The following is a 115,343-nucleotide window of genomic DNA, read 5'->3' as shown; positions in this document are numbered from 1 at the left end:
TTTGCGCACTTTCAGTCAGCCAATGCGGCTTCCACCTCGTACCCGTTCCTGACCATGGGCGCGGCCAACCTGATCGAGAGTTTTGGCACCGAGGAGCAGAAGCAACGCTTTCTGCAACCGATGATCGAGGGCCGCTTCTTCGGCACCATGGCCTTGACCGAACCCCATGCCGGCTCGTCGCTGTCGGATATCCGCACCCGCGCCGAGCCGGCGGCGGATGGCACCTACCGCCTCAAGGGCAACAAGATCTTTATCTCCGGTGGCGATCACCCGCTGTCGGAAAACATCGTGCACATGGTCTTGGCCAAACTGCCGGACGCGCCCGCCGGGGTGAAGGGCATTTCGCTGTTTATCGTGCCCAAGTTCCTGGTCAACGACGACGGCAGCCTGGGCCCGCGCAATGATGTGCTGCTGGCCGGGCTGTTCCACAAGATGGGCTGGCGCGGCACCACCTCCACCGCGCTGAACTTCGGCGATAACGGCGAGTGTGTCGGCTATCTGGTGGGCAAGCCGCACCAGGGTCTGGCCTGTATGTTCCAGATGATGAACGAGGCGCGGATTGGGGTCGGCATGGGTGCGGTGATGCTCGGTTATGCCGGTTACCTGTACTCCCTGGAATACGCCCGGGAACGCCCGCAAGGCCGCCTGCCCGACAGCAAAGATCCGAACACCGCGCCGGTGTCGATCATCCAGCACGCTGATATCAAGCGCATGTTGCTTACGCAAAAAGCCTATGTAGAAGGCGCCTTCGACCTGGGCCTATATGCCGCGCGCCTGTTCGATGACACCACCACCCTGGACAGCGAAACCGGGCGCAGGCAGGCCCATGAGTTGCTGGACCTGCTGACCCCGATCGTCAAATCCTGGCCCTCGGAGTTCTGCCTGAAGGCCAACGAGCTGGCGATCCAGATTCTCGGCGGCCACGGCTACACCCGCGAATACCCGGTGGAGCAGTACTACCGCGACAACCGCCTGAACCCGATCCACGAAGGCACCCATGGCATCCAGTCCCTGGACCTGCTGGGACGCAAGCTTGCGCAAAATGGCGGTTCGGGCCTGAAGCAGTTGATTCGCCTGATCGCCGAGACCGGCGCACGGGCCCAGCAATACCCGTCACTCACGGCCATGCGCGAACCACTGGAGCAGTTGGTGGCGCGCCTGCAAAGCGTGACCCTGGGGCTGTTGACGGATCTCGCCCAAGGCAAGGTCAACAGCAGCCTGGCGAACTCGGCGCTGTACCTGAAAGTGTTTGGGCATACGGTGATTGGCTGGCGCTGGCTGGAACAGGCGATCCGCGCCGAAGAAGGGCTGGCCAGGGGGAATGCGACGGATGTGACTTTCTATAAAGGCAAGCTGCAAGCGGCCCGGTACTTCCTGACGTGGGAAGTACCGGGCTGCCATCATGAACTGTCGATCCTGCAGGCGCGGGACGATACGTGCCTGGCCATGCAGGATGAATGGTTCTGATCAGGGCTGGCCGATGGCCTTGGCAATCACGTCGACCGTGGCGCTGACTTGCTCTTGGTAACGGTCGAGTTCCTGCTGGTGACGCTGCTGCATGTCGATCTGTTCGGCACATAGATTCAGCGCCGCCAGCACCAGCAGCTTGTCGCCGATCAGGGTCGGGTACTTCTGCTTGGTGGTTGCCAGGGACGCCTTGAGCAGGGTCACGGCCTTGAGCAGGGTGCTGTCTTCCCCATCCGGGGCCTTGATCGAGTAATCCTCACCGAGAATCGAAACGACCTTTATCCCTTCACTCATGCGCTGACAGGACCTGCGCTCACACGCTCAACCAACGCCTGGATACGGGCTGCGGTGGCGCCCTGCTTTTCTTCCTGCTCCATCAGGTTCAGTTGCAAGCTGTCGTTCTCATCCTTGGCGCGGGCCAGCTCGGCCTTGAGGGATTCGTTGGTGCCCAGCAGAGCTTGATTCTGCTGCACCAGGTCACTGACCAGTTGTTCCAGTTGGCTGAGGGATGTTTCTAACATTTTGAATTCTCGGGCTTTTTCAAAGGGCGGTGACGATAAAGAAAATTCACCGTGGAAGCCAGGGTTATCCTGGCGCGCAGCCCCGATTTCACGGGTCAGGCCACGCTGTGGAGCCTTAGTGACTGCATTTACGCCATCTGGTTCCTGAATCCATTCCAATCCGCGCAGGATGCGACAAAAACGCGCACCCCCTCAAGACTTTAGTCGTACGTCCGATAGGTCATGCTTACCCCGCCTCAAAGCCGCACGGATCGCGCCTCTCCCAGGACCACTGCATGTCTCTTCGTAATATGAATATCGCGCCGCGCGCGTTTCTCGGCTTCGCGTGCATTGGTGCGCTGATGTTGTTTCTCGGTGTTTTTGCGCTGAATCAGATGGGCAAGATCCGGGGTGCCACCGAAGACATCACCCTGAGCAGCGTGCCGAGCATTCGCGCCCTCGACGACTTCACCCAACTGACCCTGCGCCTGCGTGTGTTGTCCTACCGCCTACTGACCAACCGCGAGCCGGAGGTGCAACAAAAGACCCTGGAAGCCTTTGAACTGCGTAACCAGCAGATTCGGACAGCCCAGAGCGTGTATGAAAAGCTGATCGACAGCCGCGAGGAACGCTCGGCCTACGACGATTATGTGCGCCTGCTGGGCCAGTACCGGCAGATCGAAGAGCGGATGAAGAGCCTGTCGCGCAACAATCAGATCGAAGAGCTGCGCACCTTGCTCAACACCGAACTGCTGAGCAACTCCGAGGCAGTCAACGCGGTCCTGACGCGTCTGCTGGACATCAACAATTCGATGGCCAACGACAGCAACCAGAAAGCCGCCGAGCAATATGATTCGGCCTTCGAGCTGGTGGTCGCCCTGCTGGTGCTGGCCACGGCGCTGACCATGCTATTTGCCTGGCTGCTGACCCGCAGCATCACCCTGCCCATCGCCCAGGCCCTGGACGCGGCCGAGAAGATTGCCGAGGGCAACCTGACCCAGCCGATCAAGGTCGATGGCGATGACGAAGCCGGCCGCCTGTTGCGCGCGATGAATAAAATGCAGGAGAAATTGCGCGACACCCTGCAGCGCATTTCCGGCTCGGCCACCCAACTGGCCTCGGCTGCCGAAGAACTGAACGCCGTCACCGATGAAAGCGCCCGTGGCCTGACCCAACAGAACAACGAGATCGAGCAGGCGGCCACCGCCGTCAACGAGATGACCAGCGCCGTCGAAGAAGTGGCGCGCAATGCCGTCAGCACTTCCGAAGCCTCGAAAAACGCCACCGCCTCGGCCGGCGATGGCCGCGACCTGGTGCAGGAAACCGTCAGCGCGATTGAGCGCATGAGCGGCGATGTGCAGGGCACCGCCACGCTGATCGGCGCCCTGGCCGAAGAGTCGCGGGATATCGGCAAGGTATTGGATGTGATTCGCGGCCTGGCCGACCAGACCAACCTGCTGGCCCTGAACGCCGCCATCGAAGCCGCGCGCGCCGGGGAAGCCGGGCGCGGGTTTGCCGTGGTTGCCGATGAAGTACGGGCCCTGGCCCATCGTACCCAGCAATCGACCAGTGAAATCGAGCGGATGATCGGCAGTATCCAGGCCGGCACCGAACAGGCAGTGGATTCGATGCGCAACAGCACCGAGCGCGCCGAATCGACGCTCAATATCGCCAAAGGCGCGGGGATGTCCCTGGATACCATCAATAGCGCAATTATCGAGATCAACGAGCGCAACCTGGTGATCGCCAGCGCCGCAGAAGAGCAGGCGCAGGTCGCGCGGGAAGTGGACCGCAACCTGGTGAACATCCGCGACTTGTCGGTGCAGTCGGCCACGGGCGCCAGCCAGACCAGTGCGGCGAGCAGTGAGTTGTCGCGCCTGGCGGTGGATTTGAATGGGATGGTAGGCAGATTCCGTCTCTAACAGACACTGCATCATAAATGTGGGGGCTTGCCTGCTCCCACATTGGTTCTGCGTAAACCTGAAAAGCTTTTTGACAGCGCAGCAATTCAACAGGTTAGAATCGCTGGCACGCAGACTGCATGGTCAGTCTGCGCCCGCCTTATTTTCGGAGTACTGCCTTTGAATGCGACGACCATCAACAGCCTGTTCTTGATCGGCGCGTTGCTGGTAGGTGCGAGCATTCTGGTGAGTTCTCTTTCGTCCCGCCTGGGGATCCCGATCCTGGTGATCATCCTGGCCGTGGGCATGCTGGCCGGCGTCGATGGCGGCGGGATCATTTTCGATAACTACCCAACCGCTTACCTGGTGGGCAACCTGGCATTGGCAGTGATCCTGCTCGATGGCGGCTTGCGGACCCGGGTCGCGAGTTTTCGCGTGGCACTGTGGCCAGCCCTGTCGCTGGCGACCGTGGGGGTGTTGATAACCACCGGCCTCACCGGTATGGCGGCGGCCTGGCTGTTCGACCTCAATATCATCCAGGGCCTGCTGATCGGCGCCATCGTCGGCTCCACCGATGCCGCCGCCGTGTTCTCGCTGCTGGGCGGCAAGGGCCTGAACGAACGGGTCAGTGCCAGCCTGGAAATCGAATCCGGCAGCAACGACCCGATGGCGGTGTTCCTCACCGTGACCCTGATCGACATGCTTGCCAGCGGCCAGACCGGCTTGCACTGGAGCCTGTTGACCCACCTGATCCGCGAGTTCGGCATCGGCGGCATTATCGGCCTGGGCGGCGGCTGGTTGATGCTGCAACTGGTCAACCGGATCAACCTGGCCAACGGTCTGTATCCGATCCTGGTGATCGCCGGCGGCCTGTTCGTCTTCGCCCTGACCAACGCCTTGCACGGCAGCGGCTTCCTCGCCGTGTACCTGTGCGGCCTGGTGATCGGCAACCGCCCGGTACGCAGCCGCCACGGCATCCTGCATATGCTCGACGGCATGGCCTGGCTGGCGCAGATCGGCATGTTCCTGGTGCTGGGCCTGCTGGTCACGCCCCATGACCTGCTGCCCATCGCCCTGCCGGCCCTGGGCCTGGCACTGTGGATGATCCTGTTTGCGCGGCCGCTGTCGGTGGCCGTCGGCCTGCTGCCGTTCAAGGCCTTCCATGGCCGCGAAAAAGTGTTTATCGCCTGGGTCGGCCTGCGCGGCGCGGTGCCGATCATTCTCGCGGTGTTCCCGTTGATGGCCGGCCTGCCCCACGCCCAGCTGTATTTCAACCTGGCGTTCTTTATTGTGCTGGTGTCGTTGCTGGTGCAAGGCACCAGCCTGCCGTGGGTCGCCAAACTCTTGAAAGTGACGGTACCACCCGAGCCTGCGCCGATTTCCCGGGCAGCCCTGGAAGTGCACGTCACCAGCGAGTGGGAGCTGTTCGTCTACCGCCTGGGGGCGGAGAAATGGTGCATCGGCGCGGCCCTGCGCGAGCTGAAAATGCCCGAAGGCACACGGATCGCCGCGCTGTTTCGTGGCCAGCAACTGCTCCATCCGTCGGGTAGTACGGTGCTGGAAGCCGATGACCTGCTGTGCGTGATCGGCCATGAACACAACCTCGCCGCCCTCGGCAAGCTGTTCAGCCAGGCACCACAACGGGGCCTGGACCTGCGCTTCTTCGGCGACTTCGTGCTGGAGGGCGACGCCCAGCTGGGCGCGGTTTCGGCGCTGTACGGGCTCAAGCTCGACGGCATCGACCCGGACATGCCACTGAGCAGCTTTATTACCCAGAAAGTCGGTGGCGCCCCGGTTGTCGGCGACCAGGTGGAGTGGAACAACACCATTTGGACGGTTGCCGTGATGGACGGGAACAAGATCGGCAAAGTCGGCGTCAGATTCCCCGAAGGAAGTCGCCCGGGGCCCGGATTCTTCCTCTAAACTGCGGGGCGACGATGCGCCAGTGGCCATCAGCACGCCCCCTATTCTTCATCTTGTTCGATCGGTCTCTATGACATTCCTGCGCACTTTTTTAGCCACTGCCCTGCTCGGTCTGACCCTCTGCGTCAGCCCCGTATATGCCGCCGCCCCGCCAAGCATCGAGAGCGTGCAACAGACCCTGGACAAGCTGCCTGACCGCAAACTGCCCGACGCCGACATGAAGGCGCTGCAAAATGTGTTGCAGCAGACCCTGACCCTGCTGGGCAACAAGCAGGATTACGAGCAACGCCTGACTGACCTCAAGCGTCAGCTCGAAGGCGCGCCCCGCCAGACCACGGAAAACTCCCGTGAACTGGCCCGCCTCAAAAGCACCAAAGTGGTGCCTGTGGCCCAGCGCTACGCCAGCCTGCCGGTGCCCCAGCTCGAACAACTGCTGGTGCAGCGCAGCACCCAGCAGGGCGACCTGCAAAAGGAGTTGGCCGACGCCAACAGCCTGAGCATCGCCGCCCAGACCCGCCCCGAGCGCGCCCAGACCGAAATCAGCAAGAGCCAGACGCGCATCCAGCAGATCAATGGCATCCTCAAGGCCGGCAAGGACAATGGCAAACCCCTCAACGGCGACCAGCGCAACCTGCTGAACGCCGAACTGGCGGCGCTCAATGCCTTGATCCCGCTGCGCCGCCAGGAGCTGGCGGGCAACAGCCAGTTGCAAGACCTGGGCAACAGCCAGCATGACCTGGCGGTGGAAAAAACCACGCGCCTGGAGCAGGAAATCCAGGACCTGCAAACCCTGATCAACCAGAAACGCCTGGCCCAGTCCCAGGAAACCGTGACCCAGCAGTCCATCGAAGCGCAGAAGGCCGGCGGCAGCAGCCTGCTGACCACGGAAAGCGCGGCCAACCTGAAACTGTCCGACTACCTGCTCAGAAGCACCGACCGGCTCAACGAGCTGACCCAAGAGAACCTGAAAACCAAGCAGTTGCTGGACAGCATGACCCAGAGCGATTCGGCCCTGGACGAGCAGATCAACGTGCTCAAGGGCAGCCTGCTGCTGTCGAAAATTCTCTATCAACAGAAACAGGCCTTGCCGCGCCTGAAGGTCGACCGGGATCTGGCGGACGATATCGCCAACATTCGCCTGTACCAGTTCGAGGTCAACCAGCAGCGCGAACTGATCAACTCGCCGAGTGCCTACGTCGATAACTTGCTGGCCAACCAGCCCGAAGACCAGGTCACCCCGCAATTGCGCCGCACCCTGCTGGAACTGGCCGTGACCCGCAGCGACCTGCTCGAGCGCCTGAGCCGGGAACTGAGCGCACTGCTCAACGAATCCATCACCCTGCAACTGAACCAGAAACAGCTGCTCAGCACCGCCGCCAGCCTGCGCGCGACCCTCGACGAACAGATGTTCTGGATCCCCAGCAACAAACCGCTGGACGTCGAATGGCTGGAAGCCGTGCCCACCCGCCTGGAAAAACAGGTCAACACCCTGCCCTGGGCCTCCAGCCTCAGCGAACTGTATGACGGCCTGACCCAGCGCCCGCTGCTGTTCTTGCCCCTGCTGCTGTTGATCGGCGCCCTGCTATGGCGACGTAACAACCTGTACGAGCGGCTGAAAAAAATCCATATGGATATCGGTCACTTCAAACGTGACAGCCAGTGGCACACCCCGATCGCCATTCTGGTGAATATCCTGCTGGCCTTGCCGGTGACCCTCGGCCTGGCGCTGTGTGGCTACGCCCTGCAAATCGATGCCCGTGGGCAGAACGCCAACCTGGGCATGGCCCTGGTACAGATCGCCCAGGCGTGGTTAGTGTTCTACACCGCCTATCGCATCCTGGCGCCGGGCGGTGTGGCCGAACTGCATTTCCGCTGGGAAAAACCCCAGGTCGAATTCCTCCAGGGCTGGATCCGCAAACTGGGGCTGGTGGTGTTGGCGCTGGTGGCCGTGGTGTCCATCGCCGAACATCAGCCGGCGGCCCTGGCCAACGATGTGCTGGGGATCGCTGTGGTCCTGACCTGCTACGGGCTGATGGCCTGGCTGCTCAGTCGCCTGTTGCTCAATAGCCCGACCCATGAAAAGGCCTCGCTGTTTCGCAAGGTGGTCGGCGTGGCGTTTACCGCGCTGCCCATCGCGCTGTTTATTGCCGTGTGTTTTGGCTACTACTACACCGCGCTCAAACTCAGCGACCGCCTGATCAACACCCTGTACCTGCTGATGTTCTGGCTGGTGATCGAAGCCACCTTCGTCCGTGGCCTGGGTGTGGCCGCACGGCGCCTGGCCTACTCCCGGGCACTGGCCAAGCGCCAGGCGGCCAAGGAAGCCGGCGACGGCGAAGTGGTGATTGAGGAACCGACCCTGGATATCGAGCAGGTCAACGAGCAGTCCATGCGCCTGATTCGCCTGGCCTTGCTCGGCGGCTTTATCGCGGCGCTGTACTGGGTCTGGTCAGACCTGATCTCGGTGTTCTCCTACCTGGACAACATCACCCTCTACGAGTACACCAGCGGCACCGGCGCCAATATCAGCATGGTGCCCATCAGCATCGGCGACATGCTCGGCGCACTGATCATCATCGGCATCACCTTCGCCCTGGCGCGCAACCTGCCGGGCCTGCTGGAAGTGCTGGTGCTGTCCAAACTCGACCTGGCCCAGGGCAGTGCCTATGCCACCACCACCTTGCTGTCGTATGTGATTGCCGGTGTGGGCTTTGTGTCGACCCTGTCGACCCTCGGGGTCAGCTGGGACAAGTTGCAATGGCTGGTGGCCGCGCTGTCGGTGGGCCTGGGTTTCGGCATGCAGGAGATCTTCGCCAACTTTATCTCCGGCATCATGATCCTGTTCGAGCGCCCGGTGCGCATCGGCGACACCATTACCATCGGCAACCTGTCGGGGACGGTGAGCAAGATCCGCATCCGCGCCACCACCATCACCGACTTCGACCGCAAGGACATCATTGTCCCGAACAAAACCTTTATCACCGGGCAGTTGATCAACTGGTCGCTGACCGACACCATCACCCGGGTGACCCTCAAGCTTGGCGTGGACTACGGCTCCGATCTGGACCTGGTGAAGGAATTGTTGCTCAAGGCCGCCAGGGATAACCCACGGGTACTGAAAGACCCGGAACCCCTTGTGTACTTCCTGAACTTCGGCGAAAGCACCCTCGACCACGAATTGCGCATGCATGTACGCGATCTGGGCGACCGCAACCCGGTGATTGATGAGGTCAACCGCTTTATCAACCGTGAGTTCAAGAAGCAGAGCATCAACATTTCGTTCCGTCAGATGGAGATTTACCTGAAAAACCTGCACGGCCAGGAATACAAGCTGGTGGAAGTCGAACCCGTGAGCAAGCCGGCGAATGACGGCTCGCCACAACCCACACCGCCGGCCAAACTCGACTAACCGCGCTATCCCCAGCAGAATGCTCGGACATTCTGCTGGAGATGGCCGGTGAAAGCCCTCGACGACCTGACCTTCGACAACCGCTTCGCCCGCCTGGGCGATGGTTTCTCAACCCACGTATTGCCCGAGCCCATCGACGAGCCACGGCTGGTGGTGGCGAGCAACGCCGCCATGGCCCTGCTGGACCTCGACCCGGCCGTGGCCGACACGCCGGTGTTCGCCGAACTGTTCGGCGGCCACACGCTGTGGGCCGAGGCCGAACCGCGGGCGATGGTCTATTCCGGGCATCAGTTTGGCTCTTACAACCCGCAACTGGGGGACGGCCGCGGCTTGCTGCTGGGCGAGGTGTATAACGCGGCGGGCGAGCACTGGGACTTGCACCTCAAGGGCGCCGGGCAAACGCCTTACTCGCGCATGGGCGATGGCCGCGCGGTGCTGCGTTCGTCGATCCGCGAGTTTCTCGCCTCCGAAGCCTTGCACGCCCTGGGCATCCCCAGCAGCCGCGCCCTGTGCGTGATCGGCTCCGACACCCCGGTATGGCGCGAGAAGCAGGAACGCGCGGCCATGGTGCTGCGCCTGGCGCCGAGCCATATCCGCTTTGGGCACTTCGAATACTTCTACTACACCCAGAAAACCGAGCTGCACCAACAACTGGCCGAGCATGTGCTGAAGCTGCACTTTGCCCAATGCCAGGAGCAACCCGAGCCCTACCTGGCAATGTTCCGCGAGATCGTCGAGCGCAATGCCGAGCTGATCGCCAAGTGGCAGGCCTACGGGTTTTGCCATGGGGTGATGAACACCGACAATATGTCGATCCTGGGGATTACCTTCGACTTCGGGCCGTTTGCCTTCCTCGATGACTTCGACGCCCACTTCATCTGCAACCACTCCGATCACGAAGGCCGCTATTCCTTCAGCAACCAGGTGCCCATCGGCCAGTGGAACCTCAGCGCCCTGGCCCAGGCGCTGACGCCATACATCAGCGTTGAAGCCCTGCGCGAGACCCTGGGCCTGTACCTGCCGCTGTACCAGGCCCATTACCTGGACCTGATGCGCCGCCGCCTGGGCCTGACCACCGCCGAGGACGATGACCAGAAACTGGTGGAGCGCCTGCTGCAACTGATGCAGAACAGTGGCGTGGACTACACCTTGTTTTTCCGCCATCTGGGCGACGAATCCGCCGCACTGGCCGTGGCGCGCCTGCGTGATGACTTTGTCGACCGCGCGGGCTTCGATGCCTGGGCCGACGAGTACAAGGCCCGGGTTGAGCGCGACGGTACTGGCAGCGAGGCAGAACGCCGCGAGCGCATGCACGCGGTCAACCCGCTGTATATCCTGCGCAACTACCTGGCACAAAACGCCATCACCGCCGCCGAGTCAGGCGACTACAGTGAAGTGCGAAGACTGCATGAGGTGTTGAGCACGCCATTTGAAGAACAGCCGGGGATGGAACAGTACGCGCAGCGGCCGCCCGATTGGGGCAAGCATTTGGAGATCAGTTGCTCGTCCTAACCCTGCTCAATGAATACGCTCATTTCCGGTCATTCCTTCCACTTGCCGTTATCGCATCTTGCTATGAGCGTTAGTCCCGGGATCAAATTATCGCAGTATGCGATAAGCGCTCAGCAGACCAGTGGTGGTATCTCATACCTGCGTAGGCAGCCTGGATACGCCGTCAAACATGTGCACAGGCAAAAATGTGAGCCCGTGCGTCGCTACCGCCTAACCTTGATAATCTTGGCCCTGGCTCCAAATAGTGTTCATTGGCAACGTCAACGGAACCCCATCATGTCCGATTCTCTTGTAATCCCCTGCCCACACTGCAACGGCCTCAACCGCATCCCCCACGAACGCCTGGGCGATGCCCCGAAGTGCGGGCGCTGCAAGCAGCCGATGTTGCTGAGCAAACCGTTTGAATTGAACCAGGGCGATTATTCCAGCCAGATCAAGGGCGATTTACCGCTACTGGTGGACGTGTGGGCCGCGTGGTGCGGGCCGTGCAAGGCGTTTGCGCCGGTGTTTGAACAGGCCGCCGGGCAGTTGGCCGGCAAGTGCCGGCTGGCCAAGCTCGATAGCGAGGCCAACCAGCAGCTTTCGGCACAATTGGGGATTCGCTCGATTCCCAGCCTGATCCTATTCAAGAACGGCCGGGAAGTAGCGCGCCAGAGCGGGGCGTTTCCGTTACCGCAACTGATGAGCTGGTTGCGTAGCCAAGGGGTGTAACCCCAGATGACAGTGGGTCAGTTGATGCCTCTGCAAGCTGGCCCCCCCTGATCGCAGGCAAGCCAGCTCCCACATTGAGCGTGTTCACTCTTCAGATCAGGCGTTTTCCAGCAAGTTATGCAGCTCCACAAACTGCAGGGTCAGTTTGTGGCGCGGGTCCAGGTGGATCAGCGGTTTGCTTTCCTGATGGGACTCGCGCATGCGCACCGAGCTGGCCAGGTACACCGGCAGCACCGGCAGGCCTTCGGCAATCAACTCGTCCAGCATCTTCTGCGGCAGGCTCGCGCGGGCCTGGAACTGGTTGACCACGATGCCTTCCACTTCGAGGCCTTCGTTGTGGTCCTCCTTGAGTTCTTCGATTTCCGCCAGCAGGCCATACAGCGCCTGCCGTGAGAAGCTGTCGCAGTCGAAAGGGATCAACACACGATCAGCGGCGATCAGCGCCGAAACCGCATAGAAGTTCAGGGCCGGCGGCGTATCCAGGTAAATCCGGTCGTAATCCTCGGACAATTCATCCAACAGCTTTCGCAACTTGTTGATCTTGTGCTTGGCCTCGAGCTTGGGCTGCAGGTCCGCCAGCTCTGCGGTGGCAGTGATGACATGCAGGTTGTCGAAGGGGGTTTCGTAGATATCCACCTGGTTTTTCTTCGAAAACGGCCCGGAAGACAGGGTCTGCTTGAAGAAGTCGGCAATACCCATGGGAATATCGTCGCCCGTCAGCCCCGTCAGGTACTGGGTCGAGTTGGCCTGGGCATCGAGGTCCACCAACAGGGTTCGATAGCCTTCACTGGCACTGACCGCCGCCAGGTTGCAGGCGATGCTGGATTTGCCAACGCCGCCTTTTTGATTGAACACCACGCGCCGCATGGAAAAACCTCCGTGTATCAATGAATGCCCGAGTGTAGAGGGCAAAAGCGCCCGCTCGCTACCTTGATCAAGCTTGTACTACAGCATCTGGGGATGGATCCCGCATAACTATCTCGTAACACGCCAACCAATACAGAGTTACCTGACACCAGACACCCGTAGCCATTGGCGGACAATCACTGATCCTTTTTCGCCGACTTTGTAATATCTCGTGAACAATTCTTTACCAAAGTTTGCTAGAACCCCACAGCACCGGGATAATGCGCGCCACTCGGCCATCGCGCCATGTCCCGTCGCGGCGGGGCAATTTGCAGCACAAGGAAGCCCGCAGGGGCGGGAAATCTTCTCAGTGATCAACTTCAACATCGCCCAATGGCGTGCCTGGGCCCCTGGGCTCGACAGCGAGGATGCCTGGCGCGACTGGTGCCATGCCAAGGTGTTGCTCGCCCAAAGCGATGCCGCGCCCGATGTGTCGTTCCTGCCGGCCATGCAGCGCCGGCGCCTGAGCCGCCTGGCGCGGATGGCCTTCAGCGTCGGCTGGCCATTGGCCGAAGGTTTGCAGGATCTGCCGCTGGTGTTTGTTTCACGTCACGGCGAAACCCCACGCACCCTGGATATTCTCAGCGACCTGGCCAATGACCAGCCCCTGTCGCCCACCCAGTTCAGCCTGTCGGTGCACAACGCGGTAATTGGCCTGTGGTCGATCCTGCGCAATGAAACCAGCGAAATGACTGCCCTGGCAGCCGCGGGCGACGGCCTGGAGCACGGCATGCTCGAGGCCGCCGCCCTGCTCAACGAGGGCGCGCCGGCGGTATTGCTGGTGATTACCGAAGAGCAGCCACCTCCAGCCTACGCACGCTGGATCGACGACGTGCCGTTCCCCTACGCCCTGGGCCTGCTGCTGACCCCAGGCGACGAATGGCAACTGGCGCTGCACACCGCGACTGTCCAACCTGCCAAGACCCAGTGGCCCCATGCCCTGAACCTGCTGTGCGCCCTGCTTACCGAGCAGGGGGCCTGCCAACATGCCTGGAAGAACCGAGTATGGAACTGGCAACGCAAACCCTGACCGACAAGCCCCGGGACGCCTATTACTGGCGCCTGTTCGCCACGGCCGCCAGCTTCGTGCTGTTCGGCCTGGGCGGCCTGTGCCTGCGCCTGCTGGTGTTTCCCCTGCTCAGTTGCCTGCCGGGGGATGCGCAGCAGCATCAGCGACGTGCGCGCCTGACCATCGGCCGCCTGTTCTGGTTCTTTATCAACATGATGTACCGCGCCGGCATTCTCACCTACAGCGTCGAGGGTGCCGAAAAACTCGGGCGCCCCGGGCAGATGATCATCGCCAACCACCCGTCGCTGATCGACGTCGTCGTGCTGATCGGCCTGGTGCGCGATGCCAATTGCGTGGTCAAGCAAAGCCTGTGGCATAACCCTTTCACCCGTGGCCCGGTGAGCGATGCCGGCTATATCAGCAATGACGGCAGCATCGACATGCTCGATGCCGCCGCAGGCGCCCTGAGGGGCGGCCAGACCCTGATTATCTTTCCCGAAGGCACCCGCACCGTACCGGGCAAAGCCCCGGCCTTTCATCGCGGGGCCGCCGCCATCGCCCTGCGCGGTGCGACAATCATCACCCCCGTGGTGCTCAAGGTCAGCCCGACCACGCTGACCAAGGCCGAGCCCTGGTATCGCATCCCCCACCGCCGCTTTCACTTCAGTTTGCAGGTGGGTGCCGATATAGACCCACAGGTGTTTGCCTCACAAGGGCCAGCGCCTCAGGCCTCACGCAAGCTCAACGATTACCTGCATCACTATTTCATTAAGGAGCTCGCCGAAGATGAGCAACCCAAACAGCCTTGAGCACGAAATCAAAACCCTGATCATCGAGGCCCTGGGCCTGGAAGATATCGACGCCTGCGACATTGGCAGCGAGCAACCCCTGTTCGGCGAAGGCCTGGGCCTGGATTCGGTAGACGCCCTGGAACTGGGCCTGGCGATCCAGAAAAAGTACGGCATCAAGATCGACGCCGACGCCAAGGACACCCGCAATCACTTTATCAACGTGGCCAGCCTCGCGGCGTTCGTCACGGCCAGACAGGCAGCTTGAGACCCAACCATGCAAACTCGTGACGATATCTTCAACACCCTGCGCGACGCCCTGGTGGAACTGTTTGAACTGGACCCGGCACGGGTCACTCTCGACGCCAACCTGTACCAGGACCTGGAAATCGACAGCATCGATGCCGTGGACCTGATCGACCATATCAAGCGCCAGACCGGCAAGAAAATCGCCGCCGAAGAGTTCAAGGCCGTGCGTACGGTCAATGACGTGGTCGAGGCGGTCTACCGCCTGGTCCAACCGGCCGCATGAGCCGGCTGATCGGCCTTGGCCTGTTGCTGGTAGGGCTGCTGTACCCTTTTGCGGTGTATTACGGCACGGAGCATTTCGCTCCGTGGCAATTCGGCCTGCTGCTGGCCAGCCTGTGGTTGCTGCGCGCGCTGACCGGCCCGCGACGCCCTGGCAGTGGCTGGATGGCGGCGGCTGCAATTGTGTTTTGCCTGCTGCTGGCCTGGTTCGACAACCCGCAACTGCTGCGCTGGTACCCGAGCCTGGTCAGCGTGTTCATGCTGGCGCTGTTCGGCCTGAGCCTGAAATACGGCCCGCCGATGGTCGAGCGCCTGGCGCGCCTGAGCGATCCGCAATTGCCCGAAAAGGCCATTGCGTACACACGCCAGGTCACCGTGGCATGGAGTGTGTTTTTCTTGTGTAACGGCCTGCTCGCCGCCGCGCTCACCCTGTGGGCACCGCTGAGCTGGTGGACGTTGTACAACGGTCTGATCGCCTATGGCTTGATGGGGCTGTTGTTTGCCGTGGAATGGCTGATACGACAAAGGGTTCGAGGCCGCGTATGAATTGGGTCAATCTTGAGCATCTGTTGCTTGAGCCTGTGGAACTGCGTTTGGTCACTACCGAACCGTCGATGAATCACGCGCAACTGTGCGAGCGGGCCCTGAGCCTGGCGTCCGGCCTGCAAGCCCGTGGCATCCAGCGCCTGGCGGTGCACCTGAACGACGCCGGCGAGCTGGCGATCGCCTTGCTGGGCGCCTGGCAGGCCGGGGTCAGCGTGTTGCTGCCCGCCGACCTGCAACCCCAGACCCGCCAACGCTGGGCCGCTGATGTTGACGCCTGGCTGACCGAAGCGGGCGACCTTGACGCGCTCTACCAGCCCGCAGTTGCCGCCGCCGCCCTTGACCTGGATACCTGCCAGTTGAGCCTGTGCACCTCCGGCTCCAGCGGCGAGCCCAAGCGCATCGACAAAACCCTGCGCCAACTGGCCAATGAGGTCCAGGCCCTGGAAGCCTTGTGGGGCGCCGACCTGGGCCAGGCCTGCATCATCGGCAGCGTCGCCACCCAGCATATCTACGGCCTGCTGTTCCGCGTGCTGTGGCCGCTGTGCGCTGGGCGCACGTTTGTGCGTGAGCAACTGCCGTTCCCCGAAGACTTGCAGCGCGTCAGCCGCCAGCACCCGCACTTTGCCTGGGTGGCCAGCCCGGCCCTGCTCAAGCGCATGGGCGACAATCTTGACTGGGCCGCCTTGAGCACGGTCAAGCGCGTGTTCTCCTCCGGTGGCGCACTGCCCGCCGACGCGGCCGACAGTCTGCATCAACGCCTGCAGCAGTGGCCGACGGAGATCCTCGGCAGCTCGGAAACCGGCGGCATTGCCTGGCGCCAGGGCCACTCGCCGTGGCAGCCGTTTGCCGATGTGCAACTGAGCCAGGATGCCGACGGCACCTTGCGCATTGCCTCGCCGTACCTGCCAGCGGGGCATGTCGAGCAGACTGCCGATGCCGCCCAGATCCACGCCGACGGGCGCTTCGAACTGCTCGGGCGCCTGGATCGGATCGTCAAGCTGGAAGAAAAACGCATCTCCCTGCCGATGCTCGAACAAGCCCTGGCGGATCACGCCTGGGTCGCCGAAGCGCGCCTGGGCGTGGTCCAGGAAAACCGCGCGTCCCTCGGCGCCCTGGTGGTGCTCAGTGGCGACGGCCTGCACGCCTTGCGCAACCAAGGCCGACGGACCGTCACCCAAACCCTGCGCCAACACCTGAGCCAGCATTGCGAAGCCCTGGCCCTGCCCCGCCGCTGGCGCCTGTTGCGGCAGTTGCCGCTCAACCCCCAGGGCAAGCTGCCCCAGGCGCAAATCGAAGCCCTGCTGCAGGCGCCGCGCCCCAAGGCGCCGGACGTCCTGGCGCAGGTCGAAAGCGACGGCGAATGGACCCTGCAACTGAGCATTCCGCCGGACCTGGCCTACTTCAGCGGCCACTTCCCCCACACCCCGGTGCTGCCGGGGGTTGTGCAGGTGGAATGGGCGTTCAATCTGGGCCAGCAACTGCTCGATCTCCCGCCGACCTTTGCCGGCATGGAAGTGCTCAAATTCCAGCAACTGGTGCGCCCGGGCGATGTGGTCGAGTTGCACCTGCGTTTTGATCGCGAGCGGGGCAAGTTGTATTTCGCTTATCGCAATGACAGTGCGGCGTGTTCCAGCGGGCGGGTTTTGCTGGAGAATTCTCATGCATAGGTTGGGTGAGCGCTGCGCGCTCAATCGCGGGCAAGCCCGCTCCCACAATGGATACACATTCCCAATGTGGGAGCTGGCTTGCCTGCGATGCAGGCAACTCGGTCCATCAGGTGTCCGCCACCATGCATAACCCCTGCGCCCTGATCCCGGTCTACAACCATGAAGCCGCCGTGCCCGCCGTGGTCCGCAGCCTGCTGGAGCATGGCCTGCCCTGCCTGCTGGTGGACGATGGCAGCAGCCCCGCCTGCGCCGCCGTACTGGCGCAACTGGCCAGCCTGGACAACGTCTCGCTGATCACCCTGCCCACCAACCAGGGCAAGGGCGGTGCGGTGCAAGTCGGTTTTCGCGAAGCCGCACGCCTGGGCTTTACCCATGCCCTGCAAGTGGACGCCGACGGCCAGCACGACCTGCGCGAAGTCGCCCTGTTTATCGACGCCTCGCGCACTCACCCCGATGCGGTGATCTGCGGCTACCCCGAATACGACGACAGCGTGCCCAAGGGCCGCCTCTACGCCCGCTACCTGACCCATGTCTGGGTGTGGATCAACAGCCTGTCGCTGCAGATCCGCGATTCGATGTGCGGCTTTCGCATCTACCCGCTGGCACCGGTGCTGGCGCTGATGGACTCGGCGCGGATCGGCAAGCGCATGGATTTCGACTCCGACATCCTCGTGCGTTTGTCATGGCGCAACCAGCCGATGCGCTGGCTGCCGACCAAGGTGCATTACCCGGCCGATGGCCTGTCGCACTTTCGGATGTTCCACGACAACCTGCTGATTTCGTCGATGCACACCCGGCTGTTCTTTGGCATGTTGCTGCGTGCGCCGCTGATCCTCTGGCGACGGTGGCAGGCATGAGCGAAAACACCCGGCATTGGGCCGACCGCCAGGAGCGCGGCAGTTTCTGGCTGATGAAGCTCACCGCGTTCGCCGCCAAGGTCCTCGGGCGCCGGGTGCTGAGCCCACTGCTGTATGGCATCGTCCTGTACTTTTTCGTGTTTGGTCGCGCCGCGCGCCAGAGCATCTGGCAATACCAGCAGCGCCTGGCCGACTGGAGTGGGCGCGACGAGCTGCGCCCCAGCCACAAAAAGGTCTTCAGCCAATTCATGGCCTTCGCCGACGCCTTGCTGGACAAGCTCGACGTATGGAACGGCAAGCTGCGCCTGGAACAGATCGAGATCATCGACCCGGCCCAGTTGCGCGGGCAACTGCGCGGCGAACGTGGGCAGATGCTGGTGGGTGCGCACCTGGGCAACCTGGAAGTGTGCCGGGCCCTGGCGGAGCTGGGCGAGAAAGTCACCATGAATGTGCTGGTGCACACCAAGCATGCCGAACAGTTCAACCGCCTGCTGGGCGAAGCCGGGGCGAGCAACCTGCGGCTGATCCAGGTCAGCGAACTGGACCCGGCGGTGATGCTGCTGCTCAGCCAGCGCCTGGACGACGGTGAATGGCTGGCGATTGCCGGCGACCGAATCCCGCTGCATGGCGGGCGCACCGTGCGCGTGGACTTTCTCGGCCATAGCGCGGCCTTCCCCCAGGGCCCGTGGTTGCTGGCCGGGCTGCTCAAATGCCCGGTCAACCTGCTGATGTGCCTCAAGCACCAGGGCCGCTATCGTTTGATCATCGAGCCCTTCGCCCAATTGATCGAATGGAAACGCAGCGACCGCCCGCAAGTGATCGCCCACTGGGCCGCCCGCTACGCCGAACGCCTGGGCCAATTCTGCCTGGAAGCGCCCCAACAATGGTTCAACTTTTACCCTTTCTGGAAGACCGATGACGACGCATCTGCTTGAGCCGGTAACCTTCGGCGAACTCCCTTTGCGCATCGAAGACGTGCTGGCCCTGGCCAACCGTCAGGCGCCCACTCGCCTGCAAGACGATGCCGGGTACCGCCAGCGCATCGCCAAGGGCGCGCAGTTCCTCGATTCGCTGCTGGACAAGGAAGGCGTGATCTACGGCGTGACCACCGGCTATGGCGACTCGTGCGTGGTGGCGGTGCCGTTGCAGCATGTCGAGGCATTGCCGCGCCACCTGTACACCTTCCACGGCTGCGGCCTGGGCAAGTTGCTCGACGCCCAGGCCACCCGTGCGGTGCTGGCGGCGCGTTTACAGTCGCTGTGCCATGGCGTGTCCGGGGTGCGGGTTGAACTGCTGGAGCGCCTGCATGCGTTTCTTGAACACGACATCCTGCCGCTGATCCCGGAAGAAGGCTCGGTCGGCGCCAGCGGCGATCTGACGCCGCTGTCATACGTGGCCGCGACCTTGTCCGGCGAGCGTGAAGTGCTGTTCCGGGGCGAGCGCCGCCAGGCTGCCGATGTCCATCGCGAGCTGGGCTGGACCCCGCTGGTGCTGCGACCCAAGGAAGCCCTGGCGCTGATGAACGGCACCGCGGTGATGACCGGCCTGGCCTGCCTGGCCTTCGCCCGCGCCGACTACCTGCTGCAACTGGCCACACGCATCACCGCGCTGAACGTGGTGGCGTTGCAAGGCAACCCGGAGCACTTCGACGAACGCCTGTTCGCCGCCAAACCACACCCCGGGCAGATGCAGGTCGCAGCCTGGCTGCGCAAGGACCTGGCGATCGACGCCCCGACCGCGCCGCTGCACCGCCTGCAAGACCGCTACTCGCTACGCTGCGCGCCCCACGTCCTCGGCGTGCTGGCCGACAGCCTGAACTGGCTGCGCTCGTTTATCGAGATCGAACTCAACAGTGCCAACGACAACCCGATCATCGACGCCGAAGCCGAACGTGTGCTGCACGGCGGGCACTTCTACGGCGGGCATATCGCCTTTGCCATGGACAGCCTGAAGAACCTGGTGGCCAACGTCGCCGACCTGCTCGACCGGCAACTCGCGCTGCTGGTGGACGAGCGCTACAACCATGGCTTGCCGAGCAACCTGTCGGGCGCCCCGGCGGACCGCGCAATGATCAACCACGGCTTCAAAGCGGTGCAGATCGGCACCAGCGCCTGGACCGCCGAAGCGTTGAAAAACACCATGCCGGCCAGCGTGTTTTCGCGCTCCACCGAATGCCACAACCAGGACAAGGTCAGCATGGGCACCATCGCCGCCCGCGATGCGATCCGCGTCTTGGAGCTGACCGAACAAGTGGCCGCCGCCACCTTGCTCGCCGCCAACCAGGGCGTGTGGTTGCGCGCCCAGGTCAAGGATGCACGGCCGTTGCCGCCAGCCCTGGCTGCGATGCACGAGGCACTGGCCAAGGACTTCCCGCCGGTGATCGAAGACCGGGCCCTGGAGGGCGAACTGCGCCTGTGCCTGCAACGCATCGCCGCGCAACACTGGAGGCTGCATGCGTAGCCCCGGCGTATTGCACAGCGACACACAAATCCTCGTACCGTTCTTCGACATCGACACGATGAACGTGGTCTGGCACGGCCACTACGTGAAGTACCTGGAAATCGCCCGTTGCGCGTTGCTCGACAAGCTCGGCCACAACTACACGGCAATGCTCGAATCCGGCTATGCGTGGCCGGTGATCGACATGCAACTGCGCTACGTGCGTGGCGCCACCTTTGGCCAGACCCTCAACGTGCGCGCCAGCCTGGTGGAGTGGGAGAACCGCTTGAAGGTCAACTACCTGATCACCGACCTTGCCAGCGGCGAACGCCTGACCCGCGCCAGCACCGTGCAAGTGGCCGTAGAAATTGCCAGCCGCGAGATGCAACTGGCCTCGCCAACCGTGTTCACCACCGCCGTCGAAAGGGCCTTGAAATGCTGACCCCTGTGGGAGCTGGCTTGCCGGCGATGGACGTCAACGCTAACCCAGGGGCCCTGACACTGCGCAGCGCCCTGAGGTTTTTTGCGAGCAAGCTCGCACCTACAGCGGCAGGGTTGTTGCTGAGCTTCGGGGCTTATGCTTTTGACCTGCAACAGCTCAGCGATCAACTGGCCAAGCCTACGGTGATCCACGGCAACTTCATCCAGGAAAAACACCTGCGTGCCCTGCCCCAGCCGCTGACCAGCACAGGTACCTTCGTCCTGGCCAAGGACCACGGCCTGCTCTGGCTGCTGAAAACCCCGCTGCAGCAGGACTACCGCATCAACGCCCAGGGTATTGCCCGCCGTGATGCAAACGGTTGGCAGCCACTGCCGAACAAAAGCGCCGGCGCCGAGCAGAACCGTTTGTTCCTCGCCGTCCTGCAAGGCGACAGCAGTGGCTTGCAGCGCGACTTCGAGTTGCAGCTGCAAGGCGAAGCCAAGGCCTGGAAACTCACGTTGATCCCGCGCTCGCTGCTGCTCAAGCAAGTGTTCACCCAAATCAATATCGACGGCGGCGAACTGGTGCACACCATCGAGTTGCTGGAAACCCAGGGCGACAGCACCCTGTTGCGCATGCAGGACAGTACCAGCACGCAACCTTTGAGCGACGCGGAGCAACACGACTTTGCCCAGTGAGCGTTGGTTGCCGCGCCTGTTCCTGATCCTGCTGGTGGCCGTGCTGGCCCTGGCCGGCTGGCAATGGCGCCAGGGCGCGCCGTTGTCGGCCAACCTGATGGAACTGGTGCCAGGTAACACCCCGGACGCCCTGGAGCTGGCGGCCGAGCAGCGCATGCAGGAACCCCTGAACCGCGAGATGCTGGTGCTGGTCGGGCATGCCGAGCGTCAGCAGGCGGTGGCCATGGCCGAACAATTGGGCGAGCGCTGGCAGGCCAGCGGTCTGTTTGAAAAAGTCACCTGGACCCTGCAAGCCGACCTGCCCGCCCTGCGCCAGCAATTGCTGCAAGGGCGCCTGGCGATGCTGTCGACCAAGGACCGCGAACAGTTGATCGGCGAGCCTGCGGCGTTTATCGCAGAGCGGGTACACACACTGTTCGATCCCTTTACCGGCTTCAGCCTGGTCCCCAGCCAGGACGACTGGCTGGGCCTGACCGGACGCATCCAGAGCAGCCAGCCACAACACGGCGCGGTGCAACTGGATATCGGCAGCGGCGCGCTGATCGCCGACGCCGACGGCAAGAGCTGGGTATTGCTGCGTGCGCGTACCCAGGGCAATGCCTTTGATATGAAGCTGCCGCTGCAAGTCGCCGACTTGCTGCAAGCCAGCCGCGAACAGGCCGCCCAGCACGGCGTGCAACTGCTCGCCGCCAGCGGCCTGCTGTACGCGGCCAACGGTCAACAACAAGCCAGCCGCGAGATGACCTGGGTCGGCGGTGGCGCAACGGTGGGGATCCTGTTGCTGTTGCTGCTGGCGTTTCGTCGCTGGCGGGTGTTGCTGGCGTTTGTCCCGGTGCTGGTGGGCATGCTGTTTGGCGCGGTGGCCTGTGTGGCGCTGTTCGGCCATATGCATGTGATGACCCTGGTGCTGGGCGCGAGCCTGATCGGCGTGGCCGTCGACTACCCGCTGCACTACCTGTCCAAGAGCTGGAGCCTGCAACCCTGGCGCAGCTGGCCAGCCTTGCGCCTGACCCTGCCGGGCCTGAGCCTGAGCCTGGCCACCAGTTGCATCGGCTACCTGGCCCTGGCCTGGACGCCGTTCCCGGCGCTGACCCAGATCGCCGTGTTCTCCGCCGCCGGCCTGGTGGGCGCCTACCTGTCGGCGGTGTGCCTGTTGCCGGCGCTGCTCAACGGCATGGACCTGCGCCCGGCGCAATGGCCGCTGCGGGTCGCCGAGTTCCTGCTGGGGGTGCGTGAGTCGCTGCTCAAGCGCCTGCCGAGCCAGGCATTGCTGGTGCTGGCCCTGCTGTTCTGCGCCGGTGGCCTGTGGCATCTGAACAGCAAGAACGATATTCGCCAGTGGATCAGCGCGCCGCCGCAACTGCTGCAAGAAGCCCAGGCGATTGCCCGCATTACCGGCTACCAGCCCACCAGCCAGTTCTTCCTGGTACGCGCGGACAATCAACAGCAGTTGCTGGAACGCCAGGCTGCGTTGAGCCTGCGCCTGGATCAACTGGTGCACATGGAAAAACTGCAAGGCTACCTGGCGCTCAATCAACTGGTCAGCCCCCCCGGCGAACAGCAGCAATTGCGCGAAGCCCTGAATCAACTGCCCGCCCTGTGGCAGCCGCTGCTCGACCTCGGCATCCCCGCCAGCGCCCTGCAAGCAGAGCTGGCGCAGTTGCAGGCGCTGCCCACCGCCGACATCGACGCCGCCCTGGCTGGCCCGCTGGCCGAGCCGTGGCGCCTGCTGTGGCTGGGCAATGTCGAGGGCGGCGTGGCGGCGATGGTCAGCCTGCAAGGCTTGAACAACCCGGCGCTGCTGCGCATCCAGGCCCTGGACCTGCCGGGCGTGCAACTGGTGGACCGCCTCGGCGACTTGAACCAGGTATTTGCCGCAACCCAGATCAGCGCTGCCGAATTGAAATTATTGTCCTGTGTACTGATCGTCTTGCTGCTGATTCTGCCCTTTGGCCTGGGCGGCGCGCTGCGGATTGTCGCCCTGCCGCTGCTGGCGGCGCTGTGCAGCCTGGCCAGCCTCGGTTGGCTGGGGCAGCCGTTGACCCTGTTCAGCCTGTTCGGCCTGCTGCTGGTGACGGCGATCAGCGTCGATTATGCAATCCTCATGCGCGAACAGATCGGCGGTGCCGCTGTCAGCCTGCTGGGGACGTTGCTGGCAGCCGTCACCACCTGGCTGTCCTTTGGCCTGCTGGCGGTGTCCAGCACCCCGGCGGTGAGTAATTTCGGCCTGTCGGTCAGCCTGGGCCTGGCCTTCAGCTTTATGCTGGCGCCATGGGCCGGCCGCCAGGAACATGCGCAATGATGCCCACTAATTTTTTTGAGTTGAATGTAATGATCGCCAACCCGGCAAGGAGCCACAGTGCCCACAGTTGAAATGGAACGCCGCCAGGTCGTGGTGATCGGTGCCGGCCCGTCCGGTGCCATTGCGGCCGCGCTGCTCAAGCGTAACGGGCATGATGTATTGATCATCGAGCGCGAGCACTTCCCGCGTTTTTCCATCGGCGAGAGCCTGCTGTCCCACTGCATAGACTTTATCGAAGAAGCCGGCATGCTCGAGGCCGTCAACGCCGCCGGTTTCCAACTGAAAACCGGTGCCGCGTTTGCCTGGGGCGAGCGCTACAGCGCCTTTGATTTCGGTGACACGTTCAGCGACGGCAAGCCCACGACCTTCCAGGTCCAGCGCGCCGACTTCGACAAGTTGCTGGCCGATCAGGCGGCGCTGCAAGGCGTAGAGATCCGTTACGGCCAGACCCTGGTCGGGGTGGATTTCGCCGCCGGCCACCGCTACCTGCATGTACGCCGCGAAAACGGTCGCGAATACCACATCAAGGCCGGCTTCGTCCTCGACGCCAGCGGTTACGGCCGCGTGCTGCCACGCCTGCTGAACCTGGAGGCGCCGTCGAACTTCCCGCTGCGCCAGGCGGTGTTCACCCACGTCGAAGACCGTATCGAACATCCGGGCTTCGACCGCAGCAAGATCCTTATCACCACCCACCCGACCCAGCGCGATATCTGGTTCTGGACCATCCCGTTCAGCAACGGGCGCTGCTCGGTGGGCGTGGTCGCGGCCAAGGAGCATTTCGCCGGCTGCGATGGGGATCTGGATGCCTGCCTGCGCCGCTTTATCGAACAAACCCCGAGCCTGTCCAGTGTGCTGGCGAATGCCGTGTGGGATACCCCGGCCCGGACCATTGGCGGCTACTCGGCGAACGTCACCACCCTGCATGGCCCGGGGTTTGCGCTGCTGGGCAATGCCGCGGAGTTCCTCGACCCGGTGTTCTCGTCCGGCGTGACCATCGCCATGCGCTCGGCCAGCATGGCCGCCGGCCTCTTGCACCGCCAGCTCAAGGGCGAAAGCGTGGACTGGCAAACCGAGTTCGCGGTGCCGCTCAAACGCGGGGTCGACACCTTCCGCTGCTACGTCGAAGGCTGGTACGCCGGCACCTTCCAGGATGTGATCTATCACCCTGGCAGCTCGCCGGAAATCCGCCGCATGATCAGTTCGATCCTCGCCGGCTACGCCTGGGATGAACGCAACCCCTTTGTCAGCGAACCCAAGCGCCGCTTGCGGATGCTCTCGGAAATTTGTGCGGCAGAAAACCTATGAGCAGCCCACCTGTGTCAAAAGAGTACTTGAGCAAAAACTACGTCGAAGAAACCAAATTCGGCTTCTGGTTCCTGCGCAGCCACACCTGGCAGCATCATGTGCTGCGCGTGGCAATCAACGACCTGCGCAGCCTGTTCAGCACCCCGCTGCCGGAAGCTCCAGTGCTGCTGGATGCCGGTTGCGGCCAGGGCAAGTCGTTCCGTTATTTGCGGCAGGTATTCGCCCCCCAGCGCCTGATCGGCCTTGACGCCGACCCCCACAGCCTCGACCTGAGCCGTGCCGAAGCGGCGCGCCAGGGCATTGATATCGAGTTGATCGGCAGCGATTGCGCAACCCTCAAGGTGGCCGATGACAGTGTCGATATCCTGTTCTGCCACCAGACCTTCCACCACCTGGTGGAGCAACAGCGGGCACTCACCGAGTTCTATCGGGTGCTCAAGCCGGGCGGCTACCTGCTGTTTGCCGAGTCCACCGAAGCCTATATCGACACCTGGGTGATTCGCTGGCTGTTCCGCCACCCGATGCATGTGCAGAAAAGCGCCGCCGAGTACCTGGAGATGATCCGCGACCAGGGTTTCGAGTTTGGCCCGCAGAATGTGTCGTACCCGTACCTGTGGTGGAGCCGCTCGGCTGACTTCGGCCTGCTGGAGCGTTGGGGCCTGCGTCAGCCCAAGCCGTTTGGCGAGCGTGAAGAGACCCTGGTGAATGTGGTTGCACGCAAGCCACTCGCAGGCCCGCCAGCATGATCCGCGCGTTGTTGATCGGCTGCCTGTTGCTGCTGGCCGCGTGCGCCAGCCAGCCGCCACTGCCGGTGCATACACCGAGCCTGGCCTTGCCCCTGCAATTGCATATCGAGCGCGAGCAGGACGGCCAGCGCCAGGACTGGTTGCTGGTGATCCAGCGCGAAGGCGAGGCCCTGCGCTGGTCACTGATGGACCCGCTGGGCATCCCCCAGGCCCGGCAAAAGCTGGTGGCCGGCCGTTGGCAGGCAGATGGCCTGCTACCGCCCAACCCCCAGGCCCGCGAGCTGTTTGCGGCGCTGCTGTTCGCCCTGACCCCGGCCGCTGAAATGCCCGGCAACTACCCCCAAGCCCGTGAAGGCGATGGCGTACGGGTACTCAAGCCGCACTGGCAGGTGATCTACCGCGCGCCCCTGACCTTCAGCGTGAACATGCCCGGCCAGCACCTGAACTATCGCGTCACCGCGCTTGAGAGCAGCCCATGACCGCCTACCTCAATGCCCTGGGGATCATCTGCGCCCTAGGCCGCGGCCAGCAGGCCGTGCGGCGCAATCTGTTTGCCGGGGATTGCTCGGGTATGCGCGCCGAGAGCGGCTGGGTGCCCGAGCGAGTACTGCCGGTGGGCAGCGTGCCTGGCGAACTGGCGCCACTGCCGCCGCACCTGGCCCAGCAGAGCAGTCGCAATAATCAGCTGTTGCTGGAGGCCGCCTTGCAGATCGAAGGCCCGATCCGGCAGGCGATCGACACCTTTGGCGCCTCGCGTATCGGTGTGGTGCTGGGTACCAGCACCTCGGGCATTGATGAAGCCAGTCGCGGCATCGCCCATTACCTGCGCGAAGGGCAGTTCCCCGAGGCCTATGACTACCGGCAACAGGAACTCGGCGCCCCGGCCAACTTCCTCGCCGACTGGCTGCAACTGAGCGGCCCGGCCTATGTGATTTCCACCGCCTGCACCTCCAGCGCCCGCGCAATGATGAGCGCACGCCGCCTGCTGGACCTGGGCCTGTGCGATGCGGTGCTGTGTGGCGGGGTCGATAGCCTGTGCAAGCTGACCCTCAATGGCTTTACCTCGCTGGAAGCGGTCTCCAGCGAACGCTGCAACCCGTTTTCGGTGAACCGCAACGGCATCAATATCGGCGAGGCGGCGGTGCTGTTCCTGATGAGCAAAACCCCGGCGCCCATCGCCCTGCTGGGTAGCGGCGCCAGTTGCGATGCGCACCATATTTCTGCGCCGGAACCCAGCGGCAAGGGCGCATTGCAGGCCATGCGCAAGGCCCTGGCCAGCGCGAAACTGGCGCCGGCGCAGATCGGTTACCTGAACCTGCACGGCACCGCCACCCAGCATAACGACGCCATGGAAAGCCTGGCCGTGGCAAGCCTGTTCCCCGCCGGTGTAGCCTGTTCCTCGACCAAGCCCATGACCGGCCATACCCTCGGCGCCGCCGGGGCGCTGGAAGCGGCATTCTGCTGGCTGAGCCTGATGGAAGGTGCTGTGCCGCCCCATATCTGGGACGGCCAAGCCGACCCGGCGCTGCCCGCCCTGCGCTGGGCCAAGGTCGGCGACCTCCTGGAAAAACGCTGCCTGATGAGTAACTCGTTTGCCTTCGGCGGCAATAACGTCAGCCTGATTATCGGAGACGCCCTATGAGCCATTGGCCACTCGCCGAACTGCTGCCCCACGCCGGGGACATGATCCTGATCGACCAGGTGTTGGCGTTCGATGAAGAACAGATCCGCACCCGCGTCACCGTCAAGCCCGGCGGCCTGTTCAACCGCCCTGACGGCAGCCTGCCGGCCTGGGTCGGCGTCGAGTTGATGGCGCAAAGCGTGGCCGCCTATGCCGGCTGCCGCGCACGCCAGAACGGCGAAGCAGTGGAGTTGGGCTTCCTGCTGGGCACGCGCAAATTCGAATGCAATGTCGAGCACTTTCCCACCGGCAGCGAACTGACCATCCACGGCCTGCGCTCCCTGGAAGACGACAACGGCATGGGTGTGTTCGAATGCCACCTGACCGGCGACGGGATCCAGGCCAGCGCCCGCCTGAACGTATTTCGACCGCCCCAGGCGGCCAACTATTTAGCTGAATCGAAGGACACGCGTCATGACTGAATCCGTACTGGTCACCGGCTCCAGCCGGGGTATCGGCCGCGCTATCGCCCTGCGCCTGGCCCAGGCCGGCCATGACATTGTGCTGCATTGCCGCAGCGGCCGCGCCGAGGCAGATGCCGTACAGGTCGAAGTCGAGGCCCTGGGCCGCAAGGCGCGGGTACTGCAATTCGACGTGGCGGACCGGGCCACCTGCAAGCAGATCCTTGAAGCCGACGTAGAAGCCCACGGTGCCTATTACGGCGTGGTGCTGAATGCCGGGCTGACCCGCGATGGCGCGTTCCCGGCGTTGTCGGAAGACGACTGGGACGTGGTGATGCGTACCAATCTCGATGGTTTCTATAACGTGCTACACCCAGTGATGATGCCGATGATCCGGCGTCGTGCGGCCGGGCGCATTGTATGTATTACCTCGGTCTCGGGGCTGATCGGCAACCGTGGCCAGGTCAACTACAGCGCGTCCAAGGCCGGCCTGATCGGCGCCGCCAAGGCCCTGGCCATTGAGCTGGGCAAGCGCAAGATCACCGTCAACTGCGTGGCCCCGGGCCTGATCGACACGGCAATGCTCGATGAGAATGTGCCGGTGGAAGAGCTGATGAAAATGATCCCCGCGCAACGCATGGGCACCCCCGAAGAGGTCGCCAGTGCGGTGAACTTCCTGATGTCAGCCGAAGCCGGCTACATCACCCGCCAGGTCCTGGCCGTGAACGGGGGCCTGTGCTGATGAAACGTGTGGTAGTCACCGGCATGGCCGGCATGACCTCCCTGGGCAGCGACTGGGACACCATCGTCGCCAACTTCCGCGCCCGGCGCAGCGGTATCCGGCGCATGGACGAGTGGGATCGCTTCAGCGAACTGAACACCCGCCTGGCCGGGCCGATTGACGACTTTGTGGTGCCCGCCCACTGGACCCGCAAACAATTGCGCAGCATGGGCCGGGTCTCGCGCCTGGCGGTGTGGGCCGCCGAGCAGGCGTTGCAAGACGCCGGCCTGCTGGGCGATGCGTCGATCAAGGATGGGCGCATGGGTGTGGCCTGCGGCTCATCCACCGGCAGCACCGACGAGATCAAGGCATTCGGCAATATGCTGCTCAACTCGGTGGCCGAGGGTCTGAACGCCAACTCCTACGTGCGCATGATGCCGCACACCACGGCGGCCAATATCAGCATCTTTTTTGGCCTCACCGGGCGCCTGATCCCCACGTCCAGCGCGTGTACCAGTGGCAGCCAGGGCATCGGCTATGCCTATGAAGCGATCAAGTTCGGCCGCCTGCCACTGATGCTCGCCGGTGGCGCCGAAGAACTGTGCCCCACCGAAGCCATGGTGTTTGACGCGCTCTACGCCACCAGCCTGAAAAACGACGCGCCGCAAACCAGCCCACGGCCCTACGACAGCGGTCGCGACGGCCTGGTGATCGGCGAAGGCGGCGGCATGCTGGTGCTTGAGGAGCTGGAACATGCCCTGGCCCGTGGTGCGCATATCCATGCCGAAATCGTTGGTTTTGGCAGCAACGCCGACGGCCAGCACACCACGCGACCTGAACAGACCACCATGCGCCGCGCCATGGAGCTGGCCCTCGAAGATGCCGGCCTGGCGCCGGATGCCATCGGTTATGTGAACGGCCACGGCACCGCCACCGAACAAGGTGACATTGCCGAAACCCTGGCCACCAGCAGCCTGTTCGGCAGCCGCATGCCCATCAGCTCGCAGAAGAGTTTCCTCGGCCATACCCTGGGCGCCTGCGGGGCGCTGGAGTCGTGGTTCAGCATCGAGATGATGAACCGCGACCAGTACGTGCCGACCTTCAACCTCGATCAAGTGGACCCGCGCTGCGGCGAGCTGGATTACCTGCGCGGCGAGTTCCGCCAGATGCACAACGACTACGTGATGAACAACAACTTTGCCTTTGGCGGCGTCAACACGTCGCTGATCTTTCGCCGCTGGCAGTAAGCCTTTTATTTGATTGGAGAGAACGCAATGTCTTCGTTGCTACGCGCCACCCTTATCGCCCTGACGCTGCTGACCGCTGCCGGCTGCACCAGCAAGCCGGTGCTCAACACCCAGCACGCGCTTGCCGCCAACGAGCAGGTCAGTGAAGAGAAAATGAAACAGAGCATCCTCACCGCCCTGGACAAGCGCAACTGGACCGTGCAACGCGCCGACCCACGCCTGATCCAGGCCCAGATCAACGTGCGCAACCGCTACTACGCCGAAATCGACATTCGCTACACCGGCACCAGCTACGCCATCACGTATCGCGACAGCCAGGAACTGGGCTACAAGAACGGCAAGATCCATCGCAACTACAACCGCTGGGTGAGCATGCTCGACCGCGACATCATGGCCGCGTTGCGCTCTAACGGCGCCGCGCAAGCGGGTACCGCGGCGCAGTTGTTCAAGGAGACGGGGACGTCGAAGCAGAACTGATCGGCGCCTGAAAAACCGGCATCTACCTTGCACCAGAAACGACAAAGGGCGCCTTTCGGCGCCCTCTTCACAAGCAGGCTGGCTTGGCCTTAACAGCTAAAAACTGCTCACTGGAAAGTTCAGCGATTTTGTAAGTTCGTTTGCCATGCCGATCCTTACGCTTGATTCGATCAAGTCGTCCAAGGCTGACGGTGGCAACGCTGTCGCATTTCGCCCAGCACACTGGGTTAGCTTTCAAGCTGCAAGTGGTGTGCGAGTACCGTCTGCGGCGCCGTGGTACTTAGGGGCACAACCGTTACCAACAGCTTATTGGTCCTGTGCCTGCGTATCACAATGACGGGTCTGATCTTGATGATTTCCGGCACCTCATAGCCTCGAAAATCACGAATCAACACACTGCCTTCTTTGGGCTGATAGAGAAGTGTCATCCATGTCACTCAGTGAAAAACAAACGGTTCCGGTACCTGATATGTGAACGCCGCTACACCAACGCCTTACGCGTCAGCAGCTCGACAAACGCCTTGGCCATGGGTGACTGCTGGTCCTTGCGCTGAACCAGCCACACTGCCGTTACCGCCTCCGGGTCGAGCAAGGTGCGGTAGACCACACCGTCGATGCGGATGCGCTGGTATGACGCCGGCAACACCGACACTCCCAACCCCGCCGCCACCAGGCCGATGATGGTCATGGCCTCGCCCGCCTCCTGGGCGAAGTGCGGGCTGAAACCGGCATCGCGGGCCAGGTTGATCAACTGTGCGTACAAACCACTCCCGTAGGCCCGTGGGAAGAATACGAAGGGTTCTTCAGCCAACTGCGTCAGGTGCAAACCGCGCTCGCTGCCTTGCGCCAACGGATGCCCGGCACTGAGTACCGCCACCAGGGGCTCACGCATCAGCTCTACGACACTCAATGCATCGGGCAATGGCAACGGGCGCATCAAGCCGACCTGGATCGTTTCGTCCCCCAGCGCATCAGCCACCTCGGTGCTGCTCATCTCCTGCAAATTCAAATGCACTGCCGGGAAGGCCTGGCGAAAAGCAAAAATCGCCTGTGGGATGCTGGAGTTGAACGGCGCCGAAGAGGTGAAGCCAATCTTCAGTTCCCCCAGCTCCCCCAACTGCGCCCGGCGTGCCACATCCGCAGCCTTGTCGACCTGGGCCAGTACCAGGCGGGCTTCCGTGAGGAACAAGCGCCCGGCCTCGCTCAGCTCGACCCGACGATTGGTGCGTTCGAACAACCGGGCGCCGACCTCCTGCTCCAGCGCCTGGATCTGCTGGCTCAAGGGCGGCTGAGAGATGCCCAGGACCTGGGCGGCCCGGCCGAAATGCAGCTCTTCAGCCACGGCGATGAAGTAGCGCAAGTGGCGCAATTCCATGAAAACCTCATTAGGTCGTAAAAGCTATCAAACAGGTCGAACAATATATTGGAAAGAATCATTAGCCAGCTATATTCTTTTTGCATGGCCAGTCCTGGCTGCCTTTGCTTCCCGAGGTCCCGCGTGAAAGCTGCCGTCGCTCCGCTTGCCCAAGAACGTCCGCCCACTGCCCTGGATGAGGTGGTGGCGCAACTCAACGACGTGTACATCGAAAAAGGTACGCCGTTGTTTATGCGTACAGTGCTGGCGCTGTTTTCCGGGGGCTTTGCCACCTTTGCCCTGCTGTATTGCGTACAGCCGATGATGCCGGTGCTGTCCCACGAATTTTCCATCAACGCCGCGCAGAGCAGCCTGATCCTCTCCGTCTCCACCGCGATGCTCGCCTTTGGCCTGCTGATCACCGGGCCGATTTCCGACCGCCTGGGGCGCAAACCGGTGATGGTCACCTCGCTGTTCTGCGCAGCCGTGTGCACCATCGCCAGCGGCCTGATGCCGACCTGGGAAGGCATCCTGTGGATGCGCGCGCTGCTCGGTCTGTCCCTCAGTGGCCTGGCGGCCGTGGCCATGACCTACCTCAGCGAAGAGATCCACCCGCAGCACATCGGCCTGGCCATGGGCCTGTACATCGGCGGCAACGCGATTGGGGGCATGAGCGGGCGCCTGATCACTGGCGTGTTGATCGACTTTGTCAGCTGGCACACGGCAATGCTGATCATCGGCGCACTGGCGCTGATTGCGGCGACGGTGTTCTGGAAGATCCTGCCGCCCTCGCGCAACTTCCGCGCCAGCAGCCTCAAGCCGCGCAACCTGATCAACGGTTTCGTCATGCACTTCAAGGATGCCGGCCTGCCCTGGCTGTTTCTTGAGGCCTTTGTGTTGATGGGGGCGTTTGTCACGCTGTTCAACTACATCGGCTACCGCTTGCTGGCCGATCCCTATGACCTGAGCCAGGCGGTGGTGGGCCTGCTGTCGGTGGTGTACCTGTCGGGCATCTACAGCTCGGCGAAGATTGGCTCGCTGGCCGACCGCCTCGGCCGCCGTCGCGTACTCTGGGCCACGATTGTGCTGATGCTGGCCGGCATCACCCTGACCCTGTTCAGCCCGCTGCCACTGATCATCATCGGCATGCTGATCTTCACCTTCGGCTTCTTCGGCGCCCACTCGGTAGCCAGCAGTTGGATCGGCCGCCGCGCCCTGAAAGCCAAGGGGCAGGCGTCGTCGCTGTACCTGTTCAGCTATTACGCAGGGTCGAGCATTGCCGGGACGGCCGGTGGGTTTTTCTGGCATTACGCCGGATGGAACGGGATTGGCGGGTTTATCATCGCGCTGCTGATCGTGGCGCTGCTGGTGGCGTTGAAACTGGCCAAGTTGCCACCGCTCAAACTGTAGGCGCTGGCTTGCCAGCGATGTGGCCCGAAGAATCACCACAAGGCTCAGGCATGTCATCGCCGGCAAGCCGGCTCCTACAACAATCGTCAGCTAATAAAAAACCGGCCTGAGCCGGTTTTTTATTAGCTGATGCTTACTCGTGATACTGCGCCGACAACTCATGCACCGCACGCAGGAACGCGCCTGCATGCTCTGGGTTCACTTCCGGGGTGATGCCATGGCCGAGGTTGAACACGTGGCCGCTGCCCTTGCCGTAGCTGGCGAGGATGCGGCCCACTTCGGCGCGGATCGCTTCCGGCTTGGCGTAGAGCACGGTCGGGTCCATGTTGCCTTGCAGGGCCACCTGGTTGCCGACGCGGCGACGGGCTTCGCCCAGGTCGCAGGTCCAGTCCAGGCCCAGCGCATCGGCGCCCGCATCAGCGATGCTTTCCAGCCACAGACCGCCACCCTTGGTGAACAGGATCACCGGCACTTTGCGGCCTTCGTGTTCGCGGATCAGGCCACTGACGATTTTGCGCATGTAGGCCAGGGAGAACTCCTGGTATGCCGCCGCCGACAGGTTGCCGCCCCAGGTGTCGAAGATCTGCACCGCTTGCGCGCCGGCCATGATCTGGCCGTTGAGGTAGGACACGACCGACTGCGCCAGCTTGTCCAGCAGCAAGTGCATGGCGTGTGGGTTGTCGTAGAGCATGGCCTTGGTCTTGCGGAAGTCTTTCGACGAACCGCCTTCGACCATATAGGTGGCCAGGGTCCACGGGCTGCCGGAGAAGCCGATCAGCGGTACGCGGCCATTGAGTTCACGGCGGATGGTGCTGACGGCGTCCATCACGTAACCGAGGTCTTTGTGTGGGTCCGGGATCGGCAGGGCTTCGATGTCGGCCAGGGTGCTGATCACTTTCTTGAAGCGTGGACCTTCGCCGGTTTCAAAGTACAGGCCTTGGCCCATGGCATCGGGGATGGTCAGGATATCGGAGAAAAGAATGGCCGCATCCAGTTGTGGATAGCGGTCCAGCGGCTGCATCGTGACTTCGCAGGCGAACTCCGGGTTCATGCACAAGCTCATGAAATCGCCCGCGTTGGCGCGGCTGGCGCGGTACTCCGGCAGGTAGCGACCGGCTTGACGCATCATCCACACGGGGGTGACGTCTACGGGTTGCTTGAGCAGGGCACGAAGGAAACGGTCGTTCTTGAGGGCAGTCATGTCGGCATCCGCAAAAAAAGTGCGGGCATTTTCTCAGAGCCGGACGCAAAAGGCACGGTTACAGGTCAGCCTTTTGTCTATCGGGTCAATTTGTCGCGGACATGAAAGCACCGCAAAACAAATGTGGGAGCGGGCTTGCTCGCGAATGCGGGTTGTCAGTGGACATATCTGGTCACTGTTAGATCGCATTCGCGAGCAAGCCCGCTCCCACATTTTTGATCCCATTCCAGGGGGATCAGTATTAGACCTGCAAGTAGTCCAGGATGCCCTCGGCGGCGTTGCGGCCTTCGAAGATCGCCGTCACCACCAGGTCAGAGCCGCGCACCATATCGCCACCGGCGAAGATTTTCGGGTTGCTGGTCTGGTGCTTGTACTGGCCTTGTTCCGGGGCCACGACGCGGCCCTGGCTGTCGGTCTGGATCTGGAACTGCTCGAACCACGGCGCCGGGCTTGGGCGGAAGCCGAAAGCGATGACCACGGCGTCAGCCGGGATGATCTCTTCGGAACCCGGGATCGGCTCGGGGCTGCGGCGGCCCCGGGCGTCCGGTTCGCCGAGACGGGTCTCGACCACCTTCACGCCTTCGACGCGGTCTTCACCGACAATCGCGATCGGCTGGCGGTTGTAGAGGAATTTCACGCCTTCTTCCTTGGCGTTCTTCACCTCTTTGCGCGAGCCCGGCATGTTGGCCTCGTCACGGCGATAGGCACAGGTCACCGACTTGGCGCCCTGGCGGATCGACGTGCGGTTGCAGTCCATCGCGGTGTCACCACCGCCCAGTACCACGACCTTCTTGCCTTTCATGTCGACGAAATCTTCCGGCGACTTTTCAAAGCCCAGGTTGCGGTTGACGTTGGCGATCAGGAAGTCGAGCGCGTCATACACGCCCGGCAGGTCCTCACCGGCAAAGCCGCCCTTCATGTAGGTGTAGGTGCCCATGCCCATGAATACCGCATCGTATTCTTCGAGCAGTTGCTCCATGGTGATGTCTTTGCCGATTTCGGTGTTGAGTCGGAACTCGATACCCATACCGGTGAAGACTTCGCGGCGATTACTCAGCACGGTCTTTTCCAGCTTGAACTCGGGGATGCCGAAGGTCAGCAGGCCACCGATTTCCGGGTTCTTGTCGAACACCACCGGGGTCACACCGCCACGCACCAGCACGTCAGCACAACCCAGGCCCGCCGGGCCCGCGCCGATAATCGCCACGCGCTTGCCGGTCGGCTTGACCTTGGACATGTCCGGGCGCCAGCCCATGGCGAACGCGGTGTCGGTGATGTACTTCTCCACCGAGCCGATGGTCACCGCACCAAAGCCGTCGTTGAGGGTGCAGGCACCCTCGCACAGACGATCCTGGGGACACACCCGGCCGCAGACTTCCGGCAGGGTGTTGGTCTGGTGCGACAGCTCGGCGGCGGCGAGGATATTGCCCTCGGCCACCAGCTTGAGCCAGTTGGGAATGAAGTTGTGCACCGGGCACTTCCATTCGCAATACGGGTTACCGCACCCCAGGCAGCGGTGGGCCTGATCGGCCGAGTGCTGGGGTTTGAAGGGCTCGTAGATCTCCACGAACTCTTTCTTGCGTTGACGCAACAGTTTCTTCTTCGGATCTTTGCGCCCGACATCGATGAACTGGAAGTCGTTATTCAGACGTTCAGCCATGTTAAAACCTCATCAAACTCTTCAGGCGCATATCACTGCGGGTTGGCACGGATGCTGGAAAGCAACGATTTCAGGTTGGCAGCCTTGGGCTTGACCAGCCAGAAACGACGCAGGTAATCATCGAGGTTCTCGGCGAGGTTACGACCCCATTCGCTGCCGGTTTCCTCGACGTACTCGTCCAGCACGTGCTGCAAGTGGTTCCGGTAGGACTCCATGGCCTCGCCGCTGATCCGCTGGATCTCGACCAACTCGTGGTTGACCTTGTCGACGAAGGTGTTGTCCTGGTCCAGCACGTAGGCGAAACCGCCAGTCATGCCCGAACCGAAGTTGTAACCGGTCTTGCCCAAGACGCAGACGAAACCACCGGTCATGTACTCGCAGCAGTGATCGCCAGTGCCTTCGACCACGGTGTGGGCACCGGAGTTACGCACGGCGAAACGCTCGCCGGCCGTACCGGCAGCGAACAGCTTGCCACCGGTAGCGCCGTACAAGCAGGTGTTGCCGATGATGGCACTGTCCTGGGTCTTGTAGATGCTACCCGCTGGCGGAACGATCACCAGCTTGCCGCCGGTCATGCCCTTGCCCACGTAGTCGTTGGCGTCGCCTTCGAGGTACATGTGCAGGCCGCCGGCGTTCCACACGCCAAAGCTCTGGCCCGCAGTACCCTTGAAGCGGAAGGTGATCGGCGCCTTGGCCATGCCCTGGTTGCCGTGTTTGCGGGCGATTTCGCCGGAGATCCGCGCGCCGATGGAACGGTCGCAGTTGCAGATATCCAGGGCGAACTCGCCACCGCTGGCGTCATTGATCGAGGAGCCGGCCATGTCGACCATTTTCTCGGCCAACAGGCCTTTGTCGAACGGCGGGTTGCGATCCACCTGGCAGAATTGTGGCTTGTCTGCCGGGATGTGATCGCTGCCCAACAGCGGCGTCAGGTCCAGGTGCTGTTGCTTGGCGGTCTGGCCTTCGAGGATGTCCAGCAGATCGGTACGCCCGATCAGCTCTTCCAGGGAGCGCACGCCGAGCTTGGCCAGCCATTCACGGGTTTCTTCGGCGACGTAGGTGAAGAAGTTCACCACCATGTCGACGGTGCCGATGTAGTGATCCTTGCGCAGCTTCTCGTTCTGCGTGGCCACGCCGGTCGCGCAGTTGTTCAGGTGGCAGATGCGCAAGTATTTGCAGCCCAGGGCGATCATCGGTGCGGTACCGAAGCCAAAGCTTTCGGCGCCGAGGATCGCGGCCTTGATCACGTCGAGGCCGGTTTTCAGGCCTCCGTCGGTCTGCACCCGGACCTTGCCGCGCAGGTCGTTGCCGCGCAGGGTCTGGTGAGTCTCGGCCAGGCCCAGCTCCCACGGTGCACCGGCGTACTTGATCGAGGTCAGCGGCGAAGCGCCGGTGCCGCCGTCGTAGCCGGAGATGGTGATCAGGTCAGCATAGGCCTTGGCCACGCCAGCGGCGATGGTGCCGACGCCGGCTTCCGCGACCAGCTTCACCGAGACCAGGGCCTGCGGGTTGACTTGCTTGAGGTCGAAAATCAGCTGCGACAAGTCTTCAATCGAGTAGATGTCGTGGTGCGGCGGCGGCGAAATCAGGGTCACGCCCGGCACTGCATAACGCAGCTTGGCGATCAGACCGTTGACCTTGCCGCCTGGCAGTTGGCCGCCCTCACCGGGCTTGGCACCCTGGGCGACTTTGATCTGCAGCACTTCGGCGTTGACCAGGTATTCCGGGGTTACGCCGAAACGGCCAGTGGCGACCTGCTTGATTTTCGAACTCTTGATGGTGCCGTAGCGCGCCGGGTCTTCGCCACCTTCGCCGGAGTTGGAACGCGCACCCAGGCGGTTCATGGCTTCGGCCAGGGCTTCGTGGGCCTCGGGAGACAAGGCGCCCAGGGAGATACCGGCAGAGTCGAAACGCTTGAGGATCGACTCCAGTGGTTCGATTTCGCTGATAGCCAACGGCGTGTCCAGGGTTTTCACCTGGAACAGGTCGCGGATCATCGACACCGGGCGGTTATCCACCAGCGCGGTGTATTCCTTGAACTTGGCGTAGTCGCCCTGCTGCACAGCGGCTTGCAGGGTGCTGACCACGTCCGGGTTGTAGGCGTGGTATTCGCCACCGTGCACGAACTTGAGCAGGCCACCTTGCTGGATCGGCTTGCGCGCGCTCCAGGCCTCCAAGGCCAGGGCTTTCTGCTCGGCTTCGATATCGACGAAACGCGCGCCCTTGATGCGGCTTGGCACGCCACGGAAACTCAGCTCGCAGACTTCTTCCGACAGGCCGATGGCCTCGAACAACTGCGCGCCACGGTAAGAGGTGACGGTGGAGATGCCCATCTTCGACAGGATCTTCAGCAAGCCCTTGGTGATGCCTTTACGGTAGTTCTTGAATACCTCGTAGAGGTCACCCAACACTTCACCGGTACGGATCAGGTCACCCAGCACTTCGTACGCGAGGAACGGGTAAACGGCCGAGGCGCCAAAGCCGATCAGCACCGCAAAGTGGTGCGGGTCGCGGGCGGTGGCGGTTTCGACGAGGATGTTGGAGTCGCAGCGCAGGCCTTTTTCGGTCAGGCGATGGTGCACCGCGCCGGTAGCCAGGGACGCGTGGATCGGCAGCTTGCCCGGGGCGATATGGCGGTCGGTCAGCACGATCTGGGTACGACCGGCGCGCACGGCTTCTTCAGCCTGATCGGCGACGTTGCGCACAGCGGCTTCCAGGCCGAGGCTCTCGTCGTAGTTCAGGTCGATGATCTGCCGGTCGAAGCCTGGACGCTCCAGGGTCATCAGCGAACGCCACTTGGCCGGGGAAATCACCGGCGAGCTGAGGATCACGCGCGAAGCGTGCTCTGGCGATTCCTGGAAGATATTGCGCTCGGCACCGAGGCACACTTCCAGGGACATGACGATGGCTTCACGCAGCGGGTCGATCGGCGGGTTGGTGACCTGGGCGAACTGCTGGCGGAAATAGTCGTACGGCGTGCGCACGCGCTGGGACAGCACGGCCATCGGCGTATCGTCGCCCATGGAGCCGACCGCCTCGTAGCCTTGCTCGCCGAGTGGGCGCAGCACCTGGTCGCGCTCCTCGAACGTGACCTGGTACATCTTCATGTACTGCTTGAGCTGGTCGACGTCATAGAACGCCGAACCGTGGTCGTTGTCTTCCATGGTCGCCTGGATACGCAGGGCGTTCTTGCGCAGCCATTGCTTGTACGGGTGACGCGACTTCAAGCGGTTGTCGATGGCATCGGTGTCGAGGATCTGCCCGGTTTCGGTGTCCACGGCAAGGATCTGACCAGGGCCGACGCGGCCTTTGGCAATCACGTCTTCAGGCTGGTAGTTCCACACGCCAACTTCCGAAGCCAGGGTGATGAAGCCGTTGGTGGTGGTCACCCAACGCGCCGGGCGCAGGCCGTTACGGTCGAGCAGGCACACCGCGTAGCGACCATCGGTCATGACCACGCCGGCCGGGCCGTCCCACGGTTCCATGTGCATCGAGTTGTACTCATAGAACGCCCGCAGATCGGGGTCCATGGTCTCGACGTTCTGCCACGCAGGCGGAATGATCATGCGCACGCCACGGAACAAGTCGATGCCGCCGGTGACCATCAGTTCGAGCATGTTGTCCATGCTCGAGGAGTCGGAACCCACACGGTTGACCAGTGGGCCGAGTTCTTCGAGGTCCATCAGGTCGTTGGCGAACTTGGTGCGACGGGCCACGGCCCAGTTGCGGTTGCCGGTGATGGTGTTGATCTCGCCGTTATGGGCGAGGAAGCGGAATGGCTGGGCCAGCGGCCATTTCGGCAGGGTATTGGTGGAGAAGCGCTGGTGGAACACGCAGATCGCGGTTTGCAGGCGCTCATCACTCAGGTCCGGATAGAAGGCGGTCAAGTCCGCCGGCATCATCAGGCCTTTATAAATGATGGTCTTGTGGGAAAAGCTGCAGATGTAGTGATCGGTGTCCAGGGCGTTGGCCACGGACGAACGGCGACGCGAGGTGAACAGCTTGATCGCCATGTCCTGGTCGCTCAGGCCGTCGCCTGCGATAAACACTTGTTCGATCTGCGGCAGGCGCTCATGGGCCAGGCGGCCGAGCACGCTGGTGTCGATCGGCACTTTGCGCCAGCCAACGAGTTGCAGGCCGGCGGCGAGGATCTCGCGGTTCATGTTCTCGCGAGCGGCCTCGGCTTTGACCGGGTCCTGGTTGAAGAACACCATGCCCACCGCGTATTGCTTGGGCAAATCGGCACCGAAGGTTTCCTTGGCGACAGCGCGCAGGAACAGGTCGGGCTTTTGAATCAGCAAGCCACAACCGTCACCGGTTTTGCCGTCGGCGTTGATCCCACCGCGGTGGGTCATGCAGGTCAGGGCCTCGATGGCCGTTTGCAGAAGGGTATGACTGGGTTCGCCCTGCATATGGGCTATCAGGCCGAAACCACAGTTATCCTTGAATTCGTCGGGTTGGTACAGACCTGCTTTCATAGACACTTTCTCACCAGGCTGCCTCTTATTTCGAGGCAAATTTCTTTTCAATTCAACCGGTTACCTTCCACGCCGAACGTACGCCGGCTTAGCGGGGGCAAAAGGGAGGTCATTGTACACACCGACACAGACGCCCACAAATTTGGCGACGAACTGTCGCAAATCTATGTCGCATTTATGAAAGGTTTAAAGCGATATGCTGTGCTAGTCAAAACTTTTTTAATTCTGACTGCTACTACTCAAAAGCCACTGTGGCGCAGACACCACAAAGCGCGCGACCTTCAGGGCTGCACGCTGTTGTAGTTTTTTTGAGGTGCTGGGAGGGCGACCTGGGTAAGGTCGCCGGTTCTTCAGCGAGTTGTTGCGAGTTCTTGTTGAACGCTGGCAACAGTGCGAGGCCAAGGTTTACCAGCCTGGACCTTCGCTGGCAAGGCTTTGATAGCGGAATCGGCAGCCGCACGGCTCGGGAAACTGCCGTAGGTGATCACGTAGAGAGGCTTGCCGTTGAGCACTTTCTTGAAGTAACGGTACTCGCCGCCGTGCTCTTTGACGAACGCCTGGGCGTTGCCTTCGGAGCTGGTGCCGAGGATCTGCACCACATAGTTCTTGGCCGGTTGGCTACCGTACCAGCCGCTGCCGGCAGCTGCCTTGGCCACGGTCACCGGTTTTTCAGCAGGCTTGGCGGCTGGCGCGGGCTTGGCCACCGGGGCTGGCGTCGGCTTGACCACTGGCGCCGGGGCTGGCTTGGCGGTGGCAACCTGGGTCGGCGCAGGCGTTGGCTTGGCCGCCGGCACAGGTGCCGGGCTGGCTGTTTCACCAGGTGGCGGAGCTACGGTGGTAACGGTCGGCGGCGTGGCGCTGGAGCCTTCTACCGGTACACCGTCGTCGCCTTCGGAGATGGCGCCGGCCTCTTCTGCCAACGGGCCACGCATGACCGGCTGGCCAACCATCGGCAGGTTGGTAGGCTGGCCGGAACCGGCAAACTCAACGGCAGGTGCGCCATTGGTGGTGGGCTTGCCCAGTGGCAGTTGTGCCTGCTCGGTAGGCGCGCCTGGTGCGGTCGGTGCCTTGCTGCGGCCAGGAATCAACCAGGCGGCGGCTACGGCAACCACGACAACGGCAGAAATCGCCAGTACGTGTTTCTTCGGCATGGTGAACCCCATCTTTGGACGCTTAACCGCAGAGCGGCTGGCAATCATGGCTTCGATCATTGCATCGCGGGCAACCTGGTTGATGGTGCCAGGCCAGCCGTCGGAGCTTTCGTGAATATCAGAGATCTGCTGGGCAGAGAAAAGTTCGATGCCCTGGCCGGCACCTTCAAGGCGCTGGGCCAGGTACTCGCGGGTTTCTTCTTCTTCGTAGGGCTGCAATTCGATGACGTGAAACAGCTCTTGCTCGCCACTGAGCTGCTCCAGATCGGCAATCAGCGACGCCTCACCGAACAGGAAGACATGGGGACGACCTTCCGGCGTACCCGCCGCCAGGGCCAGCAACGCTTCCAGGGCGGACTCGTCGAGCTGCTCGGCATCGTCCACCAGCAGGTAGACTTCCTGGCCGGTCAGGCCCAACTGCACCACTTGCTTGAGAATGGCGGTGGGCTCGGCATTCGCCACGTCCAGCGCCTGGGCAACCTGGCGCAGCACGCCTGCCGCATCGCCGGCACCACGGGCGGAAACCACCACGCTCTGCACCGATTGCTTGTTGGTGCTGGCCACCAGGGCCTGGCGCAGCAAAGTCTTGCCGCTGCCCAGGGGGCCAGTGACCACCAGCAGCAACTGGCTATAGCGCGCCAGGTGATGCAACTGCCCGAGCACCGGCTTGCGCTGCGCAGGGAAAAACTTGAAACCGGGAACCCGTGGCGCAAAAGGGTCGTGGCTCAACTGGTAATGGCCGAGGAAAGCCTCGTCGGCATGCAAACTAGTCATCGGGATCTGGTTAACCTTTCAGCTGGGCCAGGGCGCGGTAATCCGCTCCCAGCGTGGCCTGTAGAATCTCTTTCGGATAATCGTCGGTCACTACCGCTTCGCCCATTCGGCGCAACAGCACCAGACGCAAACGACCATCGATCACTTTTTTGTCTATCGCCATATGTTCAAGGAAATCAGCCTCGGTCATCTCCTCAGGGGGGATGACCGGCAACCCGGCGCGCTGGAACAGGCGGATACCGCGATCACGCTCTTGGACACTGATCCAGCCCAGGCGTTGCGACATCTCCAACGCCATCACTGTGCCAGCCGCTACGGCCTCTCCATGCAACCAGACACCATAGCCCATGTGAGTTTCAATCGCATGGCCGAAGGTGTGGCCCAGGTTCAAGGTGGCACGCACACCAGACTCACGTTCGTCGGCATTGACCACCAGCGCCTTGGCCGCGCAGGAGCGGGAGATAGCTTCGGTCAGCGCCACCTGATCCAGGTTGCGCAAGGCATCGACGTGCTCTTCAAGCCAGGTCAGGAACGGCTCGTCGCAGATCAACCCGTACTTGATGACTTCCGCCAGGCCCGCCGACAGCTCGCGGGGCGGCAAGGTGTTGAGGGTAGCGGTGTCGATCAACACAGCATTGGGCTGGTAGAACGCGCCAACCATGTTTTTGCCCAGGGGATGGTTGATCCCGGTCTTGCCGCCCACCGACGAATCGACCTGGGACAGCAGGGTGGTCGGCACCTGGATAAAGTCCACACCACGCTGGTAACAGGCCGCCGCAAAACCGGCCATGTCGCCGATCACGCCGCCACCAAGGGCCACTACCGTGGTCCGCCGGTCGTGGCGCGCGGTGAGCAGGCCGTCAAAAATCAGCTGCAGGGTTTCCCAGTTCTTGAAGGCTTCGCCGTCGGGAAGAATCACCGAGATCACCGAATACGCCGCAAGGCTGCGACTCAGGCGCTCAAGGTAGAGCGGCGCCACGGTCTCGTTGGAGATGATCGCCACTTGTCGCCCGGCAATGTGCGGCGCGAGCAACTCGGGCTGGTCCAACAAACCCTCGCCAATATGGATCGGGTAGCTACGCTCGCCAAGATCGACCTTAAGTGTCTGCATGTGTCCCCGCGCTGAAGATGGAAGCAGGCATCCTGCCCTGTATTAACGTTGTCGGCACCGTCGAGATCGGACGCTGCCTGATGGCTCTACGCCACACCTCGGACGGCTGTAACGCGCTGCCGAGGATAGCGCATTTCGGCCCTGGCCTTAACGGGGCGGCAGTTGCTGCAGGCGCTCGAGAATGTCGATTACGACCATGCGCGGTGGCCGTTCATCGGTTTCCACCACCAGATCGGCGATTTCCCGATAAAGCGGATCGCGCAGCGCCAGCAAGTCCCGCAGGGTTTTCTCGGGGTTGGCGGTGCGCAGTAATGGCCGGTTGCGGTCACGTGCGGTGCGCCCGACCTGCTGCTCGACCGACGCATGCAAATAGATCACCCGACCGCCAGCATGCAGCGCCCGCCGATTTTCCTCGCGCATCACGGCGCCGCCGCCGGTGGCCAATACCACGCCATCGCAGCCGCACAGCTCGGCAATCATTGCCTGCTCGCGATCACGAAAGCCCAGCTCGCCTTCCTTATCGAAGATCCACGGGATATTGGCGCCCGTGCGCAATTCAATTTCCTTATCGGAGTCTTTGAATGGCAGGCGCAGCTCTTTGGCCAGCAAACGGCCGATGGTGCTTTTTCCAGCCCCCATCGGCCCTACAAGAATCAAATTTCGCACAGAATCAACGACTCACAGCAATCGCCTGGTTATTCATAATACGCGGAGTCAGGAATACCAGCAGCTCGGATTTTCTTTGGGCAACCACATCACGCCGGAAAAGGCGGCCAAGATACGGCACATCGCCCAAAAATGGCACTTTATCTACCACCTTGCTTTGGTTTTTGGAGAAAACCCCACCGAGGACGATGGTCTCGCCGTCCCTGACCAGAACCTTGGCGTTGACCTCGTTCTTCTTGATCGGCGGCACATCGTTGAGTTTGTTCAGGTAGTCGGGCTCATCCTTGGTCACCCGAACCTCCATGATCACCTGGTCATCGGGGGTGATTTGCGGCGTCACCTCCAGGGACAGCGAGGCTTCCTTGAACGAGACCGAGGTCGCCCCCTCAGACGTGGCTTCCTGGTAAGGAATCTCGGTGCCCTTGAGAATCCGCGCGGTTTCCTTGTTGGAGGTGACCACCTTGGGTTGGGAAATCACTTCGCCATTGCCGCCTTTTTCCATGGCCGTGAGTTCCAGGTCCAGCAGCACGTTATCGGTGATAAAGGCAATGCCCAGGCCGGAGTTCGGGCTGACCACGCCCAGGTCAACGAACGGTGAGCTATCGGGCGACTCGCCCTCACCGGACGGTTTTTTATCGACCCCACCCCCACTCCAATTACCTTTATTGCGCAGCAACCCGCTCCAGCGCACCCCCACGCTTTTGTCATAGTCGACATTGGCCTCGACTATCCGCGCCTCGATCATCACCTGGCGTACCGGCACATCCAACTGACTGACGATGCGCCGCAGCTCCTCCAGGCGCTCGCCCGTCTGGTAGGCGATGATGTTGTTGGTGCGGTCATCCACCGTCACCGAACCGCGCTCATCGGTCGCCCCCTCAAGCCCGGTCACCGACTGGAACAGCTTGGCCAGCTCAGACGCCTTGGCGTAATTGACTTGCAGCAGCTCCCGACGCAGTGGCGTCAGCTCGGTCATCAACTTGCGCGACTCCAGGGCCAGCAACTCCCGTGCGGCCAGTTCCTCGGCCGGGGCCACCAGCAGCACGTTGGCGGTCACCCGCCGGTCCAGGCCCTTGGCCTGCAACACCAGGTCCAGGGCCTGGTCCCACGGCACATCCTTGAGGCGCAGGGTTATCGAGCCTTGCACATCATCACCGGCCACCAGGTTGAGCCCGGCCACATCGGCAATCTGCTGCAAGACGGCGCGCACCTCAATGTCCTGAAAGTTGAGGGACAGCCTGTTGCCGGTAAATGGGCCACGCGCAGTGTTCAAGGGCGAACTACCGGGAGGAGGCAATTGAATCAGGTCGATTCGCTTGGGCACAGCCTCAGTCATCGGTGCTGTGAACGCTATCCATAGCGCCACACCGAAGGACGAAATAATCCTTTTCATTTTTTGCTTCCGTTATGAGTTCACGTTCAATACCAAAGTGCGCGGACGCTCAAGCCAGGCGCCCTCACCATCGGGGAAAAGCTCGACCAGCTCCAACTGCCCCTCATGGATCGCCACGACGCGCCCATGATCAGTCCCCAGGTAATCCCCCACCGCCAGGCGATGAACACCCGCCGCGCCGCGTAGCAGGGCAAACGTCTGCGCGCCCAGCGACAGGGTGCCGACCATCTGGAACTGATCCACGGCAAACCCTTCGAGAAACTGCCGGGGGCGGTCGAGGTCCGGCGCAGCTCCAGGCTTGCCGGTAGGACGACTGGCGGGCTGGTCCGGCGGCTGGAAGGGGTCACGCAGGGGTGGCGAACTGGAGACAAACCGTGGCCCCGGTCTCGCCACGGGCACCTCATCCGCCATAGGCAGCGCTTGCTGGCGAATCGTTTGCAACTCGTCATTCAGTGCCTGCAACTGCGGGTCACTGTCGCATCCAGCAAGCAATACCAGGCCCAGGCCCACAACCTTGAGACGGCTCATGGCAATGCTCCCTGGTCGCTGTACCTGTAGGTCTTGGCGAGCATCGTCAGGCTCAGCAATGCGCCGCCCTGGGGATCCGCAGGGCGAATGACAAAGTCATGCAGGGTAACGATCTGCGGCAACCCGGCCACGCCACTGACGAAGGCCAGGAGGTCATGATAGGTGCCGACCAGCTTGAGCTGCATCGGCCGCTCGACGAACACCGGCTGCACGTGCTCATCCAGCACACTGAGCTGCTCCACCAGCACCCCGCTGAGCTGCCCCAGCCGAGTGAAGTCGTCCAGCAGGCCGGGCATTTGCCTCAGCGTCGGCATTTGGCGCAACTGTTCAGTGAAGGCGGTGCGCAGGCTTTCAAGCTCGCGCACCACGCCGTCATGCTGCGCGGCTTGCCGGGCTTTGGCCGCAAACTGCTGGCGCAGGCTTATCTCTCCCGCTTCGTGACGCTGCAGAACCTCGCGCGCGCTGCTCAGGTAGACAGCATTCCCTACCATCAGCACCAGCAAGGCAAGCACCGCGCCCACCACAATCCGGCCAGCCAACGGCCAGTGGGCGGTGTTGCGGTACAGCGTAGAGAGTTGCGGGAGTGCCAGCCCTGACAGGCTGGACCCAAGGCTCACCGCGGCGTCTCCTGATGCTCCCCATGGTCCACCATCAACTGGAAGGCGCTGCCCGCACCGCCCTCCTCGGCCCGTACATGGCGCAGATTAGGCGCACGCAGGGTATTGGAGGCTTCCAGGCTACGCATCAGCCGGGTGACATCATCGCTGGACACCGCCGTACCAGTGACCTCCACCGATGTGCCACTGACGCTGACCTCGCTCAGTTGAACCCCATCTGGCATGGCGCGGGCCAACTGGTCGAGCAACTCCTGGCCCGATGTGCGATGGCCCTGGAGGTCTTCGACCACCTTCATCCGCTCCATCAGTTGCTGACGCTGCTCACGCAGTTCGTCGATGGTCTTGATACGCGAATCCAATACCGTGACTTGCTTGCTCAAGTGGTTGTTACGAGCCACCTGCCGATCAATCGCGCGGTCGATGACCCGGTCGGCCAGCCAGACGGCGACCAAGGCAATAGTGGTAATTGCCAACAGGAAAATCAGGAAAAATTTGCGACGGCGCTCAGCGCGTTCTTCACGCCAGGGTAAAAGGTTGATTCTTGTCATCAATCGAAACTCCTGAGGGCCAAACCGCAGGCGACCCGCAATCCCTGGGCATCAGCAGCCCATTGTGCACTATTGATCCCACTCCCCGGCGCTATCCGGGCGACCACCTGATCGGTCATCCGCGCCAGGGCAAACGCCTCTACATCCACTACTCGAGCAACCAGGCCGGCCATGGCCAACACCGCTTCGCGCGCTTCTACCTGCTCCTTGAGGCATGCCACAAGCAGCACATCAACATAACCGGGTTCACGACTCGATGGGCCCTGGACCTGAAAATCTATTGCAACCTCATCCAACGGATAAGGAATGTACTGGTCAGCTTCGCAGCGCAGGCGCTGCTCCATCTCGCCTGCTTCAAGCCCCGCCTCCAGCGCAACCACCCGGCTGATCACCGAAGGGCCCGCCACGGCAACCGCCGCATGGGCGACCTGGGTCTGCGCCCGGAACAATGCCTTGGAAAGGGTCTGCGCGACAACCTCCAGATCAACGATATTACTGTCGACTACCGCATGCCCCGGTAAAGCCTGGCTCGCATACGCGTGCACTGCATAGCCATCGCCGGCGCGGGCCAGCTCAAGAACCTTCACGCCGCTGTCCTGGATGTCCACACCCAGCACGGTATCGGCTTTTTGCCTGAAAAATCCCTTTCTCATAAAACTCCCTAAAGCTTTGCCTGTCTCAGGGCTGGTCAGTTCCGGGCTTGATGCATTCGGTCGGCTCGGTTGAGCGGCGCCCATGACGCCCCGAGGCGAAAAATGCTTTAATGCCCAGCGTTTTTTCCCGCTTTTTATCTGCAGGTCGGGTCGATACATCCTTAGTCATGCCTATCCCGACACCTAACCCATTCTTTTCTCTGGAAATCCAAAAGCCTTGATTCGTCTGCTGAAGTTTTTCGGGTACTCCTTCGTCGCTATCGTTTGCGGGCTGCTGCTCGTGTTCAGCGGCGCCTATCTCTACCTTAGTCCGGGATTGCCCTCGGTAGAGGCCCTGAGAAGTATCCAGTTGCAGATTCCTTTGCGGGTCTACAGCAGCGATGAAAAACTGATCGCGGAGTTCGGCGAAATGCGCCGCACCCCGATCCGTTTCGCCGACATTCCACCCAATTTCATCAATGCCCTGTTATCGGCCGAAGACGATAATTTTGCCAACCACTATGGCGTGGACCCCAGCAGCCTGGTGCGTGCAGCCACGCAGCTGGTAAAAAGCGGACACATTCAATCGGGCGGCAGCACCATCACCATGCAGGTGGCGAAGAACTTCTTCCTCACCAGCGAGCGCAGCTTCTCGCGCAAAGCCACGGAAATCCTCCTGGCGCTGCAGATCGAACGCCAACTGACCAAGGACGAAATCCTTGAGCTGTACGTCAACAAGATCTACCTGGGCAATCGGGCCTATGGGATCGAGGCAGCGTCCCAGGTGTACTACGGCAAGTCGATTCGTGATGCCAGCCTGGCACAAATGGCAATGATTGCCGGCCTGCCCAAGGCCCCGTCACGCTTTAACCCGCTGGCCAACCCGGCCCGCAGCAAGGAGCGTCGCGACTGGATCCTGGGGCGCATGTACAAGCTGGGCAAGATCGACCAGAGCGCCTATGAAAGCGCAGTGGCCGAGCCGTTGAATGCCAGCTACCACGTGCCGACGCCCGAGGTCAGCGCGCCGTATATCGCCGAAATGGCCCGCGCCGAAATGGTCGGCCGCTATGGCAGCGATGCCTACACCGAAGGTTTCCGTGTCACCACGACCATTCCGAGCAACTTGCAGGAAATCGCCAACCACGCGGTGCATGAGGGCCTGATCGCCTATGACCAGCGCCACGGCTACCGTGGGCCGGAATCGCGCCTGCCAGGCAAGACCCTGAGCGCCTGGACGGTTGAACTGGGCAAGCAGCGCTCCATCAGCGGCCTGGATCCGGCCATCGTCACCCAGGTTAAAAAAGATGGCGTGCAGGTCCTGACCCGCAGCGGCGAAGAACATGTGGCGTGGGACAGCATGAAGTGGGCCCGCCCTTTCCTGAACACCAACAGCATGGGGCCGATGCCCAAGCAGCCATCTGATGTGGCCCAGGTCGGCGACCTGATCCGCGTGCAGCGCCAGAAGGACGACAGCCTGAAATTCAGCCAGGTCCCGGTCGCCCAGGGCGCCCTGGTCTCCCTGGACCCGCAGAACGGTGCGATCCGCGCCCTGGTCGGTGGCTTCGCCTTCGAGCAGAGCAACTACAACCGCGCCACCCAGGCCAAGCGCCAGCCGGGCTCCAGCTTCAAACCGTTTGTCTACAGTGCCGCGCTGGATAACGGCTATACCGCCGCCAGCCTGGTCAACGACGCGCCTATCGTGTTTGTCGACGAGTACCTGGACAAGGTCTGGCGTCCGAAGAACGATACCAATACCTTCCTCGGTCCGATCCGCGTGCGCGAGGCGCTGTACAAGTCGCGCAACCTGGTGTCGATCCGCTTGCTGCAGGCGATGGGCGTGGGCAAGACCATCGACTACATGACCCGCTTCGGCTTCAACAAGCAGGACCTGCCGCCAAACCTGTCCCTGGCCCTGGGCACCGCGACCCTCACGCCAATGGAGATCGCCACCGGCTGGAGTGTGTTTGCCAACGGCGGCTACAAAGTCACGCCGTACCTGATCGACAAGATCGAAAGCCGCAACGGCGACACACTGTTTGTCGCCAACCCACCGAGCGTGCCCAACGGCGTCGCCGCCAGCGATGGCCTGGCTGCACCGGCCAACAGCGGTATCACCATCGAACCGACACCCGGTGCTGCACCCACTGATGCCACGCCGGCTCCAGCCGCACCAGCGGTGGCGGAGCGGATTGTCGATGGCCGCACCACCTATATTCTCACCAGCATGCTGCAGGACGTGATCAAGCGCGGCACCGGCCGCCGCGCCCTGGCCCTGGGCCGTACGGACCTGGCGGGCAAGACCGGTACCACCAACGAATCCAAGGACGCCTGGTTCTCCGGTTATAACGCCGACTACATCACCACCGTCTGGACCGGCTACGACCAGCCAGAAAGCCTCGGTCGCCGCGAATACGGCGGCACCGTCGCCCTGCCGATCTGGATGAGCTACATGGGCGGCGCCCTCAAGGACAAGCCGGCCCACACCCAGGCCGAGCCGGAAGGCATCCTCAGCCTGCGCATCGACCCGATCAGCGGCCGCGCCGCCGCACCGGGCACGCCAAATGCGTACTTTGAACTGTTCAAGAGCGAAGACACGCCGCCGTCGATGAATGAACTGGGCAATGGCGTGGCACCGGGCAGCCCGTTGCCGGCGGATGAATCTGCGCCGATCGACTTGTTCTGATAAACACAGATCCAACTGTGGGAGCGGTTTTGTGTGGGAGCGGGCTTGCCCGCGAAGACGTCGGCCCAGCAAACATTGATGTTGACTGAGCCACTGCTTTCGCGGGCAAGCCCGCTCCCACATTGGACGGTGCACACTCCCCCGTTTTGCAGCCACAAAAAAAGCCCCGACTCGCAAGAGCCGGGGCTTTTTGTTGGTGCGCTACAACGGCTTAGCCGTTGAACACATCATCCACGCTTTGCAGCGGGTAGTTCTTCGGATACGGCAGGGTTGCCACACCTGTCTCGATGGCGGCCTTGGCCACGGCATCGGAGATCACGGTGATCAGGCGCTTATCCATTGGTTTTGGAATGATGTACTCACGGCCGAATTCCAGCTTGGCGCCACCGTAGGCGTCGCATACGTCCTGAGGCACTGGCAGCTTGGCCAGTTCACGCAGGGCGTTGGCGGCAGCCACTTTCATCTCTTCGTTGATGCGCTTGGCGCGAACGTCCAGGGCGCCACGGAAGATGAATGGGAAGCCCAGTACGTTGTTGACCTGGTTCGGGTAGTCCGAACGGCCAGTGGCCATGATCACGTCGTTACGGGTGGCGTGTGCCAGTTCCGGGGCGATTTCCGGATCAGGGTTCGAGCAGGCGAACACGATCGGGTTGGCCGCCATGGACTTCAGGCCTTCAGCGCTCAGCAGGTTCGGGCCGGACAGGCCAACGAACACGTCAGCACCATCCAGTGCGTCAGCCAGGGTGCGCTTGGAGGACGGGTGGGCAAACATCGCCTTGTACTGGTTCAGGTCGGTACGCTCGGACTGGATCACGCCCTTGCTGTCGACCATGTAGATGTTTTCAAGGCGCGCGCCCATGCTCACGATCAGCTTCATGCAGGAGATAGCCGCTGCACCAGCGCCCAGGCAGACGATTTTCGCGTCGGACAGGGTTTTGCCAGCGATTTCCAGGGCGTTGATCATGCCGGCCGCAGTAACGATCGCGGTGCCGTGCTGGTCATCGTGGAATACCGGGATGTCGCACTGTTCGATCAGGGCCTTTTCGATCTCGAAGCACTCAGGTGCCTTGATGTCTTCCAGGTTGATGCCACCAAAGGTGATGGAGATGCGCTTGACGGTGTCGATGAAGGCTTGCGGGCTTTCGGAGTCGACTTCGATGTCGAATACGTCGATGCCGGCAAAGCGCTTGAACAGTACACCCTTGCCTTCCATCACTGGCTTGGAAGCCAATGGGCCGAGGTTACCCAGGCCGAGAATCGCGGTGCCATCAGAAATCACTGCAACCAGATTGCCCTTGCCGGTGTATTTGTAGGCCAGTTCAGGATCGCGGGCGATTTCACGCACGGGCTCGGCTACACCGGGGCTGTACGCCAGCGACAGGTCGCGTGCGGTAGCAGTGGCTTTGGTGAGCTCGACACTCAGCTTTCCTGGACGAGGATGGGCATGATATTCGAGAGCGGCAGTTTTCAAATCAGACATATCGGCATTCCGCTTTTTACTGTTGGACGACGGACCGCCGAGGATACTCGCCTCGCAAAGTCCCTACAAGACTGGGTAGTCACCGGTGTCAAGGGCCCTGCCCTACGACTTTCGGCCAAGAGCCACGGGATACAAGGCCTACAACTGTTCACAATCGACAGAAAAAATGTCTACAATTTTTCTTATTGTGCCAATTGCAGCATGCCGGGATCGGTCAAGGGGAGCAGCCAGCGCGCCTGGCCACTTTTCAGGCCGCCACGCCGCGAGCGATCCAACACCCAGCCACGGGCCTCGATATCCTGGCCTTGCAGGCGCTTGAGCAGGGCATTGTCGAATTGCCCGACCAGATTGGGTGCAACCCGTAATACCAAGGAGTCCTGCAGTTCGATCCAGATCCCGCCGCGATTGCGTTCGACCTTGCTCACGCGACCGCTGACGACGGCGAAGCCCGACTGCTGGATTTGCCCGGCTTTTTGCACAGGCGACTGACGCCACAGGCCCAACCTGGCTGCGCGCGCACTGCGCTCGGCAGCTTGCTGGCAGGCGACCAGGTCGACATTGGGGGCCACCGCCACCAGGAACCCGAGCCCCTCGGCGAGCAGTTGGGCCTCCAGATTCGCGCCGTTGGCCCCATACAGATGGGCCAGGGTTCGCCCATAACGGTCCTTGCCCTCGCGACCTGGCACGACCCCGACCCGACCGTCGCTGGCATCCACCAAGCCTTGCAGGCGTTGGCGCGCAGCCACGGCGAACGGCTCGTCCGGGCGGCCTTTCTTGCCGGTCTCAGGCGCATTGACGCCGATCATGCGCACACTGCGCCCGTCCTTGAGACGGACGGTGTCGCCATCCACCACGCGCTGTACCTCGAAGGTGCTGACCGCCGCAGGCGCAGGGCAAAACACCTCGGCCTGAGCGGCCGACAGCCAGATCGCAGGCACAAAAAAGGCGCCCGCAAGGGACGCCTTCTTCATAAGCAGGTAAAAGCCCATCAGGCTTTCGAACCTTACTCTGCAGCAGTTGGAGCTTTCTTGCCGAAAGCACCGAAACGGTCGGCGAAGCGCTGTACACGGCCGCCAGTATCCAGAGTCTTCTGCTTACCGGTGTAGAACGGGTGGCACTCGTTGCATACGTCAGTGCCCAGTGGCTTGCACAGGTTCGAACGGGTTTCGAACTTGTTGCCGCAGCTGCAAGTAACTTGGATGGTTTCGTACGCTGGATGGATATCGGCTTTCATGGTGTCTTCCTCAGGCTAGCGTGCCGCCACTCGACACTATTGTCGAATACCGCACGTAATTAGGCCGCGGATTCTACCAGAGCTTTTTAAACGCGCAAGCGCCGCCATGCCCCCTTTCATCAGAAACTGTGGCAGGACACTCCCCTGCGGGTCTGCTAGGCTCGCGCCCTTCTCCACCGCCTGCCATATGAGAACCTCCCGCGTGCCCGACGCCATTTTGCGCCTCGCCCTGCCCTCGCCCCTGCGCCGTCTGTTCGATTATCGGGCGCCTGCGGGTGTCGTGCGGTCGCAGTTGCAGCCGGGGATGCGCGTGCGCGTGCCGTTTGGCCGAAGGGAGATGATCGGGATTCTGATCGAGGTGGCGGACCACAGCGAAGTGCCGGCAGAAAAGCTCAAGCCGGCCCTGGCCATCCTCGATGCCACGCCACCGCTGCCGGCGTCGCTGTTCAAGCTGTGCCTGTGGACCTCCCAGTATTACCAGCACAGCCTGGGCGATACCTTGAGCTGGGCCTTGCCGGTGCTGTTGCGCCAGGGCGAGTTGGCCGAGGCCCGCCAGGAGCGTTTCTGGTCGATGGCCCCCGGCGCGCGCCTGGACGACCCACGCATCGCCCGCGCCCCGCGCCAGCGTGAGGCCCTGGCCACCCTGGCGCAGCATCCCCATGGCGTTGCTCACCAGTTGCTGAGCAAGCTGATGTTGAGCAAGGACAGCCTCGACCTGCTGCTGGCCAAGGAGCTGGTGCAAGTGGAAATCCGCCGCCACGCCCCCGGCGAACGCCATGAACACTGGCTGGCCCAACCGGAATTGCCGCTGAACCCGGAACAACGCGCGGCCTTTGAGGCCATCAGTGCCGGTGCCGACAGCTTTCACGCGTTCCTGCTGGCCGGTGTCACCGGCAGCGGCAAGACCGAAGTCTATTTGCAACTGATCCGCGAAACCCTGGAAGCCGGCAAGCAGGCACTGGTGCTGATCCCCGAGATCAACCTCGGCCCCCAGACCCTGGCGCGCTTCGAGCAACGGTTCAATGCACGGATCGCCCTGGTGCACTCGGCCGTCAACGACCGCGAACGCCTGGAATCCTGGCTCGCCGCCCGGGACGGCGAGGCCGACATTATTATCGGCACCCGCTCGGCGCTGTTCACGCCGATGAAAAACCCCGGCCTGATCATCATCGACGAAGAACACGACGGCTCTTATAAGCAGCAGGAAGGCCTGCGCTACCACGCCCGCGACCTGGCCCTGGTGCGTGCGCGCCAGGAAAACATCCCGATTGTGCTTGGCTCGGCCACCCCCTCCCTGGAAAGCCTGCACAACGCCTACACCGGGCGCTACGGCCTGCTGCGCCTCAACGAGCGCGCGGGCGGCGCCAAGCAACCGCGCTTCCTGCGCCTGGATGTGAAAAGCCGGCCACTGGACAGCGGTATTTCCGGGCCGATGCAACAAGCCATTGGCCAGACCCTGGCGGCCGGCCAGCAAGTGCTGGTGTTCCTCAACCGCCGGGGCTTTGCGCCGACCCTGCTGTGCCATGACTGCGGCTGGATGTCCGAGTGCAACCGCTGCGATGCGCGCATGACGGTGCACCAGCGCTCCGGCGAGTTGCGCTGCCACCATTGCGGCCATGTGGAGCGAGTGCCACGCCACTGCCCGCAATGCGGCAAAGTCGACCTGCGGCCGGTAGGCGCCGGCACCGAGCGCGCCGAGGAGCGCCTGGGGATTCTGTTCCCGGACTTCCCGGTACTGCGGGTGGACCGCGACAGTACGTCGCGCAAGGATGCAATGAACCAGCTGTTCGCCACGATCCAGAAAGGCCAGCCGTGCATCCTGGTGGGTACGCAGATGCTTGCCAAAGGTCATCACTTCCCCCGCGTGACCCTGGTCTCGATCCTGGATGCCGATGGCGGCCTGTTCTCCGGGGACTTTCGCGCCAGCGAACGCATGGCGCAGCTGATCGTGCAGGTCGCAGGCCGCGCCGGGCGTGCCGAAGAGCCTGGCAAGGTGATCATCCAGACCCACCTGGCCGACCACCCATTGCTGATTCAACTGACAGAACAAGGCTACTTCGCCTTCGCCGAGCAGGCCTTGAGCGAGCGCCGCTCCGCCGGTTTGCCCCCCTTTGCGCACCTCGCGCTGTTGCGCGCCGAGGCCCATAAACCGGGGCAGGCCGAAGATTTCCTGGATGAAGCGTGCAGCGCGGCTGAACGTTTGCTCGGCGAGCTGGGTCTGAGCGGCATCGAGTTGCTGGGCCCTGTGCCTGCACCGATGGAGCGCCGCGCCGGGCGTTATCGCGCACAGCTCCTGTTGCAAGCCACCGCCCGCGCGCCGCTGCATCGGCTATTAAGTAGCTGGTTGCTTGCTCTGGAGCAAATGCCCAGCGGGCGACAGGTGCGATGGTCGTTGGATGTCGATCCGGTGGATTTGTACTGATAGGTAAATCGCTATCGCCGGCAAGCCAGCCTACATTTTGAACGGTGGGCTTGCCCGCGATGAGGCCCGCAGGTCCAGTAACCGACCTTGATGGTTGGCAAGCCCGCCCTCGCACCGGATAATGTCCAGTTTTTCCACCTGCGCATCGCGCGCCGCCGCATGCGGTCGAAAGAGAACACCATGAAAGACACAATTCGCCAGTTGATCCAACAAGCCCTCACCCAACTCGTCAACGAAGGTGTGTTGCCTGAAGGCCTGACGCCGGCGATCCAGGTGGAAAACTCTCGAGACAAGACCCACGGCGACTTCGCCAGCAACATCGCGATGATGCTGGCCAAGCCCGCGGGCATGAAACCGCGCGACCTCGCGGAAAAAATCATTGCCGCGCTGCCATCTGATCCGCAGGTCAGCAAGGCCGAAATCGCCGGCCCCGGTTTTATCAATATTTTCCAGAACACCCAGGCCCTGGCTTCGCGCCTGGACGCAGCCCTGGCCGACGCCAAGATCGGCGTGCGCAAGGCCGGCCCGCTGCAGCGCGTGGCCATCGACCTGTCGGCCCCCAACCTGGCCAAAGAGATGCACGTCGGCCACCTGCGCTCGACCATCATTGGCGACGGCGTGGCACGGGTCCTGGAGTTTCTCGGCGACACCGTGATCCGCCAGAACCACGTGGGCGACTGGGGTACCCAGTTCGGCATGCTGATGGCGTACCTGCAAGAAAACCCCATCACCAGCAACGAGCTGTCGGACCTGGAAAACTTCTACCGCGCCGCCAAAAAGCGCTTTGACGAATCCGAAGAGTTCGCCAACCGCGCCCGTGGCCTGGTGGTCAAGCTGCAGGCCGGCGACCCGGAGTGCCTGGAGCTGTGGGCACGTTTCCGCGATATTTCCCTGTCCCACTGCCAGAAAATCTACGAACTGCTGAACGTCAAACTGACCATGGCCGACGTGATGGGCGAAAGTGCCTACAACGACGACCTGATCAACGTGGTCAACGACCTCAAGGCCAAGGGTCTGCTGGTTGAGAGCAACGGCGCCCAGTGCGTGTTCCTCGAAGAATTCAAGACCGCCGACGGCGAGCCGCTGCCAGTGATCATCGTCAAGGCCGACGGCGGCTATCTGTACGCCACCACCGACCTGGCGGCCGTGCGCTACCGCAGCGGCGTGCTGAAAGCCGATCGCGCGCTGTACTTCGTCGACCAGCGCCAGGCCCTGCACTTCCAGCAAGTGTTCGAGGTGGCGCGCCGCGCCGGTTTCGTCACCCACCCGATGCACATGGAGCACATGGGCTTCGGCACCATGAACGGCGCCGATGGCCGCCCGTTCAAGACCCGCGACGGCGGCACCGTGAAGCTGATCGACCTGCTGAACGAAGCCCAGGAGCGTGCCTACAACCTGGTGAAGGAAAAGAACCCGGAACTGGCCGAAGCCGACCTGCGCAATATCGCCAAGGTAGTGGGTATTGGCGCGGTGAAATACGCCGACCTGTCCAAGCACCGCACCAGCGACTACAGCTTCAACTTCGAGCTGATGCTCAACTTTGAAGGCAACACCGCGCCGTACCTGCTGTATGCCTACACCCGTGTGGCGGGCGTGTTCCGCAAGCTGGGCAAGGATTTCAGCGAAGTCGAAGGGCAGATCGTGCTGGACGCGCCCCACGAGCAGGAACTGGCGGCCAAACTGGCGCAGTTCGGCGAAGTGCTCAACAGCGTGGGCGAGAAAGGTACGCCACACATTCTGTGCACCTACCTGTATGAAGTCGCCGGGTTGTTCTCCAGCTTCTACGAGAACTGCCCGATCCTGAGCGCCGACGACGAAACGCAAAAGCAAAGCCGCCTGCGCCTCGCCGCACTGGCTGGACGGACCCTCAAGCAAGGCCTGGAACTGTTGGGCCTGGAAACTCTGGAGCGTATGTAAGTTGGCAGCCAAGAAAAAACCTGCACCCAAGCGCGGCGCCAGCCGCTACCAGGCACCGGCAAAACAACCGATCCCGGGCTGGATGTGGCTGGCCATCGGCCTGTCGGTCGGTGCGTTTATCGTGTTCCTGATGAAGCTGGAGCCGGGCCAGGGCGAAGACGTGAAGCGGGTCAAGCAGGAGCAGCAGAAGGCCAGCAAGATCGCCGAAGCGAACAAGACACCGCCGAGCCCGACCGCGCCGGTGAAGCCGAAGTACGACTTCTACACGTTGCTGCCGGAATCGGAAGTGATCGTTCCGCAAGACGCCGTGCCGGAGAAAACCCTGCCGACCCCGCAAGTACCGACCACCCCGGTGACCCCGGCAGAAGCGGCGAAGATCGACACCGCACGGGCCCAGGCCGCACTGGCCGGGATTACCCCGCCACCGGCACCACCGGTCGCCACCACCAAGGCGGCGCCGGTGACCAAGTTCTTCCTGCAAGCGGGCTCGTTCCCCAAGCAGGCGGATGCGGACCGGGTGCGGGCGCAGATTATCCTGCTGGGGCAGACGGTAACGGTGGAATCCGGAACGGTGAAGGAAGCGACCTGGTATCGCGTGCTGGTGGGGCCGTTCAGCAACCGTGAACAGCTGACCGTGGCGCAGAAACAACTGGCGGGCGCGGGCTTTAGCAACCTGTTGTTACAACAACGCCAGAGCCGCTGAGCCACAGCCAACACGGATCAACTGTGGGAGCTGGCTTGCCGGCGATGACGGTGCATCAGTCAATATTTTCAGTGACGAGTGCACCGCTATCGCAGGCAAGCCAGTTCCCACATTGGTTTTATAGGGCTCTCGAGCCTGTGCCAGTGCGCTAGACACCACTCGTCCGCGCACCCTTCCTACGGTTGAAATCTCCCCCGCCACCCCCATATGAGTTCCATCAGGGCATTTTCGCCCCGCAGCGTGGAGACTCTCCCCTTGACCACCATCGTTTCAGTTCGTCGCCACGGCAAAGTCGTCATGGGCGGCGACGGCCAGGTTTCCCTTGGCAATACCGTGATGAAAGGCAACGCGAAAAAAGTGCGTCGCCTGTACCACGGCCAGGTCCTTGCCGGTTTTGCAGGGGCCACCGCTGACGCCTTTACCCTGTTCGAGCGTTTTGAAGGCCAACTGGAAAAACACCAGGGCCATCTGGTGCGTGCCGCCGTCGAACTGGCCAAGGAGTGGCGCACCGACCGCTCCCTCAGCCGCCTCGAAGCCATGCTCGCCGTCGCCAACAAAGACGCGTCCCTGATCATCACCGGCAACGGTGACGTGGTTGAGCCCGAAAACGGCCTGATCGCCATGGGTTCCGGCGGGGGCTATGCCCAGGCCGCAGCCAGTGCCCTGCTGAAAAAAACCGACCTGTCGGCCCGGGAAATCGTCGAGACCGCCTTGGGTATCGCCGGCGATATCTGCGTGTTCACCAACCACAACCTGACCATTGAGGAGCAGGACCTCGCGGAATAAGCCCGTCGGCTTTTTCCTGCTTGAGGACCACACACCACTATGTCCATGACTCCCCGCGAAATCGTCCATGAACTCAATCGCCATATCATCGGCCAGGACGATGCCAAGCGCGCCGTTGCCATCGCCCTGCGTAACCGCTGGCGCCGGATGCAACTGCCCGAAGAATTGCGCGTTGAAGTAACCCCCAAGAACATCCTGATGATCGGCCCGACCGGTGTCGGCAAGACCGAAATCGCCCGGCGCCTGGCCAAGCTGGCCAACGCACCGTTCATCAAGGTCGAAGCCACCAAGTTCACCGAAGTCGGCTACGTGGGCCGTGACGTCGAGTCGATCATCCGTGATCTGGCCGACGCCGCCCTGAAACTGTTGCGCGAACAGGAAATGACCAAGGTCAGCCATCGCGCCGAAGACGCTGCCGAAGAGCGCATCCTCGACGCCCTGCTGCCACCGGCACGCGCGGGCTTCAATGAAGACGCCGCTCCTGCCTCCGATTCCAACACGCGCCAGCTGTTCCGCAAGCGCCTGCGTGAAGGCCAGTTGGACGACAAGGAAATCGAGATCGAAGTCGCCGAAAGCGCTGGCGTCGATATCTCGGCGCCGCCTGGCATGGAAGAAATGACCAGCCAGTTGCAGAACCTGTTCGCCAACATGGGCAAGGGCAAGAAGAAAAGCCGCAAGCTCAAGGTCAAGGACGCGCTCAAGCTGGTGCGTGACGAAGAAGCCGGGCGCCTGGTCAACGAGGAAGAACTCAAGGCCAAGGCCCTGGAAGCCGTCGAGCAGCACGGCATCGTGTTTATCGACGAGATCGACAAGGTGGCCAAGCGCGGCAATTCCGGCGGCGTTGATGTCTCCCGCGAAGGCGTACAGCGCGACCTGCTGCCGCTGATCGAAGGCTGCACGGTGAATACCAAGCTGGGCATGGTCAAGACTGACCATATCCTGTTTATCGCATCCGGCGCGTTCCACCTGAGCAAGCCAAGCGACCTGGTGCCGGAGCTGCAAGGCCGCCTGCCGATTCGCGTGGAACTCAAGGCGCTGACCCCGGGCGACTTCGAACGCATCCTCAGCGAGCCACACGCTTCGCTGACCGAGCAATACCGCGAGCTGCTGAAAACCGAAGGCCTGGGGATCGAGTTCCTGCCAGACGGTATCAAGCGTTTGGCGGAAATTGCCTGGCAGGTCAACGAGAAGACCGAGAATATCGGTGCCCGTCGCCTGCACACCCTGCTTGAGCGCCTGCTGGAGGAAGTATCCTTCAGCGCCGGCGACATGGCGGGCGCGCAGAATGGCGTGGCGATCAGGATCGACGCCGACTACGTCAACAGCCACCTGGGCGAGTTGGCGCAGAACGAAGACCTGTCTCGTTATATCCTGTAAGGCTTACGCAGGAACCGCTCTGCTTTAATGTGGGAGCGGGCTTGCTCGCGAATGCGGTGGGTCAGTCACAGTTGCATAAACTGACCCACCGCATTCGCGAGCAAGCCCGCTCCCACATTTTAAAGCCGGTTCCTTCAGGATCATCCACGAGCGGTTCCCCCAATGTCTAAAATGCCCACCGCCATCAATCTGCACAAAGCCTCCAAGACCCTCTCGCTGACCTACGGCCCCGACGAGGTCTATCACCTGAGCGCCGAACTGCTGCGGGTGCACTCACCTTCCGCCGAGGTCCAGGGCCACGGCAAACCGATCCTGCAATTCGGCAAGCTGAATGTCGGCCTGACCAAGATCGAACCTGCCGGGCAGTACGCACTGAAATTGACCTTCGACGACGGTCATGACAGCGGACTGTTCACCTGGGACTACCTCTACCAACTCGCCGTACGTCAGGACGCGCTGTGGGCCGATTATCTTGCCGAGCTCAAGGCAGCCGGAAAAACCCGCGACCCGAGCCAGTCCGTCGTCAAGCTGATGCTCTAAATCAAGCCTCTTGCTCATTAGTGGGCATTTTCTAATTTCATCTGCTTGAATGCCCTGTGGTGTGACCAAAGATTGGTCCGCTTGCGCATTAAATAAAACTCGGGTAACCAATGGAGTTGGCAAGTTCCCTGCATTTTACGATGCGGTATCAACGGTCACCCGAGCAGCAGTACCAGGCTTGTGTTGTGCCTCGATAATTGGGTGCACAGCGGTACCCGGTACTCGTCTTTCGGACAATGGAGCGTCGTGGATGAGTAACAAGAATAACGATGACTTGAAACGCCAGGCCTCGGAAAACACCCTGGGGCTGAACCCGATCATCGCATTACGGAAAAAGGATTTACTGGCTTCTGCGCGCATGGTGCTGACCCAGGCCATCAAGCAACCCCTGCACAGCGTCAAGCACGTCGCCCACTTTGGCGTCGAATTGAAAAACGTGGTGTTCGGCAAGTCCGAGCTTGCCCCTGAAAGCGATGACCGTCGTTTCAACGACCCGGCCTGGAGCCAGAACCCGCTCTATAAGCGCTACCTGCAAACCTACCTGGCGTGGCGCAAGGAACTACACGACTGGATCGGCGACAGCAACCTGTCGGAGCAGGACATCAGCCGTGGGCACTTCGTCATCAATCTCATGACCGAAGCCATGGCCCCCACCAACAGCGCCGCCAACCCGGCAGCGGTCAAACGCTTCTTTGAAACCGGCGGCAAGAGCCTGCTCGATGGCCTCTCGCACCTGGCCAAGGACCTGGTGCATAACGGCGGCATGCCGAGCCAGGTGAATATGGGCGCCTTTGAAGTGGGCAAGAGCCTGGGCACCAGCGAAGGCGCGGTAGTGTTTCGCAATGACGTGCTGGAGCTGATCCAGTACAAGCCGATCACCGAGCAGGTGTACGAGCGCCCACTGCTGGTGGTGCCGCCGCAGATCAACAAGTTTTATGTGTTCGACCTGAGCCCGGACAAGAGCCTGGCGCGTTTCTGCCTGCGCAATAACCAGCAGACCTTTATCGTCAGTTGGCGCAACCCCACCAAGGCCCAGCGCGAATGGGGCCTGTCGACCTATATCGAAGCGCTGAAAGAGGCGGTCGACGTGGTCACGGCGATTACCGGCAGCAAAGACATCAACATGCTCGGCGCCTGCTCGGGCGGCATCACCTGCACCGCGCTGCTGGGCCACTATGCGGCGCTGGGCGAGAAGAAGGTCAACGCCCTGACCTTGCTGGTCAGTGTGCTGGACACCACCCTCGACACCCAGGTAGCCCTGTTCGTCGATGAGCAGACCCTGGAGGCGGCCAAGCGCCACTCCTACCAGGCCGGCGTGCTGGAAGGCCGGGACATGGCCAAGGTGTTCGCCTGGATGCGCCCCAATGACCTGATCTGGAACTACTGGGTCAACAACTACCTGTTGGGCAATGAGCCACCGGTGTTCGACATCCTGTTCTGGAACAACGACACCACGCGCTTGCCGGCGGCCTTCCACGGCGACCTGATCGAACTGTTCAAGAACAACCCGCTGATACGGGCCAATGCCCTGGAAGTGTGCGGCACCCCGATTGACCTCAAGCAGGTGACGGCCGACATCTACTCGCTGGCGGGCACCAACGACCACATCACGCCGTGGCAGTCCTGCTACAAGTCGGCGCAACTGTTTGGCGGCAAGGTCGAGTTCGTGCTGTCCAGCAGCGGGCATATCCAGAGCATCCTCAACCCCCCCGGCAACCCCAAGGCGCGTTACCAGACCAGCGAGAGCATGGGCGAGAAGGCATTGGACTGGCAGGAAAACGCCACCAAGCATACCGACTCGTGGTGGCTGCACTGGCAGGGCTGGCTAGGGGAGCGTTCGGGCAAATTGAAGAAGTCGCCTGCGAACCTAGGCAATAAAGCCTACGCGGCGGCGGAGGCTGCACCAGGGACATACGTTCACGAGCGCTAAGGCCACACTTTTGTGTGATTGCAATGAGATCAAATGTGGGAGCTGGCTTGCCTGCGATAACGGTGGGTCAGCCAACACATGTACTGACTGACCCGCCGCTATCGCAGGCAAGCCAGCTCCCACATTGACCGCAGTAACACTTCACAGGGCTTGAGCATGCCGCAACCGTTCATCTTCCGTACCATCGACCTGGATGGCCAGACCATCCGCACGGCGGTACGACCGGGCAAGTCTCACTTGACGCCACTGCTGATTTTCAACGGCATCGGCGCCAACCTTGAGCTGGTGTTTCCGTTCGTCCAGGCCCTGGACCCGGACCTGGAAGTGATTGCCTTTGATGTACCCGGAGTGGGCGGGTCATCGACACCCAGTCGCCCCTATCGCTTTCCCGGCCTGGCCAAACTCACCGCGCGCATGCTCGACTACCTGGACTACGGCCAGGTCAATGCCGTCGGGGTTTCCTGGGGCGGCGCCCTGGCACAGCAATTTGCCTACGACTACCCGGAGCGCTGCAAGAAGCTGATCCTGGCCGCCACCGCCGCCGGTGCCTTTATGGTGCCCGGCAAACCGAAGGTGTTATGGCTGATGGCCAGCCCGCGGCGCTATATCCAACCGTCCCATGTGGTGCGCATCGCGCCGATGATTTACGGCGGCTCGTTCCGCCGGGATTCAAAACTGGCCGCCGAACACGCAAGCAAAGTGCGCTCGGCCGGCAAGCTGGGCTACTACTGGCAGCTGTTTGCGGGCCTGGGCTGGACCAGCATTCACTGGCTGCACAAGATCAAGCAGCCGACCCTGGTGCTGGCCGGCGACGACGACCCGCTGATCCCCTTGGTCAATATGCGCATGCTGGCCTGGCGCATCCCCAATGCGCAGTTACACATCATCGACGACGGCCATCTGTTCCTGATTACCCGGGCCGAAGCGGTGGCACCGATCATCATGAAGTTTCTCCAGGAGGAGCGCTTGCGCGCGGTGATCCATCCGCAGCCGGCGCCCCATAGCCACACCTGAGCGGTATCGGGTCAGGACGACCCCTACGCGCAACTTGGCCAGAACCGACTATGGTTCTGAATTGGCGTGCTTGTTGGCGAATTGACGAAGGAGTGTTGACCCATGCGTGACAGACCCGTAAACGTCCCGGCGCCTACACCCGCCGCGTTCATCAATGCACAAAGTGCAATCACCGGCTTGCGTGGCCGGGATCTGCTATCGACCCTGCGCACTGTCGCCGCCCACGGGTTGCGCAACCCGTTGCACAGCGCCCGGCATGCGTTGGCATTGGGTGGGCAACTGGGCCGGGTGCTGCTGGGTGAGACCGTGCATGAACCCAACCCCCACGACAGTCGCTTCGCCGACCCTACCTGGGCCCTCAACCCCCTGTACCGGCGCAGCCTGCAAGCGTATTTGAGCTGGCAGAAACAAACCCGGCACTGGATCGACGACAGCAGCCTGAGCGACGACGACCGCGCACGGGCGCACTTTGCCTTCTCGTTGCTCAACGATGCAGTGTCACCGTCCAACACCCTGCTCAACCCGCTGGCGATCAAAGAGCTGCTCAATTCCGGCGGCCACAGCGTGGTGCGCGGCGTAAGCAACCTGTTCGATGACCTGCTGCACAACAATGGCCTGCCACGCCAGGTCACCAAGCAGGCGTTCGAGGTGGGCAAGACGGTAGCGACCACGCCCGGTTCGGTGGTGTTTCGCAATGAGCTGCTGGAGCTGATCCAGTACAAGCCCATGAGCGAAAAACAGTACGCCAAGCCACTGCTGGTGGTGCCGCCGCAAATCAACAAGTACTACATTTTCGATTTAAGCCCGGCCAACAGCTTCGTGCAGTACGCCCTGAAAAACGGCCTGCAAGTGTTTATGGTCAGTTGGCGCAACCCGGACGTGCGCCATCGCGAGTGGGGCCTGTCGACCTATGTGGCGGCGCTGGAGGAAGCATTGAATATCTGCCGGGCGATCAGCGGCGCCCGCGAAGTGAACCTGATGGGTGCCTGCGCCGGCGGCCTGACCATCGCCGCCCTGCAGGGGCACCTGCAGGCCAAGCGCCAACAACGGCGGGTCGCCAGTGCCACTTACCTGGTAAGCCTGCTGGACAGCCAGATCGACAGCCCCGCCACGCTGTTTGCCGACGAACAGACCCTGGAAGCGGCCAAGCGCCGTTCCTACCAGGAAGGGGTGCTGGATGGCCGGGACATGGCCAAGGTCTTTGCCTGGATGCGCCCCAATGACCTGATCTGGAACTACTGGATCAACAATTACCTGCTGGGCAAGGAGCCGCCGGCGTTCGACATCCTGTACTGGAACAACGACAACACCCGCTTGCCGGCGGCCTTGCATGGCGATCTGCTGGATTTCTTCAAGCACAACCCCTTGAGCCATCCCGGTGGCCTGGAAGTCTGCGGCACGCCCATCGACTTGCAGAAGGTTACCGTCGACAGCTTCAGCGTGGCCGGGATCAACGATCACATCACCCCGTGGGACGCGGTCTACCGTTCGACCTTGCTACTGGGCGGCGACAAACGTTTTGTGCTTTCCAACAGCGGGCATATCCAGAGCATCCTCAACCCGCCGGGCAACCCCAAGGCGAACTTCGTCGAGAACCTCAAGCTGAGCAGCGATCCACGCGCCTGGTACTACGACGCCAGCCACATCGAGGGCAGTTGGTGGCCGCAGTGGCTTGAGTGGATCCAGCAACGCTCCGGGGTGCAGCGCGAAACCCTGACGGCCCTGGGCAACCAGAACTACCCACCGATGGAAGCAGCACCGGGCACCTATGTGCGGGTGCGCTGAGCTCAACGATCAGATTAAGAAGACTGGATGAAAACCCGCGACCGGATCCTTGAATGTGCCCTGCAGTTGTTCAACCACAAGGGCGAGCCAAATGTTTCAACCATGGAGGTGGCCAATGAAATGGGGATCAGCCCCGGCAACCTCTACTACCACTTCCATGGCAAGGAGCCCCTGGTACTGGGGCTGTTCGAGCGCTTTCAGGGGGAGTTGGCACCGCTGCTCGACCCGCCGCCGGATGTGCAGTTGGCGCCCGAGGATTACTGGCTGTTCCTGCACCTGATCGTTGAGCGCATGGCGCACTATCGGTTCCTGTTCCAGGACCTGTCGAACCTGGCCGGACGCTTGCCCAAATTGGCCAAGGGGATTCGTAACCTGCTGACCGCGCTCAAGCGCACACTGGCCTCACTGCTGGCACGGCTCAAGGCACAAGGGCAGTTGGTCAGCGAGACCCAGGCACTGGGGCAGTTGGTGGAGCAGATCACCATGACCCTGCTGTTCTCCCTGGACTACCAGCGGATCCTGGACCGCGAGGCCGAGGTGCGGGTGGCGGTGTATCAAGTGATGATGCTGGTGGCACCGCACCTGTTGATGCCGGCACGGTTGGCCACCGAGCGTTTTGCACTACGCTACCTGGACGACACACAGCCCTTGTAGGCCGGCGACTTACAAGTCTGCAACCAACATTGACGGAGTTACCTCGTCATCTATTGCTGTTGCAACTTTCCGCTATTGCTTTCCCCACTTGGCAATTATTACGGGTGCCCATGTATTACGCCGGCAACCTCCTTGAAGTAACGATCACCGAAAACCCCGATCGACGAGTAGCGCATAACGATATAGGTAACTTTGAATATGATCGCAAGCACACTCTTGAGCACTGCGATCACCGGCGCTTTCTTTTCCTTCTCAAGAGCCCCCAGGCCCCACGCTACCTGATGCGGACAGCCAGGGCAGCGAACCACGGGCGGAATTTCAAATTCGTGCAAATACCTAACCAGACCGATAGGTGGCATCATCAAGATCTGTAACATGAGAGGTAATACGAAAGATTGACCGCATGTAACATGCCCGGATTTTATAATGACGATTAAAGAGTAACGACGTAGCATCATTATAAAAAACGTATTACATATCTCTCAGCGAAAGGGATTCTTGTGGATATCAGATTTCTCGAAAGTTTGATTGCCGTCATCGAGACCGGCTCAATCGCCGCAGCGGCGCGCAGGGAAAACCTTACCGCCCCGGCGATCAGCCAGCGTATCCAGGCGCTTGAACGCTCTCTTTCCTGCGAATTGCTCAACCGAGCGGCCCATTCTGTCGGTCCTTCCGAGCAGTGCCTTGTACTCTTGCCGAGCATTCGCGCCCTGATTCAGGGCTGTGCACAACTACACGACGAACTGGATGCGGGCGGGCTGTCCGGCGACCTGCGGCTGGGAGCCGTGTCCACGGCATTGACCGGTATCCTGCCGCAGGTCATGGAACAACTGCTGGTCGCGGCACCACGCTTGCGCCTGCGGATCACTCCGGGCGATTCGCGCAACCTTTATGAACAGGTCGTCGCCGGCGAGTTGGACGCTGGCATCATGGTGCGACCGCCCTTTGCATTGCCTAAAACCCTGACCCTGGAAGTGTTGCGGCGCGAGTCATTGATGATTCTTACAAAAGCGCCTGTCGAACCCGGTGAAATTGCCTCGACCATTCTCTCCCACCCGCTGATCAGCTATGACACCAATGCCTGGGGCGGCCAGATCGCCCAGCAGTACCTTCAAGACCACCAATTACAGCCAGATGTGCTGTGCAATCTGGATGCCTTGGAGGCGATATCCCTGATGGTCGCCAAGGGCATGGGCGTATCCCTGGTGCCGGCATGGGCCGGGTTGAAGACCGACGATGTGTACGCAACACCAACAAGCCACACGAACGCCTACCAGCGGGAGATTGTTCTGCTCTACCGATCAACCCCGAGGCGGCCCCAGGCATTGAAGGTACTCAACAACCTGCTGATGCAAACCTGCCGCGAATCCGAGGCCCCAGGCGAGCCCGACCGTTAGACGTGTATCACTGTCGGTGTTCCACCCGCCAAAAAAAACGCCCGGCCTTTAAGGCCGGGCGTTTTTACACGTCCCCCGAAAATCAGGACTGACTGGATGGCGTCGGGGTTGCCGGCGTTACAGTCGGGGTCGCCGCGGCCGGCGTCGGCGCAGTGGCCGAGTTGGTCGCAGGTGCCGGGGTTGCAGGCTTGGCCGCGACAGCTGGCTTGGGCGCTGCAGGCTTCTTGGCTACGGCGGGTTTCTTCGCCGAGGGCTTTGCAGCAGGTTTCGCGGCCGGTTTCGCGGCAGCCGGTTTGGCAGCGGGTTTGGCTGCAACTGGCTTGGTCGCCGGCTTGGCGGCAGCGGTTTTGGCCACTGGCTTGGCGGCAGGTTTGGCTGCCGGCTTGGCCGCTGGTTTTGCCGCAGCTTTGGCCGCTACCGGCTTCTTGGCTGCTGGTTTGGCTGCTGCCGTTTTCGCCGCGGGCTTGGCTGCTGCCTTGGCCGCAGGTTTAGCTGCTGGCTTGGCTGCAGGTTTGGCTGCGGCCTTGGCCAATGGCTTGGCCACGGTTTTCGCTGCTGGTTTGGCCGCAGCCGTTTTCGCGGCCGGCTTGGCAGCAGGCTTGGCCGCCGCTTTGACTGGAGCGACTTTAGCGCCGGTCAGCTTTTCGATTTGCTTGGTCAGGGTATCGACCTTGCTGTGCAGCGCCTTGACTTCATTGCGGCTAGGCACACCCAGGCGCGAAATAGCACTGTTCAGGCGCTTGTCGAGTGCGCCTTCGAGTTCGCCCCAAGTACCCAGTACCTGTTTTTTTGCATCACTGATACGGGACTTGGCAGAGCTCGCGCTCGCCTTGGCCGCATCGACTTGCTTGCCCACTGTGCTCTTGGTCAACTTCTCGGCCTTCTCGCCGTCTTTAACCAAAGTCTCGAAGAGTTTGCTACCGTCACTGTCGATCTTCGAGTACACGCCTAAACCAGCCAGCCAGATCTTGCGGGAGTATTCTTCAACTTTCCCGACCCAAGAGCTGCCTTCTTTCTGAGTAGTCTTTTTAACAGCCATCCGATGTCTCCTTAGTGTTTACGCGCGACACGTTCGAGCAATGCCGTTAGCTCATCGAGCTTAGCAGAGAGTGTCTCCACGTCATGTTTAGACGCAATGCCGATTCGATTCAAGGCACTTGCAACACGCTCGTCAAAAGCCTTCTCGACTTTATCCAGTTGCACTTCGACGCGACCTTTGACGCTGGAGACATTGCTCTTAACGTAATCAATCTGACTGTTGGCGGCATCAAGTTGTTCATTCACAACTTTTTTGCCTTTACTTTCAACATGTTGACCCGTCTTAACGAGTTCCTTGAAGTACTCGCTGCCTTCGCTGCCGACCTTCGCGTAAGCCCCCAAACCCGCCAACCAGATCTTGCGAGCATAGATTTTAACGTCGCTCAGGGCGCTGATTTGGGTGTCGATTTTTTTCTTCAAAATAACTTTGGCCATGGTGCACCTCACGCATAAAAGGGTGGAGGAACTGCCCACAGGAGTTGAGGGCTGAGTACAAAGTAGGGAGAAAAATTAGAATCGGCACCCTAAGAACGGCGCAATCGACCGGCACCCAATGCGGCGCGCGGTCGCAGATCAGGCCAGGGCCTTATCCAGGGCCTTCTCGATTTCGGACTTGATAGTGCCACTCATGGCCGACATCAACAGACCCAGTTCCACGTCGATCCGTAACGAATCCTCGGCCACTTTCAGTGTGCCTTTGACGCCGGAACGCTTGAGGTTCAACGTGTCGCCAGACCAAGACGGCTCCAGGCCATATTGCTCCTTGAGTTTATGCGCCAACTTCTCGGCTTTCGCCCTGGCAGCTTCCTTACCCAGTGCGTGGGCACGTTCAATCTGAATGCGGGCCATTTGAATGACTCCTCGTTATAAAGACGTATTGAGCACCCTACTCACCCGCCATGCGGCAAAAGGTCTCGGTGGCCACCCATCTTACCTTCAGCCTTGCCAAGACAAAGCATGCCTTGGGGATTAGAATGCCCCCATTCTCTTTTGGTGACAGCGATATGACTGATCAGCGCAAAGGCAGCGATGCCGAACCCACCACTCACTTCGGCTTCAAGAACGTCCCGGAAAGCCAGAAAGCGGAAAAAGTCGCTGAGGTGTTCCACTCCGTGGCCGCCAAGTACGACCTGATGAACGACGTGCTGTCGGGTGGCATGCACCGCCTGTGGAAGCGCTTCACCATCGAATTGTCGGGCGTGCGCACCGGCAACCGGGTGCTGGATATCGCTGGCGGCACCGGCGACCTGGCAGCCAAGTTCTCCAAGCTGGTTGGCCCCACCGGCCAGGTGGTATTGGCCGACATCAACGGCTCGATGCTCAAGGTCGGCCGCGACCGCCTGCTGGACAAGGGCGTGGCGGGCAATATCGAGTTCGTCCAGGCCGACGCAGAAAAGCTGCCGTTCCCCGACAACCATTTCGACTGCGTGACCATTGCCTTCGGTCTGCGCAACGTGACCCACAAGGAAGACGCCCTGCGCTCGATGCTGCGGGTGCTCAAGCCGGGCGGGCGCCTGCTGGTGCTGGAGTTCTCCAAGCCGACCAACGCGCTGATGTCCAAGGTCTACGACACTTACTCATTCGCCTTTATGCCGCTGATGGGCAAGCTGATCACCAATGACGCCGAGAGCTATCGCTACCTGGCCGAGTCGATCCGCATGCACCCCAACCAGGAAACCCTGAAGTCGATGATGGTCGAGGCCGGTTTCGACCGCGTGACCTATCACAACATGACCTCGGGCATCGTTGCCCTGCATCGCGGCATCAAGCCCTGATGTTGTTCACCGGCCTTCTCGCCAGCGTCGAACACGGCCTCAACCGTGTCCTGCGCCTGGACAGCACCGCCCTGGCGCGGCTGGCGCACTTGCACGGCAAGATCATTGCCGTCGATTGCAGCAGCCCGGCCTTGCAGCTGTTTATCCTGCCCAGCGATGAAGGCCTGATGCTCGCCGCGCACTGGGCCGCCGATGCCGACTGCACCCTGCGTGCGCCAGCGGCGAGCCTGCTGCGCCTGGCTTTGAGCCGCGACAAGACTGCAATCCTGCACGGCCCCGATGTGACCCTTGAAGGCGACAGCGCGGTGCTGATGGACCTCGCCGCGGTGCTGCAAGACCTCGATCTGGACTGGGAATACGAGCTGTCGCGCTGGCTCGGCCCGGTGGCCACCCAGTTGATCGGCGGGCACCTGCGCAGCCGTTCGCGCTGGTACCAGCAGGGTTTCGCCAGCCTCAATCAGAACCTCGCCGAATACCTGAGCGAAGAATCGCGCACCCTCGTCGGACAACGGGAAGCGGAAGCGCGCTTTCGTGAACTCGACCAGGCCAAACTCGACCTGGAACGGCTTGAGGCGCGCTTCGAGCGCCTGAGCCGCTCCCTTGATCCAAGCGATAACGCATGAAGCTGCTCGCCGTCCGCCGTTTGTTCCGAATCCAACGCGTCGTCATTCGCTATCGCCTCGATGACCTGCTGTTTGCCCTGCCGCTGCCGTGGTTCCTGCTGGCGGTGCGCTATGTACTGCCGTGGCGCTGGTTCCCGCGCAAGACCCTGGACCTGAGCCGTGGCGCGCGCCTGCGCCTGGCACTGCAGGACCTGGGGCCGATCTTCATCAAGTTCGGGCAGATCCTGTCGACCCGCCGCGACCTGTTGCCCGAAGACATCGCCGACGAGCTGATGCTGTTGCAGGACCGCGTGCCACCGTTCGACTCCCAGCAGTCGATGAAGCTGATCGAAGAACAGCTGGGCAAGAAAATCAGCGAAGTGTTCAGCCGTTTCGACGTCGAGCCCCTGGCCTCGGCCTCGGTCGCCCAGGTGCACGCCGCACAGCTGAAAACCGGCGAAGAAGTGGTGGTCAAGGTGATCCGCCCCGGCCTCAAGCCGATCATCGGCCAGGACCTGGCGTGGCTGTTCATTCTGGCCCGCGCCGCCGAGCGTTTCTCTGCCGATGCACGCCTGCTGCACCCGGTGGACGTGGTCGCCGACTACGAAAAAACCATCTACGACGAACTCGACCTGTTGCGCGAAGCGGCCAACGCCAGCCAGCTCAAGCGCAACTTCGAAGGCTCGACGATGCTGTATGTGCCGCAGGTCTATTGGGACTGGTGCCGGCCAAAGGTGCTGGTGATGGAGCGCATCTACGGCGTGCAAGTCACCGACCTGGCGACCCTGGCCGACCAGCGCACCGATATGAAGATGCTCGCCGAGCGTGGTGTGGAAATCTTCTTCACCCAGGTGTTCCGCGACAGCTTCTTCCACGCCGACATGCACCCCGGCAATATCTTCGTCAGCACGGTGAACCCGTGGAGCCCGCAGTACATCGCGATCGACTGCGGCATCGTCGGCAGCCTCACGCCCGAGGACCAGGACTACCTGGCGCGCAACCTGTTTGCCTTCTTCAAGCGTGATTACCGGCGCGTGGCGCAGTTGCACATCGACTCGGGCTGGGTGCCGGCCGAGACCAAGCTCAATGAATTCGAAGCGGCGATCCGCACCGTGTGCGAGCCGATCTTCGAAAAACCGTTAAAAGATATTTCATTCGGCCAGGTGCTGATGCGTCTGTTCCAGACTGCGCGGCGCTTCAATATGGAAGTGCAGCCGCAGTTGGTGCTGCTGCAAAAGACCTTGCTCAATATTGAAGGCCTGGGCCGCCAGCTGTACCCGGACCTGGACCTGTGGAACACCGCGCAACCGTTCCTCGAACGCTGGATGCGCGAGCGGGTCAGCCCGAAAACCCTGCTGGGCAACCTGCAAAGCCAGGTCGAGCAACTGCCGCACCTGGCCAACATGACCCGCGACCTGCTGGAGCGCATGTCCCAGCCCCACGCCAAGGACCCGGCGCCGCCGTGGCACCAGCGCAAGGACGACTGGTTCCTGCGCCTGCTCGGCGCGGCGCACCTGGGCGGTGGCGCGGTGCTTGCCGCCGGTGGACCGTTGAACGAGCTGGGCCATTGGCCGGCCGGGATCATGGTCGCCGTGGGCCTTTATCTGGTCGTGCGTCGATAGGTCGACCGGTTATACACTGTTGCACATTGCCGGGGCGGGTCGCGCACGGCTGTCGGAGTCGAAGATGAAAGACTGGCTGGACGAGATCAAATGGGACAGTGACGGCCTGGTGCCAGCCATTGCCCAGGACCACAAGACCGGGCGCATCCTGATGATGGCCTGGATGAACCGCGAGGCCCTGAGCCTGACTGCCGCCGAGCAGCGTGCCATCTACTGGTCACGTTCCCGTGGCAAACTATGGCGCAAGGGCGAAGAGTCCGGGCATGTGCAAAAACTGCACGAAATGCGCCTGGACTGCGACGCTGACGTGATCGTGCTGATGGTCGAGCAGATCGGCGACATCGCCTGTCATACCGGCCGCCACAGCTGCTTCTACCGGGTGTTCGAGAACGGCGCGTGGAAAACCGTCGAGCCCGTACTCAAAGACCCGCACGCCATTTACTCGGCAGGACATTGAACATGAGCGATACCCTGAACCGTGTGGCCCAGGTGCTGGAGGACCGCAAAGGTGCGGACGCCGACAGCTCCTATGTCGCCAGCCTGTACCACAAGGGCCTGAACAAGATTCTGGAAAAACTCGGCGAGGAATCCGTCGAGACCATCATCGCCGCCAAGGATGCCGAGATCAGCGGCGATTGCAGCGATGTCATCTATGAGACTGCCGACTTGTGGTTCCATAGCCTGGTCATGCTCGCCCAACTGGGGCAGCATCCACAGGCCGTGCTGGATGAACTGGACCGTCGCTTCGGCTTGTCCGGGCACGCCGAAAAGGCCTCGCGCCCGTCCGCCTGAATAACTTTCTGACTGAGGAATTGCAGCATGGGCATTTTTGACTGGAAACACTGGATCGTTATTCTCGTGGTAGTCGTCCTGGTGTTCGGTACCAAGAAACTGAAGAACCTGGGCACCGACGTCGGCGAGTCCATCAAGGGCTTTCGCAAGGCCATGAACGACGACGAAAAACCGGCCGATACCGGCGCCAACCCGGTCCCGCCGGCGCAGCCTGTACACCCCCAGGCAGCCCAGCCGATCACCGAGCGCCGTACCTTCGACGTGCAGGCCGAGAAAGTCGAAGAGCCGTCCCGCAAAGACTCGTGAGCACTGACTAATGTTTGGTATCAGCTTCTCTGAACTGCTGCTCGTCGGCCTTGTTGCCCTGTTGGTGCTGGGGCCTGAACGCCTGCCCGGCGCCGCACGCACGGCCGGCCTGTGGGTCGGGCGCCTGAAACGCAGTTTCAACGCCATCAAACAGGAAGTTGAACGGGAAATCGGCGCCGATGAGATTCGTCGGCAGCTGCACAACGAACATATTCTGTCCCTGGAGCAGGAGGCGCGCAAAATTCTCACGCCCCAGCAACAGGCGCCGACACCGGTTGAACCGGTGGCCGAGCAGAGCATTGCGCCGGTGGCCGAGACAGCCCCGATCGCCACGCCCGCTCCTCCAGCAGAGCCCGCGCCGACGCCCGCCGCGTCGCCCGCTCCCCACGACCCTACATTGCCGCCGCGAGCCCCATGAGCGCTGATAAACCGGAAAACGACCAGCATATGCCGCTGGTCTCGCACCTCACCGAGTTGCGCACCCGCTTGCTGCGGTGTGTGGCGGCGATCTTTGTGATCTTTGCCGGGCTGTTTGCCTTTACCCAGCAGATCTACACCTTCGTCTCGACACCGCTGCGCGATTACCTGCCGGTGGGCGCGACGATGATCGCCACCGACGTGTCCTCGCCGTTCCTCACGCCGCTCAAGCTGACGATGATGGTGTCGCTGTTCCTGGCGATCCCGGTGATCCTGCACCAGATCTGGGGGTTTATCGCGCCCGGCCTGTACAAGCATGAAAAGCGTATTGCCGTGCCACTGCTGGTGTCGAGCATCATGCTGTTCTACACCGGCATGGCGTTCGCCTACTTCCTGGTGTTCCCGCTGATCTTCAAATTCTTCGCCGCCGCCACCCCGGCCGGCGTGGAAATGATGACCGACATCAGCAGCTACCTCGACTTCGTGATGACGCTGTTCTTCGCCTTTGGCGTGGCCTTCGAGATCCCGGTAGCGGTGGTGTTGCTGGTGTGGATCGGCGTGGTCGACGTCAAATACCTGCGCAAGATCCGCCCGTACGTGATCATCGGCTGCTTCGTGGTCGGCATGATCCTGACCCCACCGGATATCTTCTCGCAGACCTTGCTGGCCGTGCCGATGTGGATGCTGTTTGAAGTGGGCATCCTGTTTGGCAGCCTGGTGAGCAAGCGTGGCGAACACCCGGATGACCAACCTGCCGATGACGACCAGCCGCCAGCGACCCAACCGTGAACCTGTTGCTGCTGGAAGAGGCCGACTTTATCGCGGCCGACCGGGTGATCCTGCGGGATCGGCGCCTGGTGCATATGCAGGAGGTGCATCGTGCGGCGGTTGGCGACAGCCTGCGCGTCGGACGCATTGGCGGGCTGATGGGCAATGCCGAGCTACTGCGCCTGGAGGCGGGTGAAGCCGAGCTGCAAATCAGCCTCGACCAGCCGCCACCGGCCAAGTTGCCACTGACCCTGCTGCTGGCCCTGCCCCGCCCGAAAATGCTGCGTCGGGTCTTGCAGACCGTGGCGTCCATGGGGGTGCCACGGGTGGTCCTGGTCAACAGTTATCGGGTCGAGAAAAGCTTCTGGCAAACCCCATTCCTGGAGCCAGAAGCCGTACGCGAACAACTGATCCTCGGCCTGGAACAGGCGCGGGATACCGTGTTGCCCGAGATCATCATCGAAAAGCGCTTCAAACCCTTCGTCGAAGACCGTCTGCCGGCCCTGGCCCAGGGCACTCTCGGCCTGGTCGGGCATCCCGGCGACTACCCGTCCTGCCCACGCGGGCTGGATCAGCCGGTGACCCTGGCCATCGGCCCCGAAGGTGGCTGGATTCCCTACGAGGTGGACTTGCTGGCCAAGGCCGGCTTGCAGCCAGTGCAACTGGGCGCGCGGATCCTGCGTGTGGAAACTGCCGTTACCGCGCTGCTCGCTCGCCTCTTCTGATTCCGCCCCTCCAAAAACACCACAAAGCCAGCTCCCACAGGGCTTTGTGTCGCTACAGAATCGCGCTTGCATGCCGATATCCTCAGGATAAGTCCAAGCCTTGTTCAGGGGAGTCCACCGCATGTACCGTTGGTTAGCTGAAAAACTGGGGAATGTAAGCGTCAATCGTAAACTGAGCGTGGGGTTTGGCCTGGTATTGCTTCTCACCCTTCTAATCACCTTCACCGGCTGGACAGGCCTGAGTGGCGTGATCAGCCGTGGCGATAAGCTGGGCTTTATTTCCAGCCTCAATGAGCTGACCAAAGACCTGCGCCAGGCGCGCCTGGACTATGAAATGCGCCGTGGCGAGCAAGGCCCGGAGCGGGTCAATGAGTTGATGGAGAAACTCGACAGCGGCCTGAAAACCGCCCGCAGCCAGATCGAGCAACCGGCAGACGACGCCTTGATCGACGAGCAACTGGCCGCGGTTGCCAAGTATCGGCAATCCTTCAGCGCCATGGTCCAGGCCGGAGCCCAACGCGAAGATGCCCGCAGCAAACTCGGCGCTACCGCCGACAACGCCGTCGCACGCATCGCGGAGATCGAAAAAGTCTTGCTGCAAGGTGACAGCGTCACCCAGTTCAACAGCGTGATCGAGCTGAGCAAGCTGATTCAGCAAGCGCGCTTCCAAGTGCGTGGCTACACCTACAGCGCCAAGGTCGAAGCTGAGCAGCCGGCACTGGAGGCCATCGCCAATGCCCTGAAGAGCGCCGACAGCCTGCGCAGCCAACTGCCTGAGCAGTACGGCGCCAACCTGCAAGAGGCCAGCAACTCCCTCAAGGCCTATCTCGCCGCCGTCAGCCAGTTCCGCGACTCCCAGGTCGCCAGCACCGCAGCGCTCAAGGCCATGGCTGAGCAAGGCGACCTGCTGTTTGATCGCAGCAAGAAACTGACTGCTTCACAAACCGTGATCCGCGACAACGATGCCGCACAGGCCAAGTTCCTGTTGATGCTGGCCGCAGCCCTGGCACTGTTCTGTGGCATCGTCGCGGCCTGGACGATTACCCGGCAGATCGTGATCCCACTGGGCCAGACCCTCAAGGTCGCCGAGCGCGTCGCCGCCGGCGACCTGACCCACGACCTGGTTTCGCAACGCCAGGACGAACTGGGCCAACTGCAACGCGCCATGCAAAGCATGACCATGGGCCTGCGCGATCTGATCGGCGGGATCAGTGATGGCGTGACGCAAATCGCCAGCGCCGCCGAGCAGCTATCGGCCGTTACCGAGCAGACCAGCGCCGGGGTCAACAACCAGAAGATCGAGACTGACCAGGTCGCCACTGCGATGAACGAAATGGCCGCCACCGTGCAGGAAGTGGCGCGCAATGCCGAGGAAGCCTCGGAAGCCGCCGTCGCCGCCGACCAGCAGGCCCGCGAAGGTGACAGGGTCGTCGGTGAAGCCATCGCCCAGATCGAGCGCCTGGCCGGCGAAGTCGGAAACTCCACCGAGGCCATGGGCCACCTCAAGCGCGAAAGCGACAAGATCGGCAGCGTACTGGACGTGATCAAGTCCGTGGCCCAGCAAACCAACCTGCTGGCCCTTAACGCGGCCATTGAAGCCGCACGCGCCGGGGAAGCCGGCCGTGGCTTCGCGGTGGTGGCCGATGAGGTGCGCAGCCTGGCGCAACGCACCCAGAAGTCCACCGAGGAAATCGAAGAGCTGATCGTCGGCCTGCAAAGTGGCACCCAACAGGTGGCGACCATCATGGACAGCAGCCGCAGCCTCACCGACAGCAGCGTCGAGCTGACACGCCGGGCTGGCAATGCCCTGGAAAACATCACCCGCACGGTCTCGGCCATCCAGGCCATGAACCAGCAAATCGCCACTGCTGCCGAACAACAGAGCGCCGTGGCCGAAGAGATCAACCGCAGCGTGCTGAATGTACGCGATGTGTCCGAACAGACCGCAGCGGCCAGCGAAGAAACCGCCGCCTCCAGTACCGAACTGGCGCGCCTGGGTTCCCATCTGCAGGCGTTGGTCGGGCGCTTCCGGGTCTGACACCTCCCCTTCGCGGCGACCCGTCCGGGTCGCCGCATGCAACTTGTGAAATTTCCTACATGTTTTTCAGGCCCTGATCGGTACGCCTGGCGCCCAAGGGAACTAGCGTTCAATGGGTTCACTGTGTCCACGCCCCTCGGCGTCCCGGCACGTTGATTTCCTTTGTGCACTTGCCGGAGGTTGGCCATGCTTCGTCGAATGACTCAACTGCTGGGTAACGCCAGCGTCACCCTCAAACTGGTCCTGGGTTTTGCCTTGGTGTTGGCCCTGAGCCTTGTGATTGCCCTGACTGGCTGGCAGGCCCTCGCCGCCTCGCTCTACCGCTCACAGACTCTGACCGTTCTCGCCCAACTGGCGGTCGCCGGCGAGGAGCTAAGGGCCGACCGCATCGTCTACCGCACCCTGGACGACGAGGCCAGCCTTGGCAAACTGAGCCAGTCCATGGAGAAGATCGACGGATATCTGGCCGAGCTTGCACAACGTCTGAAAGCGCCGAAACCCCAGCAGTATTTGCAAAGCATGGGGAACCTCTCCGAGCATTTCAAAACGACGCTCAAGGATGTCCCCGCGCGGGTCAAACAACGGGAAACCGCCCGTGAGCAGCTCAAACAGAGCTCGGTGCGCACCAGTGACGTCCTCGCGCAATTGGCCAGCGACCTGCCGGACCAGGAAGACGAAAAAGCCCTCGATGCCGTCGAAAGCCTGCGCCTGGCCATCGAACAGGCCGAAGACCGCGCCCTGAGCCCGGCCTGGGCCGCCAGCAGCCTGGATGTCTATACCCAGGAGGTCAACGACGCAGAACGCAGCCTCGAACTCGCCCAGTCGGCCGTGGAGAGGCTACCCGTGGACAGCAGCGCATTGAAAAATGCCGTACTCAACATTCGCACGCACCTGACACGCCTGCGGGACACCCAACTGACGACCGAAACCGCGCAAAACCAGCTCGAGCAGCAGTTGGACCAGCTACTGGCACAAAGCGACCTGCTTACTCAGGACCAGACTCAGCGCCGTGACCGGGAAGCCGAACAAGCCCGCACCCAGACCCTGGCCATTACCGGGGCGGCCCTGCTGTTCGGCGCCCTCGCCGCCTGGATAATCTCCGGGCAGATCGTCAAACCATTGCGCAGGGCGCTCACAGTGGCCAATCGCATTGCCGAGGGCGACTTGAGCCACGATGTGCAGACCCAGCGCCGTGATGAACTGGGCCAGTTGCAATGCAGCATGGCGCGAATGACCCTGAACCTGCGGGGGCTGATTGGCAGCATCAGCGACAATGCCCGGCAAATCGCCAGCGCCGCCGAGGAGCTTTCGGCCGTTACCGAGCAAACCCGGGCCGGCGTCAGCAATCAGCGCGACGAAACCGAGCAGGTGGCGACCGCCATGAACCAGATGCTCGCCACTGCCCAGGAGGTCGCCCGGCACGCCGAACAGGCCTCGATCGCCGCCACCCAGGCCAATCAGCAGACCGAACTGGGCGACCAGGTGGTGGCCGATGCGGTGGCACACATAGAACACCTCGCCCACGAAATGGCACGCTCAAGCCAGGCCATGCTGGGCCTGCAGCGGGAAAGTCAGAAGATCGGCAGTGTGCTGGAGGTGATCAAGTCGGTGTCCCAGCAGACCAACCTGCTGGCGCTCAATGCGGCAATCGAGGCCGCACGTGCCGGTGAGGCCGGCCAAGGGTTTGCGGTGGTGGCCGACGAAGTACGCAGCCTCGCCCAGCGTACCCAGCAGTCCGCTGAGGAAATCGAAGAGCTGATTGGCGGATTGCACAGCGGCACGCAACAGGTCGCCGATATCATGGACAACAGCCGCACCTTGACCGACCGCAGCGTCGGCCTGACCCGCAACGCCGGCGACGCCTTGACGGAAATCGCGCGCACCGTGCTGGTCATCCAGGAAATGAATCCACAGATCGCCGCCGCTGCCGAACAGCAAAGTGCGGTGGCCGAGGAGATCAACCGCAGCGTGTTGAAAGTCCGGGATGTGTCGGAGCAAACCGCCGCTGCCAGTGAACAGACAGCGGCGGCGAGTATCGAATTGGCACGCCTGGGCACGGACCTTCAGCAGTACGTGGGCAAGTTCAAGGTATGAGCATGCCCCTGGGCTTTACAGAACCTGGCGCAAGAACGCTTGTGCCCGTGGGTCCTTCGGCGCATCGAAGAACTGCGCGGGCGCAGCATCTTCCAACAGTTTGCCGTGATCAAAAAACAGCACACGGTCCGCCACTTCCCGGGCAAAGCCCATTTCGTGGGTCACGCAGACCATGGTCATGCCTTCCAGGGCCAGGGTCTTCATGACGTCCAGCACTTCGCCGACCATTTCCGGGTCCAGCGCCGAGGTGGGCTCGTCAAACAGCATGACCTTGGGCTCCATGGCCAACGCCCGGGCAATCGCCACACGCTGTTGCTGGCCGCCGGAGAGCCGTGAAGGAAACTCGTTGGCTTTCTGCGCAATGCCGACCTTTTCCAACAAGGCCAGGGCCTTGGCCTCGCGCTCTTGCTTGCCGCGCTTGCGCACGACTTTCTGCGCCAGGCACAGGTTTTCCAGCACGGTCATGTGCGGGAACAGGTTGAAGTGCTGGAACACCATGCCGACTTCCCGGCGATAGGCGTTCACATCGGTCTTGGGGTCGGCCAGTTGCAGGCCGTCGATGCTCACCGAGCCCGAGTCGAACTCCTCCAGGCCGTTGAGGCAGCGCAGGAACGTCGATTTGCCGGAACCGGATGGACCGATCACCACCAGCACTTCGCCCTTGGCCACCTGGGTGGTGACGTGATCCACCGCGCGCACCACGTGCCCACGGGTGTCGAAGACTTTTACCAGATCGCGGACTTCAATCACTTTGGGCGAGCCTCCGCTCAAGCCGGCTGGCCATTTTCGACAGCGGCAGGTTGATCAGCAGGTACAGGCCTGCGACACAGAACAGGATTTCAAACGGCGAAAACGAGGTGGTGATGACTTCGCGGCCGCTTTTGAGCAGCTCGGTGATAGCGATCACCGACACCAGCGAGGTGTCCTTGACCAGGCTGATAAATTGCCCGGCCAACGGCGGCAGCACGCGCTTGAAGGCTTGCGGCAATACCACGTGGCGCATCGACTGGCTGGCACTCAGCCCCAGGGAACGGGCCGCTTCGCCCTGGCCACGGGCAATCGACTGCACGCCCGCGCGCACGATTTCCGCCACGTAGGCGCCGGTAAACAGCGACAGCGCGGCGATACCGGCGAACTCACGCGACAGGTTCAGCACCGTGCCGATAAAGAAGTAGAAAATGAAGATCTGTACCAATAGCGGCGTGCCTCGCACCAGTTCGACGTAGATCGTCGACAGATCGCGCAAGGTCGGGTTATTCGACAACCGACACAAACCGGTCGCCAGGCCGATGAACAGGCCCAATACCCCCGAAACCAAGGACAGCCACAGGGTGGTCCACAAGCCCCACATCAACGGGCCCAACGCCCAATGCCGGGTCACACCGATCACATCGCCTTCGGCCACATCGTCGCCACGGGCTACTTGCAGGCTGTTTTCGGCCACCGTCAGGTGCTGCTCGGCACCTGCGTCGTTACGCAGGGTGACTTCAGCCACGTCGCCCTTGCGCACCAACTCGACCACCGTGGAAATATCCGCCGCGCGCTTGGACTCTTCGGCCTGGTAGGCAAAGTATTGCGGCACACGGTTCCAGCGCCATTCGTAGGACATCAGCGAGGTGGCGTAGTACAACGCGCCGGCCATGCCGACCAGCACCAGCACGGTCAGCAGGTGCCAGGGCCATTGGGCTTTTTTCTGTTTCATTGCGAGTTCCGGGAGGTGTATCGGCTGTCAGGCCGCCATCGCGGGCAAGCCCGCTCCCACCTTGGAATGCACTCCAACTGTGGGGGCGGGCTTGCCCGCGATGGGCGCGACGCGGTTGCTAGCTTATTCCATGTCCTTGAGCCACTCGGAGCTCTTGAACCACTTGTCATGGATGCGATCGTAGGTGCCGTCGTGCTTGATCTGGTGCAGGAAGTTGTTGATGAAGTTGATGCTGTCGTAGTCGCCCTTCTTCAAGCCGAATGCCAGAGGCTCATAGGTGAAGGGTTCTTCGAGGTATACCAACTTGCCGTTGCCGACTTTTTTCTCGGCCACCACGTTGTACGGCGCGTCGTAGACAAAGGCATCGGCCTTGCCGTTGACCACGTCAAGCACACCTTCCTGCTCGTTGTCGTAGCCGTGGTACTTGGCCTTGGAGATCAGCTTCTTGGCCACCATCTCGCCGGTGGTGCCGAGCTTGGAGGTCAGACGGTACTTCTCGTCGTTCAGGTCTTTGTAGGACTTGATAGTGCCTTCCAGTTCCTTGCGGATCAGCAGGGTCTGGCCCACCACGATGAACGGTTCGCTGAAGTTCAGGCGCAGGTTGCGCTCCTGGGTCAGGGTCATGCCGCTGCCGATCATGTCGAACTTGCCGGTCAGGAACGCCGGGATGATCCCGTCGTAACCGGTGGAGACCAGTTCCAGCTTGACCCCCATGGACTTGGCCATTGCCTTGAGCAGGTCGACTTCAAAACCAATGATTTCGCCGCGTTTGTTGGTCATCTCGAACGGCATGTAGGTCGGATCCATGCCGACTTTCAAGGTGCCGCGCTTGACCGCTTCGTCAATCGCCCCGGCCTGGGCCGTATTGACCGCCAGCAGGGCCGTCACGCCGAGCATCAGCATCGAAAGATACTTTTTCATCACCAAGTCCCCTGACTCATTTTATTTTGATGCGAGCCCCAGCAGGGCTGCACTATTTCTTCGGGGAGCGATGCTAACCCACTCGCCCACTGGCACAAAGGTCTAGCCGGGATTTGTTGGCTGATATGACAGAAAAACCCTACAAAAACCCGGAGAAAGCGCAGTTAGAGGGCTTGCCCTACTGGGCGCCTCCCATGTGAGTATGTAAGCAGTTGTGACCGTCATTCGATCTCCGACAGCCAGTCCGTGTCCCGGAACCACTTGTCATGCAGCCGATCGTAGGTGCCGTCCTGGGCAATCTGATTAAGGAAGTGATTGATCCAGTTCAGGCTGTCGTAGTCGCCCTTCTTCAGCCCAAACGCCAGGGGCTCGTAGGTGAAGGGTTGCTCCAGGGCCAGCAGTTTGCGGTTTTGCGGCTTGGCCAGGGCGATCAGGTTATAGGGCGCATCATGGATAAACGCATCAACCTCACCGCTGACCACCTGGCGGACGCCTTCCTCCGCCGTGGCAACACTCTGCAGCTGTGCAGCCCCCAGGAAGCGCCGCGCCGCCACTTCGCCCGTGGTGCCATCCGCCGCCGCAATCCGGTAGCCGGCTTCGTTCAAGTCTTCAATGCTGCTGACTTTGCCGGCCAGGCGCGGGTGAAGCAGCACGGTCTGGCCGACAATGATGAATGAATCACTGAAGTTGAGTTTGAGGTTGCGCTCCTGGGTCACGGTCATGCCGCTGCCGATCAGGTCGAACCGGCCGGCCAGCAGGCCCGGGATCAGTTCGGTATAAGCCACCGGAACCCATTCCAGCCTCACCCCCAGGGCTTTGCCCATTTCTTCGAGCAGGTCTGCTTCGAAGCCGATGACCCGCCCCTGTTTATCAGTCATCTCGAAGGGCACATAGTTGGGATCCGTCCCCACCTTCAAGACCCCGCGCCGCACGGCCTCATCAATCGCGCCTGCGTGTGCCATCTGCAGCTGTACCAACGCGACAATGCCCAGCAGCAGCATCGACCAGTAACCCTTGATCATGAAAAGCCCCTTTTTCATTACACAGCCGCACACCGGGCGTTGCGGGTTTAGCGCAAACCAGAGGCGGTCGATTCAGATTTGGGGGGCGATGCTAACCCACCGGCAGGCAGGGCAATACGCCTTGAACCAGGGTCTTTTGTATCGAAGTTAGAAGGGTGAAGCAGAAGCGACAAGCGCTGTAGGAGAGGCGTATCAAGCGCCCCCGAGACAGGTCTCGGGGGCGTCTGAATCAGGCAGGTTGCGCCTGGGATGACAGCGGTTGCAGCGGCAGCAACGGCGCATGGGGGTCGGCCTTGACCGACTCGCGCCAGGCACCCAGCCATTCGGCATGCCCCTCGCTCCAGACTTGCTCATGCAGGCGTGCCAGGGCCACCGGGTCGCTGAGCAACGCCACGCGCTCGTTGTTGTTCAGGCCAGCAGGGCCGACTTTCAACGCATGCCGCACACGCTCGATACGCAGCCACTCGATCGGCTCTGCCTGACCATGTCGGGACGTTGCCAGGGCACAGGCCAGGGCATTCTGTTGCGGATCGACCACTGCCCGGATAAACCCGTCATTGAGTGCATGCCAACGGTTTTCGTGGGTATAGCGGTCGGTCGACAGCAGCGCCTGCGGCGGATTGTATTCCTCGGGGATCAGGAACAGGCTTTCGTCGCGGGACTTGAGGCCCAGATTGACCCGGCTGGAGATCACCGACACCGGGATCGACAGCATCAGCGAACCGACAATCGGCACCAGCCACCACAGGAAGCTGGGGTTCAACCACACCACCAGCAGCGCCCAGAAGAAGCCCAGCAAGGTCTGCGGACCGTGGCGCTTGACCGCCTCGCTCCAGGGCGTGGAGTCGTCGTCACGTTGCGGCGAGTTCCAGGTCGCGGCCCAGCCGAGGAACGCGGCGAGCACGAAACGGGTGTGGAAAATCATCCGTACCGGCGCCAGCAGCATGGAGAACAACATCTCCAGGAGCATCGACAAGGTCACCTTGAACTTGCCACCGAACTCTTTCGCGCCCTTGGCCCAGATCAGGATGATGCTCAGCAACTTAGGCAGGAACAGCAGCACGATGGTGGTGGAGAACAGCGCCACCGCCTTGTCCGGATGCCATTGTGGCCACAGCGGATACAACTGGCGCGGCGCCATGAAGTACTGCGGTTCCATCAGGGTGTTGACCGCCAGCAGGGCCGTGGACAGCACCAGGAACAGGAACCACAACGGTGCCGACAGGTACGACATCACGCCGGTGAGGAACACCGCACGGTGCACCGGGTGCATGCCCTTGACCAGGAACAGGCGGAAGTTCATCAGGTTACCGTGGCACCAGCGACGGTCACGCTTGAGCTCGTCCAGCAGGTTGGGCGGCAGTTCTTCGTAGCTGCCCGGCAAGTCGTAGGCAATCCACACGCCCCAGCCGGCACGGCGCATCAGCGCAGCTTCAACGAAGTCGTGGGAAAGAATCGAACCGGCGAACGCACCTTTGCCGGGCAACGGCGCCAGGGCGCAGTGCTCGATAAACGGCTTCATGCGGATGATCGCGTTGTGGCCCCAGTAGTGGGATTCGCCCAACTGCCAGAAGTGCAGGCCGGCGGTGAACAGCGGGCCGTAGACGCGAGTGGCGAACTGCTGCATGCGTGCATACAGGGTGTCCATGCCCGAGGCACGTGGCGCGGTCTGGATGATCCCGGCGTCCGGCGTGGCTTCCATCAGGCGCACCAGGCTGGTCAGGCATTCGCCGCTCATCACGCTGTCGGCGTCGAGGACCACCATGTACTTGTAGTCACCGCCCCAGCGACGGCAGAAGTCGTCGAGGTTGCCGCTCTTGCGTTTGACGCGACGGCGACGGCGGCGATAGAAGATCTTGCCAAAGCCACCGGCTTCGCGGCACACGTCGAGCCAGGCTTGCTGTTCGGCGATGCAGATATCGGCGTCGTTACTGTCACTGAGCACGAAGAAATCGAAGCGGTCCAGATCGCCAGTGGCAGCGACCGACTCAAAGGTCGCACGCAAGCCGGCAAACACCCGGGGCACGTCTTCGTTGCAGATCGGCATCACCAGCGCGGTACGGGCCTCTTTCGGGATCGGCTCGTCGCCGGCGCTTTTGCCGGAGATCCGGTACTTGTCGTGACCGGTAAGCAGTTCAAGGAAGCCCATCAGCGCGGTCCAGAAACCTGCCGAAACCCAGCAGAACAGAATCCCGAACATGATCAGGATGCTGGTTTGCAGGGCGTAGGGCAGGACCTGGGTAGCGGTTTGCAGCAGGGTCTGGTTGCGCACCTCGTCAAAGTCGACGAAGGACCAGCCCTGGTAAGGCATGATGCCTTTCATGTACCAGCCGGCCACAATCGTCTGGCCGAGCATCAGCACCAGCAGGATATAGCGGCGGATCGAACCGACCGTGCGCCAGCGCGCAGCCGGCAGCACGCGCTCGTCTTTCGGCGGCGCAGGAGGGTTGCTGCGGCCGGTCAACCGGCGCCAGCCACGCACCAGAATATTGGTGCGCCAAGGCTCGGGCACCACTTTGGTACGGCGGATCGGCGGCGTGGCCTTGAGGCAAACCCGACCGCTGGCGTCGAGCACCAGCATTTCGGCTTCCTCTAGCTCCTCGGCAGTGTTGAGGGTCAGCCGGCGGCCAACCGACGCCTGCGCGGCGTCCACCGGTGCGTCAAAGGTCGACGACGACAGGCGCTCGTGCAGTTCGGAGAAGGACTTGCAGCCCGCCAGTTCGGCGCGCTGCTCGTCGGTCATCGGAAGATGCGCCAGGTACTCGGCAAGAGTCTCTGGCTGGACTTGAGAATTACTCATCGGCAGGCAACTGATTGCTCCAGGTTTCGGTCAGGACTTGTTCTGTCTTGACTGGCTCCGGGGTGGCTGGGGCAGCTTCTGGCTGCTTGTCCTTGGCGTCTTTCTTGGCCTGTTTCTCGTGTTGCTTGGCCAAGACTTTGTCAGCCTTCAGGACTTGGGTGGAAGCCTGCTCTGGCTCAGGCTTGACGATATCCTGGACCAGGGCCGCACGCATTTCGGTCGGTTTGCCTGCATCCTTGATCTTCAAGCGCAGGGTCAGGCGCCAGCCTTTGGTGTGCGGGTTGTAGCGCACGCTGTTTTCCACGACTTCGCCGTTTTCGCCGACGCTGACCTGGCTGCGCACTGCTGCATCGGGCTTCAGGGCCTTGAGGGACGGGCCTTCGAAGTCCACCAGATAGGCCACGCTGCCGTCTGGCTGACGGATCAGGTTGGACTGTTTCACATCACCGGTAGAACGCAGGGTCTGCTTGACCCAGGCACTGTCCGGCGAGTGGAACGGTGCATCGTTGAGAGTCCAGTGCAGGCGGTAGGCGATATCCAGCGGCTCGCCGGGCTTAGGCAGTTCGGCCGGGCTCCAGAAGGCAACGATGTTGTCGTTGGTTTCATCGGCGGTCGGAATCTCTACCAGATCCACGGAACCCTTGCCCCAGTCGCCTTGCGGCTCGATCCAGGCGCTTGGGCGCTTGTCGTAGTTGTCGTCGAGGTCTTCGTACTGGCTGAAGTTGCGACCACGCTGCAACAGGCCGAAACCACGCGGGTTTTCTACCGAGAAGTTGCTGACCGACAGGTGTTTTGGGTTGTTCAGCGGGCGCCAGATCCACTCGCCGTTACCGGCATGGATCGACAGGCCGCTGGAGTCGTGCAGTTCGCGACGGTAATTGAGCACTTTGGACGGCTGGTTGGCGCCGAACAGGAACATGCTGGTCAGCGGGGCAACGCCCAGCTTGCTGACATTGTCACGCAGGAACATCTGCGACTTGACGTCGACAATGGTGTCGGTGCCCGGACGCAGGATCAGGCGGTAGGCGCCGGTGGCCCGTGGCGAATCCAGCAAGGCGAAGATCACCAGGTGCTTGTCGCCCGGCTTTGGACGCTCGATCCAGAACTCGGTGAAACGCGGGAACTCTTCGCCGGACGGCAGCGCGGTATCAATCGCCATGCCACGGGCCGACAGGCCATAGACCTGGTCCTTGCCCACGACGCGGAAATAGCTGGCGCCGAGCATGGTCATGATTTCGTCTTGCTTGTCGTCCTTGTTGATCGGGTACAGCACGCGAAAGCCGGCATAACCCAGCTGATCGGTGGCTTTAGGATCAAACTTGACGTCGCCGAAATCGAAACGAGTCGGGTCGTACTTGATTTCCTGGACGTCGGTCGCGGTGACTTCGTTGATTTTCACCGGCGTGTCGAAGTGCATGCCCTGGTGATAGAAGGACAGCTTGAACGGGGTTTTCTGCTCGGCCCACTCGGCTTTTTCATTGCGGAAACGAATTTTCTGGTAATCAGCGAACTTCATTTCGCGGAATTCGTTCGGCAGATTGCTGCGTGGGGCTTCGTATTTCTGCCCGGCCAACTCTTTTGCCTTGGCCGACACATCGTCCAGACTGAATGCCCACAGTTGACCCGCGCCGAACAGGCAAAACAGGGCGGAGCCCGTCACCAGTGCGTTTCGTAACCGTTTGGCAGACAATTTTGGTGCATTACAGGGACTAACAATCACGAGCAACCCTCGCCGAAAACAGATCAAAAAACCAACGGCCAGCTATCTATATGCCAGGTTGGCGAGCATTGTTCCGACTCCGATGGGGCTAAATGATTCCCCAAGGGCGACCGGACAAGTCTCTACCTAAATCAAAACTGGACCAATTTACGCTGGTCCCCGTAGCGCGCGATTATCTAGTAGCCCGTGAGATAACGCAGCAGGGGCAACCAAGTATTTGTAGCGAAAACTTGCGTTTTGCGCATTAAAAGTCGTTTTTCATACAATCAGGTCTGTAACAGGAAGGTGACCGGCCCGTCATTGACCAAATGCACCTGCATATCCGCGCCAAAACGCCCCGACGCCACCGTGCCATGCAATTGTTGCGCTTGTGACAACAAGTGCTCGAAAAGCGCCTCGCCCAACGCCGGTGGCGCCGCTTTGGAGAAGCTCGGACGCAGGCCGCTCTTGGTGTCGGCCGCCAGGGTGAACTGGGACACCAGCAGCAAACCACCGCCAATGTCCTTCAACGACAGGTTCATCTTGCCCTCGTCGTCACTGAACACCCGGTAGTTAAGCAGCTTATGCAACAACTTGTCGGCACTGGCGGCGGTATCTGAAGGTTCAACGGCCACCAGTACCAGCAAACCCTGGTCTATCGCACCCACCACCTGCCCCGCCACCTCGACCCGGGCGCCACGCACCCGCTGCAAAAGGCCCTTCATGCTTCTTCAGGGGGCAGATCAAGCAGGCGTCGTGCCATCTGGCCCGCCGCACGCACCAGCGCATCGGTGATACCCGGCTCGGACGCCGCGTGGCCCGCCTCGCGGATCACCTGCAACTCACTGTTCGGCCAGGCCTGGTGCAGCTCCCAGGCATTATCCAGCGGGCAGATCATATCGTAGCGGCCATGCACGATGATCCCCGGCAGATGGGCGATCTTGTGCATATCGCGAATCAGTTGGTTGGGCTCCAGGAACGAGTTATTGGTGAAGTAGTGGCACTCGATACGCGCAATCGACAAGGCGCGCTGGGGCTCGGAGAAGCGCTCGATCAGCTGCGGGCTGGGGCACAGGCCGAGCATGCGGCCTTCCCAGGTGGACCATGTCTTGGCGGCATGCATCTGGGCGATCTGGTCATTGCCGGTCAGGCGCTTGTGGTAGGCGCTGATCATGTCGTGGCGCTCTTCCACCGGGATTGGCGCGATGTAATCCTGCCAGTAGTCCGGGAACAGGCGGCTCGCGCCGGCCTGGTAGAACCACTGGATATCCTGCGGGCGGGCCAGGAAGATGCCGCGCACAATAAGGCCATGTACGCGATCAGGGTGGGTTTGCGCATAGGCCAGGGCCAGGGTCGAGCCCCAGGAGCCACCGAACAGCACCCATTTTTCAATGCCCAGGTGCTCGCGGATCCGCTCAAGGTCGGCGACCAGGTCCCAGGTGGTGTTGTTTTCCAGGCTGGCCCGCGGAGTGGAGCGCCCGCAGCCGCGCTGGTCAAAGGTGACGATGCGGTACAGGTTCGGATCGAAATAGCAGCGACTGTTGGCATCGCAGCCGGCGCCGGGACCGCCATGGATGAAGACCACGGGCAAACCTTGCGGGGAACCACTTTCGTCGACATACAGCGTGTGGGTTTCATCGACGGCCAGATCGTGCCGGGCGTAGGGTTTGATCTGCGGGTACAAAGTCTGCATTGCGCGCTCCGTAAGGGGTCGGGTCCATCCCTGGGGGGACGTCTATTATTTTGCCGTCTGGCATCATAAACCCGAATTGTGCAATGAGCATGTCCTTGAGGACTTAGACCTGTGTCAGTGATCAGCCAGGAAGGTTCGCGCACCACCTGTGGGAGCGGGCTTGCTCGCGATAGCGGCGGATCAGTCGACATATTTGTGAACTGACAGACCGCCATCGCGGCGATGCGGCGATCCGACCAGCCCGCTCCCACATTTCGCCCCCATTGTTTGATCTGGCGCTTACGACGTGAGGACGCCGCTGCATCCTGGAACGGTTGTGGATCCTTTGCGTCGTGTTATCAACACATCCTATTGAACAGCCGCTTTATGCCTCGCCACTGAGTACGCTTGAGGTTTTCATCCAGAAGCCGACAAACCCACAGCAAGAACTGGTGGTTGTTACAACCGAAGTAATGCTCTGAAAAACACAACTCATAATCAAACGGTGCTGCATTGCGCAGTCCACCAGGTGTCAGGTTATTACGCAGGTAGCCGTGAATTTCCCGCTTGAGTAGCAGGACACTGAGGCGGGAATGGGCGTCAACATAGCCTTGCACAATAGCCGGCAAGGAAAGAGGCACAATCGCAGGTTCTCCTTCCCTGCGCCACGCACCGACTTTCTCACCCACTTCGCTATACATGAAACCCGTTAAACGCTGATAAGCCATAACCGCCTCAGATAATCGGAAAGGCGGTCAGCACATAATTAAGCCTCATCCTGCCACCCTGAAAGGATGAGACTCGAAAAGCCGCGTAGAGGCTGGCGGTGGATAACGGCACGGCAAACTCACCAGCTAAACCAATCACCTGCCCTGTTGCAGGTGAGGCTCCCAAGCCAGCGGCTATCGCCTGACCGGATCTATAGGCGTACGACGCAGTTGTCTCGCCGCTGAGCAGTTGTGCGGTACCGGCAGCCAACTGATCAGAGGCGTGTACCCCCATGGCAACACAGCCCATCTTGCTGATCATCGTCGGCTCAGGTAATGCGCACAAAACACCTGCGCCCGCCAATTCGATGATCCCACCAACGACACGCAAACCACCAAAAATTCGATTTGAGGCGATTTCAGCAGCGCTCAGGGATTGGTGTTCCAAAATCGCTGCCATCTGCGCATAACTTAAAACAACTCGAAATTCCTCTTCCTGAGACACCACCGTTGGCCCTTCCTGATCGCAGAGGCCCGCAGACTAACCAAACAACATAGATGTACTAAGGGTGGTAACCACATTAAGGAAATAACCTACTCAAGTTACGGAATAGGCCTTGAAGACAACTGCTTCTGGCCCCACGCCAAGAACCCTTCCAGCAACTGCCTCAACACCACCCGCGTCGGCTCGGCCAGATCCTGTCGATACCTGAACGGCTCAAACTCCTCCATATACGTGCACTGCCCCAACTCCAACTGCACCGCATGAATATCCTGCGCCGGGTTGCCGTAGTGCCGGGTGATATGCCCGCCCTTGAAACGCCCGTTCAGCACATGGCTGTAGTGCGGATGCGCCGCGCAGATGGCTTCCAACTGGCTGGCCAACTCGGGGTCGCAGGCGGCGCCATTGAAGGTGCCGAGGTTGAAGTCCGGCAGCTTGCCGTCGAACAGGTGTGGGATCACCGAGCGGATCGAGTGGGCGTCGAACAGCAGCGCGTAGCCGAATTCGGCCTTGAGCCGCGCCAGTTCCTGTTGCAGGGTCTGGTGATAAGGCGTCCAGATCTGCTCCAGATAGGTCGCCCGCTCCGCCTTCGACGGCTCCTTGCCTTCAATAAACAACGGCACGCCATCAAACAGCGTCGCGGGAAACAGGCCGGTGGTCGCCCCGGCATACAGCGGCTTGTCGTCCGACGGCCGGTTCAAGTCGATGACAAACCGCGAATACTCGGCCGCCAGGGTGCTGGCCCCCAGCTCTGCAGCAAAATCGTACAGCGTAGGGATATGCCAGTCGGTATCCGGCAGGCTTTGCGCCTCGGGGATCAGGCCCGCTGCAACCGCAGGCGTCAGGCGCAGGCCGGCGTGGGGCATGCTGATCAGCAGCGGTGTGCGGCCTTGTTTGAAGTTCAGAACCTTATCCACAGCAGTACTCCTTACTCACAAAGGCAACCTTACACATCGACGTCGACGCCATGGCGCACGACGCGTTTATCCAACTCGCCACCCAGCCAGTAGGCCAGGTCGGCGGGGCGGTCGATCTGCCAGGCGACAAAATCCGCGACCTTGCCCACTTCCAGCGAGCCATGGGTGTCGCCCATGCCCAACGCCGTGGCGGCATGCTGGGTAACACCGGCCAGGGCTTCTTCCGGGGTCATGCGGAACAAGGTGCAGGCCATGTTCAGCATCAGCCGCACGGACAAGGCCGGCGAGGTGCCGGGGTTGAGGTCGCTGGCAATGGCGATCTTCACCCCGTGCTTGCGCAAGGCGTCCATCGGCGGCAACTGGGTTTCGCGCAAAAAGTAAAACGCGCCCGGTAGCAACACGGCGACGGTGCCGGCGGCGGCCATGGCGATGGCGTCTTCTTCGGTCATGAACTCCAGGTGATCCGCCGACAGCGCCTGATACCGCGCCGCCAGGCTGGAGCCGTGCAGCGACGACAGTTGCTCGGCGTGCAACTTTACCGGCAACCCCAAGCGCTGCGCGACCTTGAACACGCGCTCTACCTGCTCGGTGGAAAACGCCAGGTATTCGCAGAACGCATCCACTGCGTCCACCAACCCTTCTGCTGCCAGGGTCGGCAGCATCTCGTTGCAGATGTGCTCGATGTAGTCGTCGGCGCGATCCTTGTACTCCGGCGGCAACGCATGGGCCGCCAGGCACGTGGCACGCACGCTGACCGGCAGCTCCTGGCCCAGGCGCCGGGCCACCCGCAGCATCTTGCGCTCGTTGGCCAGGTCCAGACCGTAGCCGGACTTGATCTCCACCGTGGTCACGCCATCGCGCAGCAAACTGCGCAGGCGCTTGCGGCTGCTGTCGAACAGCTCGTCCTCGGTCGCCGCACGCGTGGCGCGTACGGTGCTGGCAATGCCGCCGCCGGCCGCCGCGATCTCGGCGTAGCTCACGCCTTGCAGGCGCTGCTCGAATTCGCCGCTGCGGTTGCCGCCAAATACCGTGTGGGTATGGCAGTCGATCAGCCCCGGCGTGACCCACGCCCCTTGCAAGTCATGGGTCTGCGCGTAGTCGCCAGGCGGCAGCTCGGCACGGGGGCCGATCCACTCGATCAGCGAACCGGCCGTGACCATGGCGCCATCCTCGATGATCGAGTACTCGCCCCGGGCCATGGTTGCGATGTGACAGTGTTGCCAAAGCGTTTTCATCAACGCCTCCCTAAGTTATCGGTGAGACAAAGCCGGGTCGTAATTGACCTTGGCCGCTTGCCCGGCTGCGGGCTTGACCCACAGCAGGTAGGCGAGGACCAGCAACACGATCCATACGGCGCCCACCAGCAGCGCGGCCTGGGTGTCCGGGAAGTAGCCCAGCACACCAAAAATAAACAGCATGAACACAATGGCCGCCGCCGGCGCATAGGGCCAGAACGGTACCGGGAATTTCAGTTCGGCGATCTGCGCTTTGGTCATCGAGCGGCGCATCGCCACCTGCGTGACCAGGATCATCAGCCACACCCACACGGTAGCGAAAGTGGCAATCGAGGCAATCACCAGGAACACGTTTTCCGGGATCAGGTAGTTCAACACCACGCCGCCCAGCAGCGCTGCGCCCATCACCACCACGGTCATCCACGGCACACCGTGGCGCGACAGTTGCGCAAAGCCCTTGGGCGCCTGCCCTTGCTGGGCCAGGCCGTACATCATGCGGCCGGCGCCGAAGATGTCACTGTTGATGGCCGAGACGGCCGCCGAAATCACCACGATATTGAGGATGGTCGCCGCCGAGCCAATCCCCAGGTTGCTGAAGATCTGCACGAATGGGCTGCCCTGGCTGCCGATCTGCGGCCACGGGTAGATGGCCATCAGCACAAACAGGGTCAGCACGTAGAACAACAGGATGCGCAACGGTACCGCGTTGATCGCCTTGGGGATCACCCGTTGCGGGTCCTTGGCTTCACCGGCAGTGATGCCGATGATCTCGATGCCGCCAAAGGCAAACATCACCACCGCAAACGAGGCAATCAGGCCGCCCAGGCCATTGGGCATGAAGCCACCGTGGGCCCACAGGTTGCTCAACCCGCTGGCCGGTGCGTCAGCCGCCGAATGCACGCCGAACAGCATGATGCCGAACCCGCCGAGGATCATCGCAACAATCGCGCCGACCTTGAGCAACGACAGCCAGAACTCCATTTCGCCGAACACCTTGACGTTGCACAGGTTCAGCCCACCGATCAGCAGGACGATGCCGAGCACCCAGACCCAGCGTGCGACCTCGGGAAACCAGAAGCCCATGTAGATGCCGAAGGCGGTGACGTCCGCCAGGCAGACGATGATCATTTCAAAAGCGTAGGTCCAACCGAGGATAAAACCGGCCATCGGGCCCAGGTAAGTGCTGGCGTACTGGCCGAACGAGCCGGACACCGGATTGTGCACGGCCATTTCGCCGAGGGCGCGCATCACCATAAACACGGCGGCGCCGCCGATCAGGTAGGCCAGCAACACCGCCGGGCCGGCCATTTGGATCGCCGAGGCAGAACCGTAGAACAGCCCGGTGCCGATCGCCGACCCCAGTGCCATGAAGCGAATATGGCGGGCGGTCAGTCCGCGTTTGAGACCTTGTGCTTGCTGGTGCATTTCTCGTCCCTAATTATTGTTATCCAGAGAGAATCCGAACCTATGGGCGACCCCATGCGGGAGCCAGCTCCCACACAGGATCGGTGTGCGGCTTACAGGCTCGGCAGCAGCTTGGCTGGCACCAACTCGTTCAGGCAGCGACTGGCCAACAGTTCGCTGGCGGCGTTGATATCCGGGGCGAAGAAGCGGTCCTTGTCATAGAAGCCCACTTTGGCGCGCAGGATCCCACGGGCCTTTTCCAGCTTGGGCGAGGTTTTCAGGCCATCGCGCAGGTCCAGGCCCTGGCAGGCGGCCAGCCATTCCACTGCGAGCACCCCCCGGGTATTTTCAGCCATTTCCCACAGGCGCTTGCCGGCAGCCGGCGCCATCGACACGTGGTCTTCCTGGTTGGCCGACGTCGGCAGGCTGTCGACGCTATGGGGATGGGACAACGCCTTGTTCTCGCTGGCCAACGCCGCTGCCGTCACCTGGGCAATCATGAAACCGGAGTTGACCCCGCCATTGCCCACCAGGAACGGCGGCAATTGCGACATGTGCTTGTCCATCATCAACGAGATACGGCGCTCGCTCAGGGAGCCGATTTCAGCAATGGCCAGGGCCATGTTGTCGGCGGCCATCGCCACCGGTTCGGCGTGGAAGTTACCGCCGGAGATCACATCGCCTTCGGCGGCGAATACCAGCGGGTTATCCGATACCGCGTTGGCTTCGACCACCAACACTTCGGCCGCCTGGCGGAACTGGGTCAGGCAGGCGCCCATGACTTGCGGCTGGCAGCGCAGGGAGTACGGGTCTTGCACTTTGTCGCAGTTCTGGTGGGACTGGGACACCTGGCTGCTTTCACCGAGCAGGTCGCGATAGGCGGCGGCCGAGTCGATCTGCCCACGCTGGCCACGGGCTGCATGGATGCGCGCGTCGAACGGCGAGCGCGAGCCCAGCACCGCTTCCACGGTCAGGCCGCCACAGGCGATGGCGGCGGCGAACAGGTCTTCGCCTTCGAACAAGCCACGCAGGGCGTAGGCCGTGGAGACCTGGGTGCCATTGAGCAGCGCCAGGCCTTCCTTGGCAGCCAGGGTCAGCGGCGTGAGGCCGGCGACTTTCAGCGCTTCGGTCGCCTCCAGCCACTCACCTTTGTAACGGGCCTTGCCTTCGCCCAACAGCACCAGGGACATATGGGCCAGCGGCGCCAAGTCACCGGACGCGCCCACCGAGCCCTTGAGCGGGATATGCGGGTAGACCTCGGCGTTGATCAAGGCGATCAGCGCGTCGATCACCTGGCGGCGAATCCCGGAGAAACCGCGGCTCAGGCTGTTGACCTTGAGCACCATCACCAAACGCACCAGCGCATCGCTGATCGGCTCGCCGACCCCGGCAGCGTGGGACAACACCAGGGAACGCTGGAGGTTTTCCAGGTCTTCGCTGGCGATACGGGTCGAGGCCAGCAGGCCGAAACCGGTGTTGATGCCATAGGCGGTGCGGTTCTCGGCGAGAATCTGCTCGACACAGGCCACGCTGGCTTCGATCTGCGCCGAGGCGCTGTCATCCAGGCTGAGGGTTACCGGCTGCTGGTAGATGGCCCGCAGTTGGGCAAGGGTCAGTTGGCCTGGAATCAGATTTAGCGCAGTCACATTCATGCTCCTTTTGAAATAGGGTTCAGTGCAAATTCGGTAAAGCGTGGTTCAACAAATCGGTGTTCTTGAGCAGCACCGCCGTGGTCGCGATGTCCGGCGCCAACCAACGGTCCTGCTCATAGGCCGGAACGTGCTCGCGCAGCAGGCGCCAGGCGGTGTGGGTGCCGGCGCCGAAGCCTTGCGCCTTGAGGAACTCAAAGGCCTGGGCCGCCAACAGGTATTCGATGGCGAGGATCTGGGTGAGGTTTGCCAACACTGAGTGCAGCTTGAGCGCGGCGTTGGTGCCCATGCTCAGGTGGTCTTCCTGCAGGCCCGAGGTGACGAAGTTGTCGAGCACGGCCGGCTGCGCCAGTTGGCGATTCTGCCCACAGAGGGAAGCGGCGACGTACTGCACGATCATCATCCCCGAGTTGACCCCCGGGTTGCTCACCAGGAATGCCGGCAAGCCGCTAACGTGGGGGTTGATCAGGCGGTCCAGGCGGCGCTCGGCGATGGAGCCGATTTCCGCCATGGCGATGGCCAGCATATCCGCCGCCAGCGCCACGGACTGGCCGTGGGGGTTGGCCTGGGACACCACGCGGTAGTTGTCCGGCGTGCCCAGCAGCAGTGGGTTGTCGGTGGCACCGTTGAGTTCGGTTTCGATCTGCCGGGTCGCGTGCTCCAGCTGATCGCGGGCGGCGCCGTGGACCTGGGGGATCGAACGGATGCTCAGCGCGTCCTGGGTACGAATGCCACGGCTGGCGGCAATCACCTCGCTGCCCTCGAGCAGGGCCCGCAGGTTACTGCCGACCTGCTGCATGCCGGGGTGTGGCTTGAGGGCGATGATCTGCTCATCGAAGGCATCGATCTGCCCGCGTTGTGCTTCAAAACTCATGGCGCCGATCACATCGGCCCATTGCAGCAAGTGGTGGGCATCGGCCAGGGCCAGGCAGCTCAGGCCACTCATGCATGGTGTGCCATTGACCAGGCACAGGCCGTCCTTGGCGCCGAGCACCACCGGCTGCAAGCCTTCGGCGGCCAGCGCCGCCTCGGCCGTCACAATCTGGCCGCGATAGCTGACATTTCCCACTCCCAGCAGGGCAATGCCGATATGGGCCATGTGGGTCAGGTAGCCCACCGAGCCCTGGGACGGCACGTGCGGGGTGATGCCATGGTTGAGCAGCGCCAGCAGCGAATGCACCACCTGCGGATGCAGGCCGGACTTGCCCTGGCTGAAGTTGATGATGGCCGCGCAGATGATCGCGCGGGTCTGTTCATCACTCAGCGGCGCTCCCACACCACAGGCGTGGCTGAGCAAGGTGTTGCGCGACAGTTGACTCAGTTGCTCGCCCTTGAGCGACACATTGCACAAGGCGCCCAGGCCGGTGTTGACGCCATAGGCCCGCTCGCCGCTGGTGACGATGCGTTGCACGATGGCCTGGGCATTGTCGATCCGCGCCCAGGCCGGGCCCGACAGCTCCAGCTCGGCGCCGAAGCGCGCGACGGCAACCACGTCCTGCCAGTGCAGGGGGGTGTCGGCGATGACGATTTTTTTAGCCTGGGACATCTTCATACCTTCTTCAATTCTTTTGCAGCCTTGCCGGCCTCTTCGCGAGCAAGCCCGCTCCCACACTTGGAATGCGTTCCCCTGTGGGAGCGGGCTTGCTCGCGAAGAGGCCAGCCGACTCACCACAAACCCCGGCTCAGACCACCGCCGCCCGCCGCTGAACAAACCGGTCCACATACTCATCCGCCGGCGAATGCAAGATCTCCCGCGGCGTGCCGACCTGGATCAGCTTGCCGTCCTTGAGGATCGCGATGCGGTTACCGATGCGCACGGCCTCATCCAGGTCGTGGGTGATAAACACGATGGTCTTGTGCAGGGTCTTTTGCAGCTCCAGCAACTGGTCCTGCATCTCGGCGCGGATCAGTGGGTCAAGGGCGCTGAACGCCTCGTCCATCAGGATGATGTCGGTGTCGGCCGCCAGGGCCCGGGCCAGGCCCACGCGCTGGCGCATGCCGCCCGACAACTGGTGCGGGTATTTGTTTTCGTAGCCCTTCAGGCCCACGGTTTCGATCCAGTGCAATGCACGCTCGGTGCACACTTGCTTGGTTTCACCGCGCACTTTCAGGCCATAGGCGACGTTGTCCAGCACGCTCTTGTGGGGCAGCAGGCCGAAGCTCTGGAACACCATGCTGATCTTGTGCCGGCGGAACTGGCGCAGGGCTTCCATATCCAGTTGCAGGATGTCTTCGCCGTCCACCAGGATCGCGCCGCTGGTGGGGTCGATCAGGCGGTTGAAGTGGCGCACCAGGGTGGACTTGCCGGAACCCGACAGACCCATGATCACAAAGATCTCGCCGGTATCGATGCTCAGGGACAGGTCATTCACGCCCACCACACAACCGGTCTGTGCCAGCACCTGGTCCTTGGTCTGGCCTTGGCCAATAAGCGCCAGGGCTTCCTGCTCACGCGCACCGAAAATCTTGAATACGTTTTTCACTTCGATCTTGCTGACAGTAGTCATTTGCTCGCCTCATGCCGTGGACGACCATAGGCCTGGGTAATGCGGTCGATGACCACTGCGAGAATCACAATCGCCAGGCCAGCCTCCAGGCCGCGCCCGACGTTAAGGGTCTGGATGCCCACCAATACGTCCTCACCCAAGCCACGGGCGCCGATCATCGAGGCGATCACCACCATCGACAGGGCCATCATGGTGGTCTGGTTGATCCCGGCCATGATGCTCGGCAGGGCCAGCGGCAGTTGCACGCCAAACAGTTGCTGCCAGCGGTTGGCGCCGAAGGCATTGATGGCTTCCATCACTTCCCGGTCCACCTGGCGAATGCCCAGGTCGGTCAGGCGAATCAGTGGCGGCGCGGCGTAGATCACCGTGGCGAAAATCGCCGGCACCTTGCCCAGGCCAAACAGCATCAATACCGGGATCAGGTACACGAAGCTGGGCATGGTCTGCATGATGTCCAGCAGCGGCATCAACACCGAGCGCAGGCGATTGCTGCGCGCCGAGAGAATGCCCAGGGGAATGCCGATCAGCACCGAGATCACCGTGGCCACCATCATCAGCGCCAGGGTCTGCATCAGCTTGTCCCACAGGCCGACCGCTCCCACCAGGAACAACAGGCCGACGATCACCGCCGTGGTCAGCACCTTGCGGGTGGCGTGCCAGGCAATGCCGCCGACTATCGCCAGCATCAGCCACCAGGGTGCCGCGCGTAGCAGGCCCTCCAGGTTGACGATGGCCCACAGCAAGGTGTCGGAGATCTGCCGGAACACATCGCCGTAATTGGTCACCAGTGCATCGACCCAACCGTTGACCCAGTCGGCGATGGAAAACGTAAAACTCTCAGGAAACATAACGTGCTCTCGATCCAGTGGAGTGTGGCCGGGTGCCCGGCTGCCTGTTCAGGGTAGCCGGGGGCACTGGGCCTACAAGGCCGCGTCGATTTTCTTGGCTGCGTCTTCACTGACCCAGGCGTGCCAAACCTGCGGGTGCTCCTTGAGGAAGATCTTCGCCAGCTTCGCCGAGTCAATGCGCTCTTTGCTCATGCGCGCCAGGTTCTGGTTGAGCAGGTCTATGGGCAGGTTGACCTTCTCCAGCACCGCCACCAGTTCCGGGGCCTGCTCGTAGAAAGTCTTGGACAGGCCGACCTTGATGGTCACGCGTTTATCCACACCGGGTTTTTCGTCGAGTTTGACCAGGTCCACCTGGCCCATCAGCGGCGTCGGCGACCAGTAGTAGAACAGGATCGGCTCGCCACGCTTGTAGCTCGACAGCACCGCCGCATCGAGCGCCGGGCCAGTGCCAGGGCGGAAGTTGGTGTAGGAACTTTCCAGGCCATAGCTCTTGAGCATTTCGCTGTTGTCCAGCTCGCAGGTCCAGCCGGCCGGGCAGTTGTAGAAGCGGCCTTTGGCGGGCTCTTCCTGGTCCTTGAACACCGCAGAATACTTGGCCAGGTCGGCGATGTTTTTCAGGTCCGGGGCCTTGGCTTCGAGTTTGCGCTTGGCGTCGCCTTCGATCACATAGCGCGGCACGTACCAGCCTTCAACCGCACCGACCACAGGGGCGCCGACACCCACGACCTTGCCGGCCTTCTCGGCCTTGTTCCACACTTCGCTACGGCCAACCCACTCTTCGGCGAAGATCTGGATATCGTTGCTGCCCAGGGCGTTTTCCATGGTGATGGAATTGCCCGGCAGGCTATCGGTTTTGCAGTCGTAGCCTTTTTCCAGGACCACTTGCAGGACGTCGGTCAGCAACATGCCGCTTTCCCAGTTCAGGCCGGCGAACTTCACCGGTTTGCCCGACTCGCACCAACCGGCCGCCTGGGTGGCGCCAGCACTGGCCAACAGGCCGGCGGCGAGCAATGGGGTCAGCAGGATCTTATGCATTCTCATTATGTGACGCTCCCAATCATGAAATGGATTACGGCAGTCAAAAGGCATCCTGCCTTGTCCACGTCCCATCAGGCTTGTGTAATCAGCCCGTTGTTTTTAGGGGTAGCTATAGCTGTAGCGCCCTGCTCTATCGGCAAAATCAGTCGTTCAGGCATTGCGCCGTGCCATTTTTTTGCACACACGTAATACAGGGCGGCGGGCAGTACCAGGCCGATGATCCAGGAAATATCCACCCCGCCCAGGCTGGCCACCAGGGGGCCGGTGTAGAACTTGGTGGCGATGAACGGCAACTGCACCAGCACCCCGAACACGTAGACGCTGATACCCAGCAGGTTCCAGCGGCCGTAGCGACCGTTCGGATCGGCCAGTGCCGGCACGTCATAGCGGTCGCGGGTGATGCAGTAGTAGTCCACCAGGTTGATCGCGCTCCAGGGTGTAAAGAACGCCAGCAAAAACAGGATGAAGGACTTGAACGCACTGAGGAACGAGTGCTGGCCGAGCAACGCGATCAGGGTCGCCGCACCGACGATCAGCAGCACGAAAACCAGGCGCTGCAGGCGCGTGACCTCCATGCGCCCACGAAAGCCGCTGACGATGGTCGCAATGCACATAAAGCTGCCGTAGGAGTTCAGCGTGGAGATGGTGACCTTGCCGAATGCGATGCTGAAGTACAGCAATGCCGCCGTGGCCCCCGTGCCGCCCAGACCTACGATGTAGGCCACTTCGTTACCGGCAAATTGCCCATTGGACATCGCAGCGGCAAACACGCCGAGGATCATCGCCACCTGGGCGCCAATGACCGAACCTGCGCCTGCGGCCAGAAAGGTTTTCACCGAGGATGTGTTGCGCGGCAGGTAGCGGGAATAGTCAGCCACATAAGGCCCAAAGGCGATTTGCCAGGAGGCCGCGAGCGACACCGCGAGCAGGAAGCTGCTCCAGCTGAAGTGACGGATTTTCAGGAGCGCGCCAACGTCGGTCTGGCTCATCAGACGGCTGAACAGGTAGACAAAGGCAATCACCCCAATGACGCTGGCGACACGGCCGATGAAATGGATCACCCGGTAACCGAGCACCGTGACCAGCACGATGACACTGGCGAAAATCAGAATGCCAACGCTGTCGCTGACCCCAAACAACTGGCCCAGCGCCTGGCCGGACAGCACGGTCCCGGTGGCGGTGAAACCGAGGTACATCAAACACACCAGCACAATCGGGATGGCTGCGCCATACACACCGAACTGCACCCGGCTGGAAATCATCTGCGGCAGGCCAAGCCTGGGCCCTTGCGCCGCATGCAACGCCATCACGCCGCCGCCCAGCAGTTGACCGATCAACAGACCGATCAACGACCAGAACACATCACCGCCCAGCACCACGGCCAGGGCCCCGGTGACAATCGCGGTGATTTGCAGGTTGGCGCCCATCCACAGGGTGAACTGGCTCAATAGACGACCGTGTCTTTCCGCTTCCGGGATGTAGTCGATCGAACGCCTTTCGATCAACGGGGTGGAGCTTGCACGCGCGTCTTTTGCAGCCATGGGTGTTCAACCTCTAATGGATTGTTTTCGGTGGTGCGGCTCAAACATGTTTCAAATACACAGCAGGTCAAATGTGGGAGCTGGCTTGCCTGCGATTGCATCACTGTGGTCTGCCTGACAGACCCAGTCGCCCGCATCGCAGGCAAGCCAGCTCCCACAGGAACCGAGCCAGGCGTTACTTGATCATTGGCAGGTTCAGGCCCTGCTCCTTGGCGCAATCAATCGCGATCTGATAACCCGCATCAGCATGACGCATCACCCCGGTGGCCGGGTCGTTGTGCAGCACGCGGGCAATACGCTCGGCGGCTTCGTCGGTACCGTCGCAGACGATGACCATGCCGGAGTGCTGGGAGAAGCCCATGCCCACGCCGCCACCGTGGTGCAGCGAAACCCAGGTCGCGCCGCTGGCGGTGTTGAGCAGGGCGTTGAGCAGCGGCCAGTCGGACACGGCATCGGAACCGTCCTGCATGGATTCGGTTTCGCGGTTGGGGCTGGCCACCGAGCCGGAGTCCAGGTGGTCACGGCCGATCACCACCGGCGCCGACAGTTCGCCGCTGCGTACCATTTCGTTGAATGCCAGGCCGAGCTTGGCGCGTTGGCCCAGACCAACCCAGCAGATGCGTGCCGGCAGGCCCTGGAAGCTGATGCGCTCGCGGGCCATGTCCAGCCAGTTGTGCAGGTGGGCGTCGTCGGGGATCAGCTCTTTGACCTTGGCGTCGGTCTTGTAGATGTCCTGCGGGTCGCCCGACAGTGCCGCCCAACGGAACGGGCCGATGCCACGGCAGAACAGCGGGCGGATGTAGGCCGGTACAAAGCCTGGGAAGTCGAAGGCATTTTCCACGCCTTCTTCCTGCGCCATCTGACGGATGTTGTTGCCGTAGTCGAAGGTCGGTACGCCCATCTTCTGGAAGTCCAGCATCGCCTTGACGTGTACGGCCATCGACTGCTTGGCGGCCTTGATCACGGCAGCCGGTTCGGTCTTGGCACGGGCGCGGTACTGCTCCCAGGTCCAGCCGGCTGGCAGGTAACCATTGAGTGGGTCGTGGGCGCTGGTCTGGTCGGTGACCATATCCGGGCGCACGCCGCGCTTGACCAGTTCCGGGAGGATTTCGGCAGCGTTGCCCAGCAGGGCGATGGAGATGGCCTTGCCTTCCTTGGTGTATTTGGCGATGCGCGCCAGGGCGTCGTCGAGGTCGCTGGCTTGTTCGTCGACATAACGGCTGTTCAAGCGGAAGTCGATACTGACCTGCTGGCATTCAATGTTCAGCGAGCACGCGCCGGCCAGGGTCGCGGCCAGCGGTTGGGCGCCGCCCATGCCGCCGAGGCCGGCAGTGAGCACCCAACGGCCTTTGAGGTTGCTGTCGTAATGTTGGCGACCGGCCTCAACGAAGGTTTCGTAGGTGCCCTGGACGATGCCCTGGCTGCCGATGTAGATCCAGCTGCCGGCAGTCATCTGGCCGTACATGGCCAGGCCCTTGGCATCCAGTTCGTTGAAATGCTCCCAACTGGCCCAGTGCGGCACCAGATTGGAGTTGGCGATCAGCACACGCGGGGCATTGCTGTGGGTCTTGAACACGCCGACCGGCTTGCCGGATTGCACCAGCAGGGTTTCGTCGTCGTTCAGGTTGGTCAGGCTTTCGACGATCTGGTCGTAGCATTCCCAGTTACGCGCCGCACGGCCGATACCGCCGTACACCACCAACTCTTTCGGGTTCTCGGCCACTTGCGGGTCGAGGTTGTTCATCAGCATGCGCAGCGGCGCTTCAGTCAGCCAGCTTTTGGCGGTGAGCGTGTTGCCACGGGCGGCGCGGACTTCAACGTCGCGGTACTTGGTAGGCTTGTTCTGGGAAAAGTCAGTCACAAAAAACTCCTCAGCAATCGATGCGCGAACACGATGGTGCGAAGAGGATGTTTAGCGACTCTTATGCACACACCTTTACTTGTACATACAAGCATATGCAATCTGACTGCCAACTTGGGAAGTCCGTGCTGAAGATTTATTGCCGAGGCGCGTGTAAGCCTTGGAAATAAAGGCTTGAAGGCTTTATGAAATTTCTGAAAGGGGTGACTTGAACCGCTGGAGGATTGCTACAAAGGCAGGGCATTGCGCCATGCTGGGGCATTCGGTAACAACTTGGTGCGGGCCTGGAAACAGATTGTGCAGCCTCTCCATAACCCATGTGGAGCTGGCTTGCCTGCGATAGCCACTTGTCTGACACACCGCAATCGCAGGCAAGCCAGCTCCCACAGGTTTAATCGCGTGCGGTCAGTTCGATCAGGCAGCAGCGGCCTGTCACGCTGATATCCAGCAAGCCACTGTTACCGTCCACCTGCAAACAATCATGATGACCCAGCACTTCGCCCAGCACCTTCACCTCATCAGCCACACTGAACACCAGCACGGTGTGCGCGGTACTGAAAAACTGCTGCACCCCATCCACCCACTGCAAACGTGCGTGGTAACGCTGGGGCGAGTAGATCAGGTTGAAGTCGCGAATCGGCCCGGTGATCAGGCGGCACACCACCTGGCTTTCACCCTTGAAGGCGAACGGTTGCAGCGGTAACAATCCGCGCTGCTCTTCACCGTCCACGGTCAGCACCATGCCCGCACCCTGAATCACGGTGATGACCCGTTGATACCCGGCAAACGTGGAAAAGCCGCCCGACTCCCCGATATCGGCAATCGACAGGCGCCAGCCAAAACCTTCCAGGCCGTGGCCGGCATCACGGGTGATTTCTTCGGTGCTGCCGCCGCCGTTTTTCCACGGTATGCGTACGTAATCGGCAGCACGCCAGACCTTGACTGCACTCATTTGCTGAAACGTCCTTCGAGGCTATGGCGGGAACCGGGGTGGATCAGGCGTGCGGCAGTCACCGGCTGGCGCCCGGACCAGGTACGCCGGCGAATCAGCAAGCACGGCTCGCCGGTCTCGATCTGCAGCAGCTTGCATTCCTGCGGGTCGGCCAGGATCGCTTCCACCACATGCTCGCCCTCGGTCAGCGGCGCCACCTGGTTGAGATAGGCGTAAGGGGTTTGCTGGGTGAAATCCTGTTGCAGGTATTCCGGTGCCACCAACGCGTTGACGAAACGGTCTTCGATTTGCACCGGGATATCGTTTTCGTAGTGCACGATCAGCGAGTGGAACACCCGCCCGCCTTCACGCATTTCCAGGGCCACGGCGCGCTCGGAACCGGCGGCTTCTTCGCCCAGGGTAATCACCTTGCAGGTGTGGCGATGGCCACGGGAGGCGATCTCATCGGCGATGTTATGCACCTCGAACAGCGCCGACTGGCTCTTGGGCTCGGCGACAAAAGTGCCGACGCCTTGCATGCGCACCAGCAGACCTTCGGCGGTCAGCTCCCGCAGGGCCCGGTTGATGGTCATGCGGCTAAAGCCCAGTTGGTTGACCAACTCGCTTTCCGACGGCACGCGATAGTGCGGCGGCCAGTTGCCGTTGAGAATCTGCTGGCTGATCATCTGCTTGACGCGGGCATACAAGGGCGCCGGACTTTCGTCCATGTGGGCAGCCAGCGGGGACTTGGCGGGCGGAGTCGGCACGGGGAATCCTTGCAGGGGGAAAAGATGCATAGATTGCCGGAGTTTACCGAGCAGGCAAACGTCTGTATATGTATATACAAATAAACACACGACCGGGGTGCCTTGATCATGTCCGCTTTCTTTGCCGAACGCGCGCTGCTGCCTAATGGATGGGCCACTGATGTACGGCTTGAAGTCAGCGCCGATGGCCTGCTGACCAACGTGACGGCCAATGCCAGTGCAGACGGCGCCGAGCGGCTGAGAGGCCCGTTGTTACCGGGCATGCCGAACCTGCATTCCCACGCGTTTCAACGGGCCATGGCGGGGCTGGCGGAGGTCGCCGGCAACCCCAATGACAGTTTCTGGACCTGGCGCGACCTGATGTACCGCATGGTCGGCCAGATCAGCCCCGAGCAATTGCAGGTCATCGCCCGCCAGCTGTATATCGAGATGCTCAAGGCCGGCTACACCTCGGTCGCCGAGTTCCACTATGTGCATCACGACATCAGCGGCCAGCCTTACGCCGACCCCACCGAACTGTCGCGCCAGATCAGCCAGGCGGCAGCCAGCAGCGGGATCGGCCTGACCTTGCTGCCAGTGCTCTACAGCCACTCGGGCTTTGGCGGCCAGGCGCCGAACGACGGCCAGCGCCGCTTTATCAACAGCACCGATAACTACCTGAACCTGCAAGCGCGCCTGCAACCGATCCTGGCCGCGCAACCGGCGCAGCAACTGGGCCTGTGTTTCCACTCATTGCGCGCAGTCACTCCGCAACAGATCAGCGCGGTATTGGCCGCCAGCGATAAGAGCTGCCCGGTGCATATCCACATCGCCGAACAGCAAAAGGAAGTCGATGACTGCCTGGCCTGGAGCGGCAAACGCCCGCTGCAATGGCTGTATGACCATGTGAACGTCGACCAGCGCTGGTGCCTGGTGCACGCCACCCACGCCAACTCCGACGAAGTGACATTGATGGCCAACAGCCGGGCGATTGCCGGGCTGTGCCTGACCACTGAGGCCAACCTGGGCGACGGGATTTTCCCAGCGGTGGATTTCCTGGCCCAGGGCGGGCGCATGGGGATTGGTTCGGACAGCCATGTGTCATTGAGCGTGGTTGAAGAACTGCGCTGGCTGGAATACGGCCAGCGCCTGCGCGACCAGCGGCGCAACCGCCTGTATCGCAGCGATCAACCGATGGTCGGCCGCACCCTGTATGACGCAGCCCTCGACGGCGGCGCCCAGGCGCTGGGGCAACCGATTGGTCGCCTGGAAGTCGGCAAGCGTGCGGACTGGCTGGTGCTGGACGGCAATGATCCGTACCTGGCGACGGCCAGTGCAGACGGGATTCTCAACCGCTGGCTGTTTGCCGGGGGTGATCGGCAGGTGCGTGATGTGTTGGTCAACGGCCAGTGGGTGGTGCGCGATGGGCATCATGCGGGCGAGGAAGAGAGCAGCCGGGCCTTCGCGCAAGTCCTGAGAGACTTGTTGTCTTAAGAACAACCCATAACCCATGTGGGAGTGTTGGTCATGGTTTGTAAAGGGCCAGCAAGGCGTGTCCCTTTAAATTGCAGGACGTTTCCGAGACAATCCCTGCCGCCTTGTGCCTGTTGGATTCGATGGCTAGCCTGCGGTCTGTCACTGCTCATCAGTGATCGGGTTTAGTCGCCCGGCACATCACAAGGCGCATGGTCACATGAAGTTTTATGGCGGCTGTGCGCAGGGCACCCTCGGGTGCGCCGGATTCCTTGTGGCCGGTCGACTAACCTGCGTACAGCCGCCACCCTTCGTTTAGTCGCGACGGACCGGCTCCGACTCTCACAAGGAGCTTCACCATGCATAAAATTGTCCCCGACCCACCCAGCGACCCCGCCAAAGACCGCGCCGCCTTCAACCGCGCCATCGACCACTACCTGCCGACCCAAGATGCTCACAGTGCCCGCGACGATTTGAGCTTCGAAGACGCCCTGCTCTACACCGCCAGCCTGCTGGACAGTGCGTCAGCGACGGCGCTCGATTGTGGAGAGATGCTGCAAAGCCCCGAACGGGCAAAGGTGTTGGCGGTGTGGCATTTACTGGAGATCGCCAAGACCACGGTTGATCGATCCATTGCACACCTGCACCCCGCCACGGCCAGAACCTGAGGGCAAAAAAAGGGCGGGTTTATTAAAAAACCCGCCCTTTGTTTCGCATTACTGCGAGGTCTTGGCCATCTGCTTGTCCGACGTACGCCAGATCAAACGTGTGGTGTCGTAACCCTGCTGGCGCGCCCTGCTCAGCAGGTCTTCGCGGGTGTCGGCACTGACGGTCGGCGTGCGTGACAACAGCCACATATAGCGCCGGCTCGGGCTGCCGACGATGGCGGTCTTGTAGTCATCGCTGACGTACAACACCCAGTAATCGCCCTTGGCCACGCCCGGTAGCAACGCGGTGAACCAGTTATTGAATTCGACCCACAGCTTGTCGGTCTTGCCCGGGACCTGCGGCGTGGCCGTGCCCTTGGCTTCTTCCCACTTCCACTCGGTGGTCAGGCAGCGATTGAACACTGACATGTCGCCATCGGGTAGCAGGGAGTAACGGGCCTCGGATTGCGCGCAGTTGCGCTGGAAGTACATGGGCAGGCGGGCCAGTTCGTACCAGGTGCCCTGGTAACGCTTGAGGTTGACGCTGCCGACAGTCTTGGGTTGCAGATCATCGCCAGAATGGCTGGCGCAGCCTGCCAAAAACAGGCTGGCGCAAAGGTATAAAACAAAACGCATCATTCTTCTTCTCCCGCAGGCTTGCGCCCCGGTTTACTTCAGGCCTTGCCCGGAAAACATCAGAACTTTGTCACCGGCGTACTGCACGCTGATAAAGCTGTTTTTATCGCCCCAGGTGCAACTGGACATGCCCAGTGCGCCAGAACAATCGGTGGGCTTACCCAACAGCGACTCCACCTCGGCCTTGGCCATGCCAGCCGAGAGCTTCTGGTAATTTTCCTGGGTGACCTTGCTGCAAGCGGCCAACAGCACGCAAAAGCACAAGAGGGCGAGACGGCGTAACGACATGGTAGAGCTCCTGGAGGGACACGCAGCAGTGGGGGTCTGCCAGAAGCTTAGAAGGGAAAAGGGGGGTCTGGTTCCCGCAAGGCAAAAACAAAAAAAGCCCCGAATCGCTGAAACGTTTCGGGGCCTTGGTCTGGCGCATGATTCATTGTAAAGGCGAGCTGGCTCGCGAAAAACATCCAGCCAACGCAGCGCTGCGCCGGGAATACTTCGCGAGCAAGCCTGCTCCTACAGAAGGCCTTAGGCCTTGTGGTAACCCGTCACACGCGCCACTTCTTCCTTGGACCCCAGGAACACCGCCACACGCTGGTGCAGGCCTTCAGGCTGGATGTCGAGGATGCGCTGGTGGCCGTCAGTCGACGCACCGCCCGCCTGCTCAACCAGGAACGACATCGGGTTGGCTTCGTACATCAGGCGCAGTTTGCCTGGCTTGGACGGCTCGCGGCTGTCGCGTGGGTACATGAACAGACCGCCACGGGTCAGGATGCGGTGTACGTCGGCAACCATCGCGGCCACCCAGCGCATGTTGAAGTTTTTCTTCAGCGGGCCTTCTTCGCCTTCCATCAACTCGTTGACGTAGCGCTTGACCGGTTCTTCCCAGTGGCGCTGGTTGGACATGTTGATCGCGAATTCCTGGGTCGAGGCAGGAATGGAGATGTCTTCGTGAGTCAGCACAAAGCTGCCCATTTCGCGGTCCAGGGTAAAGCCCTTGACGCCATCACCCAGGGTCAGCACCAGCATGGTCTGTGGGCCGTAGATCGCATAGCCGGCAGCAACCTGCTCGGTGCCTGGCTGCAGGAAGGCCTTTTCGTTCAGCGCTTCGTTCTGGCTCAGGTATTCATTAGGGCAACGCAGTACCGAGAAGATGGTACCGACTGGCGCGTTGATGTCGATGTTCGACGAGCCGTCCAGCGGGTCGAATACCAGCAGGTACGCGCCTTTAGGGTATTTGCCCGGGATCTGATAGGCATTGTCCATTTCTTCGGACGCCATGCCGGCCAGGTGACCGCCCCATTCGTTGGCTTCGAGCAGGATTTCGTTGGAAATCACGTCGAGTTTCTTCTGCACTTCGCCTTGCACGTTTTCAGTGCCCATGCTGCCCAGGACGCCGCCCAGCGCGCCTTTGGACACGGCGTGGCTGATTTCCTTGCAAGCACGCGCCACCACTTCGATCAGGAAGCGCAGATCGGCAGGGGTGTTGTTGCTGCGGGTCTGCTCAATCAAATAGCGACTCAGGGTAACGCGGGACATGGACGGCTCCGGAGAATGGGGGGCTAAAAACCCGCGCAGTTTAGCGCGAGTCGGGGCGCATTTCCTCCTATCAGACGAGATAACCCTGACAGAGTTCATGTAGGCCCCGGCTCAGGGCCTGGTAGGCGGCTTGCGCAACAGGTTGTAGGCCATCGCCCCAAGTGCCGCTACGCCCAGCAGCAATACGGCCCACAGGCCGATTGTCTGCCAGTTGATACCTGCGACATTTGGCGCGGCTGGCGGGTTGGCGTGCCATTCGCCATCGACCCGAGCCTGGCCCAGAGCCGCGAGGCGCTGGGGTTGGTAGTCGGGAATCAGGGTCGTCAACGGCAGGTTCGCAGCCTTGGCCGACGGGTTGCCCAGCGCCAGGGTAAACGGCTGTTCGCCCCGCGCCAGGAACACCACTTGCGTGGCCCGCACAGCAAAACTCAACGCCGGCGCCTGCGCGCCCAGGCCACCGCCCCGCTCGTCTACGTCCAGCTTGAGTTGCCGCACCGGGTAACCCGGCAGCTGCAATTGATCCTGGGTGACTTCTTGCCCGCCCTGCGTCAACCGATAGAGCAAACCACGGCTCAATGGCTGCCATGCCTGCTTGCTGTCCTGCCGCCCTTGCAGACCCACCGGCGCCAGGCTGTTGGGCTGGCGCAACTCAACGCGCACCCGCTCGACACTTAACACGCCAGGCAACTGCCAGCTGTACTGCCCAGGCTCCAGGGTGCTGCCGGCCAATGGCTCGGACCACACCAGCGACAACGGCAGGCTGCTGGTGCTCTGCACTTCAATGGAGGTCAACTCGGGCGCGGCCTGGCCTTGCCATAGCAGGCGCAGGTAGCGCGCCGGCTGCCCTGGCAAGGCGACTTCACGCTGCTCCACCCGTTCATCGGCAAATGCCAGGCGCGCCACCTGCCCGCCGCCCCAGGAGCGCCAGTGCTGCAAATCGTCACTGGCTTCGATACTGAAACGCTGGAAGCCATCATGCTCGGCAGCCCAATCGAGGATCAGCTTTTGCAACGGCGCCTTGATTGCACTGGCATCCAGCAGCCAGCCGCGTCGCACCTGCGCGCCGGCCGGCGCCTCGCTGGACGGCTGCACCTGCACCAGGGTTCCCGTGGCGCTGGATTGCACGCGCACGCTGGGCACACTGTCGCTGGCGTTGTCGGCGGCATACAGCGGGAAGCCCTTCAGCCGGGCCAGGTTGTTTGCGCTTGCGGGCGACTGCCGCACTAATGCATATGCCTGGGGCTCGCCCGCCGCGTTGAACACCCGCAGGTCACTGAGATCGGCCTGACGGGCGCTCAATTGCACCGCCAGCGGCAACTCCAGGCGATACCAGGGGCCTTCGCCGCTGACCGTCAGCGGCACTTTGGCGGTGAAGTCTGCGGGGCCTTCTGCGGCCGACGCCGATAACGCGGCGCACAGGCCCACCAGTGCAATGCTCAGTTTGCCGATCAAGAGGACGCTCCTTGGGTTTGAATCTCAGGTTCGCTGCGTTTGGGCGGCAGCGGAGCGAAATAACCCACCACCAGCAACAGCCCGCCCACGCCGATAAACGACACGATCCGCTCCAGCCCGCCACGGTTGCTCAGCTCGACGAGGAACAACTTGGCGACCACCACGCCGATCAGCACCGCGCCGACCAGCCACACTTCCCGGCGATTGCGCAGGTGCCCGCCGATCATCAGGCCCAGGGCAATCAGGGTCCAGACAATCGACAGCCCGGCCTGCACCAGCATCGAGTCAAGCAACGCATCCAGATCAAACGGCACGCCGCCCCAATGGTGCGCCGCGCGCATCACCAGTGCGGTGAAGAAGGCAAACAGCGAGACCCCGGCAACGCCCTGGGCAATCCACGGGGTGCGGCCGCCCGTTTGCGGCGCCGCGCTGCGCGCCCACAGGTACACGCCCAACAGCGCAAACAGCAGGCCAAGATCCAAGGGGTTGAGCAACGGCACATACGGCAATGGCCTGGCCGTGCCGTCGCTGAACATATTCGCCAACCAGAACCACACCAGCATCAGCGCGGCCAACGGCAGCGCAGCCAGCAGGCGATATTCGCGTGGATAAGCCGATAGCGGCCACGGCCACTGGCGCGGCGCAGCAATGGCTATCAGGTACAGGCTTGGGAAAATCGCCCAGCCCAGCCAGCGCCAGGCGTTGTATTGCACCGAAAGCACCAACAGGCCGTAGCGCAATTCCAGGGCCAGCATGCCGATCAGCATCCAGCAGCCCAGCACGTGGGCGACGCTCAAGGCTTTTGCCGCCGCCAGGTCGGCCAAATAACGCAGCGCGATGAAATGCACGGCGAACACCGCGAGCCAGGCCAGCCAGCCCCATTCGGCCGCCGGGTGGTAATAGCGATGCAACGATACCAATACCACCAGCGCCACCGCCGGCATCAGCAACAGGCAGAGGGTGCCCAGCGCGGCCCAGCGCAAGCGCAACGCCAACAACATCCACAACGCTGCACTGGCCGCAGCCGCCGCCAACAGGAAGGTGGCTTGCAACTCTGGCGGGGTGAAGCGCAGCACTTCGTGGTTCAGCGCCAATACCCACCACGCCGCGCCCCAGGCCAGCAGGCCGTTGGATACATGGGGCAACTTGAGTCGTCGATCACTGCCCCGCAAGCGCCAGGCGCCGACAAATGCGGCCAACCCGACCAGCATCGGCGCCCAGAAACCGATATGCCGGAACGCCGGCAGTTCACCGCCGCCCCAGGATGTCAGCGCGACCAAAGCCCCCGCCAGCACCTGCACGCCGAGCGCGCAGAACAGGAAGGTGCGCGAAGCGATAGACACGCCGACAAACACCGTCACCAGTCCCGCCAGCGCCCAGCTGATCGCGGTGCCCTGCTCGGCCACCAGCAACGGCGCCAGCAGGTACACAAAGCCCAGGCCAAGGCCGGCCAGGACCGGCAAGCCCTGGCGCTCCCACTTCGAGGTCTGCTCCAGCGCGGCCGTGCGCAGTTGCTGGAAGCTGAACAGCAACGCCACGCCGAGCAACAAGGCGCCCAGCGCCGCGCCGTCCAGCAGCGTGTGTTCGCCCACGTCCAGCTCACTGAGAAACGCCAGCGCCGAGCCCAACTGCAACAGCAGGCCAAACGCCCGCGCCAACGAGCGTTGCTGACGCAGACCGAGCCAAAGGATGCCGGCGCCTTCCACCGCCCAGGCCGCCGCGGTCCAGCGCGCGTCCAGGCCCAGCGGGATCGCCAGGCTGGCGAAGATCACACCCAGGGCCAGGCAGGTTTCTGCCAGCAACACGGTGCGCCCACCGCTAAGCACCCGCGCCAGGACCATATAGATGATGCCCAATGCCAACGCACTGAAGGCCGGGGCGAAGGCCAGGTGCTGCACCAGGGTGAACTGCAAGCCAAATGCCACAAGCGGCGGGCCGAACAGCAGGCCGCCATCCACATAATCGCCCTTGGCCGCCGACCAGCGCAGCAGCGCGGCACGGCTGTCATCGGCCGGGGCGTCGGCCGTTTCCAGGAGTTTGCGTCGCGCAAACAGCAAGCCGATGGCCAGGTACATCAGGAAAAACAGAATCAGGAACGGCTCGGTACTCCACAGCAGTTCCGGTGTGTAAGAGCGAATACCCCAGGCAAACCCGATACCGAAGGTGCCGGCAAAGCCAATCACATTGAGCAAGCGCCAGGCCTTGAACCAGGCGATGGCGAGGATCCCGGCGTTGAGCAGGGCGAAGTAGCTGAACAACGCCACATGGTTGCCCTCGCCGGTGGACGCGAGGATTGGCGCGGCAAACCCGCCGAGCGCGGCGGCGCAGGCCAGGCCGATGGCGTCCTGGGTAATCGCCAGGATCGCCGAAAACACCGTCACCGCCACCAACAGGCCCAGTGCCGCGCTCGGATCGAGCAATGGGTGCAGGCGCATGGCGGCGAACACCGTCAGGTACAACACGGCGATGCCCGCGCCTTGCAGGATCAGCGCATAACTGCCCCGGCGCAGGCGCAGCCACCACCCCAGGCCCAGCAAGCCCAGGGCACAGGCAGCGACACCGGCGTAGCGCAGCTCGATGGGCACCACCATGCCTTCGGTGGCATAACGCAGCAAAAATGCCAGGCCGAGGAACAACAGCACCACGCCGACCCGCAGCACGGTATTGCCGCCCAGCAGCCAGTTGCGCGCGGCGCCGATGGCACGTTCGATCAGGGTGGGGCTACGGGGGATTTCGGGTTCAGCTTCGCGGGCAACGGCGGCCGGTTTCCACAGGTCGTCCGGCAGCGGCGGGCTCGGTTCGGGAGCCGGGGTGGATTGCAGTTCGGCGGGCAACTCCCAGACCAGCTCTGGGGCGGGCGCGGGTTCGGCCATGGACGGTTCGACCTGAGGCGGCTTTTCCAGCAGCGCGAGGCGTTGCTCCAGCGCCTTCAGGGCACTGCCAAGGTGCGACAGGCGAATGGCCTGGCCAATCCCCAAACCCAGCAGTGCACCGAAGCCTGCATCACTGAACGATTCATCCAGCGCCCAGCCGAGCACCAGGCCAATCAGCATGAACATCCATTGCATGGTCCAAATCCCTAAGCAAACCGAGACCCAGTATATAGACGCATAACCCATGTGGGAGCGGGCTTGCTCGCGATAGCGGTGCATCAGTCACCTATTTGCTAACTGACGTACCACTATCGCGGGCAAGCCCGCTCCCCCATTTTGCTCCTGCGGCGTTTAGTCCAGGGCTTTCCAGATCTCGGTCGCATATTCCCGGATGGTGCGGTCCGACGAGAACCACCCGGTACGCGCGGTGTTGAGCACCGCCGAACGCCACCATTCCTTGGAGTCATGCCAATGGGCTTCGACCCGCGCCTGGGCGTCCCAGTAGGAATCAAAATCGGCGCACACCAGGAAGCGGTCGTAGTCGATCAACGAATCAATCAGCCCCACATAGCGCCCCGGATCATCCGGCGAGAACACCCCGCCACGAATCGCCTGCAGCACATCGTTCAGGCGATGGGAGGCGGCGATTTCGGGAGCGGCGCTGAACTCACCGGCCTGTTTACGCGCTTCCACCTGTTCGGCACTCAGGCCGAAGATAAACATATGCTCGCCGCCGATGCGCTCGTGCATCTCCACATTGGCGCCGTCCATGGTGCCGATGGTCAATGCGCCATTGAGGCCGAACTTCATATTGCTGGTGCCCGAGGCCTCGAAGCCGGCGGTGGAGATCTGCTCCGACAGGTCAGCGGCCGGGATGATGTTTTCCGCGAGGCTGACGTTGTAGTTAGGCAGGAACACCACCTTGAGCAAACCACGCACGGTCGGGTCGTTGTTCACCGTACGGGCGATGTCGTTGGTCAACTTGATGATCAGCTTGGCCTGGTGATAGCTGGCCGCCGCCTTGCCGGCGAAGATCTTCACCCGCGGCACCCAATCCACCTCGGGCTCGGCACGAATCGCCTGGTACAGGGCGACGGTGTGCAACAGGTTCAGCAACTGGCGCTTGTACTCGTGGATGCGTTTGACCTGCACGTCGAACATCGCCGCCGGGTTGACCGCGATCCCCAGGCGTTCATGGATGATATCGGCCAGCACGCGCTTGCTGTGCAGGCGTTGCTCG

The 115,343-nt window shown here is 62.0% G+C and carries 102 protein-coding genes and 1 pseudogene (2 of these 103 cut by a window edge); 53 read left to right on the top strand and 50 right to left on the bottom strand.

The window, feature by feature from the left end:
* A protein-coding gene (locus tag PSH73_RS01990) for an acyl-CoA dehydrogenase (RefSeq protein ID WP_120731348.1) crosses the window boundary here: on the top strand, positions 1-1,467 show its 3' portion. Its footprint begins 336 nt before the window's first position; only the last 1,467 of its 1,803 coding nucleotides appear in the window; its start codon lies off the left edge, out of view; the stop codon is at positions 1,465-1,467.
* On the opposite strand, the gene PSH73_RS01985 is transcribed toward PSH73_RS01990, so the two are convergent.
* Together PSH73_RS01985 and PSH73_RS01980 are read right to left on the bottom strand one after the other, a co-directional pair.
* A complete protein-coding gene (locus tag PSH73_RS01985; RefSeq protein WP_057437293.1) occupies positions 1,468-1,761 on the bottom strand; it encodes a cell division protein ZapA in 294 nt (97 codons plus the stop codon).
* Entirely contained in the window at positions 1,758-1,988 is a 231-nt protein-coding gene (locus tag PSH73_RS01980) for a hypothetical protein (RefSeq protein WP_029299225.1), read from the bottom strand. Before PSH73_RS01980 ends, PSH73_RS01985 begins: the two co-directional genes overlap by 4 nt.
* A gap of 275 nt (positions 1,989-2,263) precedes the next feature.
* Here PSH73_RS01980 and PSH73_RS01975 point away from each other — a divergent pair, with 275 nt between their 5' ends.
* The 5 genes from PSH73_RS01975 (at position 2,264) to trxC (ending at position 11,423) form a co-directional block, all read left to right on the top strand.
* The gene (locus PSH73_RS01975) at positions 2,264-3,889 is read left to right on the top strand and encodes a methyl-accepting chemotaxis protein (RefSeq protein ID WP_057958105.1); all 1,626 of its coding nucleotides are present in this window, start codon (positions 2,264-2,266) and stop codon (positions 3,887-3,889) included.
* Between the two features lie 159 nt (positions 3,890-4,048).
* On the top strand, positions 4,049-5,791 hold the full coding sequence (locus PSH73_RS01970; protein ID WP_057958104.1) for a potassium/proton antiporter: 1,743 nt from the start codon (positions 4,049-4,051) through the stop codon (positions 5,789-5,791).
* 70 nt (positions 5,792-5,861) lie between these two features.
* Positions 5,862-9,200, top strand: a complete 3,339-nt coding sequence (gene mscK, locus PSH73_RS01965; protein ID WP_120731346.1) for a mechanosensitive channel MscK — start codon at positions 5,862-5,864, stop codon at positions 9,198-9,200.
* A 48-nt stretch (positions 9,201-9,248) separates the two neighbouring features.
* On the top strand, positions 9,249-10,712 hold the full coding sequence (selO, locus tag PSH73_RS01960; protein WP_057958102.1) for a protein adenylyltransferase SelO: 1,464 nt from the start codon (positions 9,249-9,251) through the stop codon (positions 10,710-10,712).
* Positions 10,713-10,988: 276 nt separating this feature from the next.
* On the top strand, positions 10,989-11,423 hold the full coding sequence (gene trxC / locus PSH73_RS01955; protein WP_057958101.1) for a thioredoxin TrxC: 435 nt from the start codon (positions 10,989-10,991) through the stop codon (positions 11,421-11,423).
* Between the two features lie 96 nt (positions 11,424-11,519).
* Here trxC and PSH73_RS01950 read toward each other — a convergent pair whose 3' ends face one another.
* Entirely contained in the window at positions 11,520-12,290 is a 771-nt protein-coding gene (locus PSH73_RS01950) for a ParA family protein (protein WP_057958100.1), read from the bottom strand.
* A gap of 349 nt (positions 12,291-12,639) precedes the next feature.
* Between PSH73_RS01950 and PSH73_RS01945 the strand changes: the two genes are divergently transcribed.
* The 20 genes from PSH73_RS01945 (at position 12,640) to PSH73_RS01850 (ending at position 30,162) form a co-directional block, all read left to right on the top strand.
* On the top strand, positions 12,640-13,359 hold the full coding sequence (locus PSH73_RS01945; RefSeq protein WP_057958099.1) for a beta-ketoacyl synthase chain length factor: 720 nt from the start codon (positions 12,640-12,642) through the stop codon (positions 13,357-13,359).
* Positions 13,335-14,147, top strand: a complete 813-nt coding sequence (locus PSH73_RS01940) for a 1-acyl-sn-glycerol-3-phosphate acyltransferase (RefSeq protein WP_057437274.1) — start codon at positions 13,335-13,337, stop codon at positions 14,145-14,147. Before PSH73_RS01945 ends, PSH73_RS01940 begins: the two co-directional genes overlap by 25 nt.
* Positions 14,125-14,394, top strand: coding sequence for a phosphopantetheine-binding protein (locus PSH73_RS01935; RefSeq protein ID WP_057958098.1), 270 nt, complete (start codon positions 14,125-14,127; stop codon positions 14,392-14,394). Before PSH73_RS01940 ends, PSH73_RS01935 begins: the two co-directional genes overlap by 23 nt.
* 9 nt (positions 14,395-14,403) lie before the next feature.
* Positions 14,404-14,658: an acyl carrier protein gene (locus PSH73_RS01930; RefSeq protein ID WP_032862153.1), complete on the top strand. Its 255-nt coding sequence runs from the start codon at positions 14,404-14,406 to the stop codon at positions 14,656-14,658.
* Positions 14,655-15,200 (top strand): hypothetical protein, encoded by a 546-nt coding sequence (locus tag PSH73_RS01925; protein ID WP_057958097.1) that lies wholly within the window; start codon positions 14,655-14,657, stop codon positions 15,198-15,200. Before PSH73_RS01930 ends, PSH73_RS01925 begins: the two co-directional genes overlap by 4 nt.
* Positions 15,197-16,867 (top strand): acyl-CoA synthetase family protein, encoded by a 1,671-nt coding sequence (locus PSH73_RS01920; RefSeq protein ID WP_305461839.1) that lies wholly within the window; start codon positions 15,197-15,199, stop codon positions 16,865-16,867. The genes PSH73_RS01925 and PSH73_RS01920 overlap by 4 nt, the downstream gene beginning before the upstream one ends.
* Before the next feature lie 122 nt (positions 16,868-16,989).
* Complete coding sequence (locus PSH73_RS01915) at positions 16,990-17,724, top strand: glycosyltransferase family 2 protein (RefSeq protein ID WP_057437268.1); 735 nt, start codon at positions 16,990-16,992, stop codon at positions 17,722-17,724.
* Complete coding sequence (locus tag PSH73_RS01910) at positions 17,721-18,659, top strand: glycosyl transferase (protein WP_057958095.1); 939 nt, start codon at positions 17,721-17,723, stop codon at positions 18,657-18,659. Before PSH73_RS01915 ends, PSH73_RS01910 begins: the two co-directional genes overlap by 4 nt.
* Positions 18,640-20,184 (top strand): histidine ammonia-lyase, encoded by a 1,545-nt coding sequence (gene hutH / locus PSH73_RS01905; protein WP_057958094.1) that lies wholly within the window; start codon positions 18,640-18,642, stop codon positions 20,182-20,184. Before PSH73_RS01910 ends, hutH (PSH73_RS01905) begins: the two co-directional genes overlap by 20 nt.
* Complete coding sequence (locus tag PSH73_RS01900; protein WP_057958093.1) at positions 20,177-20,605, top strand: thioesterase family protein; 429 nt, start codon at positions 20,177-20,179, stop codon at positions 20,603-20,605. The genes hutH (PSH73_RS01905) and PSH73_RS01900 overlap by 8 nt, the downstream gene beginning before the upstream one ends.
* Positions 20,599-21,282, top strand: coding sequence for an outer membrane lipoprotein carrier protein LolA (locus PSH73_RS01895; protein WP_225923833.1), 684 nt, complete (start codon positions 20,599-20,601; stop codon positions 21,280-21,282). The genes PSH73_RS01900 and PSH73_RS01895 overlap by 7 nt, the downstream gene beginning before the upstream one ends.
* On the top strand, positions 21,272-23,584 hold the full coding sequence (locus PSH73_RS01890) for an MMPL family transporter (protein ID WP_057958092.1): 2,313 nt from the start codon (positions 21,272-21,274) through the stop codon (positions 23,582-23,584). The genes PSH73_RS01895 and PSH73_RS01890 overlap by 11 nt, the downstream gene beginning before the upstream one ends.
* Positions 23,585-23,641: 57 nt before the next feature.
* Positions 23,642-24,889, top strand: coding sequence for an NAD(P)/FAD-dependent oxidoreductase (locus tag PSH73_RS01885; RefSeq protein ID WP_143110322.1), 1,248 nt, complete (start codon positions 23,642-23,644; stop codon positions 24,887-24,889).
* Positions 24,890-24,900: 11 nt separating this feature from the next.
* Positions 24,901-25,635: a class I SAM-dependent methyltransferase gene (locus PSH73_RS01880; protein WP_057958184.1), complete on the top strand. Its 735-nt coding sequence runs from the start codon at positions 24,901-24,903 to the stop codon at positions 25,633-25,635.
* A complete protein-coding gene (locus PSH73_RS01875; RefSeq protein WP_057958090.1) occupies positions 25,632-26,114 on the top strand; it encodes a hypothetical protein in 483 nt (160 codons plus the stop codon). The genes PSH73_RS01880 and PSH73_RS01875 overlap by 4 nt, the downstream gene beginning before the upstream one ends.
* Positions 26,111-27,277 (top strand): beta-ketoacyl-[acyl-carrier-protein] synthase family protein, encoded by a 1,167-nt coding sequence (locus tag PSH73_RS01870; RefSeq protein ID WP_057958089.1) that lies wholly within the window; start codon positions 26,111-26,113, stop codon positions 27,275-27,277. Before PSH73_RS01875 ends, PSH73_RS01870 begins: the two co-directional genes overlap by 4 nt.
* Positions 27,274-27,738, top strand: coding sequence for a hotdog family protein (locus PSH73_RS01865; RefSeq protein ID WP_305461834.1), 465 nt, complete (start codon positions 27,274-27,276; stop codon positions 27,736-27,738). The genes PSH73_RS01870 and PSH73_RS01865 overlap by 4 nt, the downstream gene beginning before the upstream one ends.
* Positions 27,731-28,459, top strand: coding sequence for a 3-oxoacyl-ACP reductase FabG (fabG, locus tag PSH73_RS01860; protein ID WP_057437246.1), 729 nt, complete (start codon positions 27,731-27,733; stop codon positions 28,457-28,459). The genes PSH73_RS01865 and fabG overlap by 8 nt, the downstream gene beginning before the upstream one ends.
* The gene (locus PSH73_RS01855; protein ID WP_057958183.1) at positions 28,459-29,685 is read left to right on the top strand and encodes a beta-ketoacyl-ACP synthase; all 1,227 of its coding nucleotides are present in this window, start codon (positions 28,459-28,461) and stop codon (positions 29,683-29,685) included. Before fabG ends, PSH73_RS01855 begins: the two co-directional genes overlap by 1 nt.
* A 27-nt stretch (positions 29,686-29,712) precedes the next feature.
* On the top strand, positions 29,713-30,162 hold the full coding sequence (locus PSH73_RS01850; protein WP_057958088.1) for a hypothetical protein: 450 nt from the start codon (positions 29,713-29,715) through the stop codon (positions 30,160-30,162).
* A gap of 227 nt (positions 30,163-30,389) precedes the next feature.
* Here the strand turns inward: PSH73_RS01850 and PSH73_RS01845 are convergent, their stop codons facing one another.
* Together PSH73_RS01845 and PSH73_RS01840 are read right to left on the bottom strand one after the other, a co-directional pair.
* Positions 30,390-30,590 (bottom strand): type II toxin-antitoxin system PemK/MazF family toxin, encoded by a 201-nt coding sequence (locus PSH73_RS01845; protein WP_225923832.1) that lies wholly within the window; start codon positions 30,588-30,590, stop codon positions 30,390-30,392.
* Positions 30,591-30,643: 53 nt separating this feature from the next.
* Positions 30,644-31,537 (bottom strand): LysR family transcriptional regulator, encoded by an 894-nt coding sequence (locus tag PSH73_RS01840; protein ID WP_057437242.1) that lies wholly within the window; start codon positions 31,535-31,537, stop codon positions 30,644-30,646.
* 171 nt (positions 31,538-31,708) lie between these two features.
* Between PSH73_RS01840 and PSH73_RS01835 the strand changes: the two genes are divergently transcribed.
* Positions 31,709-32,926 (top strand): MFS transporter, encoded by a 1,218-nt coding sequence (locus tag PSH73_RS01835; RefSeq protein ID WP_370694599.1) that lies wholly within the window; start codon positions 31,709-31,711, stop codon positions 32,924-32,926.
* Positions 32,927-33,059: 133 nt separating this feature from the next.
* On the opposite strand, the gene hemE is transcribed toward PSH73_RS01835, so the two are convergent.
* From hemE to pilM, 11 genes are all read right to left on the bottom strand, one after another.
* Positions 33,060-34,127 (bottom strand): uroporphyrinogen decarboxylase, encoded by a 1,068-nt coding sequence (gene hemE, locus PSH73_RS01830; RefSeq protein WP_170059434.1) that lies wholly within the window; start codon positions 34,125-34,127, stop codon positions 33,060-33,062.
* A gap of 241 nt (positions 34,128-34,368) precedes the next feature.
* The gene (locus PSH73_RS01825; RefSeq protein WP_034105894.1) at positions 34,369-35,787 is read right to left on the bottom strand and encodes an FAD-dependent oxidoreductase; all 1,419 of its coding nucleotides are present in this window, start codon (positions 35,785-35,787) and stop codon (positions 34,369-34,371) included.
* A gap of 32 nt (positions 35,788-35,819) precedes the next feature.
* Entirely contained in the window at positions 35,820-40,265 is a 4,446-nt protein-coding gene (gene gltB / locus PSH73_RS01820) for a glutamate synthase large subunit (RefSeq protein ID WP_115127208.1), read from the bottom strand.
* 350 nt (positions 40,266-40,615) lie between these two features.
* Entirely contained in the window at positions 40,616-42,190 is a 1,575-nt protein-coding gene (locus PSH73_RS01815) for an SPOR domain-containing protein (protein WP_057958083.1), read from the bottom strand.
* A 10-nt stretch (positions 42,191-42,200) separates the two neighbouring features.
* On the bottom strand, positions 42,201-43,301 hold the full coding sequence (gene aroB, locus PSH73_RS01810; protein WP_057958082.1) for a 3-dehydroquinate synthase: 1,101 nt from the start codon (positions 43,299-43,301) through the stop codon (positions 42,201-42,203).
* A gap of 147 nt (positions 43,302-43,448) precedes the next feature.
* Positions 43,449-43,967 (bottom strand): shikimate kinase AroK, encoded by a 519-nt coding sequence (gene aroK / locus PSH73_RS01805; RefSeq protein ID WP_057437234.1) that lies wholly within the window; start codon positions 43,965-43,967, stop codon positions 43,449-43,451.
* A 4-nt stretch (positions 43,968-43,971) separates the two neighbouring features.
* Positions 43,972-45,303: a type IV pilus secretin PilQ gene (locus PSH73_RS01800; protein ID WP_305462678.1), complete on the bottom strand. Its 1,332-nt coding sequence runs from the start codon at positions 45,301-45,303 to the stop codon at positions 43,972-43,974.
* Between the two features lie 69 nt (positions 45,304-45,372).
* The gene (locus PSH73_RS01795) at positions 45,373-45,888 is read right to left on the bottom strand and encodes a pilus assembly protein PilP (protein ID WP_170044447.1); all 516 of its coding nucleotides are present in this window, start codon (positions 45,886-45,888) and stop codon (positions 45,373-45,375) included.
* Positions 45,885-46,505, bottom strand: a complete 621-nt coding sequence (locus PSH73_RS01790) for a type 4a pilus biogenesis protein PilO (RefSeq protein WP_252117358.1) — start codon at positions 46,503-46,505, stop codon at positions 45,885-45,887. The genes PSH73_RS01795 and PSH73_RS01790 overlap by 4 nt, the downstream gene beginning before the upstream one ends.
* Complete coding sequence (locus PSH73_RS01785; RefSeq protein ID WP_169989265.1) at positions 46,502-47,053, bottom strand: PilN domain-containing protein; 552 nt, start codon at positions 47,051-47,053, stop codon at positions 46,502-46,504. Before PSH73_RS01785 ends, PSH73_RS01790 begins: the two co-directional genes overlap by 4 nt.
* Positions 47,053-47,706 (bottom strand): type IV pilus biogenesis protein PilM, encoded by a 654-nt coding sequence (pilM, locus tag PSH73_RS01780; protein WP_057958078.1) that lies wholly within the window; start codon positions 47,704-47,706, stop codon positions 47,053-47,055. Before pilM ends, PSH73_RS01785 begins: the two co-directional genes overlap by 1 nt.
* A gap of 220 nt (positions 47,707-47,926) precedes the next feature.
* Between pilM and PSH73_RS01775 the strand changes: the two genes are divergently transcribed.
* Positions 47,927-50,368: a penicillin-binding protein 1A gene (locus PSH73_RS01775; RefSeq protein ID WP_370694598.1), complete on the top strand. Its 2,442-nt coding sequence runs from the start codon at positions 47,927-47,929 to the stop codon at positions 50,366-50,368.
* A 211-nt stretch (positions 50,369-50,579) separates the two neighbouring features.
* Here PSH73_RS01775 and PSH73_RS01770 read toward each other — a convergent pair whose 3' ends face one another.
* From PSH73_RS01770 to rpmE, 3 genes are all read right to left on the bottom strand, one after another.
* Positions 50,580-51,848, bottom strand: a complete 1,269-nt coding sequence (locus PSH73_RS01770; protein ID WP_057958076.1) for a malic enzyme-like NAD(P)-binding protein — start codon at positions 51,846-51,848, stop codon at positions 50,580-50,582.
* A 182-nt stretch (positions 51,849-52,030) separates the two neighbouring features.
* Positions 52,031-52,837: a thermonuclease family protein gene (locus PSH73_RS01765; RefSeq protein ID WP_170059436.1), complete on the bottom strand. Its 807-nt coding sequence runs from the start codon at positions 52,835-52,837 to the stop codon at positions 52,031-52,033.
* A gap of 14 nt (positions 52,838-52,851) precedes the next feature.
* Positions 52,852-53,082: a 50S ribosomal protein L31 gene (rpmE, locus tag PSH73_RS01760; protein ID WP_198830452.1), complete on the bottom strand. Its 231-nt coding sequence runs from the start codon at positions 53,080-53,082 to the stop codon at positions 52,852-52,854.
* A 202-nt stretch (positions 53,083-53,284) separates the two neighbouring features.
* Here rpmE and PSH73_RS01755 point away from each other — a divergent pair, with 202 nt between their 5' ends.
* The 11 genes from PSH73_RS01755 to PSH73_RS01700 all read left to right on the top strand — a co-directional run bounded on the left by PSH73_RS01755 (position 53,285) and on the right by PSH73_RS01700 (position 67,607).
* Entirely contained in the window at positions 53,285-55,504 is a 2,220-nt protein-coding gene (locus PSH73_RS01755) for a primosomal protein N' (protein WP_198830453.1), read from the top strand.
* A gap of 180 nt (positions 55,505-55,684) precedes the next feature.
* Complete coding sequence (argS, locus tag PSH73_RS01750) at positions 55,685-57,421, top strand: arginine--tRNA ligase (protein WP_128593005.1); 1,737 nt, start codon at positions 55,685-55,687, stop codon at positions 57,419-57,421.
* Position 57,422: 1 nt separating this feature from the next.
* Entirely contained in the window at positions 57,423-58,124 is a 702-nt protein-coding gene (locus PSH73_RS01745; protein WP_029296044.1) for an SPOR domain-containing protein, read from the top strand.
* Between the two features lie 255 nt (positions 58,125-58,379).
* The gene (gene hslV / locus PSH73_RS01740) at positions 58,380-58,910 is read left to right on the top strand and encodes an ATP-dependent protease subunit HslV (RefSeq protein ID WP_017738857.1); all 531 of its coding nucleotides are present in this window, start codon (positions 58,380-58,382) and stop codon (positions 58,908-58,910) included.
* 39 nt (positions 58,911-58,949) lie between these two features.
* The gene (gene hslU / locus PSH73_RS01735) at positions 58,950-60,287 is read left to right on the top strand and encodes an ATP-dependent protease ATPase subunit HslU (RefSeq protein ID WP_057437226.1); all 1,338 of its coding nucleotides are present in this window, start codon (positions 58,950-58,952) and stop codon (positions 60,285-60,287) included.
* A gap of 162 nt (positions 60,288-60,449) precedes the next feature.
* A complete protein-coding gene (locus PSH73_RS01730) occupies positions 60,450-60,827 on the top strand; it encodes a gamma-butyrobetaine hydroxylase-like domain-containing protein (RefSeq protein ID WP_057437225.1) in 378 nt (125 codons plus the stop codon).
* Positions 60,828-61,077: 250 nt separating this feature from the next.
* Positions 61,078-62,757, top strand: coding sequence for a class II poly(R)-hydroxyalkanoic acid synthase (gene phaC, locus PSH73_RS01725; RefSeq protein ID WP_057958071.1), 1,680 nt, complete (start codon positions 61,078-61,080; stop codon positions 62,755-62,757).
* 156 nt (positions 62,758-62,913) lie between these two features.
* Entirely contained in the window at positions 62,914-63,771 is an 858-nt protein-coding gene (phaZ, locus tag PSH73_RS01720; protein WP_057437223.1) for a poly(3-hydroxyalkanoate) depolymerase, read from the top strand.
* A gap of 102 nt (positions 63,772-63,873) precedes the next feature.
* Entirely contained in the window at positions 63,874-65,556 is a 1,683-nt protein-coding gene (gene phaC, locus PSH73_RS01715; protein WP_057437221.1) for a class II poly(R)-hydroxyalkanoic acid synthase, read from the top strand.
* Positions 65,557-65,583: 27 nt separating this feature from the next.
* Positions 65,584-66,210: a TetR/AcrR family transcriptional regulator gene (locus tag PSH73_RS01710; RefSeq protein ID WP_120731324.1), complete on the top strand. Its 627-nt coding sequence runs from the start codon at positions 65,584-65,586 to the stop codon at positions 66,208-66,210.
* Between the two features lie 500 nt (positions 66,211-66,710).
* A complete protein-coding gene (locus PSH73_RS01700; RefSeq protein WP_057958069.1) occupies positions 66,711-67,607 on the top strand; it encodes a LysR family transcriptional regulator in 897 nt (298 codons plus the stop codon).
* 82 nt (positions 67,608-67,689) lie between these two features.
* Here the strand turns inward: PSH73_RS01700 and PSH73_RS01695 are convergent, their stop codons facing one another.
* From PSH73_RS01695 to PSH73_RS01685, 3 genes are all read right to left on the bottom strand, one after another.
* Positions 67,690-68,646: a phasin family protein gene (locus PSH73_RS01695; protein WP_186625136.1), complete on the bottom strand. Its 957-nt coding sequence runs from the start codon at positions 68,644-68,646 to the stop codon at positions 67,690-67,692.
* 11 nt (positions 68,647-68,657) lie between these two features.
* A complete protein-coding gene (locus tag PSH73_RS01690; protein WP_057437211.1) occupies positions 68,658-69,080 on the bottom strand; it encodes a phasin family protein in 423 nt (140 codons plus the stop codon).
* 138 nt (positions 69,081-69,218) lie between these two features.
* Positions 69,219-69,494 (bottom strand): polyhydroxyalkanoic acid system family protein, encoded by a 276-nt coding sequence (locus PSH73_RS01685; RefSeq protein WP_038445377.1) that lies wholly within the window; start codon positions 69,492-69,494, stop codon positions 69,219-69,221.
* A gap of 155 nt (positions 69,495-69,649) precedes the next feature.
* Here PSH73_RS01685 and ubiE point away from each other — a divergent pair, with 155 nt between their 5' ends.
* The 12 genes and pseudogenes from ubiE (at position 69,650) to PSH73_RS01630 (ending at position 79,784) form a co-directional block, all read left to right on the top strand.
* Positions 69,650-70,420 carry a bifunctional demethylmenaquinone methyltransferase/2-methoxy-6-polyprenyl-1,4-benzoquinol methylase UbiE gene (gene ubiE / locus PSH73_RS01680; RefSeq protein ID WP_003209306.1) on the top strand — a complete coding sequence of 257 codons (771 nt, stop codon included), beginning with the start codon at positions 69,650-69,652 and terminating at the stop codon, positions 70,418-70,420.
* Complete coding sequence (locus PSH73_RS01675) at positions 70,420-71,043, top strand: SCP2 domain-containing protein (protein ID WP_128593008.1); 624 nt, start codon at positions 70,420-70,422, stop codon at positions 71,041-71,043. The genes ubiE and PSH73_RS01675 overlap by 1 nt, the downstream gene beginning before the upstream one ends.
* Positions 71,040-72,644 carry a ubiquinone biosynthesis regulatory protein kinase UbiB gene (gene ubiB / locus PSH73_RS01670; protein WP_057958067.1) on the top strand — a complete coding sequence of 535 codons (1,605 nt, stop codon included), beginning with the start codon at positions 71,040-71,042 and terminating at the stop codon, positions 72,642-72,644. Before PSH73_RS01675 ends, ubiB begins: the two co-directional genes overlap by 4 nt.
* 64 nt (positions 72,645-72,708) lie before the next feature.
* Complete coding sequence (hisI, locus tag PSH73_RS01665; RefSeq protein WP_029296001.1) at positions 72,709-73,101, top strand: phosphoribosyl-AMP cyclohydrolase; 393 nt, start codon at positions 72,709-72,711, stop codon at positions 73,099-73,101.
* A 2-nt stretch (positions 73,102-73,103) separates the two neighbouring features.
* Positions 73,104-73,436, top strand: coding sequence for a phosphoribosyl-ATP diphosphatase (locus PSH73_RS01660; RefSeq protein WP_024072933.1), 333 nt, complete (start codon positions 73,104-73,106; stop codon positions 73,434-73,436).
* Positions 73,437-73,463: 27 nt separating this feature from the next.
* On the top strand, positions 73,464-73,742 hold the full coding sequence (locus PSH73_RS01655; protein WP_038445371.1) for a twin-arginine translocase TatA/TatE family subunit: 279 nt from the start codon (positions 73,464-73,466) through the stop codon (positions 73,740-73,742).
* A gap of 10 nt (positions 73,743-73,752) precedes the next feature.
* Positions 73,753-74,160, top strand: a complete 408-nt coding sequence (gene tatB / locus PSH73_RS01650) for a Sec-independent protein translocase protein TatB (RefSeq protein WP_057958066.1) — start codon at positions 73,753-73,755, stop codon at positions 74,158-74,160.
* Positions 74,157-74,948, top strand: coding sequence for a twin-arginine translocase subunit TatC (tatC, locus tag PSH73_RS01645; RefSeq protein ID WP_057958065.1), 792 nt, complete (start codon positions 74,157-74,159; stop codon positions 74,946-74,948). The genes tatB and tatC overlap by 4 nt, the downstream gene beginning before the upstream one ends.
* Positions 74,945-75,652 carry a 16S rRNA (uracil(1498)-N(3))-methyltransferase gene (locus PSH73_RS01640; RefSeq protein ID WP_120731318.1) on the top strand — a complete coding sequence of 236 codons (708 nt, stop codon included), beginning with the start codon at positions 74,945-74,947 and terminating at the stop codon, positions 75,650-75,652. The genes tatC and PSH73_RS01640 overlap by 4 nt, the downstream gene beginning before the upstream one ends.
* Before the next feature lie 121 nt (positions 75,653-75,773).
* Positions 75,774-76,787, top strand: a pseudogene (locus PSH73_RS26910) (methyl-accepting chemotaxis protein); the annotation flags it as partial.
* A gap of 30 nt (positions 76,788-76,817) precedes the next feature.
* On the top strand, positions 76,818-77,690 hold the full coding sequence (locus tag PSH73_RS26905; protein WP_370693728.1) for a methyl-accepting chemotaxis protein: 873 nt from the start codon (positions 76,818-76,820) through the stop codon (positions 77,688-77,690).
* A gap of 186 nt (positions 77,691-77,876) precedes the next feature.
* Complete coding sequence (locus PSH73_RS01630) at positions 77,877-79,784, top strand: methyl-accepting chemotaxis protein (protein ID WP_057437200.1); 1,908 nt, start codon at positions 77,877-77,879, stop codon at positions 79,782-79,784.
* Between the two features lie 15 nt (positions 79,785-79,799).
* On the opposite strand, the gene PSH73_RS01625 is transcribed toward PSH73_RS01630, so the two are convergent.
* The 22 genes from PSH73_RS01625 to hutC all read right to left on the bottom strand — a co-directional run bounded on the left by PSH73_RS01625 (position 79,800) and on the right by hutC (position 105,537).
* A complete protein-coding gene (locus PSH73_RS01625) occupies positions 79,800-80,534 on the bottom strand; it encodes an amino acid ABC transporter ATP-binding protein (RefSeq protein WP_057958061.1) in 735 nt (244 codons plus the stop codon).
* Entirely contained in the window at positions 80,527-81,486 is a 960-nt protein-coding gene (locus PSH73_RS01620; protein ID WP_057958060.1) for an amino acid ABC transporter permease, read from the bottom strand. The genes PSH73_RS01625 and PSH73_RS01620 overlap by 8 nt, the downstream gene beginning before the upstream one ends.
* 123 nt (positions 81,487-81,609) lie before the next feature.
* Complete coding sequence (locus tag PSH73_RS01615) at positions 81,610-82,407, bottom strand: transporter substrate-binding domain-containing protein (protein ID WP_057958059.1); 798 nt, start codon at positions 82,405-82,407, stop codon at positions 81,610-81,612.
* A 221-nt stretch (positions 82,408-82,628) separates the two neighbouring features.
* Positions 82,629-83,429 carry a transporter substrate-binding domain-containing protein gene (locus tag PSH73_RS01610; protein ID WP_120731312.1) on the bottom strand — a complete coding sequence of 267 codons (801 nt, stop codon included), beginning with the start codon at positions 83,427-83,429 and terminating at the stop codon, positions 82,629-82,631.
* A gap of 229 nt (positions 83,430-83,658) precedes the next feature.
* Positions 83,659-86,229 carry a glucans biosynthesis glucosyltransferase MdoH gene (gene mdoH, locus PSH73_RS01605; RefSeq protein WP_057437190.1) on the bottom strand — a complete coding sequence of 857 codons (2,571 nt, stop codon included), beginning with the start codon at positions 86,227-86,229 and terminating at the stop codon, positions 83,659-83,661.
* On the bottom strand, positions 86,222-87,949 hold the full coding sequence (locus PSH73_RS01600; RefSeq protein ID WP_057958074.1) for a glucan biosynthesis protein G: 1,728 nt from the start codon (positions 87,947-87,949) through the stop codon (positions 86,222-86,224). Before PSH73_RS01600 ends, mdoH begins: the two co-directional genes overlap by 8 nt.
* A gap of 266 nt (positions 87,950-88,215) precedes the next feature.
* Positions 88,216-88,653, bottom strand: coding sequence for a D-aminoacyl-tRNA deacylase (dtd, locus tag PSH73_RS01595; protein WP_057958057.1), 438 nt, complete (start codon positions 88,651-88,653; stop codon positions 88,216-88,218).
* Entirely contained in the window at positions 88,650-89,621 is a 972-nt protein-coding gene (pip, locus tag PSH73_RS01590; RefSeq protein ID WP_220172651.1) for a prolyl aminopeptidase, read from the bottom strand. Before pip ends, dtd begins: the two co-directional genes overlap by 4 nt.
* 338 nt (positions 89,622-89,959) lie before the next feature.
* Complete coding sequence (locus PSH73_RS01585) at positions 89,960-90,328, bottom strand: hypothetical protein (RefSeq protein WP_128593011.1); 369 nt, start codon at positions 90,326-90,328, stop codon at positions 89,960-89,962.
* 7 nt (positions 90,329-90,335) lie between these two features.
* A complete protein-coding gene (locus PSH73_RS01580) occupies positions 90,336-90,812 on the bottom strand; it encodes a hypothetical protein (RefSeq protein ID WP_128593012.1) in 477 nt (158 codons plus the stop codon).
* Positions 90,813-90,910: 98 nt separating this feature from the next.
* The gene (gene hutG / locus PSH73_RS01575) at positions 90,911-91,726 is read right to left on the bottom strand and encodes an N-formylglutamate deformylase (RefSeq protein ID WP_057958054.1); all 816 of its coding nucleotides are present in this window, start codon (positions 91,724-91,726) and stop codon (positions 90,911-90,913) included.
* A 29-nt stretch (positions 91,727-91,755) separates the two neighbouring features.
* Complete coding sequence (hutI, locus tag PSH73_RS01570) at positions 91,756-92,961, bottom strand: imidazolonepropionase (RefSeq protein ID WP_120731306.1); 1,206 nt, start codon at positions 92,959-92,961, stop codon at positions 91,756-91,758.
* A 15-nt stretch (positions 92,962-92,976) separates the two neighbouring features.
* A complete protein-coding gene (locus tag PSH73_RS01565) occupies positions 92,977-94,386 on the bottom strand; it encodes an amino acid permease (RefSeq protein WP_057437175.1) in 1,410 nt (469 codons plus the stop codon).
* Between the two features lie 92 nt (positions 94,387-94,478).
* Entirely contained in the window at positions 94,479-96,017 is a 1,539-nt protein-coding gene (gene hutH, locus PSH73_RS01560) for a histidine ammonia-lyase (protein ID WP_115127187.1), read from the bottom strand.
* 19 nt (positions 96,018-96,036) lie between these two features.
* Entirely contained in the window at positions 96,037-97,560 is a 1,524-nt protein-coding gene (gene hutH, locus PSH73_RS01555; RefSeq protein ID WP_305461820.1) for a histidine ammonia-lyase, read from the bottom strand.
* A 136-nt stretch (positions 97,561-97,696) separates the two neighbouring features.
* Positions 97,697-98,521, bottom strand: coding sequence for a glycine betaine/L-proline ABC transporter ATP-binding protein (locus tag PSH73_RS01550; RefSeq protein WP_305461818.1), 825 nt, complete (start codon positions 98,519-98,521; stop codon positions 97,697-97,699).
* Positions 98,518-99,369 (bottom strand): proline/glycine betaine ABC transporter permease, encoded by an 852-nt coding sequence (locus tag PSH73_RS01545; RefSeq protein ID WP_057958051.1) that lies wholly within the window; start codon positions 99,367-99,369, stop codon positions 98,518-98,520. Before PSH73_RS01545 ends, PSH73_RS01550 begins: the two co-directional genes overlap by 4 nt.
* A 72-nt stretch (positions 99,370-99,441) precedes the next feature.
* Positions 99,442-100,410, bottom strand: a complete 969-nt coding sequence (locus PSH73_RS01540) for an ABC transporter substrate-binding protein (RefSeq protein ID WP_198791939.1) — start codon at positions 100,408-100,410, stop codon at positions 99,442-99,444.
* A 68-nt stretch (positions 100,411-100,478) separates the two neighbouring features.
* A complete protein-coding gene (locus PSH73_RS01535) occupies positions 100,479-101,948 on the bottom strand; it encodes a cytosine permease (protein WP_220172649.1) in 1,470 nt (489 codons plus the stop codon).
* A 175-nt stretch (positions 101,949-102,123) separates the two neighbouring features.
* Positions 102,124-103,809 carry a urocanate hydratase gene (gene hutU, locus PSH73_RS01530; protein ID WP_169989252.1) on the bottom strand — a complete coding sequence of 562 codons (1,686 nt, stop codon included), beginning with the start codon at positions 103,807-103,809 and terminating at the stop codon, positions 102,124-102,126.
* Positions 103,810-104,200: 391 nt separating this feature from the next.
* Positions 104,201-104,761 carry a HutD family protein gene (locus PSH73_RS01525; protein ID WP_305461815.1) on the bottom strand — a complete coding sequence of 187 codons (561 nt, stop codon included), beginning with the start codon at positions 104,759-104,761 and terminating at the stop codon, positions 104,201-104,203.
* The gene (gene hutC, locus PSH73_RS01520; RefSeq protein ID WP_169959940.1) at positions 104,758-105,537 is read right to left on the bottom strand and encodes a histidine utilization repressor; all 780 of its coding nucleotides are present in this window, start codon (positions 105,535-105,537) and stop codon (positions 104,758-104,760) included. The genes PSH73_RS01525 and hutC overlap by 4 nt, the downstream gene beginning before the upstream one ends.
* 78 nt (positions 105,538-105,615) lie before the next feature.
* Here hutC and PSH73_RS01515 point away from each other — a divergent pair, with 78 nt between their 5' ends.
* A complete protein-coding gene (locus PSH73_RS01515; protein WP_057958047.1) occupies positions 105,616-106,980 on the top strand; it encodes a formimidoylglutamate deiminase in 1,365 nt (454 codons plus the stop codon).
* A 338-nt stretch (positions 106,981-107,318) separates the two neighbouring features.
* Positions 107,319-107,627, top strand: a complete 309-nt coding sequence (locus PSH73_RS01510) for a hypothetical protein (protein WP_057958046.1) — start codon at positions 107,319-107,321, stop codon at positions 107,625-107,627.
* Positions 107,628-107,675: 48 nt separating this feature from the next.
* Here the strand turns inward: PSH73_RS01510 and PSH73_RS01505 are convergent, their stop codons facing one another.
* The 6 genes from PSH73_RS01505 to PSH73_RS01480 all read right to left on the bottom strand — a co-directional run.
* On the bottom strand, positions 107,676-108,245 hold the full coding sequence (locus PSH73_RS01505) for a lipocalin family protein (RefSeq protein WP_032862264.1): 570 nt from the start codon (positions 108,243-108,245) through the stop codon (positions 107,676-107,678).
* A 30-nt stretch (positions 108,246-108,275) separates the two neighbouring features.
* The gene (locus PSH73_RS01500; RefSeq protein WP_038445326.1) at positions 108,276-108,530 is read right to left on the bottom strand and encodes a lipoprotein; all 255 of its coding nucleotides are present in this window, start codon (positions 108,528-108,530) and stop codon (positions 108,276-108,278) included.
* 237 nt (positions 108,531-108,767) lie between these two features.
* Positions 108,768-109,778 (bottom strand): class 1 fructose-bisphosphatase, encoded by a 1,011-nt coding sequence (locus tag PSH73_RS01495; protein ID WP_057437154.1) that lies wholly within the window; start codon positions 109,776-109,778, stop codon positions 108,768-108,770.
* 111 nt (positions 109,779-109,889) lie between these two features.
* The gene (locus PSH73_RS01490) at positions 109,890-111,227 is read right to left on the bottom strand and encodes a DUF3999 domain-containing protein (RefSeq protein ID WP_128593036.1); all 1,338 of its coding nucleotides are present in this window, start codon (positions 111,225-111,227) and stop codon (positions 109,890-109,892) included.
* A complete protein-coding gene (locus PSH73_RS01485) occupies positions 111,227-114,298 on the bottom strand; it encodes a DUF2339 domain-containing protein (protein ID WP_305461811.1) in 3,072 nt (1,023 codons plus the stop codon). Before PSH73_RS01485 ends, PSH73_RS01490 begins: the two co-directional genes overlap by 1 nt.
* Before the next feature lie 156 nt (positions 114,299-114,454).
* Positions 114,455-115,343: the final stretch of a glycogen/starch/alpha-glucan phosphorylase gene (locus PSH73_RS01480; protein ID WP_115127180.1), read on the bottom strand. 1,562 nt of this gene lie beyond the right edge of the window; the window shows 889 of its 2,451 coding nt (coding positions 1,563-2,451); its start codon lies off the right edge, out of view; its stop codon occupies positions 114,455-114,457.

This window comes from Pseudomonas sp. FP2294, from assembly GCF_030687625.1.
In the GTDB taxonomy this organism is placed as follows: domain Bacteria; phylum Pseudomonadota; class Gammaproteobacteria; order Pseudomonadales; family Pseudomonadaceae; genus Aquipseudomonas; species Aquipseudomonas shahriarae.
The sequence above is the reverse complement of the archived record's forward strand: the minus strand, read 5'-3'. Positions and strand labels throughout refer to the sequence as shown.

What these genes read in the sequence shown, in the direction of transcription:
- PSH73_RS01985 (WP_057437293.1), bottom strand. Translation starts at nt 1,761, where the DNA reads ATGAGTGAAGGGATAAAGGTCGTTTCGATTCTCGGTGAGGATTACTCG.
- PSH73_RS01980 (WP_029299225.1), bottom strand. Translation starts at nt 1,988, where the DNA reads ATGTTAGAAACATCCCTCAGCCAACTGGAACAACTGGTCAGTGACCTG.
- PSH73_RS01975 (WP_057958105.1), top strand. Translation starts at nt 2,264, where the DNA reads ATGTCTCTTCGTAATATGAATATCGCGCCGCGCGCGTTTCTCGGCTTC.
- mscK (WP_120731346.1), top strand. Translation starts at nt 5,862, where the DNA reads ATGACATTCCTGCGCACTTTTTTAGCCACTGCCCTGCTCGGTCTGACC.
- trxC (WP_057958101.1), top strand. Translation starts at nt 10,989, where the DNA reads ATGTCCGATTCTCTTGTAATCCCCTGCCCACACTGCAACGGCCTCAAC.
- PSH73_RS01950 (WP_057958100.1), bottom strand. Translation starts at nt 12,290, where the DNA reads ATGCGGCGCGTGGTGTTCAATCAAAAAGGCGGCGTTGGCAAATCCAGC.
- PSH73_RS01940 (WP_057437274.1), top strand. Translation starts at nt 13,335, where the DNA reads ATGGAACTGGCAACGCAAACCCTGACCGACAAGCCCCGGGACGCCTAT.
- PSH73_RS01935 (WP_057958098.1), top strand. Translation starts at nt 14,125, where the DNA reads ATGAGCAACCCAAACAGCCTTGAGCACGAAATCAAAACCCTGATCATC.
- PSH73_RS01930 (WP_032862153.1), top strand. Translation starts at nt 14,404, where the DNA reads ATGCAAACTCGTGACGATATCTTCAACACCCTGCGCGACGCCCTGGTG.
- PSH73_RS01925 (WP_057958097.1), top strand. Translation starts at nt 14,655, where the DNA reads ATGAGCCGGCTGATCGGCCTTGGCCTGTTGCTGGTAGGGCTGCTGTAC.
- PSH73_RS01920 (WP_305461839.1), top strand. Translation starts at nt 15,197, where the DNA reads ATGAATTGGGTCAATCTTGAGCATCTGTTGCTTGAGCCTGTGGAACTG.
- PSH73_RS01915 (WP_057437268.1), top strand. Translation starts at nt 16,990, where the DNA reads ATGCATAACCCCTGCGCCCTGATCCCGGTCTACAACCATGAAGCCGCC.
- PSH73_RS01910 (WP_057958095.1), top strand. Translation starts at nt 17,721, where the DNA reads ATGAGCGAAAACACCCGGCATTGGGCCGACCGCCAGGAGCGCGGCAGT.
- hutH (WP_057958094.1), top strand. Translation starts at nt 18,640, where the DNA reads ATGACGACGCATCTGCTTGAGCCGGTAACCTTCGGCGAACTCCCTTTG.
- PSH73_RS01900 (WP_057958093.1), top strand. Translation starts at nt 20,177, where the DNA reads ATGCGTAGCCCCGGCGTATTGCACAGCGACACACAAATCCTCGTACCG.
- PSH73_RS01895 (WP_225923833.1), top strand. Translation starts at nt 20,599, where the DNA reads ATGCTGACCCCTGTGGGAGCTGGCTTGCCGGCGATGGACGTCAACGCT.
- PSH73_RS01875 (WP_057958090.1), top strand. Translation starts at nt 25,632, where the DNA reads ATGATCCGCGCGTTGTTGATCGGCTGCCTGTTGCTGCTGGCCGCGTGC.
- PSH73_RS01870 (WP_057958089.1), top strand. Translation starts at nt 26,111, where the DNA reads ATGACCGCCTACCTCAATGCCCTGGGGATCATCTGCGCCCTAGGCCGC.
- PSH73_RS01865 (WP_305461834.1), top strand. Translation starts at nt 27,274, where the DNA reads ATGAGCCATTGGCCACTCGCCGAACTGCTGCCCCACGCCGGGGACATG.
- fabG (WP_057437246.1), top strand. Translation starts at nt 27,731, where the DNA reads ATGACTGAATCCGTACTGGTCACCGGCTCCAGCCGGGGTATCGGCCGC.
- PSH73_RS01855 (WP_057958183.1), top strand. Translation starts at nt 28,459, where the DNA reads ATGAAACGTGTGGTAGTCACCGGCATGGCCGGCATGACCTCCCTGGGC.
- PSH73_RS01850 (WP_057958088.1), top strand. Translation starts at nt 29,713, where the DNA reads ATGTCTTCGTTGCTACGCGCCACCCTTATCGCCCTGACGCTGCTGACC.
- PSH73_RS01845 (WP_225923832.1), bottom strand. Translation starts at nt 30,590, where the DNA reads ATGACACTTCTCTATCAGCCCAAAGAAGGCAGTGTGTTGATTCGTGAT.
- PSH73_RS01840 (WP_057437242.1), bottom strand. Translation starts at nt 31,537, where the DNA reads ATGGAATTGCGCCACTTGCGCTACTTCATCGCCGTGGCTGAAGAGCTG.
- hemE (WP_170059434.1), bottom strand. Translation starts at nt 34,127, where the DNA reads ATGACTGCCCTCAAGAACGACCGTTTCCTTCGTGCCCTGCTCAAGCAA.
- PSH73_RS01825 (WP_034105894.1), bottom strand. Translation starts at nt 35,787, where the DNA reads ATGGCTGAACGTCTGAATAACGACTTCCAGTTCATCGATGTCGGGCGC.
- gltB (WP_115127208.1), bottom strand. Translation starts at nt 40,265, where the DNA reads ATGAAAGCAGGTCTGTACCAACCCGACGAATTCAAGGATAACTGTGGT.
- PSH73_RS01815 (WP_057958083.1), bottom strand. Translation starts at nt 42,190, where the DNA reads ATGACTAGTTTGCATGCCGACGAGGCTTTCCTCGGCCATTACCAGTTG.
- aroB (WP_057958082.1), bottom strand. Translation starts at nt 43,301, where the DNA reads ATGCAGACACTTAAGGTCGATCTTGGCGAGCGTAGCTACCCGATCCAT.
- PSH73_RS01800 (WP_305462678.1), bottom strand. Translation starts at nt 45,303, where the DNA reads ATGACTGAGGCTGTGCCCAAGCGAATCGACCTGATTCAATTGCCTCCT.
- PSH73_RS01795 (WP_170044447.1), bottom strand. Translation starts at nt 45,888, where the DNA reads ATGAGCCGTCTCAAGGTTGTGGGCCTGGGCCTGGTATTGCTTGCTGGA.
- PSH73_RS01785 (WP_169989265.1), bottom strand. Translation starts at nt 47,053, where the DNA reads ATGACAAGAATCAACCTTTTACCCTGGCGTGAAGAACGCGCTGAGCGC.
- pilM (WP_057958078.1), bottom strand. Translation starts at nt 47,706, where the DNA reads ATGAGAAAGGGATTTTTCAGGCAAAAAGCCGATACCGTGCTGGGTGTG.
- PSH73_RS01770 (WP_057958076.1), bottom strand. Translation starts at nt 51,848, where the DNA reads ATGTCTGATTTGAAAACTGCCGCTCTCGAATATCATGCCCATCCTCGT.
- PSH73_RS01765 (WP_170059436.1), bottom strand. Translation starts at nt 52,837, where the DNA reads ATGGGCTTTTACCTGCTTATGAAGAAGGCGTCCCTTGCGGGCGCCTTT.
- rpmE (WP_198830452.1), bottom strand. Translation starts at nt 53,082, where the DNA reads ATGAAAGCCGATATCCATCCAGCGTACGAAACCATCCAAGTTACTTGC.
- argS (WP_128593005.1), top strand. Translation starts at nt 55,685, where the DNA reads ATGAAAGACACAATTCGCCAGTTGATCCAACAAGCCCTCACCCAACTC.
- hslU (WP_057437226.1), top strand. Translation starts at nt 58,950, where the DNA reads ATGTCCATGACTCCCCGCGAAATCGTCCATGAACTCAATCGCCATATC.
- PSH73_RS01730 (WP_057437225.1), top strand. Translation starts at nt 60,450, where the DNA reads ATGTCTAAAATGCCCACCGCCATCAATCTGCACAAAGCCTCCAAGACC.
- phaC (WP_057958071.1), top strand. Translation starts at nt 61,078, where the DNA reads ATGAGTAACAAGAATAACGATGACTTGAAACGCCAGGCCTCGGAAAAC.
- phaZ (WP_057437223.1), top strand. Translation starts at nt 62,914, where the DNA reads ATGCCGCAACCGTTCATCTTCCGTACCATCGACCTGGATGGCCAGACC.
- phaC (WP_057437221.1), top strand. Translation starts at nt 63,874, where the DNA reads ATGCGTGACAGACCCGTAAACGTCCCGGCGCCTACACCCGCCGCGTTC.
- PSH73_RS01710 (WP_120731324.1), top strand. Translation starts at nt 65,584, where the DNA reads ATGAAAACCCGCGACCGGATCCTTGAATGTGCCCTGCAGTTGTTCAAC.
- PSH73_RS01695 (WP_186625136.1), bottom strand. Translation starts at nt 68,646, where the DNA reads ATGGCTGTTAAAAAGACTACTCAGAAAGAAGGCAGCTCTTGGGTCGGG.
- PSH73_RS01690 (WP_057437211.1), bottom strand. Translation starts at nt 69,080, where the DNA reads ATGGCCAAAGTTATTTTGAAGAAAAAAATCGACACCCAAATCAGCGCC.
- PSH73_RS01685 (WP_038445377.1), bottom strand. Translation starts at nt 69,494, where the DNA reads ATGGCCCGCATTCAGATTGAACGTGCCCACGCACTGGGTAAGGAAGCT.
- ubiE (WP_003209306.1), top strand. Translation starts at nt 69,650, where the DNA reads ATGACTGATCAGCGCAAAGGCAGCGATGCCGAACCCACCACTCACTTC.
- PSH73_RS01675 (WP_128593008.1), top strand. Translation starts at nt 70,420, where the DNA reads ATGTTGTTCACCGGCCTTCTCGCCAGCGTCGAACACGGCCTCAACCGT.
- ubiB (WP_057958067.1), top strand. Translation starts at nt 71,040, where the DNA reads ATGAAGCTGCTCGCCGTCCGCCGTTTGTTCCGAATCCAACGCGTCGTC.
- hisI (WP_029296001.1), top strand. Translation starts at nt 72,709, where the DNA reads ATGAAAGACTGGCTGGACGAGATCAAATGGGACAGTGACGGCCTGGTG.
- PSH73_RS01660 (WP_024072933.1), top strand. Translation starts at nt 73,104, where the DNA reads ATGAGCGATACCCTGAACCGTGTGGCCCAGGTGCTGGAGGACCGCAAA.
- PSH73_RS01655 (WP_038445371.1), top strand. Translation starts at nt 73,464, where the DNA reads ATGGGCATTTTTGACTGGAAACACTGGATCGTTATTCTCGTGGTAGTC.
- tatB (WP_057958066.1), top strand. Translation starts at nt 73,753, where the DNA reads ATGTTTGGTATCAGCTTCTCTGAACTGCTGCTCGTCGGCCTTGTTGCC.
- tatC (WP_057958065.1), top strand. Translation starts at nt 74,157, where the DNA reads ATGAGCGCTGATAAACCGGAAAACGACCAGCATATGCCGCTGGTCTCG.
- PSH73_RS26905 (WP_370693728.1), top strand. Translation starts at nt 76,818, where the DNA reads ATGCAAAGCATGACCATGGGCCTGCGCGATCTGATCGGCGGGATCAGT.
- PSH73_RS01630 (WP_057437200.1), top strand. Translation starts at nt 77,877, where the DNA reads ATGCTTCGTCGAATGACTCAACTGCTGGGTAACGCCAGCGTCACCCTC.
- PSH73_RS01620 (WP_057958060.1), bottom strand. Translation starts at nt 81,486, where the DNA reads ATGAAACAGAAAAAAGCCCAATGGCCCTGGCACCTGCTGACCGTGCTG.
- PSH73_RS01615 (WP_057958059.1), bottom strand. Translation starts at nt 82,407, where the DNA reads ATGAAAAAGTATCTTTCGATGCTGATGCTCGGCGTGACGGCCCTGCTG.
- PSH73_RS01610 (WP_120731312.1), bottom strand. Translation starts at nt 83,429, where the DNA reads ATGATCAAGGGTTACTGGTCGATGCTGCTGCTGGGCATTGTCGCGTTG.
- mdoH (WP_057437190.1), bottom strand. Translation starts at nt 86,229, where the DNA reads ATGAGTAATTCTCAAGTCCAGCCAGAGACTCTTGCCGAGTACCTGGCG.
- dtd (WP_057958057.1), bottom strand. Translation starts at nt 88,653, where the DNA reads ATGAAGGGCCTTTTGCAGCGGGTGCGTGGCGCCCGGGTCGAGGTGGCG.
- pip (WP_220172651.1), bottom strand. Translation starts at nt 89,621, where the DNA reads ATGCAGACTTTGTACCCGCAGATCAAACCCTACGCCCGGCACGATCTG.
- PSH73_RS01585 (WP_128593011.1), bottom strand. Translation starts at nt 90,328, where the DNA reads ATGGCTTATCAGCGTTTAACGGGTTTCATGTATAGCGAAGTGGGTGAG.
- hutI (WP_120731306.1), bottom strand. Translation starts at nt 92,961, where the DNA reads ATGAAAACGCTTTGGCAACACTGTCACATCGCAACCATGGCCCGGGGC.
- PSH73_RS01565 (WP_057437175.1), bottom strand. Translation starts at nt 94,386, where the DNA reads ATGCACCAGCAAGCACAAGGTCTCAAACGCGGACTGACCGCCCGCCAT.
- hutH (WP_115127187.1), bottom strand. Translation starts at nt 96,017, where the DNA reads ATGAATGTGACTGCGCTAAATCTGATTCCAGGCCAACTGACCCTTGCC.
- hutH (WP_305461820.1), bottom strand. Translation starts at nt 97,560, where the DNA reads ATGTCCCAGGCTAAAAAAATCGTCATCGCCGACACCCCCCTGCACTGG.
- PSH73_RS01550 (WP_305461818.1), bottom strand. Translation starts at nt 98,521, where the DNA reads ATGACTACTGTCAGCAAGATCGAAGTGAAAAACGTATTCAAGATTTTC.
- PSH73_RS01545 (WP_057958051.1), bottom strand. Translation starts at nt 99,369, where the DNA reads ATGTTTCCTGAGAGTTTTACGTTTTCCATCGCCGACTGGGTCAACGGT.
- PSH73_RS01540 (WP_198791939.1), bottom strand. Translation starts at nt 100,410, where the DNA reads ATGAGAATGCATAAGATCCTGCTGACCCCATTGCTCGCCGCCGGCCTG.
- PSH73_RS01535 (WP_220172649.1), bottom strand. Translation starts at nt 101,948, where the DNA reads ATGGCTGCAAAAGACGCGCGTGCAAGCTCCACCCCGTTGATCGAAAGG.
- PSH73_RS01525 (WP_305461815.1), bottom strand. Translation starts at nt 104,761, where the DNA reads ATGAGTGCAGTCAAGGTCTGGCGTGCTGCCGATTACGTACGCATACCG.
- hutC (WP_169959940.1), bottom strand. Translation starts at nt 105,537, where the DNA reads ATGCATCTTTTCCCCCTGCAAGGATTCCCCGTGCCGACTCCGCCCGCC.
- PSH73_RS01515 (WP_057958047.1), top strand. Translation starts at nt 105,616, where the DNA reads ATGTCCGCTTTCTTTGCCGAACGCGCGCTGCTGCCTAATGGATGGGCC.
- PSH73_RS01510 (WP_057958046.1), top strand. Translation starts at nt 107,319, where the DNA reads ATGCATAAAATTGTCCCCGACCCACCCAGCGACCCCGCCAAAGACCGC.
- PSH73_RS01505 (WP_032862264.1), bottom strand. Translation starts at nt 108,245, where the DNA reads ATGATGCGTTTTGTTTTATACCTTTGCGCCAGCCTGTTTTTGGCAGGC.
- PSH73_RS01500 (WP_038445326.1), bottom strand. Translation starts at nt 108,530, where the DNA reads ATGTCGTTACGCCGTCTCGCCCTCTTGTGCTTTTGCGTGCTGTTGGCC.
- PSH73_RS01495 (WP_057437154.1), bottom strand. Translation starts at nt 109,778, where the DNA reads ATGTCCCGCGTTACCCTGAGTCGCTATTTGATTGAGCAGACCCGCAGC.
- PSH73_RS01485 (WP_305461811.1), bottom strand. Translation starts at nt 114,298, where the DNA reads ATGCAATGGATGTTCATGCTGATTGGCCTGGTGCTCGGCTGGGCGCTG.